Below are 115,343 nucleotides of genomic sequence, written 5' to 3'. Positions count from 1 at the left end.
ACGATCACTTAGACACGCCATAAGAGCGGTACAAAAACCAGATCCTGTACCAATTTCTAAGACACGATGCTTTTTTTTTAACGATAACGCAGAAAGAATCAAAAGCTGCTCTTCCAAGCGTTCAATATACTCACCACACTCAATTGGAATAACTTTATTCTCATAAGCACTACTGAACCAAGGCGCAGCAACAAACTGCTGACGTGGAATCTTCTCAAATGCCGCAAAAAAGCGAACATCATCAATCCCTTTGCTACGCATTTTTAACACAAGACTCGCTAATTCTTCACGAAATCGTAAAATACCCTTTTGCCCCATAGTATCATTCGATCTCCAATGGAGTAGCACCCTTATCATACAGACAACTTATTTTTTTCAAAATGGCAACCCCCAGCGTTTGCATGTTATTTTCTTTCAGCAATAAACGCATAGTGGTTTCTCCTTTCATAAAATTAAGCAGTAATATAACGCTCACCCTTCATATAGGGTTGTAAAACATCTGGCACAATAATTGATCCATCAGCTTGCTGATAATTTTCAAGAATAGCTATAAGACAACGCCCAATGGCCGTACCAGAACCATTAAGACTATGAACGAAGTGTAATGCTTTATCTCCTTCTTTACGATAACGAGCATTCATGCGTCGCCCTTGAAAATCTCCGCAAACTGAACAACTGGAAATTTCGCGATAACACCCTTGACCAGGAAGCCAAACTTCAATGTCATATGTTTTACGTGCAGCAAATCCCATATCACCCGTAGAAAGAACCACCGTGCGAAAAGGCAAACCAAGACGTTTTAACACATCTTCTGCACACTCTGTCATACGTTCCAGTTCTCTTAAAGATTGCTCTTCGGTCGTTATAGATACCATTTCTACCTTCCAAAATTGGTGCTGACGCAACATACCACGTGTGTCACGACCTGCTGCTCCAGCTTCTGAACGAAAACAGGGAGTCAAAGAAGAAAAGCGCAATGGTAAATCTGATATCTCAAGAATTTCATTGTTTACCAAATTGGTTAACGGCACTTCTGCTGTAGAAATTAACCATCGACCGTCTGTCGTTCGAAAAAGATCATCAGCAAATTTGGGCAACTGAGCAGCTCCGTAAACAATCTCATCACGAACCAAAAGAGGTACAGAAACCTCTGTATAACCATGCTCATCAACATGCACATCAAGCATAAATTGACCAAGTGCACGTTCAAGCCGTGCTAATGCTCCTGAAAGTACAGTAAAGCGCGTCCCCGATAAACGACTTGCTCGCTCAAAGTCCATCTGTTTGAGATTTTGGCCAAGATCAAAATGCTCCTTTGGTAAAAAATCAAATGTTGGAGGTATACCAAAATGTCGGATAACAACATTATCACTTTCATCTGCACCTTTTGGAACATCATCCAATGGAAGGTTAGGAAGTGCTGAAAGAGCCTTCTCAAAACTCTCCGTCAACCGTTTTTCTTCCGCTGTGGCAGAAGAAAGAAAGGTTTTAATCTCTTCAACTTCAGCTCTAAGATGTTCAACCATTTTCTGATCATGTGCAGCTAAAGCCTGCCCTATTTCTTTTGAAGCAACATTACGTCGCTCTTGCGCAGATTGTACTTTAGCAACATGTAAGCGACGTTCAAGATCAAGTTTTATTAATCTTTCCGCTTGTGGCTCAAGACCTCGCCTTTCTAGCGCTTCATCTAATTTTTCTGGGTATTCACGAATCCACTTAATATCAAGCATAAAAATTCCTCATTTGCATCGTTTCGATTTGTTTTCTATCACACAAAATATAAACTTCTCTTAAGAGGATTTTTTTCTCTTTTCTATACAGTAAGCAATTAAAATTGAAATTTCATAAAGAGCTATCGTTGGTAAAGCTACTGCAAACATAGTAAAAAAATCCGATGGGGTTACTATCGCCGCTATGATAAAAGAGAGGAGAATAGCCCATTTTCGTTTAGAGACCAGACTCTGAGACGATAAAAGACCAACTTTTGTTAAAAGACTGACTATAAGAGGTAATTGAAAAATCAAACCAAAAATCAGGATAAAGGATGTCATAAAGTTCAAATAATCAGAAATACGGACTATAAACTCTATCCTTAAATGAACATCTGGAAGAATCTGCTGAGAAAGGCTAAACCAAAGCATTATTGGTGCCAAGAGAACATAAACAAATGCTCCCCCAATACAAAACAAAATCGGTCCACCAATGAGAAATGGCAAAAAAGCCATACGCTCATTTTTATAAAGTCCTGGTGCAATAAAGCTATAAAACTGAAATGCTGTATAGGGAAAAGATAAGATAACTGCCCCAAAAGCAGCAAGTTTCATCTTCGTTAAAAAAGTTTCCCATACTTGTGTTGATTGCAAACGAATACTCTCAGGATTACCACCCGATATTTTCATCGCCCATTGATAAGGCCATATTAAAAAATTTAAAATATAATCTTTGATAAGAAAACACATAATAAAAGCCATCAAAAATGCGACTAGAGCAGCAATAATTCGCTGACGCAGTTCAATCAAATGTTCTAAAAGTGGTGCCATATTAGCATCAATTTCATCTTTTTTTACATTCATGACACACCTTCTTCATTTTTAGAAGTTATAGAAACACTTTCAGGGCTATGAAAATTAACAGACTCTGTTAAATCTTCATTGGCTTTGCTCTGTGCACGTCCCAAAACTGCTTTGTCTTTTTTTGATTTATGGTGTGTTGTCTTTATACCAAAATTATCGCTGGGGCTCCCTACTGCATCATGAATAGAATCAAAAGTCTCTGTTAACTCCTTGCTCAGATTAAAATTATTGATATCAGAGAATGTCTTTTGCAAATCATTAAGCTCGACCTGTTTTATTGCATCATCAAATTGGTGACGAAATTCATTCACTGTTGAACGTACATAAATTATTACCCTTGCTATGGTCTTTAGCATTTTAGGTAAATCTTTTGGTCCAACAACAACAACAAGAACAAGTAAGATCACGAGAAACTCTGGCCCATCAATCCCAAACATCGCTTACTCTCAACTGCCTCATTAAAAAAATGTACACTTATTATTGTATCTTGGTTACTTGACATGCCGTTTTTTAGCAACAGGCGCCTTGTCTCTTTTAGTGGAAGAAGAAGCCTTTCTGCGTGCAACTACAGGTTTTACTGATAATGGCTCAGTTTTTTGAGATTCAACATCCATTATTTTGGAATACTTAGCTACTGTAAGCTTATTCTCAATGCTATCTTCCTCTTCTTTCATATTCTTTTTAAAAGCTTTAATCCCTTTAGCAATATCGCCCATTAATTCAGAAACCTTCCCGCGCCGGAATAGCACAAGAATAATCAGTAAAATTACAATTAAATGCGTTGGTGAAAAAATATTACCCATCACTCTCTCTCACTGCTTTTAAATTTGAATTCGTTTGTTCATGCTTACTCTAAAGAAATGCAATCAAATATAATTATATCTTACTTGCATATTTTTTTCAGGTTAAAGGCAATCATATGCTTTTTATTGTAAACTAACTTTTCAGCCTCTTTTTTTATTTAAAAGATCTAAAAACTCTTCTCTTAAAGAATTTTCGTCTGCTCTATCGGGTTTCAATACTTTACAGAAAACATTAGATGCGCATTCCAATGTTTTACCTTTTAAAAATGGCATCATCTGCGCAATCGCAAACACCTCTTTCAAATTACAGTTACAATTAAAGAATGGTATTACAACCCACTGAAAAAATTTACTGAAGGTATAGTCCTCTGAAAGAACTTTCAGTTACGTCATGGGATATTAAAAGCCCACGAAAACACATCTTCTTACGAATAATATTCTCAATAACTCTTTTAGAAAACGTTGCTAGCATCTTATCATAAATCGCTTTATAGACGATATACGCAATTATGGCAGCTGGTAAATTAGCCAAAATTTTAAAAGATATAAAATCGTATTTTTCAAAAATATCAAGCGGTGTATCCAAACTTGTTAACTTAAAATTTATATCAGTGAGTGCTTGTCCGAGAATATATTTCATCACTGGCAAAACGCCCCTATACAAAAACCTTTAAACCGTTTCAGCTCCTAAAACTGTATCTGTTTCTTTGTCCTGAGCATAAGCACACATTCCCATAATATCACAATCATAAAGTCGAAATATAATTCATGCAGCACAAACTCCCTTATTTTTACCTCTTTATATAAACTTTTCCTAATGTTGTAGCCGCTGAGCAATAAGGCACTAAAGATAGAAGGAAATATTGTACCCTGTCCCCTTCTTGATCAATAAAAATACCACAACATCCACTTACCTCACGTAAAGATATGGTAAGCACCTTGATATCATATGCCAATCCTATATTGCCTGCAAACAAAATAAAAGCTCAAGACCTATGCTTAATGATAAAAGGCTTTTTCTTTATCTCTTAGAATGAAAAATAGAAATACCAAAGCTCATAGTCTTTATTTCTAATACTATCATAATACCTCTAGGCTGAACTGTACTTAATCCTTCTTAATTTTATTAAAGCAGCTCATATACTTCATATCAATTTTTTTAAATTATATTTTAATACGTACATAACAACCTAACCATTCCATGCATAAATTTAAAACTTGTACTTTAACTGATAAAATCATTTCTCAAACGCTCATGTTAGAAGTCTTCCTACACCTCAACAGATGTGTTTTACTGCCTTTACTCATATTTTCACAGTAGCTTTATTAAAGAAGAATTCTATCAGTTTAAGAGTATTTTCATCAGATATGTAAAATGTATAAAACTTTAGATCATTGATAAATTTATTGATCAATGTGAAAAGTGATCTTAAAATTTTTAATGCCTCCACTGATGATCCAGTTCATTTATACACTCTCTGGTTCCCTTTTAAGAGAATGACAATACAAAAATTATCTCGTAAATATAAAAAATGACTCAATTGAAATTTTTTCTCTTTGATCATATTTTAGTAAAAGATCTTAATTTTAGACATCAATATAGCTCATAAAAATTGCATTACTCTAAAAGTATAATAAAAAACTACTCATTCATAACATTGATTTTCTTTATTTAGATCAAAATATTTTTTGAACTCTACAACAGGCTTTTTGTTGATATAAAAATCATTTTCTATGTTAATAAAGACGATCATCTATATGGTAGAATTTACTCATGAATTATCGACATGTTTATCATGCTGGCAATTTCGCTGATGTTTTTAAACACATTATTGTCACCCGCATTGTAGAATATCTCAAACGTAAAGAGAAAGCTTTTCGCGTCATAGATACACATGCTGGAATCGGTATTTATGATCTCTCCTCTTTGGAAGCACAAAAAACAGGAGAAGGGCGCGAAGGTGTTCAACGTTTTTTTTCAGCTCCTATCCCAGAAGATTTAAAAGAACTTCTTTGTCCGTGGTATGATATTATTAATGCACTCAATGAAGGAAAAAAAGAAAGAGTATTATATCCCGGCTCTCCTGTTCTTATTCGCCAATTATTGCGTAAACAAGATCGACTGACCGCAATTGAATTACATGATGAAGATTATCATCTTTTAGCAAAAAAATTTGCTGGTGATTATCAAACAAAAGTCCTGCATTTGGATGGTTGGCTTTCTTTAAATGCACATTTGCCACCAAAGGAAAAACGTGGATTTATCCTTGTTGATCCTCCCTTTGAGAAACCTGGTGAGTTTTCTCGCCTTATTGAGGGACTAATGAAAGCATATCGTCGTTTTCCTGGAGGAATCTATGCTTTATGGTATCCTGTTAAATATGACAAAGAAATTGAAAATTTCCTTCATGGACTGTATAAAACAGGAATTCCTAAAATTCTACAACTTGAAATGCGTATTCGAAAAAGTTCAAGACCACCTACGATGCATGGAAGTGGTATGATTCTTATTAACCCTCCCTATCTTCTTGAAGAAGAAATGAAAAAATTAAGCCCCTTTCTTCTCGATCGTTTTGGACAAGATAACAATGCACAAATAACGCATAAATGGATACGAAAAGAGCATTCATTATGTTAGATTTTTTATGTCGCACTGAAATCAAAATCTTCTTCACAAAAATCAAAAATACAAAACGGCTCAGAAATATTGCAAGACTAAAATATCAATTTCCTTGATCTTTTGAAATATACTCCTAATGTACATCATAGTCAGCAGCACAAATTTGTCTTTTAAAACAAAATCTATTTTAATATAGCCTTTCATCATCATAGATTTACTCTTTTTATCCACGAGATACAACGTTAGCAAACTCGGAAAACTTTTTTAGAGACCACCCTTATGTTTTTTATGAAAAGTAAAACAAATTCAAAATTGAATGATCTCACATCATAATGTGTTGTTCATAAGAAAAATGACTATCATTATATCCATAATAGATAAGAACATTTCATATGAAAAACAAACAATACTTTCGGATGAACTGAATGATCCTGAAAAAAAACACAACTTGTTCTAACAATGAAAGAGAAAGACTTCCTTTTCTCTCCCCCATATCATGGGACAATGTCAATAAAGGAAATGATAAACATCAATTTAAAGGTACCAAACTCATACAAGAATTCGTTAAACACCTCCCGCATAAGCCAGGCGTTTATCGAATGATTGATGAACAAGGTGATGTTCTCTATGTTGGCAAAGCACGTAATCTAAAAAAACGTGTTTCAAACTATACGCGTGAACAAGGGCACAATAACCGTATTGCCCGCATGATTCATGCGACATATCATATGGAATTTGTTATAACTCATACAGAAACAGAGGCGCTCCTTTTAGAAGCTAATCTCATAAAAAGATTACATCCACGTTTTAATGTGCTCTTGCGTGACGATAAAAGTTTTCCTTATATCATTATCACTGATGATCATCGCGCACCTGCCCTTTACAAACATCGTGGTGCTCGAACAAGGAAAGCCCACTATTTTGGTCCTTTTGCCTCTTCAGGTGCTGTAACACAAACAATCAATGTTTTACAACGTGCCTTTTTATTACGAACCTGTACCGATGCAGTTTTTGAAAACCGTACACGCCCCTGTTTACTTTATCAAATTAAGCGATGTTCTGCACCCTGTACAGATGAAATTAGTGAGAGTGATTATAGAGAATTGGTGAAAGGAGCAAAAGCTTTTCTTTCAGGAAAAAGCCAATCCGTTAAAAACAATATGGCTCAAGCAATGCATCAAGCTGCAGAAAATCTTGATTTTGAACGAGCAGCAGCCTATCGTGACCGCTTATCAGCTCTCTCGCACATACAAAGTCATCAAGGGATTAACCCGCAAACGATACAAGAAGCAGATGTCTTTGCCATTGCGCAAAAAGAAGGAGAAACCTGCATTCAAGTATTCTTTTTCCGCATGGGACAAAATTGGGGAAACAGAGCTTATTTCCCTAAAGCAGATCCCTCTTTTTCTCGAACTGAAATTTTAGCAAGTTTTCTTGCCCAATTCTATGATGATAAACCTCTTCCAAAACTTATCCTTTTATCTGAAACAATCGAAGAAAAGGCACTCCTTACAGAGGCATTCAGTTTAAAAGCAAATCGAAAAATACTTCTTTCTTTACCTAAACAAGGTGAACGCAAAACCCTTGTTAATCACGCCTATATCAATGCGCATGAAGCCCTAGGACGCAAGCTTGCTGAAACAACGACACAGAGAAAATTACTTCAGGGTCTTGTTGAAATATTCCAACTCCCTCATCCCCCGTCTCGTATAGAAGTCTACGACAATTCCCATATTATGGGGACGAACGCAGTAGGTGTGATGATTGTCGCAGGCCAAATGGGTTTTATTAAAAATCAATATCGCAAATTCAATATTCGCTCGACCGATATTACACCCGGTGACGATTTTGGAATGATGAAAGAAGTCATGAGACGGAGATTTTTACGTCTTATCAAGGAACATGATCTACCTAATAAACGTAAACATATAAAAAGGCAAAATAGTGATTCTTTTCCTATGTGGCCCGATGTCATATTAATTGATGGTGGTGAAGGACAAATAAATAGTGTGCATACAATACTTTCTGAATTAAAATTAGATGATTTTATCACGGTGGTTGGTATAGCTAAAGGTCCTGATCGTAACGCAGGACATGAACGGTTTTTTATAAAAGGCAAAGCACCATTTACACTTTCTCCACGGGATCCTATCCTTTATTTCTTGCAACGCCTCCGTGATGAGGCTCATCGTTTTGCAATTGGAACACACAAAGCAAAACGGAAAAAAGCAACATTCAAAAATCCGCTTGATGAAATCACCAATATTGGCCCAACAAGAAAGCGCGCTTTACTTCATCATTTCGGAAGCGCTAAAGCTATTGCCGATGCTTCACTTGAAGATTTGACAAAAGTTACAGGAATTTCCATTACCATTGCACAAAAAATTCATAACTATTTTAATGAAAAATAAACTTGTTTCGTAATCCTTGCCTTGTTACGTTTATAAAATAAACTATATCTTATAAAGAATTGAAAATAGCTCTATGAAAAATCATACTTTTTCTTTTCCAAATATTCTCACTTATGCACGAATTATCGCAGTGCCAATGGTTGTTGCATGCTTTTTTATAGAGGGACGACTGCAATCAAGTGATATCGCACGTTGGACAGCTGCTTCCATTTTTATTATTGCATCAATTACTGACTTTCTTGATGGCTACCTTGCTCGTATTTGGGAACAAACCTCCAATATTGGTCGCATGTTAGATCCAATTGCAGATAAGCTCCTCGTCTCTGCCTGTTTGCTTTTGCTTGCCGCAGATAGTACAATTGCTGGATGGACCCTATGGGCTGCTATCATCATTCTTTGCCGAGAAATTCTTGTATCAGGATTACGTGAATATCTGGCTGAATTAAAAGTCAGTGTTCCTGTCTCTCGTCTTGCAAAGTGGAAAACTTTTGTACAAATGATAGCTATCGTTTTTCTGTTGGCGGGACCAGCTGGTAATAAAATTATCCCGCACATAACAAACTTTGGCATCATGATGCTATGGATTTCTGCTCTCCTCACATTGTGGACAGGATGGGACTATTTTCGCGCAGGTTTAAAACACGTCATCACATGAAGATGAGCTTCATACAGTTTTTCTCAGAAATTTATAACTCCATAAGAAAAAACCTGAAACACGATGTTTCGAGGTTTTTTCTTTTCACTCATCTTTTTATTAACCAACAATTTCTATTTCAGAAAACCAAAAAGCAATTTCTGTTTTTGCTGTTTCAGCACCATCTGAACCATGAACAGAGTTTTCGCCAATCGACAAAGCGTGTATTTTACGAATTGTTCCCTCCTGTGCATCCATGGGATTTGTTGCCCCCATCACTTCGCGGTTTTTAGCTATTGCATTTTCACCTTCCAAAACCTGTACAACCGTTGGACCAGAAGACATAAATTCAACCAATTCACCAAAAAATGGACGTTCTTTATGAACTGCATAAAATTTTTCAGCTTCACGCTGACTCATCCAAACCCGCTTAGAAGCAATGACACGCAGGCCCGCATCTTCAAGCATTTTAGTAATTGCCCCCGTCAAATTACGACGCGTCGCATCTGGTTTAATCATCGAAAAAGTACGCTCTATAGCCATTTAACCACCTTTATTACATTTATAATATTATCGGATCACTCTATAGCGAGCGGATCACCTTTTGCCAAGAGCCTGTACAAAAGTCCGCAGAAAATTTTAAAAATGGGCGCACTAATCAGTGCAAATCTCAGTAAATAACAGAAATATTTATGATATCCGATCTCCTTATAACAGAACAACCCTTCTCATTGAAGTCCTTGTATAAACTGAGATATTTTTCTTCAAAAGAACCATTCACCAAGAAGAAAAATACAAGAAAAACGACACCCAGTAGGAATATATAGTCTTTACAAAAAGATCAACTTTTCTCAAAGCGCTGCCTAAATATCACATAACTCACTGCCTCAAGACCTCATATACTAAAAACAAAGGACAACCACATTTAAAAACTATAGCGCATACCCAAGGTCCCTTGGAGTGACTGCTTAACTTTGCGCCCTTTGACATAATGCGCTTCTGCATAAAGCTTTAGTTTATCACTCAATAAACTACTCAAACCTATTCCTAATTTACCCGCATCTCCTGATAAATCGGTGCTAAATTTATGCTGTTTATTAATTGTCGTGTGATTACCATCTCTATTCTCACGCAACCATGCAGCAGTAATATACGCCAGCGATGAACTCTCTATACCAGAACCAAACTCATACCCTAAAGATAAACCAACCTCACTGCGTAAAGACGTGAAAGGGCTTATATCACCTATCATCTTGTTCGTAAGTTTTATTTCTTTACCTGCAGCTTGCAACCATGTGAATTGTGCATAAGGCTGCATCCAACTGCTCTTTGCTATCTTCATACGATATCCACCTTCAAGGGATGCTCCAACCGCCCATTGCTTATAACTCCCTTCAATGTCTAAACCATTCGTTGAAACTGCTTTCAGAGTATTTTCATAATGATTATATTTCAAAACACTGTCTAAATACCATCCACTATGAGAAAAATAGGTCGCATAAGCTCCAATGCCATAGGCCTTTATGCTACTGGTACCACCTCGAGCATGAGCAACACGTGCTTGATCATAACTGCCAAAACCACCAAGATAAAAATCTCCATTTGTCAGATCACTAACACCAGTGATACCGAGCACTACACCTGTCTGCTCCAGCTTAAAGTCTAAATGGTTTGCGGAAATGCTTTCTTTACTCTTGATTGCAGATGCCCATAGAGCAGGATTCTTTTTATTTCTCTCTAGAATTCCTCGCCCAGAACGCACGGTTTGTAACTCATTGTGGAAAACAAGATGAGGAGCCACAGACAGTGATAATACCGCATCTGTAGAGGGAGTGGTTAAAAAATCAGAAACTGGAATCTCCTGAATTAATTGCAAAGGAAGTTGATCTTGATTACTTGGGCGTAACATTATCTGATCAGTTAGCGATGCAGTATCTACAGAAACAACACCCTCCTGTTGTTCCTCAGAAGGATGATGGTTTGCAGCACGTATCACCTCAGGAGTTTGATTTCCTAGAGATAATACCGGAGGCTGCTGCTGATCTCTTAAATGCCGCGGAGGTCTTGGTTGGGGAGGTAACTTATTGTGCCTTCCATTATTCTTCTTCTGAGATGTACTCGTTCCCATATCCGTAAAAATAGGAACTTTCGGTTTTCTACTTTTACGCGGAAAAGAAATCTCCGAGGAACTTGATCTACCATTCGCTAGGCCTAAATACCAGATTGTAGAACCACCACTGGAATCGGCATTCCTCTCTGTCTTATACAAACGATACGTATAAGTTCCAATGTCAACAGCTTCAGTTGCCTCACCGGATTGGTTTTCCAGAGCAAAATTAGCCCCTCCATTTTGACTTCTATCGGTAATCAAATTAATCCCCGTAACAAGACTACCGCTTCGTAAGAGAGAAGCTGTGATTTCAGTCCCAGAATCGGTAACGCTTATTTTGTGATTGCCGTAACCTCCCTCAATAAACAAATAATCACTACCGTCACCTATATCACTAAGATTGAACTTAAAGTGTAAATTCCCTGAAAGATTTTCAACATAGAGTAAAACATGACGTGGATCGTACTGGATAGAAGTGAAAATGACAGTTCCATTTCCCGTTAAATTCTCAATATAAATTTGAGGTTTTTCGTTAGGTTTCCGCTCACCCACCAAAAATAACATTTCTTCAACTCTTCCCTCCACAGAAAGTTTTTGTTTAGTGAGATGATCAGTGGTATCACCAGCCAGTAAATAAAGGCGTCCTCTATCATTAACCTCTACATCTCCAACGATATCCTTTACACCAGCATGTAACCATGAACTAGCAGTATTCGTAATCGTTAGACTATCCAAAAATCCACCAGGATAAACAACTTGAACAGCCTTATCTTGCAAGGTAGTGCCAAAGGCCTCTCCTCCCATTAAAACATGTTGTCGACCGTTCTCAGAAACCACAGTACTCATTGCCTTTCCCCCCTCTTTTCTTTGTCCCTTGTAAAGATTTTGTTCTCCATCTTTCCCCACTTTTGTATTCGAAACCCAGGCCTCATCATACACGTTTTGTTGTCCTACAACTCCATCTTTACCAGAAACTGTAACATTATAAGCGCTGCTTTTCTTCGCCACAGTTTTAGGATCAAAACTCTTTTCTTCGAAAACCAACTGTTTACCACCAAGGATTTTAATCTCTGCGGCAGTCCCTCCACGCGTAACTATTTGCATCCCACCTTTATCAACAGTAGACCACGTAGAAATTCCACCATTATCAACAATCTCGACACCGCCATCACCAATTGTAAGATTAGTACTGAAAAGAGAGGTAATCTGTGTTGAGCCTTTCGAGATTGTCTCCCCACTTATCACCTTCATCATATGAGGTAGCTCCTCATCATTATTTTCAAATGCACTTGTAATTTGCACAAGACAACTACTGATCATCAATACTGAAAAACTTAATTTGCATTTATGTCGCATAATCTACTCTCCACTCTCAATCATTAGACAAACACTCCACAACTTCATAGGTGGACTGTTGTAGATTGTATCATAATGTGTTTTATTTATGTCTAAATACAATTTTTTAGTGTGTTTTTTTATTTTGCACAACTTATAATTGAAATATGGTAAAATGAATATTTTAATCTAAGAAAATATAGATTTATAAAAAGCAAATTGTACCTTAAATATAAGATACAATTTGCAACCATCTTAACAATAGAGAAGGAAATAATAGATTTTAATAGAGTATAATCTTATCCTCTATATTTGATCCTCAACTGAATAAATATGAATATTGATTTTTAACTTTCTTAATCATTACATTTATAAGTTTAATAAAATATGTAAAAATACATCTTAAAAACTATAGCGTGCCCCTAAAATACCTTGAAGTGACTGCTTAATCTTATGCCCTTTTAGATAATGCGCTTCCGCATAAAGCGTTAATTTATCATTGACAAAACTGTTTAAGCCAATTCCTAATTTTCCTGCATTCCCAGACAAGTCTGTGATAAATTTATGCTGATTATTAATTGTTGTATGATTATTATTTATATTCTCACGTAACCAAGCTGCTGTAACATAAGCTGTTAAGGAAGTTGCTGCGTCAAAAATAAATTTATGTCCTGCAGTTAATCCGACTTCACTACGGAATGAAGTTAATGGGCTTATATCACCTATCATTCCATTAGTAAGCTTAACTTTTTTACCCTCAACCTGTAAACCTGTTAGTTTTATATAAGGCTGCATCCAAGTATTTTGTGCTGGTTGAAAATGACAGCCAACCTCAAATGCCCCACCTATCGCTGACTGATTATAGTTGCTTTGAATGGCTAAACCATTCGTTGAAATGGTTTTCAGATTATCCCGATAATAATTATATTTTAAAATACCATCCATATACCATCCGCGATTATCAAAGTAAGTTGCATAAGTTCCAATGCTATAGCTGTTTACGTCGCTATCACCACCTCGTGTATGAATCACACGTGCTTTATCATAACTACCAAAACCACCAACATACAGATCTCCATGGGTTAGTTCGTTTAAATGATCAGCACCGAGCGCTATACCTGTTTGCTCAAGCTTAAAGTGTGTATGATCTATTGCAACACGTTCTCTGCTCTTTATCGCATAAGACCATAGATTTATATTTTTCCTATTTTGGTCCAGAATTCCTCTCCCAGTACGTACAATATCCATCTCATTGTTAAAAATAAGACCAGAAGCTACTGCTGTCGAAAGTACGGCATCAACTGAAGGAGTGGTTGATTGCCAAATAGGCGCAAATGGATCTTTCGGATCAGGAAAGGAAGGATCTGGTCCAGCGATACGGTCCGCAGATAAAAACCAAACTTTTCCGTTTTCATCCTTTCTCTGTTTTAAACCATACATATATGTTCCACCATCGATCGCATGAATTTCTTCACCAGTAAGACCCGTCAAAGTAAAAGAGGCCCCACCACTCTGATCTGTAATTAAATCACGCTTATTTGAAAAAGGATCCGTGATTTCAACTCCAGAGTCTGCAACACTGATTGTGTGCTTACCTGTCCCTTTTTCAACGAACAGATAATCGCCACGATTATGAGCAATAGTGGTATTAAACTCGAAATGTAAACTTCCTGAGAGATTATTAACATGAAGTTGAGAATAATATGGATCAGAACCAGTAAACGCAAAAATAACACTCCCATTACCACTTAACTTTTGAATGAGAGAACTTTTTCCGTCAAACCCTTCGGTAATGGCATAGAGTTCTGTATCTTGTCCATTTAAAACAATGTCTTCTGCTATAGTATGGTGTTGATCATTTCCAGCATAAAGACGGAGCTGTCCCGAATGATTTACAAGCGTTTTTCCTTCTAATGTTGCTCCTGCATGCACCCATGATTTTGCTGCATCATTAATTGTTAAGTTTTTTACATATCCATCCGCATATACTTCCTGAGTAGCCGTTTCACTTAAAGTCACGTTAATAGCTCTACCTCCAGCTAAGACATGCTGCTCACCCCCCCCAAAAACTTTAGTATCAAATGCAGAACCACCATTTTTTGCACTTTGATTTTTTTTTGCAATCTCTTGTACGCCCCCGTGCATAACTTCTGTGTTCCAAACAGTTCCCCCATCATACACTTCTTGCCACCCCTGTGCTTCATTTTGGTCATAAATTACAGTATTAGAAGCACTACTGCCTTTCATTTGTCCTTCAACATCACCCTCGCCGAAAACAAGCTGCTTACCACCATAAATTTTTGTCCCCTCTACTTTTCCTCCATCCCCAACACTTTGTTTTCCCCCTTTCTGAACGACAGCATTTTTTGAAATGCCTTGTTTTCCTTTTGAAGCATAAATACTTTCCATTCCACCATATTCAATTTTGCTATTCTCACTCAGACCTCCTGCATAAACATAAATCTCTGCACCATCCCTAACGGTGTTATTGATAGAGTGCCCTGGATCATCTGTCTGACCATCATTCGAAATGTAAGCTTTACCATTATTATCAAGGACAAAATGTTCCAAAATTGCTCCATCCTTAATAAAAATAAGTTCAGGATTTTTCCGCGCTACAATATTATTTTCTTGCACATACTGCCCGGCATTACTCTCATCATTGCCATCTCCTCCCCATACTTTGTTTCCTAATATTTCAGTACCTTTAACACCACTAAGCTTTTCAAAAGAGTCTGTTCCACCACTCCTCTCTAAAATAACATCATTTTTAGATGCTTTAATATTTATACATGCTCTTGTCCTCATACCCTTCTTATATTGGACATGGAGTACTTTTTCATTTTCACCATAGCTTGAAGACTGACAAAAAAAATGCGTCTCACCCTCCGCTGCCGCTTGCCCAAAACAGCTACTAATCATGAGCATCCAACAACTTAGTTTCCACTTATATTGCATAGCTATATCCTTCCCCTTCACGCCTGAGTAGACATCAAACGTAATTAGCTCTGCAAAATATTTTTTCAACCTAAGATTGCAAGAATTATCTTTAACGTATTCTTAATATTATAAAAAATGCTTTTTACATTCCATTAAATGTCTTTGTTTACTCAAGAGAATAAGGGGCTATACCTACACATTATCTTTTTAATGTCTTTCCAGAATTTTTTATCAAAGAGTAAAGAACAACCACATTTAAAAACTATAGCGCATACCCAAGATCCCTTGAAGGGACTGCTTCACCTTGCTACCTTTAACATAATGTGCTTCCGCATAAAGCTTTAATTTATCACTCAATAAACTACTCAAACCTATTCCTAATTTACCCGCATTTCCTGATAAATCGGTGCTAAATTTATGTTGTTTATTAATCGTCGTGTGGTTACCATCTTTATTCTCACGCAACCATGCAGCAGTAATATACGCCAACGATGAGCTCTCTATACCAGAACCAAACTCATACCCTAAAGATAAACCAACCTCACTGCGTAAAGACGTGAAAGGGCTTATATCACCTATCATCTTGTTCGTAAGTTTTATTTCTTTACCTGCAGCTTGCAACCATGTGAATTGTGCATAAGGCTGCATCCAACTGCTCTTTGCTATCTTCATACGATATCCACCTTCAAGGGATGCTCCAACCGCCCATTGCTTATAACTCCCTTCAATGTCTAAACCATTCGTTGAAACTGCTTTCAGAGTATTTTCATAATGATTATATTTCAAAACACTGTCTAAATACCATCCACTATGAGAAAAATAGGTCGCATAAGCTCCAATGCCATAGGTCTTTATGCTACTGGTACCACCTCGGGCATGAGCAACATGTGCCTGATCATAACTGCCAAAACCACCAAGATAAAAATCTCCATTTGTCAGATCACTAACACCAGTGATACCGAGCACTACACCTGTCTGCTCCAGCTTAAAATCTAAATGGTTTGCGGAAATGCTTTCTTTACTCTTGATTGCAGATGCCCATAGAGCAGAATTCTTTTTATTTCTCTCTAGAATTTCTCGCCCAGAGCGCACGGTTTGTAACTCATTGTGAAAGACAAGTTGAGGAGCCACAGACATTGACAACACCGCATCCGTAGAGGGAGTGGTTAAAAAATCAGAAACTGGAATCTCCTGAATTAATTGCAAAGGAAGTTGATCTCGATTACTTGGGCGTAACAATATCTGATCAGTTAGCGATGCAGTATCTACAGAAACAACACCCTGCTGTTGTTCCTCAGAAGAATGATGGAAACCCACTTGATCTATCAGAGATGGACTTTTTGAAAGAAAAGAAATCTTTTGATCTTGGCTTAAATGTCGAGAAAATCTGCCCTTGTGTGCTACATCATCAATATAAACTGCAAACAAAGACCAAACATTCCCATTGTTATGATTTTTCTTCTTTAGTGCATATATATAAACCCCATTATCAATAGCGCTAATCTCTTCACCAGAAAAATCTGTCAGAGTAAAATGCGCTTTTCCGCCTTGATCATGGATTAAATCAAGCTCAAAAACTAAATCCTGATTGATTGGAGAAGAATGGGTAATTTTAATACCAGAATCAATAACGCTTATTTTGTGATGACCTGTCCCTTTTCTTATAAGAAGGTAATCACCGGATTGATTTGCAAAATTAGTATTAAATCTAAAGTGTAAATTCCCTGAAAGATCATGGATCTCAAGTCGAGAATAATGCGGATCAAACACATTAGAAGTGAAAATAACACTGCCATTACCACTTAAATTTTCAATCAAAGAGCTCTCACCATCAATATGAGAAGCAATGGAGTATAATTGGGTATCTTTTCCATTTAAAATAATTTCTTCTACTTCCGTACGAGATTGATCAGCACCAGCATAAAGATAAATTCGTCCAGAATCATTAACAATTGTTCTTCCCTCTAATGTTGTACCATGATGTAACCATGATTTTGCTTGATCCTTAATTATCAGATCTTTCACATATCCACCTAATTCTATTTTCTGGACAGCTGTCCCATGTAAAACAACTCCAATAGCTTCACCTCCCGCTAGAACATTCTGTTCTCCACCAGAAAAAACTTCGGTATCGAATGCGAAACTGCTATAATTTTTCAAATCATCTTCGACGTAAAGATTTTGTACTCCTCCTTCCATGATCTTTGTTTCAAAAACCATTCCGCCATCATAAACGTTTTGGTATCCTAACTCTTCATTTTGACCAGAAATTATAGTGTTGTAGGCGCTACTCCTCACCATCTCGCCATTGATATCAATCCCTCCTGAAACAAACTGTGTACCACCGTAAATTTTACTCTCTTCAGCTTTTCCTCCATTTTTAATTCTTTGTTGCCCCTCTTTATAAACGGTGCTCTCTTGTGAGAGACCATGCGTCTCAATAATCTCCATACCGCCGCTTTCAATTGTGGTATAGAGATTAAGACCGCTATTATAAACATAAAGCATTCCACCATCGCGGACTTTGTTACTAATCGAAGTTTTTGCTTTATGACTGTCAATAACATTAACTCCCTCACTACGACTATCAAAGCTAGGATCCGCAATAGAAATAACCATATTCTGCTCAATATTGAACTCTGTGAGAACATCTAAGGATGGAGCAGTAGTTGATTTTAAGCTAAAATCTAAAAATAAAGGAGTGTTTGTACGATCAAGAGCGTAATTCGCATCTAAATACCAAATTTTGCCGGTATCATTCTTTTTACTGTGTTTCAAACGATATGTGTAGGTTCCGGCATCAATGGTGCTGATTTTTTCACCAAAGCTGTTTGTCAGAGAAAAATGAGCATTTCCGCTGTGATCAGAAATTAATTTAAGCTTTTTGTGAGAAGGATTTGTAATTTCAACCCCAGAATCAACAACACTTATTGTGTGATGACCTGAGCTATTTTTTTTAATAAGAAGATAATCACTAAGATGATTGGCAAAGTTAACATTGAAATTAAAATGTAAATTCCCTGAAAGATCATCAATATTAAGCTGAGAGTAGTAGTCATTATCACCTCCCATAGAGGTAAAAATAACTCTGCCACTTCCACTTAAATTCTCAATATTAATTTTTGATCTATTACCGTTGCCCTCAGTAGCAATAATGTATAATCTTGCATCCTCTCCATTTAAAATAACTCTTTCTACTTCCGTAATGTCTTTATTATTACCAGCAAAAATGTAGATACTACCAAAATCATTAACTATGGTATCTTTATGTAATATTGCCCCCCAATAGACCCATGATTTTGCTTGATGGTTAATTGTTAGAGTATCTACATATCCATTACCGTATACTTGTTGAGTAGCTCTATCATAGAGCATAACCTCACTAGCATTTCCTTCTGCAAAGATGTTCTGTATGCCATCCTTAAAAACTTCGGTATAAATTGCAAAAGCACCACTACTTGATGTAGAATCCTCACCTTCTGTAGCACCAACATTCTGTACTCCTCCTTTCATAATTTTTGTGTCAAAAACTATTCCACCATCATATATATTCTGTAATCCTAGCGTACCACCTTCACCATATATCTCAGTGTAATAAGCGCTGCTTTCTCTAAGACTATCTTCAAAAGCCCCCTTACCAATAACAACTTGTTGACCACCATAGATTTTAGCCCCCTCAGCATTTGCACCATTTGTAACAATTTGTTTTCCCCCTTTTTTAATAAGTGTATATTCTGAATTACTCAAACTTTGGACGAACTCAATACCACCATTCTTAATCATCGTATCTCTACTAACACTCGCTTCATTAATATAGAGCCGCCCACCATCCTGAACCGTGTTATTAATGGAATAGCCTGCATCCTTATAGTTGAAGCTCTTTATTTTTTTACCAGTTTCCTCAGAATCATGGTCAGTAATATAAACAGAAGTAGCATCACTGATTGTTGAATTTGTTAGGAGCTTAAAAAAAAGACTGTCTCTTTTCCTTCCCTCTTCTTCAGGCAACACATCCCCTTTTGTTCTCTGTGCATTTTGTATGCTTTTCGCACTTTCTCCTTTTTCTTTTATCCCCTTCACTTTCGATAAAAAATTTCCTGTTCTTTCTAGATGTTTATTTATATTTACCGAGGTCAATGGTCTTTTTCTTGGAGCAGTTTTACCCTCAACTTTTATAAGAAAACTACTGATCATCAATGCTAAAAAACTCAGCATCAATTTGTATTGCATTCTCCATACTCCATGACTTGAAATTTCCTACATTTCGAAAAATGTGCATACAACACATCCCTGCTGAATCTCGCGTTCTCCAAGATGACAAATCATCATACACAAAGCTTCCCCTCCACTACGCACTAGCGCATCAAAAACTGCAGTTGTGTTTTAAAACCGGTAAACAACTAAAGCGTGAAAGTAGTTTGTTAATGAGTCTAAAAAATGTTCTCATTATATTGATTAAAAGACTTTTTGAATATTTTCGAAATCCTAAATATTAATCTAAAAAATGAGATTGGTCTCTTAATCGACTAAAAGAATGCCTGTATTTTAAAGACAGCAGCAATACGGTATGAACAGGCTACATTATTTATAATTTTTTTCCACCTTCTATGGCGTTTAAAAAAGTGCCTTTATTATATTCAATTTGGATACCTACAAGTACAATCATTCACTCTCATCATGCCATAATCATTGTTCTAATAAATTAGAAGCGTAATAATACTCAATTGAAGCTGATTCGAATTTTTTATAATTAATAAGGAATTAGTTTCATAATCTGATTTGTCATATACTGAAAGGGACATTCTATTCATGTCTATAAACTCAGAAATACAAGATGTAAGCAAAAGAAATTCTCCTTTTCACATTTTGTTTGCAAGCCTTATTGGTCCAACAATTGAATTTTTTGATTTTTATGTCTTTGCAACTGCTGCAGCCCTTATATTTCCTCATGTATTTTTTCCAACGCAAAATGATCAAATTGCAATTTTGCAATCTTTCTTAATCTTCGGAGCGGCTTTTTTTTCCCGCCCCTTTGGATCTATTGTTTTTGGGCATTTTGGAGATAAAATTGGAAGAAAAGCAACGCTTATTGCTGCACTTCTAACTATGGGTTTATCAACTGTTATTATTGGTTTTCTTCCTACTTACGAAACAGTTGGATGGTGGGCACCTTTCCTCTTGACCCTATGCCGCATTGGACAAGGTATGGGATTAGGAGGCGAATGGGGAGGAGCTGTTCTACTCGCAACAGAAAATGCACCACCAGAAAAACGTGGCTGGTATGCAATGTTTCCTCAATTAGGTGTTCCGTTTGGCTTATTCTTATCTGTTGTTGTTTATTTAGGTCTGTTGCATTTTCTTGATCATGAGGAGCTTTTAGCATGGGGATGGCGTATTCCTTTTATTGGCTCAGTTGTTCTTATGATCATAGGATTGTGGGTTCGTCTTTCAATTAACGAAACACCAGCATTCAAAAAAACTCTTGAACGTAAAGAGCGTGTTAAAGCTCCTATAATAGATGTCTTTTTAAAGTATCCACGGGTCTTATTTCTTGGTACATTTTGTGGTATGGCAACATTTGTTTTGTTTTATTTGGTTAGCGCCTATTTGTTAAGCTATACAACAAACCATTTACAATTAACACTTTTCCAAGCTCTTAAAGTAGAGGCTGTCGGTGCTGTTTTCTGTGGAATTTTTACTGTCCTAACCGGAAGAATTGCTGATCGTGTTAAACGTAGAACTTTAATGATATGGATCACCATAATTACTGGACTCTATTCTTTCGCAGTTCCTTATTTTTTAAACTCTGGAATTACAGGAGTTCTTGCAATGTCTATCATAGGCTTATCGATCATGGGAATGATCTATAGCCCGCTTGGCGCTGTTTTGGCTTCACCATACCCAACAGAAATTCGGTATACGGGAGCTTCTGTAACCTTTAATTTATCCGGCATCGTTGGAGGTTCTCTCGCTCCTTATATTGCAGAATACTTGGTACAACATTTTGGTATTACTTATGTTGGTTATTATTTATTTCTTGCCTCATTTATTTCATTACTTTGTTTCGTTGGATTTAAAGACGATGAAATATCTAATTAAAACAGTGTAAAGAAAAATAAAACGAGCGCTGGCGGCAAAAGTGCCGCCAGTTTTAATTTCAAAGGCATTGGTCGAGGTAATCTCCACCATAATATCCCAGCAAACAGTGCACTCAAAAAAAAGAATAAAATATCTGCAATATTGCTAACATAAGCGACAGCAAATATTCTTGATAAGATATGCGTTGTCCCTAACCATGAAACGCAAAAAAAAGCCAACATAACAGCCCATAAAACAATTAAAATGCGATCAATGATCATTATCATACCATTTAACTTTTTTGATTATAGCGCACATCTTGAGTGCTCCAAAAAGACAAGGTCATAATAAAGGGCACCGGATTCATCATCCCCCCAATCAGAAAAAATAAAATAACAGATATTATACACATCAAATCTGTTTTTCCCAACAGCGGTCTTCAGTCTGTTGCCAGTAAGTTAAATTATGATTTTCTATTTTATATTTTTTCCACTGTGCACGAACAATATCTAACTGTTCATCGTTTCGACCATCAAACAGCACTACAAGTCGCTGATAAACATCAATATTCGAGCAAACTGCTCCCTCTATAAGAAAACGTATCTTTGAATTATTCGGATTTTCCTGCCCTGTAGTAAGAAATACAGGCTGATAGCTTGGATGTTGATCACTCTCAGTTCCATGTCCAATAAATGCCTCATCAGCATAAACCCATAAACGCATATCTATAGCATCACATTGCTCTTTACTCACACATTGTATTGTTACCGTACCAAAACGAGATAGCGCACGCTCGACAAGTGTTGGCAAAATATCTTCCAGCGTTGACTGGGTCAAATGATAGAATAAAATATCCACCCTCTTAGCCTTTATCACTCTTTATAAGAAAATTAATATCTTTTTGAAAATTCTTCGATCAGCTCCAATACAAAAAAAATGGACTAAAATACAATAATTTCTCTTTTTCTGATTATCTGTCTTACTTTTTTTCATGTGTATTAAAACTAGAAAAATACAAAAGACCCCTAATCATTTTATCGGTTAATAAAAAGGTCTATTTGAGTTCTTTTTCTCTTCTCGCTATAGACTACCACCGAAAATAAAATATACGATAAAATAAGATTAAGATCTGTAAAATTTTACACGATTTTTTTGATAAAAATATGCAATAGATACAAAAATGTTTTTTTAAGTTTGATTGTTTTTAATTCAAAGCAGTGTAAAATATCTACTTTATTTAAGGACTGAGGATGTTATCCAATTATGCGTATCATTGAATTCTACATCCTAAAACGTGTTTTAGTCCTCTTTAGTGCTGTCATGATTGCAGCAATCAGTATCAGTTGGACAGTGCAAATTCTTGCTAGGATAAACTTTCTTACAACAAGCAGACAAACACTCCTAACAGTCTTACAATTTTCACTCTCATTGATTCCTTCTGTTATTTTTCTTGTTATTCCATTCGCATTAGTCATTGCAATTACGATGACTCTTTCAGCAATGAATAAAGACTCAGAACTCGCGATCATTGGTGCCTCAGGTTTTCCCCAAAGTACTGTTTGGAAACCAATTCTTCTTCTCGCTATTATTGCCTCATGTGCTTGCTTTTCTATAGCCAATTTTATTGTTCCTCAAGCACGTTTTAACATGCGACAAATGCTAGCAAGCGCTCAGTTTGATCTTATTAACCTTTTCATTAGTGAAGGCAGCTTCCAAAAACTCGCTAATAATCTTTACATAGAAATTGGTGAGCGTAATCCAAATGGAACGCTTGGTCGCCTTTTCATTGCCGACCAACGTGATCCTAAGACTGATCTTTTCTACTATGCTACAGATGCATCCATTGTGAGCAATAAAAACGGCAGTTTTCTTGTTCTTAATAACGGAGAAATAGAAAGGATAAATCGTCAAAATGATAGCACTTCGATTGTTCAATTTAGCTCATATACCTTTAGCCTAGGTGAATTCATCCCTCATAATAAAACACCTACACTTTACCCAAAAGATCGCACGCTTTCTTATTTACTCAGCCCTGATCCAAAGGATCCCTACTATCAGCGAAAGCCTCTCCAATATAAAGCTGAGTTTCACCGCAGACTTACAGAATGGCTCTATCCAATTGTTTTTTCATTAATTGCCTTAGCAGCTGCAGGAAGTACATGCTCATATCGACAAGCAGGTAACTCTGCAAACTTTTCTGCTATTGCCTTCTCTTTGTTAGTATATTGGATAGGATATTTTTTCGCTGAAAAAGCAAAGAGCGATCTCGCATATATTCCTCTCCTTTATATTACCCCCATAGGTGTGAGTGTACTTGTTTTTTTCATGCTCTTAACAAATCATCAAATTGGTATCCCAACAGGACTTAATGAGTTAATCCAAATAGCCTTTCAAAAATTGGTCAAAAAATTTGAACATCGGAAATCTCAATATCCCTCGGATGAAGTGTCATGATTGGTTGGACGCTTGGACGATATTTTTTTATACGTTATTTTAAAATAACCTGTTATTTCTTTTGGGGTATTTTGATTCTTGCTCTTTTGATCGATTTTACAGAAAATTCTGGTCGGCTATCCAACGTTTCACATTATACGGCAAAAGATGCCTTTTTAATCTCTGTTTTACGTATCCCTTTTATCATGCAACAACTTATTCCCTTTATTGCACTCTTTTCTGCAATGGTAATGCTGATCTCGCTTAATCGAAAACTTGAACTTGTTGTAACGCGCTCAATTGGTGTTTCTGCATGGCAATTTCTTATGCCTGCGTGTTTTGGAGCTTTTCTTCTCGGATTATTTTCAATTTTTTTTATTAATCCACTTGCCGCATGGGGATTTTCTCAAGCAGAAAAAATGATGACTGAATGGCGTAGTAATACGATCCTAAAATCTCCTCATGATCCGCGCATCCTATGGTTAACACAACGTACACCTTCAGGGAGAACAACCATTGGGGCTAAATCTATTACTGATCAAGGACTTTCCCTTATCGATGCAACCTTTGTAGAATACAACGATAATGCAACAATTAAAAATTGGATTAATACAAAAAAAGCAACATTAACAAATGGGACTTGGATTTTAACAAAAGGAACAATCTATAAAATAGGATATCCTCCCAAAAAATTTAATACATTCCAAATAAAAACCAATCTAAAACCTGAGTTTTTAACTGAACGTTTAGTGAATCCAGCGACTATTCCATTTTACCAATTGCCAAAAAAAATTATGATCGCACGTTCATTTGGCTATTCTGCCAATAATTTTGACATGTATTTACAATCTTTGATTGCATTGCCTGCTCTGCTTGTGACAATGACGCTCATTGCAGCAACTGTATCTTTAAACTTTACGCGTTTTGGACAATCTGGAACATTAATTCTTGGTGGCGTAATAGCGGGATTCATGCTTTATGTTATTTCGGTACTCGTTCAGGCTTTTGGTAATGCTGGATATATTCCACCAATTGTCGCTGCTTGGACACCAGTTGTTATTGCATTGTTTTTAGGAATCTCTTTTCTCCTTCATAAAGAGGATGGTTAAGTGAAAGTATTAATAAGTAAGAAAGTGATTTTAAGAAAATTAAGTGCACTTGCTTTTAAAAGCATTATTGCTTTTATTTTAGCTGTAGCTTCATCCTGCTCAGTATATGCTAAACACCTTCCTTCTATTACTCAAAATCGTGTCCCGAATCCAGTAAACCCTCTTTTGCTCTCTGCAGATGAACTTATTTACAACCGTGATGAAAATACTGTCTCTGCACAAGGCAATGTTCAAATCGAATATGATGGCAATAAAGTTGTTGCCCAAAAAGTCATCTACAATCAAAAAACAGGACGAATTATAGCACAAGGAAATGTCGAAATCGTTCAAAAAGATGGTAACAAAATTTATTCCAACCGAATTGATATGACCAAAGATTTTGGTGAAGGATTTGTAAACGCCTTACGCATTGATACCGCTAACAATGTCCATTTTGCGGCTGCAAGTGCGACACGAAGTAACAGTGAGGTAACAGTCTTCAACAATGCATCCTATACAGCTTGTGAACCTTGCTCCTATAAACCAGATAGAGAGGTACTCTGGAAGATTAAAGCAAGAAAGATCATATGGAATAACCTTACCAAAAAAATTCGATTTGAAAATAGCCGCTTTGAAGTTTTTGGTGTACCGATTCTAAAGTTTCCAACTTTTGAGCTCTATGACCCAACTGTGAAGCGTGCTAGTGGTCTCCTTGCACCTCATTTTTTTTATTCTGACTATCTCGGCATGGGAATAAAAAATTCTTATTTTTGGAATCTTGCTCCTCATTATGATTTTACACTTTCTTCTACTGTCTATACCCAACAAGGGCTTTTAACTGAAGGTGAATGGCGTCAACGGTTTAAAACAGGGAATTACAATATTCGCTTTGCTTATATCTATCAAATGAAACCGAAAAGCTTTGACAAGGATACGATTGATGCACAACATAGAAACCGTTATATGCTAGCAACGAAAGGTGATTTTCGGCTTAATTCCCATTGGACTTATGGATGGAATATTCTCGCACAATCTGATCGACATTTCAGTCGTGCCTATAAACTTGAAAACTATAACAATCCTACACAACTTTCTCAGCTTTATTTGAATGGTCTTGCAGGAAAAAATTACTTTGATATGCGTTTTTACCATTTTGAAATTCAAGATTTGAACTTAAATGATTCCACTTATGAACGCCATTCTCGGCAAGCATGGGTCCTCCCCCACATTGATTATTCTTTTACACCAAATGAATCAATTTATAATGGAAAGCTTACCTTCCATAGCAATATGCAATCAATTTACCGTCGTCATGCTGACTTCAGTTCTTCTGACTGGAACGGAAAACCTTCTAATACCACTAGACTTTCTGGTATGGCTGGAAATAGTTTTCGTTTAACAAACGAGCTGGAATGGAAAAGGCGCTTCAACACACATAATGGACTTATATTATCCCCTCTTCTCTCTTTACGTGCTGATATCATTACAATAAAAGCACATGAAAACAATCCTATTTCTATAGGGAATGGCTCCTCACCAACTCTTCGTAACGCAGCATTTCGTGGCATGGCAACGGCTGGTCTAGAATTACAGTATCCCTTGCTCATTACATTGGGAAATTCCAAGCATATTATAGAACCAACCGCACAAATTTTCGTACGCAATAATGAGCGATATATCGGACAAGTTCCCAATGAAGATGCACAAAGTTTCATCTTTGACGCAACCGCCCTCTTTCAACGCAATAAGTTCTCTGGTTATGACCGTGTAGAAGGTGGTACAAGAGCCAACGTAGGTTTCAGATATGCTGGAAGTTTTAATAATAGTTGGTCTCTTTATGGTCTTATTGGACAATCCTTTCATCTAGCGGGGAAAAATTCTTTTGCAGAAAAAGATTTTGTTAATGTAGGCATTCATTCTAGTCTCGAAGCTACACGTTCAGACTATGTTGCAATGTTTGGTGCAAATCATAAGAGTGGTTTTTCATTGGAAGCACGAGGACGTTTTGATAAAAAAACAAGAAAAATTCGCCGTAGTGAAATTGAAGCTTCACAGAAATGGCAAAATTTCGGAGCGGCTATACAGTATGTCTATATTGCTAGCCAACCAGATTATGAATACACACAAGAGCGACAAGAAATTTCTTTTCAAACTGGTCTTAAACTAGCTAACTATTGGTCTATTAATAGCAATGCCGGTTATGACTTGGTATCCGGTACATTCGTAAAGCGGGGAATCAGCTTAAACTACACAGATGAATGTTTCGGGCTAACATTCGGTTATCAGCAGGTAAATAATCCAGGGGAAAAAACACCCTTGCAAAATTTTAATTTCTCTCTCTCATTGCGTACAATTGCAGATATTGGAAAAAAGATAAACTCAAATTTATAAAGAGAATGTATAAGCAATTTAACTTATTATTGTCTTTATGAGAAAAAACGTATATTTTAAGTAATTGATGAGAATTAATAAACAATGCGAAGGCCTATTTACATGAACAACTTAAAAAAGCGTATTTTTGCTTTACTTTGTATTGCACCTTTGAGCGCGAGCAATATGCTGATAAGTGGATTTTTAATTTCACCGGTCTTCGCACAGACTGTCATCGTTGCTACAGTCAATGGTAATCCTATCACAAATTATGATATACAACGGCGCGCTGCTTTTCTCAAATTACAACAAAAACAAGGCAATCTTACTGCACAAGCTAAAACTGAGCTTATTAATGAAGTTCTCAGAAATATCGAAATAAAGCGCCGTAATATTGAAGTGAGCGATAATGAGGTTGACACTGCTTTTGAAAATTTTGCAACACAGAATAATATGACCCTTGATCAACTCAATCATATTCTGATTCAAAATGATATCACAGTGCAACACTTTAAGGATTACATTCGTGGGCAAATAGGCTGGGGTCGTCTTGTTAATGCACGCTATCAAGCTGAAACAGGGTTGATTACAGAACAAGAAGCTGTCCGTAGGATATTAAAAAATGGTGGTGTAAAACCTTCAACCAATGAATATACACTCCAGCGTATCGTTTTTGTCATTCCTGCACACCGCCGTTCAGAAATCTTTGAAAGACGTCAAAGAGAAGCAAACAATTTCCGTGCACATTTCCGAGGATGTGCTAATGCCCAAAATCAAGCAAAAGGTATTTTGGATGTTACAATCCGCCACTTGGGAAAATTTCTTGAACCCCAGCTTCCCAGTGCATGGGAACAGGCCATCCTTGCAACGCCTGTTGGAAAAATGACAAAATTTCAGGAAACATCTGATGGAATTGAAGCGGTTGCTGTCTGCAAAATAAAAAGAGTTTCTGATGATTACGTGGCTCGGCTGATATTTTCCATTCAAGATAATAAGAAAAAAAGCCCGCAAAAACTTGAGCAATTGAGTGAAAAATATTTAGAAGAGTTGCGGCGTACGGCACGTATTCAAAACTCATAATGGCTGTGCTTGTTGTTAGCAGTGGAGATCCTGCTGGTATTGGACCTGAAATAGTATTAAAAGCATGGCATTTACGCGTTACGCGTCAAATTCCACCTTTTGTTCTTCTTGCTGATCCAGATATTATTCGTGCGCGTGCTCGTTTTTTACAGATCAATGTCGAAGTAGAATCTGTTTTAATCGACAATTCTGTAAAAAATTTCCAAGAAGCTCTTCCTGTAATACCATTAAAAAATCGACAAAGCGATCAACTCGGTGTACCTTCACCGAATAATGCTGCCGGAATAATTGAAGCGATTAAACGTGGCGTTCAATTGATCCAAAGTGGCTATGCATGTGCACTTATCACTTGTCCTATAGCCAAAAAAAATCTTTACGATGCCGGATTTGAATTTCCCGGTCATACAGAGTTTTTAGCCGATTTAGCTCATAAAACCTCTAATAAATGTTATCATCCAGTTATGATGTTATCAGGGACTCATTTAAAAACAGTGCCTATTACTGTTCATATTCCTTTCAAAGAAGTTCCCTCGTATCTCACTCGTCAGGCAATTATTCAAACAGCATTGATTACTGAATACGACTTAAGAAAACGATTTAAAATACCTTCACCTCGGCTTGCTGTTGCTGGGCTTAATCCTCATGCAGGAGAAGAAGGTACAATGGGAAAAGAAGAGATTGAAATTATCACGCCTGCTATTGAGTATCTTAAAAAGAAAGGACTCAATATTATAGGTCCACTGCCTGCCGATACAATGTTCCATAAACGTGCAAGAAAAACATATGATGTTGCTCTTTGTATGTATCATGATCAAGCCCTTATTCCTGTTAAAACTCTGGACTTTGACGCTACTGTCAATATCACTTTAGGACTTCCTTTTATTCGTACTTCTCCAGATCACGGAACGGCTTTTGATATTGCTGATAAAGGGATTGCCTCTCCCGAAAGCTTTATAGCTGCTCTTAAACTTGCATATCAACTTGCCAAAAATAATCTGATACCATGCCAATAGATGATCTCCCTCCCTTGCGTGAAGTTATTAATATATACGGATTACAAGCTCATAAATCCTTGGGACAAAATTTCCTTTTCGATCTTAATCTCACATCTAAAATTGCACATCAAGCAGGAAATTTAGAAGGAAAACCTGTTATTGAAGTAGGTCCTGGTCCTGGAGGTTTAACACGTGCCTTACTTGCAAAAGGCGCCATTGTAACGGCAATAGAACGGGATGAGCGCTGTATACCAGCCCTCTTAGAGATAGAAAAACACTATCCGCAAAAACTAAAAGTTATTTGTAATGATGCGCTGAAGCAAGATTTTTCAAAACTCTTTGAAACATATTCAGAAAAACCACGCATTATTGCAAATCTTCCCTATAATATTGGAACACAACTCTTATTAAATTGGTTGTTAGCTGAACCGTGGCCTCCTTTTTATGAATCAATGACATTAATGTTTCAACGAGAAGTTGCCAAACGCATTACAGCAAAACCTCAATCCGCCCACTATGGGCGTCTTAGTGTCTTAACTGGCTGGCGTACCATTGCGAAAATTGCGTTTGATGTGCCTCCTCAAGCCTTCACCCCAGCACCCAAAATAACTTCTTCCGTTGTTCATATCATTCCGCGAACAGAACCTCTTACCTGTTGCGCAGAAAAATTAAGCTTTATTACAAAAACTGCTTTTGGAAAAAGACGAAAAATGCTCCGTCAAAATCTTAAACCAGTTGGAGGTGAAATACTTTTAGAAAAAGCGGGAATTGATGGAACACGCCGCGCTGAAACACTTTCAATTTCTGAATTTGTGACTTTAGCTAATTTGGTAATCTAAAAAAGCATCATTTTTTGTTTATTAATTTCTTTACAAAAGAATAAAAACATTAATGAATCTTATTCATTAATAAGCCCATCAATAAAGGATTCCAGAAAAAGTCCCCTTTCACGTTTTGCTGTTTCAGCTAAATAAATCGCTTTAATAAGCGACAAGGAGTGATTTAAATCCTCGTTAATAACAACATAATCGTAAGAACGCCAATGCTGTATTTCCGTTCGTGCATTCTTCAATCGTAAATTAATGATCTCTTGACTGTCTTCTGCTCGACGATTCAAACGCGAAATAAGCTCTTTCATTGATGGTGGAAGAATAAAAACAGATACAGTATCCTCTGGCATCTTTTTTTGAAGCTGTTCGGTACCTTGATAATCAATATCGAACAACATATCTCGACCAGTTCTTAACACATTTTCAACGCTTTCACGTAACGTTCCGTAATAATTCCCATGAACTTCTGCCCATTCAATAAACTCATCACCATCACGCTTGCGCTCAAACTCTTTCTTTGAGATAAAATGATAATGAAGACCATCCACTTCACTAGGCCGTCTTTGCCGTGTTGTCATACTTACAGAAAGCTCTAATTGTCTATCTTTCAAAAGTAACCGAGAAAGAGTTGATTTGCCAGCTCCTGAAGGTGAAGAGAGAATCAGCAAAAAACCACGGCGCTGTTCTTTTCTTTTAGGGACTAATTCATCCTCAAAGAATGTCATCATATTGCTCTACTTTTTTACTTTTCTGCAAACTTTCAATAATATGTTTCTACAATCTCAAAAAGTTTAATGCGTTGCCTTTAATACACGCCATTTACGAACATTCACATTATGCTCCTCTAAAGTTCTAGAAAAAACATGCCCTCCCGAACCATCCGCTACAAAATAGAGCGCATCACTGGTTGGTGGATTTGCCACTGCTTTTAGAGAATCTCGACCCGGATTCGCAATAGCCGTTGGTGGCAAACCATTGATTTTATAAGTATTATATGGTGTTTCCTTTTCAAGATCTGAACGATAAATTGCACGACCAGATGGTATTCCTTTCCCACCAAAAAGACCATAAATTACTGTTGGATCAGACTGAAGGCGCATATGTTTTGCAAGACGATTATAAAAAACCGCAGCAACTTTTGGTCTCTCTGCTGCAATACCCGTTTCTTTCTCAACAATCGAGGCTAATATAACAAATTCTTCAATGGACTTAATTGGTAAATCAAGTGAACGCGTAGCCCATATAGTATGAACTAATTTTGTCTGTCCTTCGCGCAATCTGTTGATAATTTCTTCACGCGTTGTTCCACGAATAAAACGAACCGTATCCGTCATCAAGCTGCCCTCTGGAGGTAAAGTTTTTGGTAGATCCCCAATTAAAATTTCATTAGCAGCTAATCGATCAAAAACTTGTTGAACGGTCAAACCCTCTGGCACTGTAAAGGTATATTCAATAGATTTGCCTTTCACAAGAATATCCATAATATCCAGCATCGAAGCATGCGCTGGAATCAAATACTCACCAGCTTTAAGATGTGTCGTTTTTTGATGGTATCCAACCCCATAAACAAAAATATCAGCTGACCGAATGAGACCACGTTTTTCAAGCAGTGAAGCAATTTCACGAATGCCTGTTTTTGGATAGATGAGAACAACTTGCTCTCTCTCCGTAATTCCCTTTCCCTCAAAAATACTTTTCCCAATATAAAGAGGAATACTTATGGCTAAAATAACAACCAGAGTTATCATCAGAAAAAAATGACCGAGAATGACGAATGGATTACGTACGATAAATGATTTCTTCCGTTTTTTATGGACTAACATACCACTCTTATCTATTCTATAATTTGAAGAGGAGTCATTTACGTCCTTCAGCGGTCTCTCATTTTTCACATCGGACACAACTATCACCCTCAACAGCTTTTAGATCTTAAAACGATAATTTCTCACTCAATTTTTTACAATTTTATATAAAATAGAAAACTCAAAAATAAAAACTGTTTATTATTCCCCAAAGCGCCGCATCACTAAAGATGCATTTGTACCACCAAACCCAAAGGAATTGGAAAGAATCGTATTAATTTTTCGCTCACGCGGTTTATGCGGGACAAGATCGATTTTTGTTTCCATAGATGGATTGTCAAGATTAAGTGTTGCTGGAGCTATATTATCTCGTATAGCTAAAACACAAAAAATGGCTTCAGCAGCACCAGCAGCACCAAGCAAATGTCCCACGGATGACTTTGTTGATGACATGGAGACTTGTGATGCATAATGCCCCAAAACACGCTCAACAGCTGCCAGCTCTATAGTATCGGCCATTGTTGAGGTCCCGTGAGCATTAATATAATCAAGTTCGCTTACATCCACCTGTGCACGCTTAAGAGCAGCCATCATACTCCGCTGCGCACCTTCACCACTCTCTGCAGGCGCAGTAATGTGATAAGCATCACCAGATAAACCATAGCCAATAATCTCAGCATAAATACGGGCACCGCGTTTTTTTGCATGTTCAAGCTCTTCTAAAACGACAATCGCAGCCCCCTCACCCATCACAAAACCATCACGATCAGCATCATAAGGACGTGATGCTCGCTCAGGATCATCATTACGACAAGTAGAAAGAGCTCTACAAGCAGAAAAACCAGCAAGAGATATTCGATTTATCGGAGATTCAGTACCACCTGCTACCATGACATCTGCATCACCAAAAGCAATCAAACGTGCTGCATCACCAATTGCATGTGCACCTGTCGAACACGCTGTCACAACCGAATGATTTGGACCACGCAAACTATATTTAATAGAGACATAGCCAGAAGCAAGATTAATCAAACGTCCTGGAATAAAAAAAGGGGAAACACGTCGTGGACCTTTATCACGAAGCGTATAACCAGCCTCGACAATGCCTTCAATGCCGCCAATGCCCGAACCAATTAATACACCTGTACAAATCTGATCCTCATCACTCTTTGGAAACCACTCAGCATCTGAAAGTGCTTGGTCAGCAGCAGCAATTGCATAAACAATAAATGAATCAACCTTACGCTGTTCATTGGGAGGCATATGCAAATCAGCATTATACGTACCATCTGTTCCATCACCCAAAGGGATACGAGCAGCAATCTGGCACGGTAAATCAGATACATCAAATTCCGTAATGCGACGAACGCCACTTTTCCCTTCAAGGAGTCGTTTCCAACTATACTCGACATCACCAGCTAACGGAGATACCAATCCTAAACCAGTAACAACAACACGTCTCATGACTTAAAACCTTGAATTGAGACTCACTTCTCAAAGCTCACTTTTCGAAAGTGCCCCAAAGAATATCGGCAAAAGCGTAAAATGCTTTTGCCTTTCAGTAATTACGCAGAAGCTTTATCGATAAACTTTACCGCATCACCCACTGTAAAAATCGTTTCAGCAGCCTCATCGGGTATTTCTACACCAAATTCTTCTTCAAAAGCCATAACAAGCTCAACTGTATCAAGGCTATCTGCTCCTAAATCATCGATAAAGCTCGCATTTTCCACCACCTTATCTGCATTAACTCCAAGGTGCTCCACGATAATTTTCTTAACACGCTCTACTGTATCACTCATATTGAAATCCTCGAATTTATTTATTTCCTATAATTTGGTTAGCTATATCGGCTTATCTAATCAAGCAATAGATGCATTGCCTCTAAAGATTTTAGTAATGACTTAAAACTTCCTGTGGATATCCTTTAGAAAATGAACCAATCTGACATTCCGACATCAATTGATTAAATTACAATATTAAGAAAACAGATTTATTTTCCCATTTCATTCATACTATCTAAAATAATACACTTTATAAATCAATGTGGAATAAAGAAAATACTTAGATCATCGCCATCCCACCGTTGATGTGTAGTGTTTGACCCGTGACGTAGGCTGCTTCATCACTCGCTAAATAAGCAGCAGCGTAAGCTATTTCCTCTCCGCTCCCCATACGCTTCATTGGAATGGCAGCCATAATAGTTTCTTTTTGCTTCTCATTAAGTTTATCGGTCATTGCAGACTTAATAAACCCTGGAGCAATACAATTAACTGTGATGTTGCGTGAAGCAATTTCCTGCGCCAATGATTTAGAAAAGCCTATCAAACCAGCTTTCGCAGCACAATAGTTTGTTTGTCCAGGATTTCCAACGACACCAACAATAGATGTTATGTTAATAATCCTTCCGTAACGACGACGCATCATAGAATGTGTCAATTCACGTGTTAAAATAGAAGCAGCTGTTAAATTAACCGCTAAGACATCATCCCAGTCTTGATCTTGCATACGGATAAAAAGACCATCTCGGGTGATTCCTGCATTGTTAACAAGGATATCAACACCACCCATTTCTCTTTCCGCTGTTTCAGCTAATTGCTTAATAGATGGACGATCAGAAAGATTAGCGGGAAAAATAAAAACATCTTTTCCTAGATCTGAAGCCACTTCTCTAAGCTTGTCTTCACGCGTTCCATGGAGCCCAATGATTGCTCCTTGCGCATGAAAACAACGCGCTATAGCCTCACCAATTCCTCCCGATGCTCCGGTTACAAGAGCTTTCCGACCTGTTAATTTAAACATTTTCAGACTCCTTCATAGATTAAACGCTAAGTATTTGTAATGCTGCTTCTATTTCCTCAGCAGTTCCGATTGTTAATGCCTTTATATCTTTATTAATACGACGCGCTAAACCTGTTAACACTTTTCCAGAACCAACTTCAAAAAGCGTATCAACCCCATGAGCACTCATCCACTCTATTGTTTGGCGCCACCGTACTCTCCCTGTCACTTGTTGAACAAGAAGCGTGACAATACGCTCTGGATCACTCTCTGGTGCAACAGAAACATTAGCAATAAGAGGAACAAGAGGAGCAATTCTCTTAACAGTTAAAAGTGCTTTCTTCATGGTATCCGCAGCAGGTTGCATTAAGATTGAATGGAAGGGCGCAGAAACAGAAAGAAGCAGTGCACGTTTAGCACCTTTTTCTGACGCAATCTTTACCGCTGACTCAACCGCCTTTGTCGCACCTGAAATAACAATTTGTCCTCCTCCATTATCATTCGCAATCTGGCACACTCCTTCTTCAGAAATAGTCTCACAAATTTCTTCCACATCTTGCTCATCCAAACCAATAAGTGCTGCCATAGAGCCTTCACCAACAGCAACAGCAGCCTGCATAGCATTTCCACGAATACGCAAAAGCCTTGCTGTATCAGTAAGATTAAATGTACGAGCGGCACAAAGAGCCGAATATTCTCCCAAAGAATGACCTGCAACAAATTTTACCTTTGCTTCTATATCAAGTCCTAATTGTTCCATCACACGAAGAATAGCTATGGATACGCACATTAATGCTGGCTGCGCATTTGCTGTTAAGGTCAAAACATCGGCAGGCCCCTCAAAAATAATATCTGACAATTTTTCACCTAAAGCATCATCAACTTCTTCAAAAACCATCCGCGCTGCAACAAATTGCTCCGCAAGCGCTTTCCCCATACCAACAAGTTGGCTTCCCTGCCCTGGAAAAATGAAAGCTGCTACCATTATTTGACTCCTAAATTGCGCAATTAAATTATTTCCTTTTGATCTTATTCATCAACACAAATCAAGTTATACAGAGATAATTGTTTTTTATCTGTAGATATGTTGCGCAGTGTCATATTCCTCTTGAGTAAGCACGCCTCGCAAACAAAAATACCCAATATAGATACTGGTCAGTGTTTTTTTCTTTTATAGCATCAAATAAAAGCGTTTAGCACTCATTCCTATTACCAATTGATCAACAGATTCATGTGGTGATTTTGCACGTAAGGTGCGTCCATTTTCTTCTCTTACATTGCCCTAATGTTTTAGGGCATCCTCTCTTTTTTATTTTTTCACAACACTGCCCTTTATCTAAAAAGGAACCTCACCATTTATAACATCATAAGACATATCAAAAGATCACTGGTAACTTCTATCATAATACGATAATGATTACCCGTGATCATCATTATTTTGCTATCTTAGATAGCTTCAAATTGCTTTGTATTCAGGTAAAATAATTTCTGCTGCGTAGCACATCATGAATCATTTTGTGAAAACACAATAAAGTTAATAAGTTATATACTTTCCTTTTATTAAATTTTTTAAGAATCCACACTTTTATGCATATTCAATAGATCATTTCTATAAACAAAGCATAAAAAAACAAGTCATGATGCAAATATTATAACGCATGTGAAAACCCAACTGAAATGCAAAGCAGCTATCATGCATAACAGTTCATAAGTTTTACAATATGTTTTATCATAACAAATCACATTGTTAAAAATGCAATCGTTTTAAATTGTCTATAACAAAATCGCATAAGTTTAAAATCTGAAGATATTATCAAAACATCATCATATAAAGAACACTCGGTTACCCATTTCTAATAGTAATATTTTCCGTAGCAATCGCGTATATGCATCCTGCATCTGCTGCAACTGATTTGTGCCTTGTATTAGCAGGGAGATGTATAACATTTCCTGACGTACAAGTTATACGTTTTTCATTATAGAAAAAATCTAGCTCTCCTTCTATAATTAAGAGAGTTTCATCAACTTCGTGAATATGCCAATCATGTATTTTTTTTGGAAAATCTCTTTGTATCTCTATAGAGCCTTGCTCTGGTAGCATCATTTTCAATATATCACATATGTTTTTATTTAATTTAATTTTACAGAATTTAGTCATTATTGCGTTCCATTATATGATATGGAAAGGGTGAGGATTCAATATTATTATCTTGTAGGAAATACTGCATCCACTCTTTGTTCTTTGGATCACCAAATTTTCCTAAAAGAGGAGATTTTGTGACGATATCAAAAGGTTCAAGTCTTTTTCTTACAGTGGAAAAAGCATTTTCTACTTTTTGTTTTGTATCCAGAAAATCGGAAAAAAACCACCTAGGGACGTGCAACTTTTTCTACTTAGTCTGTTTATATGGGATGGTGTATTGCAAACTATGAACATAGGTTCACCATGAAAGCAAAACTCTCATAAAGGATTATCCATATTTTCGGGGATATGTTTAAGCCACTCTTGATCGTCTAATGCTCGCAAATCTCTCAGTATAAACCAAAATTTCTCTCTATAAACCTTGATACTTTGTATGGAAGTGGGCTCTTCAAATGCAACAAAAGATGTGTTCTTTCCAAAGCTTTTACAATTATCACAATAATTGACAAGGTCTTTCATAATATTTTTTGCGGTCAACTTTTTATAGAACCCAAATCTAAGCATATCTCTTTGATATCCCTTCACCCCGAATATGCAGAGAAAAGGACTGTCTTTATTATTCATTATTGCATCAAACTCTTTAAAAACCACCTGCTTCCATTTTTCATATTTGTCTATATTTTCAATTATTTGCGTTGCTGAATCTGTTTTTTATCCTCCAAAGGTTGTATTTTATAGGAAATTGCTACGAATTATCTTCTCTAAGTCTGTTAATTCATCATCACTCCGCCCCCCAATTGCTATAATAGCGGGGCAGGTGTTTAAATCGGTTGTCAGAGGCAGCGGTTCATTATCTTTAAAAAAAAGTGCAAAATGAACTACATTTTGCCAAGAATGAAGCTTTTGCTGCCATAGGCTAATATCTTTTATGATGCGACCATCGTCCTTGTTGATAAGAAAGAGTATACGCCCCTTTTTCTTAAAGCGGCTTGGTTCTTCAGAAAACACTCCCGTAATAAGGTTAACAGAGCTTTCAAGTAAATCATTGTCATAGCAATGTGCAAACAAAGCAGGTGCAATCCCTCCGTGGAGGCGCGCTCCCACTTCAATCATCACTGGACCGCGGGCAGTTTGCATAATTTCCATATGTGCGGGCCCATATTCAATCCCCACCGCACGAATACATTGTTTTGCATAAGAAATAAGAGCAGTATAAAGAGGATCTTGCGCATCAAGTACATCAAGCGATTCATAAACGAAGGCACTTCCATTATGCATACCCTTTTTATATCGTGATAAAGCACATATCTTTATAGCGTCCCCATTTACAACAGCGTCTACTATGTATTCCTCTCCCACCAACCTTTCTTGAAGCAAATAAGCTTCATTAGGTAGGCCAAAAATATTTTTCTGTATCCAATCGATTTCAGAAGCCCACGCCACCACTTCCTTACGACTGGAGAAAAACAAAACACCATCGCTACCAGAAGAATCATTCGGTTTCACTACATAACCGCTGAGACTTTCAAAACCATCGAGAGCATAATCGTTTTTTGTAAGAATTTTCGAGCGAATATAAGATAAACCTTTTTCACAAAGACGCCTTTGCATCATCGCCTTTTTCCTTCGCCAATCTGTCGTCAAGGAGTTGTTACCAAGACAACCATAATATGCTGCCAATTGCTCTGCACAATAAATACCTCCTTCAGCCCCTGCTATTACAGCCTCTATCGTGCCGATTGGAAAGCGTTTCTTTATCTCATCTACACTATGAAGTTTCGCTTCTGCCATGCCTTCACCCCGATAAGAAAGCGTAAAATGCGAAGAAGGAGGGACTGGTTGGGATAAAACGCCGTAACAGGCATAACCCAATTTTTGCAAAGCAGGACCATAGAGGGCGCTCGTAGAGAAAGGATCGACAATAAGAATGGATTTGCTCATGCTTTGACTCGCCGCGATAAGAAGAAAAGGACATAAATAAAGATTATTAACCCTGTAAAGGGGAGAAGATACATAGCTGCCTGCGGTCCCATAAAGGTGGAGCTTGTAAGAAAACCAAAGATAATATAACCTACCGATTGGGAGACAGTATAAAGCATGCCACTATAATTCCCCACAAGCTCTGCTTGAGTTTCTGTCCTAGTCGCTTCGATTATATGTTTGCGGGCGTTAATTCGTATGGTGTTCATTGAAAAACCAATAAAAAAGCAAAAGACCACAGCCAAATAGGGTGATTGGGTGATGCTAAAAATGAGATCAGAAGTACTCAACATAAGGGCTGGGAGAATAAATTCAAAGCGAGGGATTTTGATAAAAGCAGCTAAAAAAGCACCCACGCCAGCAACTGCACTGCAAAGCCCATAATATTCAGAGCTAAAATTTTTTACACTCTGAAAAAGAATAGTCGCCAATGTATTATAGGCGCAAATATGAAAGCCAATAAAGCCTATGCAAGCACATAACAATTTAAGTTCAAGGGAAAGACTCTCTGCCTGTGATGTAAATGTTGACTTCTTCTCAGCTGCAGATGTCACGTCGCCCGTAGCATTATATTCATCACGAAAGATAACATATCTAGCCACAAGGCTTATGATGATGTCAAACACACAAATTGCCGCAATCAAACCATTATAGCCAATTCCAGCCGCTGCGCCTTGTGAGCTAGTTATTTCTAAGAGATAACCACTAAGGGCTGCTCCCGAAAAGGCACCAATCTGCACCACTGTTTGCATGATGCGAGAAGCCTTTTGGGCGCTAATATAACCACTAAGCGCTAGTTTAGTATTATAAGTTTCAAGCGTACTCAAGGTGACCAAAGAGAGATAACCAATAGAGATAGATACAGTCATAAAACCAAGGAAAGAGTCAATGTAATGGAAAAGAGCAATCAATAAAAGAAGGCTATAAATGATGATCCGTCTTTTGTATAAATCTACCAACTGCAGCGAGGATTTAATATGCACACGGCCACTTTTTTTTTAAAGACAGGGTGTAATGCTTCCTAATGCCATGGTCACACCCAAGAAAACCGATGAGGATGTTATACGATAAGCATTCCAAAGATTACTTAAAAAGAGCACCATATCAGAAAGATACAGCAAAACAACAAGTCCATAAAACCGAAAAACAAGTTCTTTGCGCATATCCCCCTCTAGTTTTAAAAAACATCATTATAATCAATATATATGTTGCAGAGCATGTCAAATATTTTTGATAGGGGCATGATATAAACTTCAACGCTGACATTTATCGTACTGATAAATCATTTTCAGAAAACTGAGTAACGAGGGGAACTGGTGTTTTTGCTTCTCCTATTACAAGGTAGCCCTTACCGATAATTCTTTTGCAAAGCTCATAATTTTGCGTACTATTTCATCTTCTAATCAACCCGCAGAATGGATTAGGCTTACCAACACAAAGTCCTCTTTTTATTTTTCATATCATGCATTCTTCAAGCTCAATTGGTTGATTCACCACAAAATTCCTCATTTTTTCTGAAAAACGATGAAACACAACAATTTTACCTGAATGAGAAATGTTCCCCGCCTTTTGCCAACGATAAAGTTTTGGCAACCTTTTTCGTGAGGCTTGTAACGTAACTGAAATTAAAAAATCAGCGCACGGCTTAAGAAAATTAGCAGCAACACGTGTAGCAAACTCAGGCGCAACAATCTCACAACTCAAAGAATTTCTATATATAGAGAGAGATGATAATATGCCATCTCTCTATATATAGAAAAGCACAAATCGTAAAAAATTACTCTTGAAATTATAAAATAAGGTAGAGGCAACAAAATGTAGTAGAATCAATAATCATAAATTCCCTCTATCTTTGCTTAATATATTTATTTTGTTATAAATTTTATTCCAATCTTGGTAATAAAACTTTTGCATACAGTCCCCCCAAATGAGAACGCGATAACACAAGACTTCCACCATATTCATTGACCATATCTGAAACAATGGCTAGCCCTAAACCCGTTCCCAGCTTAGTTTCATCAAACCGACGTCCCCTTTTTAAAGCTTCATCAATTTTATCTTCTGTTAAACCAGAACCATCATCTTCTACGAGAATACTAAAATATTCTGTTTCTTCAATATTCTCTTCTAAACGACAGGAGATTAAAACTTTTGTAAAAGACCACTGAGCAGCATTCTCAATCAAGTTTCCTACAATTTCTTCTAAATCTTCCCTTTCACCCGAAAAAATAATATCATCGCTATCCATAACAAATTGGAATTGTTTTTCAGGGTTAAGCTTTTTCATAACCCGTACCAAGCGGTTAATCACTCCGCGAACAGATGTGTGATAAATAATACTATCGCATTGTGCCGCGATCCGTGCACGCTGAAGATAATGATTTATCTGATTCTGCATTATTTTTGTTTGCTCTCTTAATAAAAGAGCCTGTTCTCCATACATCTTATCAATCTCATTCACAATCACTGATAGAGGTGTCTTCAATGAATGTGCAAGATTACCAACCTGTGTACGAAACCGTTCAATAATACGCTGATTATTATTGATGAGAGCATTCATCTCTTGTGCTAGCGGCATAACTTCGCTTACTAAATCTGTATTTATATAATGAACCTTACCTTCACGAATATCATTCAACGCACGTCGAATAAGCTTTAACGGTTGAAAACTAAAGAAAATAATAGCAATGTTGATAAAAACACTTCCTATCCCAAAACTCCAGAGAAAAATTTGTAACGTTCGCTTAAATTCCTGCACTTGTGCATGTGCCTCATCGATATTCCCCACAAGGCGAAAACGTGCAACATGATTTTGATTATCAAGAACAACATCACTCTCAATGACCTGTAAATTTTGACCATTTTTTCCCTTTATTCGATAAGAGCGAAAAAATTTGTTGTTAAAAGGCACATCAACATCGCTCGAAGAAAATATTTTCTCTGTTCCTAATGATGGGGATGTCAGTCTTCCCTTTAGATTATGTGAGATAGCAACAACTTCCCAATACCATCCTGTTGTTGGATCTGAATAACGAATATCATCAATTCCCGCACTTCCTCTCAAATTTCCTTCTGGTGAAACTGTAACTGTCGCAATAAGACTGTAAAGATGAGCAGAAAGAATGCGCTCCAGACTTTGTTCACTTGAGCGCCTATAAAACAAAATACTCACTGCAGAAATCGATGAAAGCGAAATAATAACCCATAATGTTGATAATATCATAACGCGTAAACTCAGAGATCTACTAACGAAAAAAAACAGCCTCCTAAACCAGTTATGCTTTTTTACAACATTCATTAATCACCTAGCGTTCTCACGCGATAACCCATCCCTCGAATAGTCTCAATCAAATCGACTCCAAGCTTTTTACGTAACCGACCGACAAAAACTTCTACCGTATTTGAATCCTTATCAAAATCCTGATCATAAAGGTGTTCGGTAAGTTCGGTTCTTGAAACAATCCTATCACAATGATGCATAAGATATGAAAGAAGTCTAAATTCATAGGATGTTAATTTTATCAACTGACCATCAACAAAAACACGAGAAGTTTTAGTATCTAACAAAACACTACCACAGCACAATGTGTTTGCCGCATGGCCAGTAGCTCGACGAATTAACGCCCGCAACCGCGCCATCACTTCCTCCAAGTGAAATGGCTTAACAACATAATCATCAGCACCTGCATCAATGCCACACACCTTATCAGACCAACGATCTCGCGCCGTTAGCATTAAAACAGGCATGGAATATCCTTCTTGACGCCACTTTTCAATAACACGAATTCCATCCATATATGGCAAACCGATATCGAGAATTACAGCATCATAAGACTCAGTGCTTCCTAAATAATAAGCCTCTTCACCATCGAAAGCACTATCCGAAACATATCCTGCACTTCTCACGGCTTCCGCTAATTGATGATTGAGATTCCGGTCATCTTCGACAATTAAAATACGCATTACAAAACCTGCTAAGTTTTAATCAATGGGGACAGAGATCTCAATACGGCGTAACTTTTCACCTTCACGAGCAGGCACAATAACCACAATCACACACGTATTTCTTCCATCCTTAACAACAGGTGTTGAGCGTACCAAAACCCCATTCTCTTGGTTAGCAATTTTCTTACCCACTTCAACACAACTAGAAGCCTGAACAGAATTTGCACCTAAAAAGATAGCTATTATTACAAATAAAAAAATTTTTCCTCTCATAGATGTCTTATAATCTATTCTCTCTGAATATAAAATGAATGATCTTTTTTATTTATAAAAATTATGCATGAAGGAGAAGCCTCCTTCTCTGTAATGAAATAATAAAGAGATTACATCGCCAAAGTTAATAATTTTAAAATAAACTCTTCTGTAAAAATTACACAATAATTGAAATAAAAAAGAGGTAAAAATGAACAAACTGAATATATTACCTACGATAAATCACCTCTCGTAATCTTATAATAAACTCTTTCTCTATTAGTACTATAGCAAAAAAATACTTTTACTCCATATAATCATTACAGATTTATTTGGTTGTGTCATTTTGTTATAGGCTCTCTTTACATGTTTGATTTTTTTAAAAAAAAGAAAGCAAAACATAATAAACTATTCCACAGTCCTCGACTCATTGAATTAGATGCATTGTTCGACACAGCGCTTTATCGCATCCGTTCTACTAACAATTTCTTTTGGAACAAAGCAAAAATCATCTCACAATATTTTCACGTCCGAGGATGGAAACGCTTTATAGTAGAAATCCTTGATGAGACACTGACATTAGGATTGATTGGTTTTACTCTTTTTACTCTTGTAGGTATTTCAGTTTTTGAATTAACAAAAAAAGATTGGTATTCTCTTAAAAAATTTTCCATTCTTTTTTTAGACCGGTATGAAAATCCCATCGGGTATCGTGGGGCATTACCAGCTATATCTGTCCCTGTTGAAGAAATGCCCGATTATGTTATTAAAGCTGTTCTCGCAACCGAAGACAGACGTTTTTTTAATCACTGGGGTATTGATTTACAAGGTCTTACACGAGCAATCACAGAAAATATGCAAGCTAAGAATGTAGTTCAAGGTGGTTCAACCCTTACACAACAACTAGCTAAAAATTTATTTTTAACAAATGAAAGAACTATAACACGCAAAATCAAAGAAGCTTATCTTGCCCTTTGGTTAGAAGCAAATTTTAGCAAAAAACAGATTTTGCAACTTTATCTTGACCGTGCCTATATGGGCGGAAATAGTTTTGGTATTGCAGCAGCGGCAAAATTTTATTTTGGCAAAGAGATAAGCAATCTTTCCCTTAGTGAATCGGCTATGTTAGCAGGACTCTTCAAAGCTCCAAGCAAATATGCTCCTCATAGCCACCTCTTTGCTGCCCAAACACGTGCTAATGTAGTCCTTGCTAATCTTGTTAATAGCGGTTTTATGACTGAAAGCCAAATTATCAACGCTCATCGTCATCCGGCAAAAGCACTTACAAAAATAAAAAATACTGAACCTGATTATTTTCTTGATTGGGCATTCGACGAAGTCAAAAAAATGAGTAGCCAACTTCCAAGCCGTAATCTGATCATTCAAACGACTCTCGATCCGAACATTCAAAGAGCAGCAGAAGAAGCAATCACATATCATTTACAACAATATGGTCAACAATACCGCGTAACACAAGCTGCAACAGTTATCCTTGACAATAACGGAGCTGTCTGTGCAATTGTTGGAGGATTGGATTACAGTAAAAGCCAATTTAACAGAGCAACACAAGGTGGACGGCAACCTGGTTCTTCATTCAAACCTTATGTTTACGCAGCTGCAATGGAACATGGTCTGTCACCCTCAACAATCGTCTTAGATGCTCCTATCAATTGGGGAGGATGGTCACCCAAAAATAACTCTGGGCATTATCTTGGCAAAATTGATTTAGCAACAGCTTTAGCTTTTTCCATCAATACCGTGCCTGTCTATCTTACCTATCAATACCTTAACCGCGATACCCAACCGATCATAGATCTGATCAAAAATATGGGAATCAACGCACATATCTTATCACACAAAACTATGGTTCTAGGAACATCCAATATGACACCTATGGATCAGGCAACTGGTTTTAATGTCTTTGCAAATGGAGGTCTAGCTGGAAATCTCCATGGTTTCACACAAATCAGAACAACAGATGGACAGATCGTGTGGGATTTTGAACATAACGGTCATAAACTCCATCGAGTCCTCAGTGAACAATCAGCAGCTTATATGAACCAAATGATGGTTGGTGTTACAACGCGAGGATCTGGTAAACGCGCTGCCCTCCCCATGACTCTTGTTGCTGGAAAAACTGGAACATCACAATCCTATCGCGATGCATGGTTTGTTGGTTTTACTGGTAATTATACGGGAGCTGTATGGATGGGCAATGATAATTTTTCACCAATGAATCGTGCTTTTGGTGGTGGTGTTCCTGCTATGATATGGCATAGCATCATGCTTTCTGCACATCAAAATATCATGCTCAAACAACTCTATGGTGTCAAAGATTCTCTGCTCCCTTATCAACCATCACCGCCCTCTTCACACAATGATTCTGAGTTTTCACCAAAAATACCCTATACGCTTTCCCCTGAAACATTAAATATTATACGTCTGATTAACAAAGATCTAAAAAAATCATCTGCAATCTCTTTGAAGCTGGAAACAGTTGGAGCTTTAACGCATTGAATTCGAGATATCCTATAATGTTTGTCAAGATTATGATTCCCTTTTTCATTTTTTCTTTTTCCATTTTATGTGGAACCCTGAGTGTTGATTATGTACTCAATTCCTTTAATAATTTTGGACGCTTTAAAATTGGACAATGGAGTGCTTATCCTCAAGTGGGAACGTCTAACACTGATCCTTATACTCGCGCACGGACTGCTAAACGAGGTGATATTTCAATTGGACGTACAGAAGGTTTTATTTTCCAAATTTGGAAAGATAGCCACGGACATCCACTACACCCCCATTGCCACTACTTAATTAAAGGCTATATCCCTGAAGCACGCTTTTTCACCCTTTATACAGCGGATAGATCACTCAAACCGTATACTTCATCCAAAGAAATACCTTTCGAACTCTACACCAACAATATTACCTATGAAAATGATGGCTCATTCCGTATCACTCTCTCACCACAACCGCAAATTGGTAACTGGCTTGCAACGATTAGTCAAAAAGAATTCGGTCTTATTCTCACCTTATATGATACCTCAATTATCTCCACAACGAAATTGCAAAAACTTGCGATGCCATCGGTAGAACGAATTCAATTAGGACAAAACAACTGTGATTAGATTTACTCATGCTGCACTTCTTGCAATCATTGGCACTGTCATTGTCCATATTTGCGTTCTTTTTCTCATACCCTATTGGACACAAAATAATATATGGACAGAACTTAAAAAATCTGGAGCCCCTTATCAATTCGTTGACTTAGATGCTCAAAATCCTATTCAACAGTCTACAGATCCATTTTTTCTTCTTAAAGTTTGTAGATTTGATCTTGAAAATGGCCCTGTCCATTTAAAGGCTTCAAAAACAACACAATTTTGGTCACTAGCAACCTACACATATGACGGGCTTATTTTCTATAGCCTTAATGACCAAACAGCTCCTGATGCTGCACTCGATCTCATCATTGGAAAACCAATACAAATTATAGAGCTCAAACAATCAAAACCTAAAAACAATATCAATTCAGTTTTGGTCGCTAAAAATATAAATAAAGGTTTTGCACTCTTACGCATTTTCGCTCCCTCTTTGCTTGCAAAAAAAGAAAACGAAGCCTTTTTTACAACTGCAACCTGTCGCAGATTGAATGAATAAAAGCGTCTTAAAATAGTTGTTTTTACTCTTCATCAATTAAATCTTATCATGAATAATTCTTATTCAAACTTAAAAAAACTGAATTTTTGTTGAAGTAAAAAATCATTCATCATGATTGCCATAACAATTGCCTCTTGGAATATAAATCGAGCACACAAAGATATAAAAAACAGTATATTAATTATAAATATGAAAGAGAAGGCAATCCTTGTTGCAGGAAATTATCTCTTAGTCGAATAGAAAAGCATCCCTTTGCTTCCCCCAATAATAAAGATAGCTAAAATTTTGTACAAATAGATTTGCATCAACCTTATAGCTTGTCCTCTGAATTTATTTTTATGTGATAAATTATTCTCATAAAATTGGATCAATACGATTATAAACTATAGGAAGAATGACTATTGCTCTTAATGAATTTGCCAAAATAATTATTGGAAATTAATGAAATATTCCACATCCTTGATCTCAAGGATAAGTGCTTTACTTTTGTTGTATGACCAGAAACTTTTAAAGATATAAAGTCTGAAAAGAGTTTTATTTAAGAGTCACAATTGAGGGGAAGAGAATTTCATGAGAAAAAAATATGTTCGGTTAATTTCAAGGGCAGCAGTGTGGTCCCCACGTTTTAGCGGGTTAGCATTTTTTATTTTGTTATTTTCAATGCTTTTACAACGTTTTTCTGTAATTCATGCCGTCGATTTCATAGTTTTAATAGTTATTTCTGCTTGCTGTATCGCTGTTTCTCTTTTTCTTGCATTCAAAGCGCTTTACAGTTTGTGGGAGTGCGGCGCTCTAGGGGGAATGAAAGCTTTAAAAGGGATTATTTATTCATTAATTTCTGGCACACCATTAGTCTTATTTTTTTGGTTTTGGTTTACTTTACCAGCTCTTCATGATGTCTCTACTGATACACGAAGACCACCAGCTTTTTTTCGCACAACACGCCCCAATGATGCTTTACCGCTTAAGAGTGTTTTAACCGAACAGACAGCCTTACAGATGTTACAATGGCCGGACATGTCAGGACGTCGTTATGATGGTTCACCTGATCGTATTCGTCAATCTGTTCTCAATGTGTTAGAAACTTATGGCTGGCCTGTTGTGGCTCAACGAGAGTTTAAAAATGAAGAACAGGAGATTTATATTGAAACAATAGCGAAAACTTTTTACCTTGGCTTTATTTCAGACATTGTCATCCGTTTAACTGATGAAGGGGATACAACTTTTGTTGATATGCGCTCCGCTTCTCGTTATTTGCCAAGAGATTTGGGAACAAATGCTGCTTTTATTATTGAGTTTATGGATGCACTTGATACAGAAGTCGCTTCCCTTCCCCTTTCTCAAAATGATGAGTAGAGACTTAACTGTAGATATTCCCTTTAATAAACAGCTTATTTCTCAATGAATTTCAATATGAACGAAAGTTAACAGATCAGTTCTAAATTCTCAACACTTAATCTATATTGAAGAGTTCTTGATTACTCGAATAGCAATTTACAGATCTCTGTCGTTGTGAGTTGAATGACTTTATTTCATTTTTCTCTCTGTGCTTTTAAAAAATAAATGTCTCAAAATAATAAAAAAATAACAAGATACAAATTTAATAATCTCTAAACTAACAAATATAGCTATAATTATTTACAATAATTAAAAAATTTTATCTATTTACGAATGATTTAAGATATATATATAAATATACCGCAATAAAATATAATATAAAAAGGAAAATTATTTCAAATAATTCTAACTTTATACTTTTAAAAGTTTTATATTTAAATACATAAGAAAAAATTAAAAACAAACATAATAATTGTTAAAATAAATGCGATCTTAATAATATTTAAAATATCTATCATAATAGATATATTATATACATTATAAAATTATTTAAATTTTACAAACATAATTAATATAAAAAACTAATATTTAAACAGAACATAAATAAAACAAAACGCTAAAAATAACAAAAAGAACCACCCAAATGTCTTAATCGCTTCCTTTATACTATTTTTCCAACTGTCACCACCGTATCTATAAATTAATTAAAATATAAACATTGAAAATAAAATATCAAAAACATTATTATACAAAGATAATAAAACTCATTTTTTATATAAATAACGTATAAAAATAAAAACTGTTATAGAAAGTAATATAACAAATATAATGAAAAAAAATGTTTTTAAAAAAATTTTTTTCACAATTTCTTTATTACTATAACCTTTAAATTTATACTGTAAAAACATGGCATAGAAAAATATAAAGAAAGCACATGTAGAAGATAATAATTCTGCAATAATACGAATAATATCACTCATAAAAAATCCAAATTAATAATGAATAATCATTGTTCATAGAAATAACGTATATAAATAAAAAGTGTCATAGAAAATAATATAACGAACAAAAATATTCTTAACAAAATTTTTTTCCAAATTTCTTTTTTAATATAACCTTTAGATTTATAATATGAAAACAATGTATAGAAAAATATAAATAAAGCACATATAGAAAATAATAATTCTACAATAATACGAATAAGATCATTCATAAAAAAATCCAAATTAAATATATAATTTTGTAAAATTATGCACCTAAATCTTCCTGTCAAGTTTGTAGACACATAATTATGCCTACAAGCTTGTTCATTTTAGAAATATCTGCTGATTTTTAATTAGCGATAACATCCATAGGCTGTATTTCCTATACCTGTGGCAAATCCTACTGTAGAGCCAACTCTTCCTCCTAATGATAGACCTTCCAAAGCGCCTATTGGTCCTCCAACTGACCACCCCATAAGTCCACCAACTACCACTCCCATATCATGTCCCCTATGTCCCATTGAAAATCCTGCAGAGAGATAATCTCCAACAGTACACCCAGGTCGTGATCCACTACTTGAAAAATTCATTGATGAAATATTTGACCAAGTATTAGAAACATAAGACCTACCATTAGAAAAAATAGAACCAAACATAATAAGTCCTCTTTTAATTATTAAAATGACGTATCATTATGATACAGAAAATTTGTTACCATGCATCGCAAATTAGTGTCAAACATAATTTGAACAAAATTTAAATTTTTCTTTTACAAAAAAATAAATACATTATGTGTATATTGTTATAAACAAACTATATTTTTAAATTAAGAATAATTTTGATTTACAATAATGTTTAAATATGAGACATGATACAAAGTTTTCTCTTAACAAAATAATAAAATTAAATGAGCAATTCATCCGAAAAACTAGTATCCTTCTCTTGGTTTACTAAAACTACCAAGAAATATATTCATTATGTTATTGAACTCAGTCTTGTGGCTATTGTTTTGCGCTTACTTGGCTTGGTCAATCCTTTTATTTTCCAAGCGATTATCGACCGTATCTTACCCTTTCAGCGTGTAGAAAGCCTTTATATTATCGTTGTCATTATGATTGCTATCATGCTGTTTAGCACAGCTCTTAGCTCCCTCTCGGGCTATTTAGGAGCTTATTTAGCCAATCGGCTGACTCTAGAATTTGCACGTCGTATTTACACCCATGTGTTAAGCCTCTCATTACCTGTCTTATCCACTTGGCAAGTAGGGGAACTGTTCACACGAATCGGAGAAGTTGATACAATTCGTGGCTTTTTAACGGGAACCATTGCGACAACCGTCCTGAATGTTCTTTTTGCCATTATTTATATTGCTGCACTCTTTTCCATTAGTCCGAAACTTACCTTTATTGTCCTTATTATTTTACCCTTGCAAATGGGCTCTTTAGCGTTGGTCGGTCCCTTCTTGCGCCGCCAATTACGCCGTACTTTCACTTTGCAAGCTGCTCATAAATCGCGTCTTATTGAAAGTTTTACTAACCTTGAAGCCATAAAAGCGCATGTAAAAGAGCCAGCTCATACAAGACGCATGCAAGAAACTTTAACTCGTAGTTTGGATCAAAGCCTTACAACCAGTAAATTACATCTTTTAAATGGGGCCATGAGTCATATTTTTGGCGATCTTTTCACTATCTTTATTATCTTCTTTGGTGCTCAAGCTGTTCTTCAAAACCAAATCACGTTAGGGCAACTTATTGCTTTTCATCTCCTTGCCGGTAATGTTTCTGGTCCTATCTTAAGTCTTGCCTCTTTATGGGAAGAATGGCAGCACTTAAAAATCTCTCGCCTTCGTTTGGGCGATATTCTTAATACCCCATCAGAATGGGAAGAAGAAAAACCTTCTCTTCAGCTTACCACAACGCCCCTTCTTGAAGCCAACGACCTTTGTTTTTCTTACGGAGAGAAACCAATTATCAACCACCTTAATATCTGTTTACAAGTTGGACAACCGATTATGTTGCTTGGTCCTTCAGGATGTGGAAAAACAACCTTGGCTAAGCTCCTTTGTGGTCTCTATCCCCCAACAAGTGGAAAAATATTCATTAACAATCAACCTTTACAGAATTTTGATATCCGTAGCGTGCGTGAAACAATCGCTTATTTTCCGCAAAATCCTTGCCTTTTTTCCGGAACCATTCTTGAAAATATGCTTCTTGCTAAACCAGATGCCACAAAAGATGAAATCGACGCTGCATTGTATGCTAGCGCTTGTCAAGATTTGATTGCTCAGTTACCACAAGGACTAGAAACACAAGTGGGAGAGCAAGGTGGATTTTTATCAGGTGGTCAACGCCAACGCTTGGCTTTAGCTTGTTTTTTTCTCATAAACCCAAGCCTTCTTATTTTGGATGAGCCAACCTCCGCATTGGATGATACTGTCAGTGCACAGATTGTTGAGCATTTATATCAGCTTTCGCAAGAGCACATCGTTCTCGTTATTACCCACAAACGTGATCTTTTTCCTCAGCACGCAACTGTCTTACACTTTTCTGATCTGGAGGCGAAAAATGGCGGATAAAACACCTCGTTTACGCCCTTTGTCCCCAACGCTTCATATGGTGGTTGCCGTTTTAGTCACCTTATTCCTCTTTATTGTAATTGGTAGCTTTGTTACAAAAACAGAAATCGTTGCACGGGGGCAAGGAACGGTCATTCCCAGCGCCTATGTTCAGCTAGTGCAAGCACAAAATACAGGCCGTATTGAGAAAATTCTAGTAAAAGAAGGACAATTTGTTCATCAAGGGGATCTCCTTATCCAATTGGATCCGCGCGAAGCTCTTAATGAGCGCGCACGCGTTCAAGCCGAGATTGCACAGCAAATCCTTCAAGCACAAATCGCAACTGCTATTTTAACAGCTTTGCGTGAAAGTGATCCTTTAGATAAAGATTTTCTGACCAAAGGGCTTGCCTATCTACAAGTTGTCCCCTCTTCTGGAAACAAGACTGCAAAAATGGAAGGGGAAAAACTCATTAGCGCTACCCTTCAATCTCTACAAGATAAATTAAGAGCACTAAAAGCACAAGAAAACCGCATCGAGCGCAGCGGTGCAACACAACATGCACAATTAGATAGATTAGAGGATGACCGTCAATTAACTCAAGAAAAACTAAAAGCTGCAAAAAGCCTGATGGAAACAAAAGTTATCAGCCAAGCAATGTATTTAGAACGTTTACACGATTTCAAAAATGTGGAACATGAAATTTTAACCAATCAAAAGCGCCTAGAAGAAAACACCGCTGAAATAGAGACCCTCCGCCAACAACGACAAAGCCTCATTTCCGATGAAATCGCCCGCTATCGCCAACTTTCTCGTGAAACAGAATTGAATCTTCAAGGGTTAAAAGCAAAACTTGATAGCACTCAATATCGCCTTGACCACTTATCACTCTATGCACCCGTTGATGGGCGCATTGATGATTTAAGTATCCACACTTTGGGCGGCTTTATCGAAGCTGGAAAAACTCTCATGCGTATTGTCCCTGTCACAGGCGGACTCATTGTTGAAGCCTTTTTTGATAACCGAGATATTGGCTTTTTGGAAAAAGACCAACGTGCTTATGTAAAGTTTTCCGCCTTTCCTCCTGAACGTTTCGGTGTTATTTACGGTACCGTTGTTAATGTAGGCGCTACAGCGCGCTATGATAAAGAAATTAATGGAGCTTATGCAGTTTTAATCAAAATTGACCAAGATCATCTCAATTTGAATGGTAAACAGCTTAAATTTATCCCCGGTATGACCGTGACAGCTGATGTCATTACAGCAAAACGGCGTTTAATTTCCTACTTCTTTGAGCCTATCACTAAAATTTTAGAACAATCTCTACAGGAAAGATAATGTGTGTAAATGAAAATCCTTCACCATCGATCATAGACCCTCTTACAGCTTTAGGAGCTATGGTGGTTTTAATGCTTCAATCCCCCTTACACCGCCGCTGGCGGATTTGGGATATCGAATTTAATATAGGATCAGCCTTACGCACTGGGCAATACAGGCTCTATAAAAATGAGGGTGGAGAATTTTGCGCCTTTGTCACTTGGGCTTTTTTAGATGAGAAAAATCATCACTCTATGCTTGAAAAAGGAGAGCTTTTGCCTCATGCTAATTGGCAAGGGGGAGAATATATGTGGTTTATTGATTATGTAGCTCCATATGGTAATGCTGCTCGTATCGTACGCGATATGCAACGGCATGTGTTCCCTCATCAAAAATATTGTTACGCTATCCGACGTAATGAAGACGGTGGAATACGCAAAATTACCCGCTGGTGTTGCCATAGAGAACAAAATCCATCACTGTAGATTTCATATTCCGCATTGATAGAATCACTCATCCCCTCTCTCTCATACGCTTCTTATGAATGAGAACTTCCAAAAATCAATTTTTGGGAAAGTATTTGTCTCTATTAAATGCTAGTGCCCCTAGTTTAAGCTACCCACCAGTAATATTTTTAACATACTCAAATAAGAGAGAAATGGTTATAGATAATTATAAATTAGCCATCCCCCCACAAGCTCATTAAAGCTTTGTCCTTAAATTTTCTCTTTAAAATTGATTTGATTAAATATTGGCTGGGGTACCTGGATTCGAACCAGGGAATGCCGGTACCAAAAACCGGTGCCTTACCGCTTGGCTATACCCCAAAAAATACGATCACACTCGCTTTCGCACCTTATAGCGATTCCTATGACTGTACGCAATCTGAAAATCAAAGCTCTCACTTTTTTATCATAAAGTTTTGAAATTTTATTAATATTAATGCAAAACTTGTAATAGAAACTCATACTTTCCTCCCCTCTTAACACAAGGAACAGCTCTTTATCCATCAATTGTTTTGTATTTTATTCATTTACTTTATAGGAGCATAGAATACGAGTTTTGTGCTTTGCTGATGCATTTTCCAAGTTATCATAATATACATTTTCTTGATACATTCCAATCTAAACTGTGAAAATGAGATAGAAGCATAGACAGACTCTCTGTGCTAATGATTTTTTCTCAACCGCATTTTTGATTTTTTTATTCCGTCCAAAATAACCCATATTCTTCCACTAACAGTTAAAAACGACAACGCACAACGAGCATAATTGGTTTATCATAAAAAAGATCAGTTTTTATCACTATTTATAAAAGACTGCTCCTAGTCTTACCTTGCAAAAGTTGGAGATATTTTGAGTGATTAAGTGCGTAGATCCTAAAAAATACCTTATAGAATCATCAAAATTAATGACCATCAACAAATATTCGACATTTGCTTTTAGATGAAGTAAATGGCAAATTGGATTTGTGAAGTAAGCTTAACAATTAAAATCGAGGAGATTTTCAAATGGCTTTTGAATTGGCCCCGTTGCCTTATGATTATGATGCCCTTTCGCCTTATATGTCACGCGAAACACTTGAATATCATCATGATAAGCATCACCTCGCTTATCTTACCAATACCAATAATTTTGTAAAAGATTTAGGGTTAGAAAATGAAAGCCTTGAAGATATTGTTAAAAAAAGTTTTGGAAACAATGTTGGGCTGTTTAATAATGCGGCGCAATATTACAATCATAACCATTTTTGGCATTGGATGAAAAAAGGTGGTGGTGGTCAAAAACTCCCTGAAAAACTAGCAAAAGCTGTTGAAAGTGATCTAGGTGGCTATGATAAATTCCGCGCTAATTTTATTGCTGCTGCCGGTTCCCAATTTGGTTCTGGATGGGCATGGGTTGCTGTTAAAGATGGAAAGCTTGAAATTATAAAAACGCTTAATGGTGAAAATCCTTTAGTTCATGATGCTCAACCTATTCTTGGCGTCGATGTGTGGGAACATTCCTATTATATTGATTACCGCAATGCGCGCCCGAAATATCTTGAAGCTTTCGTAGATCATTTAATTAATTGGGATTATGTGTTGAAACTTTATGAAGATTGTGGATTGTAAGCTGTCTGAATGGTTTTTCGCTTTTTACTAAAGTCCCCATAATCAATTAGATTATGGGGACTTTCGAAAAGATATAGATATTTTAAATTAACAGCAATTTTTTCCTACTATTTTCAGAATATATGCGTAGATATATGCAATCTCTTCTAGCTTCGAAAAACGTCCAGCTGCGCCTGCATGACCTGAGTCCATATTAGTGCGCAATAAAATTACATTATCATCTGTTTTTAAGTCTCGTAATTTTGCCACCCATTTTGCAGGCTCCCAATAAGTTACACGAGGATCTGTTAATCCTGCCATCACAAGCATAGGAGGATATTTTTGAGCTTTAACATTATCGTAGGGTGAATAGGACATGATAAGCTTATAATCTTCTTCTGATTCAAGAGGATTTCCCCATTCTGGCCATTCTGGAGGTGTTAATGGAAGTGAAGCATCTAACATAGTATTTAAAACATCAACAAAAGGCACATTCGCAACGATTCCAGCAAAATCCTGCGGAGCTATATTGGCAATGGCTCCCATCAGCATCCCTCCCGCTGAGCCACCTTGAGCAATAAGGCGATCATGAGAAGTAAATTTATTTTCTACAAGGTAGCGCTCACAAGCAATAAAATCTTTAAAGGTATTGTATTTAAAGAGATGTTTTCCTTTCTCATACCACTCAACTCCTTTTTCTTTTCCTCCACGAATATGAGCAATTGCATAAATAAAACCCCTATTAACCAAAGAAAGCACAGTGCTATTAAAACTGGCTGGAATGGAGATTCCATAGGCACCATAACCATAAAGCAAACAGGGTGCACGACCATTAAGAACAGTAGTTTTATGATAAAAAAGTGAAATAGGAATTTTCTCACCATCATCTGCTATTGCAGTAATACGTCGCGTTACATACTCATCCTTATTATGCCCAGAAGGAATTATTTGCGTTTTTAAAAGCATTCGTTTGCGACTTTTCATCTCATAATCAAACACTTGATCTGGTGTTGTCATAGACGAATAGGAAAAACGAATAGTTTGACTGTTATATTCTGCAGCACCTTGTAGACCTAAAGAATAAGTTTCTTCGGTAAAATCAATGGAATGAATTTGTTTAGTGATACGCTCCATTATTTTTATACGTGGAAGCCCCTCAAAACGTTCGATCCAGATAAGAAAATCTTGATAAGCATCATGGGATAATATGAGGCATCCCAACTGATGTGATACAAGTTCAGACCAGTTTTCTGATTGTGGAGATGCATACGGCGCTACCATAATTTTGAAATCTTTTGCATTATCCAGATTGGTCAGAATATAAAAAACATCACCGCCTTCTGTTAGTGAATATTCAATACCTTTTTGTCGCTTCCGTACACATTGGGGAAGGGTGAGCGGCGCTTCAGCAGGGATCAACCAAATCTCTGACGTTTCATGATCATGAACATTAATATAAATAACATCATTAAGTTTAGAACCACTGACATGTAAGAAAAATCCTGGATTATCTTCACGAAAAATAAGCTTATCTTGCGATTGATCAGTGTTTAATCGGTGATAATAAAGCTCTGAAGGTCTGTGGTTTTCATTCATTTTAATATAGAAAAAACCTTCCGATTTAGCATCCCACACAATTTGTCCCGATGTATTAGTAATTGTGTCCATACAGTCAGACAATGTTTCCAAATTACGAATTTTAGCTGTATAGAATTCTGATCCTTTATCATCATAGGTCCATACTACATGTTTATGATCAGGAGATTCTTGAACTGAACCAAAATTGAAATATTCTTTCCCTTCAGCTAAAACATCACCATTAAGATAAATGTTTTTTTCTCCCCCATCTCTGGATGTACGAAAATAATGTGGTTGTTGACCTCCAGTAACATAAGAAAATCCATAAGCAAAAGGACCACGTTTTATAGGAACAGAACTATCATTCTCTTGAATACGGTTCTTCATTTCAGTAAAAAGCAAATCTTGTAATGACTTTGTATCAGCCATCTGCAAAGCCTGATAAGTATTTTCTTTTTCAAGATACTGTCGTATATTTTCATCAAGACAATTCGGATTTTTAAAAACATCTTGCCAATTAGAGGCACGTAGCCAATGATAGGGATCATCACGACAAATACCATGATATGTTTCTTTATGAATGATTTTTGATGCTTTTGGGGGTATTGTGGAAGAGTTGTTCATACACGATCCTATATAAAAAAACTAAGAGTTTCGTTTATATGTTAGAATCGTATCATTTATGCAAGTGCATAAAGCTGTAAGTTCCACTCAGTTATAAAATACAACTGCGATAGATTGCACAATTATACCATGTACTTCTGTTTATAGCATATCATAGGGATCGTCCTCTATGAGGATAATGCACTTTTTATAAAAGTGACAGACTAGAAAAATAAGGTTATTTTGTAGCAGAACTAATTTTTATTGGAAATAATATAAATTTATTTTCAATATATAAAATTAAATTTACTTTTATACAATATATTTATGTTTTATTATATAAAATATATTTTTATTTGCAATATTAATTTATATTTTTAATATTGTAATGTAAAAATCGTGAGATTTTTAGTATATTATATTGTTATGTTTATACTATTTTTGAAATAATTAAATTAATGATATATTTTATTTATAAAATATTATTTAAAAACTATATTTTAAGAGACCAATCATTCAGTTTTTCTTATTGTATATTATGACTAAAAGTAGGTTTTTATTTGATTTTTTTGTGTTTTAGCAATTTTATAGAATAATTGAATTGACAAAAAAGATTTTTGTACAATATGAAGCCTATGTGCATGGATCTCATATCATGAATATATGTGCTGTATCTCGATAAATTACTCGATTTTAAATAAAGGAAACAAGAATGGAACATCGTCCAGTCTTAGAGACTGAAAGCAATTTAGTTATTACATTGGTTGCTGATATTGTTGCTGCCTACGTAAGTAATAATTCTATCCGACCGACTGAAGTGCCAAGTTTGATTGCTGATGTTCATGCCGCTTTTTGTAAAGCGGGGGGGATAGAATTAGCAGAAGTAGAAGTTGAAAAGCAGAGGCCAGCTGTTAACCCAAAACGCTCAATCTTTCCAGATTATCTTATCTGCCTTGAAGATGGAAAGAAATTTAAATCTTTAAAGCGCCACCTTATGACTCATTATGGAATGTTGCCAGAAGAATATCGTGAAAAGTGGCAATTGGATAGCTCTTATCCTATGGTAGCACCTAATTACGCAAAAGCACGCTCCGCTTTAGCAAAGGAAATGGGACTTGGGCGCAAAAGCAAACGGAAAAAAAACAAGTAATAGCATCTAAAAGACTAGTTGCCTTTAAAGCCTTTAGATGTGTGTTTTACAAGATGTTAGTTTGATAGATGACTTTCTTTACGGATTCGTTCAATCATTGATTTAAGACCATTCGATCGTTGTGGTGTGAGGTTTTCTTTTAATCCGAGTGTTTGAAAGAGTCCCTCGGCGTCAGCATTGCGAATTTCAGAAGCTTTTTTGCCTGAATAGAAGGCAAGAAGAATGTAAATTAGCCCACGCACAATATGGGCATCAGAATCACCTTGAAATGTTAATATTGGGTTGTCTGAATTATTACGTGAAGATAACAGCCAGACTTGGCTAACACATCCGGGCACTTTGTGTGCATCATTTCGAGCATTTTCTGGAAAAGGTGGTAATTCGCGGCCTAATTCAATCACATAGCGATAACGATCTTCCCAATTGTCTAGGAGAGAAAAATTTTCTATAATATTTTCAATCGTTTCTGCCATAATTTCAGTCCTATTTTACATTGACGATCATATTACATATACTTTCTTGACAGATAAATAATCATGCTTCTTAGCATAACACCGATCGTGAGCGCTAAAGATTTTTTATTGCAAGATAACGTTCTCAGCTTCATATGCTTCTGTTTTTATGTGGATTCTTATGTCCCTTTTTTGGGTATAATATTTGGAGGAGGATCTTCTATACGTTTATCATTTAAGAGGCGTCCAAAATATTCGTAAGCTGCCCTTGCGCCATAATACGCACGTTCTCCAAGTGAGCTTAAAAAGGACTTTCCTACTTTGCAGGCTTCTATATTACGGTCACAGAATTTTCCTAAATCATTTAAAGCTTCCTTAAAAGCAATAATCACATCACTCGTTCTTGTCTCATTATCTCTTTGGGTAGGAGAATGATAATTGCTCGGCTTTTCTACGAAAAACGAAATAATGACAAAAATGAAAAACAAAAATAATAATAATTTGATCAAAAAACGTATCATAAGCAACCAACGCACCGCAATTGTAGATAAAACAAAATCAGTATTTTATATTCCTCTTTATAAAACGATTCTTTTATCAAATTTACAGCATTAACTGCGTCATAATAAGATATGAAGTAGCTGTACAAAAACGGGATGTATTAACTTTTCATTAAAAAATTAACATAAAAACTGCGTAGTAAAAATAAGAGCGTTAAAATATGCTAATTGGCCCTCTTCATCACATATAATGAAACTAGATGTAATTGCGACAAAAAACTATACCTAATAACCATGAAAATGCATAAAAATTACAATACTTCATATTGCAATTTTCTTTTTTATAAAAAGACACTCTATCAGGTTGTAAAGATTAAACAGCTAACCTGTTTTTGCAGATATTTTAAATCTCATCCGTTGATATTTATCAAATATTAGGAAAATAAATTTATATGAGAATATAATGCTATCCACCAGCATTGGGTAAAAATATAAACCTATGTAAATGTAAAACATTTGAAAAATGTCACATAATGCTATCAGCGATACAATGGGATAAGTAGATGTGGTTCAATTTTGATTTCAAAGACTACAAAATATCTGCGCAAAAAATAAGGAAGTGACATAAAACTTTCAATTTAGATGATGATATGTGACGATGCCTCTTACGAATGTAAATAGTATCGTAGAGTTGAAGGATTTTTTATATAGTCAAAAATGCTGTATAATATGAGATTTTAAAATTTGGATGAGAGCTATTATTGATTTATCAGCTTATACATTCATAAAAAAAGCTTATTTATTAATAATTTAAAAGAAAGAGCAATGACGTAGATAAGTCTTCCTCTTAGTGAAAATGAAAATAACTTATAATCATTCTATTAGAAATAAACAAATAAAATAATGGCAAAACAACGAAAACAACACAGAACAAAAAAATTAAAACAGCGTAAATACTATAGTAGTATCGTTATAACATTTTTTCTTGTAATTAGTTATTTTCTTTTTTGGATAGCAAAAAAACTTTGTTTTTATACAAGAAAAAATACTTTATTTTTTGTTGGATTAATTCTTTTTACTATTAGTTTTGGATTTGTTTCATTTAATGCTTTATTTTCACAAATGATAATACACCAAGATATTTTTACTAAAATGAAGTTCCCATTTGCTCCATATATAGAGCAAAATTCTACTTTATCCAAGAAAGAAGCAAAACTTCACGCTGTTTCTCGAGACCCTTCTGTATCTTTTCAAAGCTCTCTACACAAAAATTTATCTTCACCTGCTTTGTCAGAAAACACACTAAAAATGCAGAAGAAGCTGGCAAAGCTAGGATTTTATGATGGCCCTTTAGATGGAATAGAGGGACCTAAAATGCGTCGTGCCATAGCACTTTGGAAACAACAAACTGCTCACGAAATGCAAAATAATCTGTTACCCAATACAGCAACAGATGAAATTGCGCTATTAATTAAACGTAATGAAATAGAAATAGCACATGAAACAACAAAACCAAAAGATATGCCGCACTTAAAAGAAACTGTTTCAGAGCCTCTTGTTGCAGATATTATACAAGTGCAAAAAGCTTTACGTATTTTTGGTAATCACGAAGTTATTGTCACTGGTATAGAAGATCAAAAGACAATAGAATCCTTAAAACAGTTTCAAAAAATGTTTGATCTTCCGATAACAGGTAAAACTGATCACACAGTTTTAATGAAAATGCGAGAAGTTGGTTTGTTGAACTGAAAGAAGCGTCGATTTTATAGAGTAAAAATTGAAACCATGGCAGTAATGTATTCTATACTGCTTTATTTTTATAAATGCATAAAAAGTATAATTTTCTCTTTCACCCTATAACGCATAATGTATCCTAGAGGATTTTCCTTTTAGTGCATAAAATAGAAAGCACGTGCAATTTATTCTACGCACCGTAATCAAAATATTGATTTAAAATGATCATTCATCGTTTTTGCCACTTTAAAAAGAACTATCAAGAATAAGATTCTGTCGTTTCAACTTTTTTCATCATGAATCACGATGAACTCATTTTCTTATCTATTACAAGAGACATTCGCAGAGGAATGAAATATTTGTAATAAATAAGGAAGCACATCCGCTATGAGCTAGCTAAATACAAGAAAACTACTATTGAATAAAAAACTCAAAATCTTTTTATATTTTTTTTACAAGAGCTGATTGTGCTGCTGCTAAACGCGCAATTGGCACCCGAAAAGGAGAACATGAAACATAATCCAAACCATTTTCTTCACATAAAGTAATAGACGCAGGATCACCTCCGTGTTCACCACAAATTCCCAGTTTAATTTTTTCACGTCGAGAACGACCTCGCTGTGCAGCAATAGAAATAAGCTCCCCTACCCCATCACGATCAATCGATACGAAAGGATCTTGTTCTAAAAGTCCTTTTTGAAAATAGGTTTCTAAAAAGGGAGCAGCATCATCACGTGAAATTCCAAAAGTAGTTTGTGTCAAATCGTTTGTTCCAAATGAAAAAAATTCAGCTGTTTCAGCTATTTCATCTGCTCGAAGAGCCGCTCTTGGAAGCTCAATCATCGTCCCAACCATGTACTGAATATTTCTTCCCTTTTCCGTCATCACTTCACTAGCAACCTGATCAATACGAGCTTTTACAAAATCAAGTTCAGATTTAAGCGCAACAAGCGGTACCATGATTTCAAGCAGAACAGGAGAGCCAGTTTTTTGAGCAGCTTCTGCTGCTGCTTCAAAAATAGCTCGTGCTTGCATTTCTGCAATTTCAGGATAAGTAATAGCTAAACGGCATCCTCGTAATCCAAGCATAGGGTTAAATTCGTGCAACTGCTGCGCGCGTTCAGAAAGTACATCAGCAGATACCCCCATAGCCGTTGCAACATCAAGAATTTCTGTATCCTTTTTTGGTAAAAATTCATGTAATGGTGGATCTAGTAAGCGGATAGTAATAGGCAAACCAGACATAATTTCAAATAATTCAATAAAATCTGAGCGCTGCATTGGTAAAAGTTTATCCAATGCTTTACGACGCCCACTTTCATCATTACTTAAAATCATTTCACGCATGGCAATAATACGTTCACCAGAAAAAAACATATGTTCTGTGCGGCAAAGTCCAATACCTTCAGCTCCAAAGGAACGCCCCATACGTGCATCAGATGGTGTTTCAGCATTCGTGCGAACTCTTATACGCCGCATCTCATCAGCCCACTCCATCAATTTTGCAAAATCTCCACAAAGCTCAGGTTGCAACATAGCAACCTTCCCTTTGAAAATTTCTCCACTTCCACCGTCAATTGTAATGACATCACCCTTTTTAAAGTTTTGTCCTGAAGCAAACATTGTGTTTGTGTTATAATCAATCCGTACATTACCAGCACCTGAAATACATGGCTTTCCCATACCACGTGCAACAACCGCTGCATGACTTGTCATACCACCACGTGTCGTTAAAATCCCTTCTGCAGCGTGCATCCCATGAATATCTTCTGGGCTTGTTTCTACACGCACCAAAATAACTTTACGACCTTCTGCAGATACAGTTTCTGCCTCTTCTGAAGTAAAAACAATTTCACCCGTTGCTGCTCCTGGAGAAGCAGGTAATCCGCGTGCAATAACAAAACGCTCTGCTTTGGGATCAAGTGTTGGATGTAAAAGCTGATCAAGCGATTTTGCATCAATTCGCAATACCGCCTCTTCACGGCTTATTAATCCCTCTTCAACCATTTCAATCGCCATTTTTAAAGCCGCACGTGCCGTTCGCTTGCCTGAACGGGTCTGCAACATCCATAATTTACCTTTTTCAATGGTAAATTCGAGGTCTTGCATATCACGATAATGCTGTTCAAGCTTCTGTGCAATCTGACACAACTGCAAAAAAGCCTCCGGCATGATTTTTTCCAATGATGGTTTATTTGAACCTGCAACAATACGTGCATTTTCTGTAATATTCTGGGGAGTACGTATACCCGCAACAACATCTTCACCCTGAGCATTAACTAAAAACTCACCGTAAAGTTCTTTTTGCCCTGTTGATGGATTGCGTGTAAAAGCAACACCCGTTGCTGAATCTTCTCCCATATTGCCAAAAACCATAGCTTGCACATTAACTGCCGTTCCCCAACTTTCAGGAATATTATGTAAACGGCGATAAGTAACTGCACGTGCAGTCATCCAACTTGAAAAAACTGCCCCAATTGCTCCCCACAACTGTTGCTCAGGATCTTGTGGAAAAGGCTTTCCTAACTTCTCTTCAATATATATTTTATAAGAAAGAATAACATCTTTCCAATCAGCTGCCGTCATCTCTGTATCAACACTATAACCATTGCGTGCTTTTGACTCATCAAGAATCTCTTCAAAGTACGAATGATCTAATCCCAAAACAACATTAGAATACATTTGGATAAAACGACGATAACTGTCATAAGCAAAGCGTTCATTATTGGCTTGTAAAGCAATTGCTTGTACAGTCTTATCATTCATACCAAGATTAAGGACCGTATCCATCATTCCTGGCATAGAAGCACGAGCTCCAGAGCGAACAGAGAGTAAAAGCGGCCTTTTTTCGTTACCAAATTCACGCCCCGTTTGTTCACCAATACATTTAAGCGCTTGTTTAACAGCTTCCTGTAATCCTTTCGGATATGACCTATCATGTGCATAATAAAAATTACAAACTTCTGTCGTCAGAGTAAATCCAGGAGGTACAGGAAGACCAAGATTACTCATTTCTGCTAAATTAGCCCCTTTGCCGCCGAGAAGATTGCGCTCCCCAGCACTTCCTTCTGCATTACCATCACCAAAACTATAAATCCATTTTGTCATCATACAAATCCTCCCATCTCAGCATCAAAACATCACTTGATTGAAGCTAATTATTAAAAAGCAATGCTTCAATCCAAAATTGGCTAAACAAAAAAATATTGCTTCAGAAATGCGTAAAACTAATCCTTCCAAAAGAAAAACGGCTACAAGTATCAATACCCACTTCCTAGAAAGAAGATTAGTTTTTAAGAAAACTATCAATCACCGAAAAGAAGGATTCTACTGACATAACACCTTCATACTTATTACCATTAATGAAGAATGTCGGTGTCGCTGTAACACCAAGCTCCTGACCACGCTCAAAGGATGCATTCACTTCATCTAAAATGGACTGATTTTTAAGGCAAGCATTAAAACTTTCAGCCGTAAAGCCGGCCATTAAACCAATTTTTTTCAAGGGTGTTAAAGCATCTTTTTCCCAAACCCACTCCTGCTGTTTTTGAAATAAAACCTCTATCAAAGGAAAATAGCGATCTTCTGGTGCACATCGCGCCAGCATAAATCCCGCTGTTGCTCGAGGATCAAAAGCATAATCTCGGAAAATAAGTTTTACTTTTCCTGTTTTGATATATTTTTTACGAATTTGTGGAAGTATATCATTATAAAAATATGCACAATGAATACATGTCAATGAAGCATATTCAACAATTGTTACTGGTGCATTCTTTTCTCCTTCAAACCTATCCTTAACCTTTCCAGATTGAAGAAGTTCAGCCATATCAACAGTCGAAATTGGCTTAGTACCCCTAGCAAAAACAACAGTTGCACCGATCTGTACAACGACCGTTAAAAGAAAAATCATCCCAACAGACAAAAAAGAACGACATTTTATCATAAATAATACTTTTCTATTGTTATTGAACAAATAAGAACTTAACACCCTCTTACAGACTAAAGGAAAAGATGTAAAATAGCTTTCTATTTATTATTCTTTTCTGCAAAAATGCAACAACCAAGTTCATAAAGTGATTGGCGTAAATTTTCATCTTCAACCTCTTTAAGCATTTTTTCTATACGTTTTTTGTCTTTTTCACTCGGATTAGGCTTCATCGGTAAGTGATTCTTCAAAACAGATATACATCTTTGTTCAATCTTGATACGATCAATGGCAATATATCCAAAAAAAACATTTATTCTATGAAGCAATTCATCGGTTTCATGCATCAGTTTTAAAGCAGAAAATCCTTCACAGCTCACAACAAGTGTTGCAGGTTGGAAAACGTCATCCTGATTAGCCCGACGTTTCCAAATAATTTTAAGCGGCATTGTATGTTCACCTATACCATGACCTGCAATCTGTGGCCAATGCTCTATAAGTGCGACATTAAGGCCTGTCCGTTTACATAAAACTGGATCAAGCATTTTAGATACCGTCTCAGAAAGAGAATAAAAATGGCGCTTTTTAAATCGTTTGCTCATTTTTCTAAATCAACATTTAGTCATGTCCTAAATTACAAACATTTCTTTCATTTGAAAAACTTTTCCCCCAAATATCTCATCAAATATCAACAAAGTCCAATTCTTAGCTAACCAAAGCTTTTATAATAGGAGAAAAAGAAAAAACTGATTTGTAAAACAGATGTTTTTTTCTTTTGCATTTTATATCTCCCTGTGGTTCAAAACAATCATGCATGAAATTTCTTCACGCCTCCTTTCTTGGTATGATCAAAAACACCGACATTTACCATGGCGTATTACCCCAGAGGAACAAAGACAAGGAGTTCGCCCTGATCCTTACCAAGTTTGGCTTTCTGAAATCATGCTTCAACAAACAACTGTCGAAGCCGTGAAACCATATTTTCAAAAATTTCTGAAACTTTGGCCTAATCTCTCTTTTTTAGCGAAAGCTTCACAAGAGGATATCATGAGAGCATGGGCTGGACTTGGCTATTATTCACGTGCACGTAATCTTATAAATTGTGCTAAACAGCTTGTTGAAAACTACGGAGGACAATTTCCACAATCCGTAAAAATATTGCGAACTCTTCCCGGTATTGGAGAGTACACTGCTGCAGCTATTGCCGCAATCGCTTTTAATCACCCTGTAGCAGTTGTTGATGGCAATGTTGAACGCGTTGTAACCCGTTTATTTGCTATCGCTTCAATATTGCCAAAAGCAAAAGCCGAAATCAGAGAAAAAACACAAAAAATAACTCCTTTAAATCGCCCTGGAGATTTTGCTCAAGCGATGATGGATCTGGGAGCAACCATTTGTACGCCACGTAAACCATCTTGTTATCTCTGCCCTCTTCAAAATTTGTGTAGAGCTGCAAAGATGAAAATAATGGAGTCTTTTCCAGTCAAAGCTCCTAAAAAAGAACGCCCTTCAAAAACTGGTGTTGCTTTTGTTGTACTTAATGAAAATAAACAAATTTATTTAGAAAAACGACAGGATAAAAAACTGCTCGGTGGAATGACCCAAATCCCTAACAATATTGGAATAAACAATGAAAATGGACTCCAAAACGCTCCCTTTATCGCCAATTGGCAGTTCAAAGGACAAATTACGCATGTCTTTACCCATTTTTCCCTCAAACTTGATGTTTACTATACTAGCTGTGTTCATGAAATAAATCGTGAAAATGGCTGGTGGTGCGATATCCAGAATCTTGCTGAAGAAGCACTGCCTACTGTCATGAAAAAAGCTATTTCCGTAGCGATCCCTCATTCTTTTCGATTAAAATAACTTTTTAATTTAATCCATAACATTCTTTCATAAAACACATTGATTTATAATGATAATTCCTATCCTGAAACTTGAATAAAAACCTCAAATAGAGCGATCTTCCTTATTTCCCCCTAATCATGAACCATAAAAACATTTTCTTACAGGTCATAAACAGGAGGACATGTGAATAAAAAACATTTAAGAAACCAGTAAATATATTTTTGATAAATTACCTAAATATGAAAGTGCAACATTAGAGCTCGCGGATACAATAATGATACAGCTAGATTAGTCCTTCATAAAACACCAGTTTTTAACATCTGTGAACGTATTATCATTCTTAAGTCATCTATCGATTTCAATCGTCCATTTTCTTCATAATACCAAAAAGTCCAACCGTTACAGCTTTGTGATTGTTGAGCCTTTCGTCCCATTGCATGAATAGAACCGGCTTCACCACCATGCATAACCGTACCATCAGCCCTTACAATAGCAGATACTTGCTTCTTGCGATCATAAAGAACTTCCCCTGGATGGAGTAAACCTGCTTCAAGTAAACTATTGAATGCGACACGCGGTTCTGCTTTTTTCTTATCCAAAATTGCTAATTCTGGTTTATCTAAAGGTTTAACCGCTGCAATCCTCTCACAGGCTGCATCAATGTAGTCTTGCTCACGTTCAATACCTACAAAATCACGCCCTAAAAGTTTGGCAACAGCACCTGTCGTCCCTGAACCAAAAAACGGGTCAAGAATAACATCACCAGGCTTGCTAGAAGCCATAATAATACGGGCTAATAATGCTTGTGGCTTTTGTGTTGGGTGCAATTTACGCCCTGCCTCATCTTTTAAACGCTCGGCACCAGTACACAGAGGGAAAAGCCAATCTGAACGCATTTGTAGATCTTCATTCGCAGCTTTTAAGGCGTCATAATTAAATGTATATTTTTTATCTTTTTGATCTCGGACAGCCCAAATAAGCGTCTCATGAGCATTTTGAAAGCGGCGCCCCCGAAAATTAGGCATCGGATTATTTTTACGCCAAACGATGTCATTAAGCATCCAAAAACCTAAATCTTGCAATGTCGTACCAACTCGAAAAATATTATGGTAAGATCCTATAACCCAAATTGTCCCGTTGGGTTTCAAGACACGACGGCAAGCAAGCAGCCATGCGCGTGTGAAAGCATCATAAGCAGCAAAACTCTCAAACTGATCCCATGCATCATCAACCGCATCAACAAGCGAATAATCTGGACGATATAAAGCACCATCTAATTGTAGATTATAAGGTGGATCAGCAAAAATCATATCCACTGAATGTTTTGGAAGTTTTTCCAAGACTGCAACACAATCCCCTTTGAAAATTTTATTGCGCCATGGTACCCGTGAAAGAGTGTGAACAAAATCTTTTTGAAGCTGAATAACTGTCATGAAAAACCCAACGAAATGAACTGAATTTACCCTATAATCAATCTAAATGGTTTATAGGCCCGCATTACCAATCCATATTTACAAAATAGAGTAAATGTATCGTTAAAATCCTCATAAAAGTGATACGTATTTTTATTATTTCAGGAAAAATAAGGAAATTTTATACTGATAAATCCTTATTTTCTTCCCTTCAATGTGCTGTTCTCGTATCTTTTATTTTGTTACATGAATAAGAATCACTTTCAAATCATATTTTAATGAAATAAAATCGTCTCAATGGCATTTTTATAAAAATTTTTAAACTACGATAATATATTAAAGGAATATCTCATGCCTCAGATAGATCTCATTATTTTTGATTGTGATGGAGTTTTAGTAGACTCTGAATATCTCGCAGCAAAAATTGGATCTCAATTGCTTAAAGAAACAGGATATAACATATCACCTGAAGAATTAGGGGAACGTTATTCAGGGCTGGCCTTTCTAGATATCCTTAAACAAGTTGAACAAGAAACAGGAAAACCAGTCTCTGCTCATCTCATAAATCAAATGTCAAATCTTTTTCGAGCACAAATAAAAACTGATTTACATGCTCTTGATGGGATAAGAGAAGCAATAGAGAACATTCAAACTCTTTATCCCTACTGTATCTGTTCTAATGCAAAAAGCATAAATATCAAAGAGATGCTTACTATCGTTGATTTGTACAGTTTTTTTGATGATAAAAATAAAATATTTTCTGCTCCTGAAGTTGGAACAAAAAAAACAAAACCAGCTCCTGATGTTTTTCTTTTCGCAGCACAACAGTTACACGCTGATCCCCAAAATACTATTGTTATAGAGGATTCACTTCATGGCGTACATGCAGCATCTGCAGCGGGCATGCGCGTCATCGGCTTTACTGGAGGATCACATAGTTATCTTGGGCACTCTCATGTACTTGCAGAAGCTGGTGCTGAAACGGTTATAGCCAAACATGCTCATTTACTAGAAGTTTTAGAGGCAATGGCAGTATGGCAGGATCAATCATAAAAAGCTCTCTGGAGATCTATCAATGCGTATGCTTAATTAAGGAGCACTCTTATCAAGATACCTTGACCTGATTAAAGCGGCTCGGTATTATAAATAATACTCTTGTATCATTATTATAATCGGTGAAATCTTTATCTTTCCTCAATTTAGATTTCACTTACGCTAAAAAAATATACATTCTTCTTCGTATCATAAAAAAATACAAAATTGATAGACCTTAAGATTGAATCATACTCTTATCTTCTATAGATAAGAACAATGTAATTATAACAATTGAATATACTAATATGAAATTTAGAGCCTATCATCTATAATAATCATCACTATGGATAAAAATATAAAAATAACTATAATTTTATTTAAATAAAATATTGATAATTATGATTTTTATATCCATTTTTTATAATTTTATTATTAATAAAATTGGTATTAATCATTTATTCCTTTAATACATTGAAACAAAATTCACAAAATATCTTATATCGATTATAAGGAGTGTTTTTATTATTCACTATTGTATTATTTATCAATGCAAAATATACTCATACTCTTTATTATTCACCTAATTTATAAAGCAAAAAAAATCATAAAAAATATAGACAATTAAAAATACACAAAAAGTCTTCTTTTATCCTGATAAATTGTTCTCTTCTGTAATTATATATATTTACCACTTTTAAAATAAGACTTTTTGATAAATTATACCAATTTTAAAACATAAATATACATATATAAATTTATCAAAAACACTTTTAGAAAATAAAATATAATATATAATTCAGTTATGCATATATAGTAAAACACACAATGTAGACATTTTATTCTTGATTATTGATTCATAATGTAGTATATGGCGTGTGTACTATGTAATATGATAATATGATTTGTATTTATTTTTGTTCTATTAATAAGTATTTGCAAATAAAATTATCTTTTACATGTTAATAAAAATTAGATGATATTTTGAGGTAAAATTATGGTTAACGTATTAAAAAAACATTCATTAAGTATTTTTATAGCGACTGCTTTTTTTCTTTCACAAACTCTGAATGTTCATGCAAATTATTCGAGTAACAACACTCAAAAAGAAAGTGTTGAATGCGTAACGGAAAATGTAACATATGCAACAGTTGGTACAACTGCTTTCTCTGTTCCAACAGTAAGTTATGGAACAATAAATGGAAATGTCATTGAAGGAAAAGTGGAAAAGGTGGTGGCTGAGCCTCTTACTATAGCAGTAGGAGTTTTTGTTATTGGATATGTAGTAAGTTTTCTCGTAGGATTGGTAAAGGACATCGTATCAATATTTAAATAAACCTTTTACTAAAAAGTCAAAATAATTATATTTTGTATAAAATATAATTATAAGTAAAACTCTTATATTCTATATTTATTTATTCATCTTTTTATATTTAAAATAGAAAGTATTTGAGGCGAAATTATGAAAAAATTGTTTAAAAGTTATATATTAAATACTTTTATAGTGACTGCTTTTTTTCTTTCACAAACTCTGAATGTTCATGCAAGTCATTTGAGCAATAACGCACCCCGAGAAGATGTTTCTGTAATAGAACAAGTACAAGAGAAGGCAACTCGTCTTGCAGCTTTCTATGTTCCCAGTCTAAATTATGGAGAAACAAAAGATACTCCCGTTGAAGGAAAATTTGAGAAAGTGCTTGAGCCCATTACATTAGGAACTTTTGGTATTGCAATGTTAGCTGGATATGGAGCATCTATAGTGGGCATGTTCTTAGCGTGGGTAATAAAACAATTCCGCACTCGCTGAACGTTTATATATAAAATTTCTCAATATAGTACCTGAGTATAACCGAATTATTTGTTATTTATATTAAGTAAAATACATAATGTACCAATCTTATTTATCGGTAATACCAAAAGGTTTCTTTATTAAAATTTTAAAATATTTGAGGTGAAATTATGATTAAAGTGTTTAAAAATCATATGTTGAGTATTCTTATAGCAATTGCTTTCTCTTTTGCACAAATTCTGAATGTTCATGCAAGTCATTTGAGCAATAACGCACAACAAGAAGATATTTCTTTAATAGAGCAGGTAAAAAAGAAAACAATCAATATTGCTACTCTTTATGTTCCAATTTTAAAACATGGGGTTGAAAATGAAGACGCTATTGAAGGAGAATTTCAGAAAGTATTTGATCCCATTACAATAGGCACTTTTACTACAATAGGAGCTATGATTTTTGGTGCTTTCACTGGGTTTCTTATGGCTCTATTCAGTGGATTAATAGGAATAGGAATAGGAAAAACAAAGTAATTTCAATTATCTGTTTATTTTTTCTAAAATAAATCTTTAAATTACAACCTGCCTCAAATAATTGGGGCAGGTTTCTTTATGCTTCCCATAGATGACTTTTTTTTATTATTTATAATATAGTTTAGTATAAATATAATAACTCATTAGCGTGAAAATTGATAATTTAAACTAAATAAAGCCATTAATCCACAAGTTACACAAAAAATATTATGAAATTATTTCGTAAATCCTTCAATATAAATCATAATATGCGACTTCACAAAGTTTAATTACCACAGGCGTTGTTGAATATATAAAGTTAGGAGAAAAAATAAAAACCCGTCATTAAGTTTCTGAAATTTATGCGTTAGATGTTTTTTTGTACAATCATAATGTTCAGCAAATAATACAACTTATAAACCTCATGAAGAACAGAGTTGTTTTTTCTTTTACAAAAAAATCATTAATATTCAATATGTTATAATTAAAATATCTAAAAGTTCTAATGTTGCTGTTTCTTTTACCATTGATTTTTTATTATTTATAAGCATAAGCAAACAAACTTTCATTCATTTAATAATTTGAATATTGTTAAAAACATGAAATATATAATTTCATCATTTTACTGCAAATAAATGAAAGAAAAGATTCATGAAATATATTAGCACAAGAGGTAAAGCCCCTATTCTAGGCTTTACTGAAACAATCATGACTGGTTTAGCTCATGATGGTGGACTTTATCTACCAGAAAATTTTCCTCAATTATCACCTAATGCATTACGAGCGCTTCGCGGTCAATCCTATGCGACAATTGCTAAAACAATTCTTTGGCCTTTTGTAAATAATGAAATCGAATATACAGCTTTTGAAAATATGATTGCTGAATCTTATGCCACTTTTAATCACCCTGCAATCTGTCCATTGCTACAAACTAAAACAGATGAATTTATCCTTGAACTTTTTCATGGTCCTACTTTGGCATTTAAAGATGTTGCAATGCAGTTTCTTTCTAGATTAATGGATTACGTTCTCACTAAAAAAAACAAACGAGCAACAATTATTGCTGCCACATCAGGTGATACTGGGGGTGCGGCAATACAAGCCTTCGCTGGAAGAAAACATTCAGACGTTTTCATTTTGTTTCCCAAAGGACGCGTATCACCTATTCAACAAAGACAAATGACGACTAATCAAAGCAGTAATGTTCATGCCATTGCTATTGACGGAAACTTTGATGATTGCCAGGCACTTGTCAAAGCAATGTTTAACGATCATAATTTTCGACAAAAAACAGCGCTTTCAGGTGTTAACTCTATAAATTGGGCACGTATCATGGCGCAAATTGTTTATTATTTTTCATCTGCACTCTCCCTTGGTGCTCCTGATAGAGCCGTCTCATTTACTGTTCCTACTGGAAATTTCGGTGATATTTTTGCAGGTTATGTTGCAGCCCGTATGGGATTACCAATCGCAAAGCTCATCATTGCAACGAATGATAATGACATTCTCGCACGCACATTAACCAGCGGTATTTATGAAACACAACCAATAATCCACACAACATCACCGTCCATGGACATTCAAGTCTCTTCTAATTTTGAACGCTTGCTCTTTGAAAGTGGCGAACGTGATCCTGTATGGATTCGCTGTGCAATGGAAAACTTAAGAAAATCAGGATGTTTCCATCTTGATGAAAAACAGCTTAAAAATATTCGTTCTCTATTTTCTGCTGGAAAAAGCAACATAGCTGAAACAGCTCAAATGATTGACCATGTTTATAAAGAAAGCAGCTATCTCGCTGATCCACACACAGCTGTTGCTCTTAAAGTAGCACGCGAAAATAAGCAACCACATATTCCAATGATCGTCCTTGCCACCGCTCATCCTGCTAAATTTCCTGATGCTATCAAAAATGCCTGTGGAATTAATGCCCCCACTCCATCCTATATCAACGATTTAATGAAACGCGAAGAACGTTTTATAAGTCTTGCGAATGATGAAAAAATAGTAAAAGATTATATTTCTTTAAAATCGCGTGCATCTTATTGAAGTTAGCTGCATTGAGTCAAATCAACAATATTCCAATATCCTTAACAATAAGGTATTTGGCTTATTTAATGGAGTCATAAACACATGCGTGTAGATATCAGTCGCCTTAGTAATGGTTTGACTATCGCCACACATACAATGCAACAAATTGAAAGTGTAGCGCTCGGAATTTGGGTTAAAGTTGGCTCACGCAATGAAACCTATACACAACATGGTATCGCTCATCTTCTCGAACATATGGCTTTCAAAGGAACGGAAAACCGTACAGCCTTTCAGATTGCAACTGATATTGAAGATGTTGGCGGTGAAATCAATGCTACGACCAGTACTGAAACAACTGCTTATTTTGCACGTGTCCTTAAAAATGATGTGCCGCTTGCTATTGATATTCTCGCTGATATTTTGATGTGTTCAAAATTTGATGAAAATGAACTAGAACGGGAAAAACAGGTGGTTTTTCAAGAAATTGGTGCCGCTCATGATGTCCCTGATGATATTGTTTTTGATCACTTTACTGAAACAGCTTTTCGTCACCAGGCTCTTGGTCGTTCTATTCTAGGGACTCAGAAAACAATTCAATCATTTACATCTGCTGACCTCCATAATTTCATGAATCAGCAGTATAGTGCAGACCGTATGATCGTCGTTGCAGCAGGAGCTGTAAAGCACAAAGATTTTCTGCAAGAGGTTGAACAGCGCCTTAGCACTTTTCGTCCTCATGCAACAGCACCACTGACAACTCTTGCTAATTATGTTGGTGGAGACTTTCGTGAATATCGCGATTTAATGGACACACAAGTGGTTCTTGGTTTTGAAGGGCGCGCTTATCACGCACGTGACTTTTATACGGCTCAAATTCTTTCAATTATACTTGGCGGAGGTATGTCATCACGTCTCTTCCAAGAGGTGAGAGAAAAGCGGGGATTATGCTATTCTATTTATGCTTTTCATTGGGGATTTTCAGATACTGGACTTTTTGGAATTCATGCCGCCACTGAACAAAAAAAACTAAAAGAACTCCTTCCTGTAATTCTTGATGAGCTTTCTAAAGCTAGCAAAAATATTCATGCCAATGAGCTTCAACGAGCACAAGCGCAATACCGCGCTAACCTCACAATGTCACAGGAAAACCCATCTAGTCAAGCACATCTCATTGCTCGCCAAATGCTTCTTTACGGTCGACCAATTCCAATATCCGAAACAATGGAACGCTTAGATCTCATTACTCCTGCAAGATTAACTGATTTAGCGCATCGCCTTTGTCTTCATTCTACTCCAACATTAGCTGCTGTCGGACCTGTTGGTCCCCTTATGAATTTTGATGATTTAACATCAATTCTTCATACAAAAAGCAAGATTAAACAAAGTTTTCCCTGAGAATTTCGCACATATTGGAGATATAAGCCTTTATAAAACAGCTCACTCATAATATACAAAGATTTTATAATAAAATTTACCATGAAAGTTCTTTTCACTAAATAAGTTTGGGAAATATTTATTAAAGAGCTGTACAAAACTACCAAACCCCTGCTTCATGTGATAAAGTAATTGGTAAGCGAAGTTATCTCTATGAAATGTGAAAACCCATGGTTTAGTTTTGCCCTACAAAAATATAAAAATCTATCAGATACAAACTTCACTAAAGCAAATGAGAGATTAATATGTTTTTGTATAACATCTTATAACTTTTCAAAAGAAAATAATAACCGCTTGTTATGTAGAAGAAATTATAAAGGTGGACGTTTTTTCTCGAAAATCTAGATTGAAATTAAATATTCTATAATACTGAGAGTGGGACATTGTGAAGAGTTTGCGTAAAATCATTGACATCATTTTCATTGTAATTGTCAGTTCTTTTATCCACCCTACGTTAGCGCATGCAATCGAACCAGTTAAAATTTCTTCTCAAGATGCAGCTCTTGATCTTTCAAAAGCAATAAAAATTTATCATACAAACGATACTATTTTTCAAACAAGTACAGCACCTGGACCAGATGGTATTGTATGGCGTATTGAGGTCCAAGCAAAAAGCGAAAATTTTTCTGGGAATTGGGCAGTCTTTTCCCTTGCAAATCCAACAGACGAACAAATCGACCGTCTTATTGTTGCCCCGCATTATCGTATGGCTCATTCAGGATTTCTTTGGCCAGACCTCGGATCAGCGCGGATTCAATCTATTACCCCAAGTGAGGGCTTTTCTCTCGATCGTCAAGCGAGTGCAAACTCTGATATCTTTCGTATTACACTGAACCCTGGTGCTGTCGTTACATTTGTTGCTGAACTTAACTCTGGAAATCTACCACAAATCTATTTATGGCAACCTGAAGCCTATAAAGATGCAATCAATTCTTATACACTTTATCATGGTATTCTTCTTGGTATATCTGGTCTTTTAGCCCTCTTGTTAACCGTTCTTTTTGTCGTTCGCGGAACAGGACTCTTTCCTGCAACAGCGGCTATCGCTTGGGCCGTACTCTTTTATATTGGCATAGACTTTAACTTTTTAAATAAATTCTTTGCAATTAATTTAACAACGCAACCGATCTGGCGTGCTGGTACAGAAGTAGCGCTTGCCGCTACACTTTTCATTTTCCTTTTTACCTATCTATGCCTTAACCGTTGGCACTATCACTTCAGTTATGGTGCAATCATATGGACCATCGCTCTTTGTGCTTTGGGAACATTTGCTATTTATGATCCAACCAGAGCTGCTGGAATTGCTCGTCTGTCTTTTGGACTTACCGCCATACTTGGTATAATTTTAATCAGCTATTTTTCGATCCGAAGCTATGACCGCGCAATCATGCTTATTCCAACATGGCTGCTCATTAGCTTCTGGTGTGTTGGAGCTTATGCCTGCATAGCAGGGTATTTAAATAATGATATTATCCAGCCAGCGTTAGCAGGGGGATTGGTCCTCATTGTCCTTCTTATTAGCTTTACTGTCTTGCAGCAAACTTTTTCCAATGATGCTTTCCATGAAGGAATATTTTCTGACCTTGAACAACAAGTTCTTGCAGCAAAAGGAGCTGGTAACATTATTTGGGACTGGAATGTTGAGCGTGATCGCATTGTTGTACACCCCAATATGGCAACCCTTTTTGGGGCTGAAACCCACAAACTCAATGGTCCTATGCGCAACTGGATTTCAGCATTGCACCACGATGATCGTGAGCGCTTTCAAGCCATATTGGACATTATTCTTAAAAACAAAAAAGGGCGGATTGATCAAGTTTTTCGGCTCTCTTCTGGTGGTGGTTATTATCATTGGTTCTCTCTTCGTGCACGACCAGCTATGCAAAAAGATGGAAAAATTACGCGTGTCATTGGAACAATTGTTAATATTACCAACCACAAAAAAGCTGAAGAACGTTTGTTGCACGATGCTATTCACGACAGCTTAACAGGACTTCCTAACCAACAAATTTTCTTCGACAGGCTACAAAACTATACTTCTTTGGCTAAAGCAAATATCCAAATTAGACCAACTGTCTTTATGATTGACTTTGATAATTTCCGTCAAATTAATCGCAAATTAGGCATAGCTGTTGGTGACACTGTATTACTCGTCACAGCACGCCGTTTAAGCCGCCTCATTAATTTTCAAGATACCTTATCACGTCTTTCCGCTGACCGTTTTGCAATTATTTTACTTAGTGAAACTGAACCCCAGAAAATTGCAGCATTTGCAGATCATCTGCACAAAACAATTTCTGCACCTATTTCACTTACAGAAAAAAAAATAATGCTTTCAACATCAATTGGACTCGTCACATGGAGTGAAAGTAGGTCCACCGCTAAAGATATTTTAGATGATAGTGAACTAGCAATGATCCGCGCAAAACAAATGGGGGGTAACCATATTGAACCTTTTCGCCCCAATTTTCGCACTTTAGGCATCGAACATAATACTATGGGGAAAGATATTCATTACGCCATAAAACGTAATGAAATAAAAATCCTCTACCATCCTATCCTTAATTTATCAGATGGGTACATTATTGGTTTTGAAACAATTGTAGAATGGCATCATCCAAATTATGGAAAATTAAATGTCTCTGATTTTATCAAGATCGTAGAAAATGAACAAATCATTATGGATTTATCACAATTTATTATCGATAATGCCGTCCTTGATCTTACAAATGTACAAGAAAAATTTTCCCAACAATCTTTCTTTATTTCAATTAACTTACCTAGCACAGAGATGGTTCATCCTCGCTTCATCAGTCAATTACGCTCCACTTTACTTCGCCACCCGCTCAATAAAGGGGGCTTGATGATAGAAATATCCGAGTTTGTTTTAAGAAAAAATCCTGAACAATCAGCACACTTTCTTGAACAAGTTAAAGCTCTTGGAATGAATCTTGCACTCGATAATTTTGGAACAGGTTATTCGTCACTGGCTTATCTTGTGCGTTATCCATTCGACATGGTTAAATTGGATCGTTCACTTATCTCTATAGATTCCCTCAAAAAAAAGCTTGTTCTCAAGTCCATTATCAATATGGCAACCGATCTTAATTTGCAAATCATCGCAGAAGGCGTTGAAAATGAAAAAGAAGCAATCTTCCTCCGTCAAGAAGGCTGTAAATATGTTCAAAGCACACTTGTAACTAAGCCAGTTTCTATCGAGGAATTAATCACTCTCGTTCAAAATCATTTTCCTTATATAGCAAAAACATGATGGAAAAGCCGTACAGAGCGGATAGGACATTGTATAAAATCAAAAAACTCGAAATATAAAATAAAATCCTACGCGTGCCCCATTTCAGAAGTGAGATGTGTTGGGTTAATCCCCATGCGGAGTAAGCTTTCATTATATTTGCAGCTTAAATCACTTTCAAAAAGAAAACTAGGTGATGTAGAGCTAATTAACCAACCATTTGTAGAAATTTCTGCCTCGAGCTGTCCAGCTTTCCATCCAGCATAACCTAATGCAATCAGTGCATGTTGTGGACCTTGTTCACAACTGATTGCTTTTAATATATCAATCGTTGCAGTAAAACAGATCTTATCTGCAATAGAAACAGTCTCTTCACAAGTATAATCATCAGAATGAAGAACAAATCCCCGTGAAGGATCTACAGGTCCACCATAGCGTACTGGAAACTTTTTTATTGGTTCAGAAAGGCATTTTTTTTGGCCACTGTTTATGACGCCAAGATGAAACAAAAGCTCTGGAAAATCAATATGGTGCAATTGATTGAGAATAATCCCCATAGCACCAGCATCAGAATGCGCGCAAATATAAATAACAGAACGCATAAAGCGTTTGTCATTCATCCCTGGCATTGCTATAAGCAACTGTCCCCCCAAAAAGCCATTACACTGCTTCATCAATCTGTTATTCTCCATAATTTACATGATAAAATTCACTCTAGTTAGTACAACAGGAAAATAAAGCTCCAATGAAAAAAATCCAAACATTTACAAGTTCACAAAATAGTGTAATTTGCTCTTATAAAAAACTTTTAGTTACTTTAGTCTTAACATTCACAATTTTAGAATTACTCAATTTTCCTATCAGAGCTCAAACAAAACAAAACGCATCTCTTCTTGCAACATCTTGGTATGAATCAGATGGTGGGGGTATCAGATTAGCTATTAGCGAACCCTCTCCTTCTGGAATAAGAGACGGTATTATTGAAATTGCTCTTAAACCAAAATGGAAAACCTATTGGCGTAATCCAGGCAATTCAGGCATAGCAGCATTTTTTCACTTCAACCAACAGGTTTCTTATGAAATCTTTTATCCTACGCCACAGCTCTATGAAACAGAAAATGACTGGTCATTCGGCTATAAAGATAAAGTCGTATTACCTTTCAGGATTTCCGGTTCAAGCAACAATTTAAGTGGTACTTTAACTATTGGATTATGTTACAAAATCTGCCTTCCGTTTACTGTTAATTTTGATTTTTCTCCATCTATTCAAAAAAACAAACGTCTTCCTTTGTCCTTGTTAAAGGAAGCTCAAGATGCCTTACCCCGTACAACGCATCATGAAATTAAAATAAACGCTGAAAAAAAGATAAACACTCTCTTTATCAAAATACACAATAATTATGAAATTCCCCCTCATTCTCTCTTTTTAGATGGAGGAGAAATGCAAATTGGACCAGCAAAAAAAGTAAGTGAAAACACCAACTATACACTCTTTAAGGCTCCAATCTATTTCATGCCAGATGAAGCAAACGACAAAGTTTTTTATACAGTTTCTTTTAAAAATCACGCTTTAAGTGGTACATTTACACTTAATAGATAAACATCCCTACTTAGTATTCGGTAATAAAGAGGAAGGTTTACAGAAAGGGCTATTTCTTAAAATATCCGTTTTGGCGATACTCAGTAATTGCTTTCCGCGCAAGAGCATCTGCCCGTTCATTATCGGGGTGCCCTGCATGCCCTTTTACCCAATGCCATCGAATAGTATGACGAGAACAAACCTCTTCAAGAGCCTGCCACAACTCTTTATTTTTTACAGGACTTTTTGATATAGTACGCCAATTATTCTTCTTCCAACCTTCAAGCCACATAGAGATTCCGTTGCGGACATAAACTGAATCTGTATAAAGATCGATAGAACAAGATTCTTTAAGTGCCTGTAACGCATGAATTGCTGCCATCAGTTCCATTTGATTGTTGGTTGTTTGTATTTCTCCACCATAAAGTTCACGTTCATGTCCATTCCAGCGTAAAATTGCTCCCCATCCTCCGACCCCAGGATTACCGGAACAAGCACCATCTGTATAAATTTCAACGACTTTTTGTTGATTTAACATACAATTTACAAACCTAGTTCACTCAATGAACTTATATTACTGAAAAAACAAAGCTTATGCCAATATTCCCATGGATCTTTCTTAACGACAAAGCTCTCTGGTGGTGTATAAAACCAATCATAAAGGCGTGTGAGTAAAAAACGTAAAGAAGCACCACGCGCTAATAAAATCATGGTTTTCATTTCTAAAAGTGTTAAAGGTCTTATTTTTTGATAATTTTCTAATAACCTACGTGCTTTACTAAGATTATAGGAATGATCCTGTTCAAAGCACCAAGCATTCAAACAGATAGCCAAGTCATAAGCAAAAAAATCATTACACGCAAAATAGAAGTCTATAACACCAGAGAGACGATGATTCAAAAAAAAGACATTATCATTAAATAAATCAGCGTGAATGATCCCTGTTGGTAAATTTGATGGCCAATTTTCTTGTAAAAAAGACAATTCCCTATTAATTTTTTGCTCAAGCTCTTTTAACAATCTATCTTTGCTCTTTTTGCACTGTTCCCACAATAATTTCCAACCCATAACAGAAAGAGTATTTTTACGGCTAAGTGTAAAACCCTGTCCTGCTAAATGCAATTTTGCTAAACTCGTTCCTACCTCGCCACAATGACATATCTTGGGCTGACGAATCCACATTCCTTCCAGAAAAGTAATAATAGCAGCAGGGCGCCCTGCTAATTCACCAATCATTGTCCCATCGTTTCGCACGACTGGTTGAGGGCAAGGAATTCCACGCTGCCTTAAATGCAGCATAAGATTGCAAAAAAAAGGTAAATCATCTTTTGAAATACGTTTTTCATAAAGTGTTAGAACAAATCTCCCTTCTGTCGTATACAGCATAAAATTAGAATTCTCGATTCCCTCCGCTATCCCTTGATAAGATAAAAGTGAGCCAACCGAATAACGTGACAAAAATACCTTCAAATCATTTGGATGAATATTTGTATAAACTGCCATTATTTTGCTTTCGTTATAGGAGATCCTGTTTTTTTGTTTTTCAGTATCTCAGCTTGGCCATTAACAAAAGCCGTATCTTGAGCTGTTAAAGTGACATCACGTAATTCACGACTCACCAAAAATATTTCCGTTTCCACTACAGTTTCAGCCAATTCTATTGTAACATCGTAGCGTGCACGAAAAGCTGAAATAATTTCATCAATAATAATTTCAGGAGCAGAAGCTCCAGCTGAAAGACTTACAACAGAAAGAGCTCCCAAATGATCAAAATCAATTTCATCAACCCGCTGAACTAAAACAGCCTGTTGCGCACCAGATCTTTCAGCAACCTCTACTAAGCGTCGCGAATTAGAAGAGTTCGGCGCTCCAACAATCAAAAATAAATCGCTTCCCATTGCTGCTGCTTTAACAGCATCTTGTCGATTCGTGGTAGCATAACAAATTGATTCAGCAGCTGGTGATTCTAATGCAGGAAAACGTCGTTGTAAAACATCAAGAATCTCTGCTGTATCCTCAACAGAAAGTGTTGTTTGTGTCACAAATCCTAATTTATTCGGATCATTTGGTTGATAATGTAAAGCATCTTCAATCGTTTCAATTAATGTCACAGCTCCTTTTTCAAGCTGTCCCATTGTTCCTATCACCTCAGGGTGACCAGAATGACCAATTAATATAACATGACGGCCATGCCGTTGATGCCGTATCGCTTGTTTATGAACCTTGGAAACCAACGGACATGTTGCATCAAGATAAAACAAATTATAGCGACGCGCTTCTTCTGATACAGATTTTGGCACACCATGGGCAGAAAATACGACAGGCTGGTTACGATGTTCCTCTGGAATCTCATCAAGTTCTTCAACAAAAACAGCCCCACGTTGCTGCAATCCTTCAACTACATAGCGGTTGTGAACAATTTCATGACGAACGTACACTGGAGCACCATATTTTTTTAATGCAAGAAGAACAATTTGAATAGCGCGATCAACCCCTGCACAAAATCCACGTGGTCCGCAAAGACGCATTGTTAAAGGAGGAAGTAAAGACATAAATCATCCTTAATATCTATAATTTTCACAATAGTTTCAAACAGGTTATTGTCCAGACTATTGTTATGCATGATATAAACGATATAAAGAAAAAAACTGCGAAATACTACCTTCCTCGAGAATAGGATCATATTTGGTTCTCTCTTAGCATATATTCTTCAGGAAAAGTTATTTTTAATTCGCTTTTTTATTGCACTGTTCTAGATGAAAACAAAATGCCAAACGAGAGCTTCAACTAAAAGAACTCCGAATAAAGCGGCTAAATAAAACAACGAAAAGAAAAACGTCTTTTTTGCCATCAAAATCGTTGCATCATGTGTATCGGCTTTCCATAAACGATACGAAAAACAAATAAAAACAATGCTCAAAATTGTTGAAAAAATGCCATAGGAAATTCCTGCTAAACCAATGACATAAGGTCCAGAAGCACAGATGGCCATAAGGATAGTGTAAAACAAAATCTGTTTTTTTGTTGATTGTTCGCCTCGAACATTAGGCATCATAGGAATACCCGCTGCATCATAATCAAGAGATGAAAATAAAGAAAGAGACCAAAAATGTGGTGGAGTCCACATAAAAATGATTAAAAATAATAAAAAACTCTCAATACTCACTGTCCCTGTTGTTACAGCCCATCCAATCATTGGTGGGAAAGCTCCAGATGCTCCACCAATAACAATATTTTGTGGCGTTATGCGCTTTAGCCAAATTGTATAGATAACGACATAAAAGAAAATTGTGAATGCAAGAAAAAGGGCTGCAAACCAATTAATACAGATTCCCATAATTAACACAGAAAAAACAGAAAAAAACATGCCAAAAACAAACGCATGTTTGGAGCTGATTTTACCGGTGGGAATAGGACGATTTTTGGTACGTTCCATCACTGCATCAATGTCAGCATCATACCACATATTAAGCGCTCCCGCACCACCACCACCTAGAGCAATACACAAAATGGCTAAAAAACCATACAATGGACTAATCGGAACTGGAGAGAGAACAAGTCCAACTAGAGCTGTAAATACGACAAGTGACATAACCCGTGGTTTTAATAACGTGATATAATCACCAATACCCGATTTTGGCGGAATTGATTTACCACTTGCAGCCGACAATTCTCCTGAAATAGACATTCCACTCAAAAACCTTTTTCATTTCTATCATCCACAAACAAATACTGTCTAGCATAAGAAAAAAACCAATTAATAGTACAATGATTTTTGAAAACATATAAAATACCTCTCCCCTTCTCAAATAGGTCAAAATATTTGCAACATTTTAACACATTATTATTTTAGCATATTATTTCTCATACGACCAGCTTACTATATACATCATACCAAACATCATAAAGCAACGCTAAAAGTCTTGTCCTCCTCTATGACATAGACATACTCTTTTATTTTGTGCATACGGATTAATATGTTTGGGAAGATAATGGTTTTATGGTACAATTTCGGCTTGAGAATTCTTTTTTATACAAAGCTATGCATAATAATGTAATGATACGGTGGTTAGGGTTTTCTGTGATACTTTATAAATTGATTAAAAAAACTTTCTCTGTTGGTATTATCTATACACTCTGTAATATTTCTACACAGGCACAAACACCTCATATGCAAGATGTTCCTGTTCCACAAACCTATGGTGCATGGACAAAAGTCTGCTCTTTACCACCAGGAACGCCTAATCTGCAATGTGAGATTGTACAAAATGTACACACACAAGATCGCTATGACATTACGCTGCGCGTTACCTTCTATAAACTCCCTAAAAATCAGGGGGCTTTGATGCGTGTTTTTGTTCCAATCCGTGTTGAGTTACGCCCTGGTGTTGGACTTAAAATTGATGATAAAAATATGGGAAGACTAGAATATCGTCGTTGTCTTGGTGATACTTGTGTTGCTGAAGCGATTCTTAAAGAAGACATATTACAGCTCTTTTTTAAGGCAAAAATGGCAACTTACTTTATTTTTACAACTCCTGAGCAAGCTGTTGGAGGCGTCATTGATCTCCAAGGTCTTCATCAAGCCTATGTAACTTTACCAACATAAATAAAATTTATGCACATTGAATGATTAAACCCTCAGAACACACTCAACAGTTTCTAAAAAAGATAAAAGGAAATCTTCCAAGTACTCATGAAAATAGGATAGCTCTTATGAAATCACTGATTGAACAGTTTGATATTGCTTCATCTAAAGTGCAATCACTTGTACAAGAAACGCTTCATCATGCTGATGATGGCGAGCTCTACCTTGAATATACAGAAAGCGAAACGCTTTTATTTGATAATGGACAACTTAAAAACGGCTCATTTCATCAAGATATGGGATTTGGTCTGCGGGTTGTTGCGGGGGAAGCTACTGGATATGCGTACTCTAGTGAATTATCAGCCGCTGCTCTCAAACGTGCCAGTGAAGCAGCTAAAGCTGTTACCTATAATAATCAAGCGGAATCTTATAGCGCAGCGCCTCAACAAACAAATAAAAAACTTTATCAACCACATAATCCCCTTGAGACTCCATCATTTGAAGAAAAAAGTGCTCTTTTACAAAAAATTGATACTTATTTACGTGCAAAAAATGATAAATTGCATCAAGTTACAGTTTCTCTTGCGGGGTCACTGCAACACGTCGAAATTTTACGCGCAGATGGTCATTTGATTCGTGATACTCGTCCTCTTGTGCGGCTTGCTATATCTGTCGTTGCTGCTGAAGGTAGTCGGCGTGAAAATGGCTTTTATGGATGTGGAGGACGACAAGCATTTAGCCAATTCATTCATGAAGAAAATTGGAAAATGGCTGCTGATGAAGCTTTGCGTATGGCTCTCATAAACTTAGAAGCAGAATCAGCACCAGCAGGAACATTCGATGTTGTTTTAGCCAATGGATGGCCAGGTGTTATGCTTCATGAAGCCGTAGGTCATGGTTTAGAAGGTGATTTTAACCGCAAAAGAACCTCTGTTTTTGCCGGACTTTTGGGTCAACAAATTGCTGCCAAAGGTGTTACAGTTGTTGATGATGGTACAATTCCCCAATGCCGTGGTTCACTCACTGTCGATGATGAAGGAACTCCATCAGGATATAATGTTCTTATTGAAGATGGAAAACTTATCGGTTTTATGCAAGATAGGCTAAATGCAAGGCTTATGGGGGTTAATCCAACCGGAAACGGACGGCGTGAATCCTATGCACATGCACCAATGCCGCGGATGACCAATACGATCATGCTAGGAGGCGATAAAACACCTGAAGAAATTCTATCCTCATTAAAAAGCGGTATTTACGCGGTTTCATTTGGTGGAGGACAAGTTGATATCACTTCTGGAAAATTTGTCTTTGAATGCACTGAAGCGTACAGAGTAGAAAATGGCAAAATTGTAGCACCTATTAAAGGAGCAACCCTTATCGGAAACGGTCCAGATGCCATGAAACGTATTACAATGATTGGCAATGATAGCAAACTTGATAATGGTATCGGTATGTGCGGAAAAGCTGGACAAAACGTTCCTGTTGGCGTCGGGCAACCTCATCTGCGAATTAATAATATGACAATTGGTGGAACAGCACTTTCATAAAATATGCCAATTCAACTTAATTAAGAAAATCTCAATAAAATATAAAAGAGCTTTTTGATTGAGTCTAAAGTTTCCACGTCGCTTTTGCTTTGCGTTTACTCAAAACAGCAACAATTTCAACATGTGGTGACCATAAAAATTGATCAATCGGTACAATCTGTTCTACTGTATAACCACCCGCAATAAGAAGAGATAAATCGCGAGCAAATGTGATAGGATTGCATGAAATAGCTACTATACGAGGGACTGTTGTCTTCGCTAATTCACGGACTTGTTGTTCTGCACCAGCACGTGGAGGATCAAAAACAACAGAATCAAAACACTCAAGTTCCTTCACCGAAAGTGGACGGCGAAAAAGATCGCGTTTTTCACATGTTACTGATTTTAAACCAGTTGCAAAATGTGCTGCTCGCTCTAAATTTGCTAATGCTTTCTCATCATTTTCTACCGCATGGACATTCAGCTTTTTGGCCATGCGGAATGTGAATGTTCCTATCCCAGAAAATAAATCAAGAGCATTCTTTGCTTTTTTTAAATGAGACAAAATAATATTGCCCATTATATTTTCTGCTTCAAGAGTTGCTTGGAGAAACCCACCGGTAGAAAACTCAACACAGATATCTTCAAAGTAAATCAATGGTTTTTCTTGTTCAACCAAAACTTCACCTTCAAGCGACAACCGCGTAATACCGTATGAAAGGGCTGCATATACCATTTTCTGTCGAAGTGACTCATGGCGTATAACAAAACCCTTTAAAGCAACATCTAAACCATTCTCAACCTGTGTTATCGTTATACGAAAACGTTTTACATGGTTGCTTAGAAGAGCACAAAGCCCCCTGATATCATCTAGTTTAGACATAATTTCTGGACAGCTTACTGGACATTCCTCAACAGCTACAATTTCATGAGAGAGATGACGATTAAAACCGACTCTATAACCTTGTGGTGTCATGACTGCTGTTAGAGTAATACGCCGGCGACTATAGGGCTTACATTCTATTAAAGGTGAAACAATAACATCAAGTCCATACTCTTGAAGCGCGTCAACAACCAGTTGTCGTTTCCATATATGATAAACATCAGCCCGCCAATGCTGAAGTGCGCATCCGCCACATTCTCCAAAATGCTGACAAAGAGCATCAATACGTTCTGGCGATTTTTCTTTTAATGCTATAACATTAGCATATTTTCCATGGATTGCGATCTCAGCATGCTCTCCTGGTAAAGTAAAAGGAACATAAAGCACGCCATCTAATGATTTGATCACACCATTACCATTCGCCCCAATATAATCGATTATGGCATTATGATTCACGCGCATTTTTCTCCAAATAATAAATATTCTAAATTCCCACCACTCCCTGTAATTGGTGAGAGAAGTAAATCTTTTGCCTTCCATCCTCTTTGCGTATTTAACCAATCAAAGAGCTCTTCAGCAGTCTCTTTAGCCATTGATGGATCTTTCAATACCCCACCCTTACCAAGGTGTTTACGGCCAACCTCAAATTGAGGCTTTACCAATAAAACAGCTTGAGCCCCCTTCTTGGCTAAAGATAAAACAGGAGGTAATGCGAGTTTAAGAGAAATAAAGCTGACGTCTGAAACGATCAGATCAATTACCCGCCCACCTAAATGTTCTCGTTGCAGATCTCTAACATTTAAACCTTCTAATAAGGTTATCGCATTATTACCAGATAAACGTTTATCCAATTGATGATGACCAACATCAACAGCAATAACATGAGCAGCACCACGTTCTAAAAGAACCTGTGTAAAACCACCTGTCGATGCCCCAATATCAATGGCAATGACTTTATCCGTTATAATCGGAAATGTATCGAGTGCACTCATCAATTTTAACGCTGCACGCGAAACGTAATTCTGCGCTGGATCGCAAACGACAATCTCAGCGTTATCAGAAATGAGTTGCCCAACCTTTAAAATGACTTCACCATTTACTTTAACAGTTTTGCGCACAATAGCATCACGCGCTCGTGAACGAGTCGTAAAAAAGTGTTTTTCAACTAAAAGAACATCAAGCCTTTTCTTAACGTCCATCTCATACTCAAAATTTCTGCACTGTCCGAATTTTTCGTCCCAAAGCAGTAAAAACTGTCTTCACAATACCAACACTATCAAGTCCTATACGCGACAGAACTTTCTCTGGTGAACCATGATTTAAATATTCATCAGGAAATTTTAATGTGCGAACTTTCAAACCACGTTCTAAAAGCCCTTCTTGCGCTAAAAATTGTAATAAGTGTGCTCCAAATCCACCTATTGCACCTTCCTCAATTGTTACTAAGACTTCATGCTCACGTGCCAAACGACGCATCAAATCCTTATCCAAAGGTTTTACAAACCGTGCATCTGCAACTGTCGTAGACAGCCCCTCCGCATCCAACGCCTCAGCAGCGACCAACACTTCCGACATTCGCGTTCCAAAACAAACCAATGCTATTCTTGTTCCTTCTCGCAGAATACGCCCTTTTCCAATCTCTAATAAGTCACCGCGCTGTGGTAAATCTATTCCAATACCTTCACCACGCGGATAACGAAAAGAAATTGGCCCCTCATCATAAGCTGCAGCGGTACGAATCATATGCATCAGTTCGATTTCATCAGAAGGTGCCATAACCACAAACTCAGGAAGCGTAGCCAAAAAAACAATATCAAAACTGCCAGCATGCGTTGCACCATCTGCTCCAACAAATCCCGCTCGATCAATTGCAAAGCGCACGGGTAACTTTTGAATTGATACATCATGGATAATCTGATCATAAGCGCGTTGTAAAAAAGTAGAATAAATTGCAACGAAAGGCTTATACCCCTCACAAGCAATACCAGCAGCAAAGGTTACCGCATGCTGTTCAGCAATACCAACATCAAACATTCTTTCAGGAAATTTCTCAGCAAAAGCATCAAGTCCTGTGCCCGTAGGCATAGCCGCCGTTATACTAACAATCTTATCATCATGGCAAGCTTCTTCTATTAAAGCTTTAGAAAATACCTTCGTATAGGGAAGAACATTGCTTTGTGCTTTAACCTGTTTTCCTGTTGTAATATCAAAACGATTCACACCATGATATTTATCAGATGATGCTTCTGCAGGTGCGTATCCTTTCCCCTTATGTGTAACCACATGCACCAAAACAGGACCATTGGAATATTCACGAATATTTTTAAAAACAGGCAACAAATGCTTTAAATTGTGACCATCTATGGGACCAACATAGTAAAAACCAAGCTCTTCAAATAAAGTTCCCCCAACCAAAAAACCACGGGCAAATTCCTCTGAAAGACGTGCTTTATCTAAAAAAAATTTAGGCAATTTTTCGCCTAATCCCTTTATCCGTTCGCGTAAACTACGATAAGCAGGCCGAGAAACTAATCGTGCAAGATGCGCGCTCATAGCACCTGTAGGTGGTGCAATAGACATATCGTTATCATTAAGAACAACAATCAAACGCGCATTCAAAGCTCCGGCATTATTCATCGCTTCATAAGCCATACCAGCAGACATAGCACCATCACCAATGACAGCAATGATGTTGCGCCTTTCCTCTGCTTTTAAAGCACTAGCCACAGCCATACCAAGGCCAGACGAAATAGAAGTAGAAGAATGACCGGCACCAAATGGATCATACACACTTTCTGAACGCTTTGTGAAACCTGATAATCCGCCCTCCTGACGCAATGTACGAATTCTCTCTCTACGCCCTGTCAAAATTTTATGCGGATAGGCTTGATGACCAACATCCCAAATAATCCTATCCTCTGGTGTATTAAAAATATAATGCAACGCAACAGTAAGCTCAACAACACCAAGCCCTGCCCCAAGATGCCCCCCTGTTACGGAAACCGCATTAATTGTTTCCGTCCGCAACTCATCGGCTACTCTTACCAAATCAGACTCAGGGAATGCCCGTAAATCATGCGGTAAACAAATACGGTCAAGCAATGGCGTCAATGTCCGTGACAAAAAAAACTCCTTAATATTATCTCATCAAGAGGTGAAATAGTAAGAATATGCCTCCCTTCTATTCATTTATTATTTTGCATATCTTTACTGAAAAACGTTCTTTCTTGATGATAATTTATGGTTTTCCCATGTACTCATTTATTTTATAAAAAGGAACGGATAAAATTCGTTCCTTTAAACTCAATGATGGCTTCTCCTCTTTTGCAATAAATATCCCCAAATTTCCTAAGATTATTCAGAATCAAGAGGCTCTACTCCTTCTGGAAAACCTCCTTCTGAAAGCTGAATTTTTTCAACTTTGGCTTCAGCTACTTTCAAAAGTTTTTCACAGTGTTTTTTAAGAGATTCACCACGCTCATAAATATCAACTGATTGTTCTAAAGGAACATCCCCACGCTCTAAATTTTCAACAATCACTTCAAGTTGCTTTAGCGCTTCCTCAAAGCTTAAGGCTGTAATATCCTCTTTGTTTATCTCTTGTTTCATACATTCCTCACAAGATATATGTTCTGGATATACGAATTCCAAAACCTTTTAAACCTACATAATGATACTCTTTAGAAGCATAAACAATAACAGAACGAATCCCCAAATGTTTTAAAATTTGTGATCCTAAACCAATTTGGCGCCATTCTTCTTCACGTTTAATTGCCTGCATGTGATTTTCTGAACCTTCTTTCACTCTCTCTTGAATGCCTGTAGCTGATTGTACACCAACAGATCCCTCACGCAAATAAACAAACACACCACGTTTTTCTTGTTTTATCATACGCTGTATGTTGGCTGTTATATCTGAAGATTGAGAAAAAACATCGTTTATAACGTTTTCACGATACAAACGCACGGGAATATCTTCACCGTCACTGATATCACCAAAAATGATCGCGATATGCTGAACAGTTTCCCAAGGAAGTTGATAACTTTGAGCAATAGCTGGCCCTACTGATGTTTCAATATGCATTTCTCCAACATGCCTGACCAACATTTCCTTACGTTGACGATAAGCAATAAGATCTGCAACCGTTATTATATGCAATCGATGATCTTGCGCAAATTTTGCAATCTCATCTCCATTTTTAACACTCCCATCATCATTGACTAACTCACCGATAACACCAACCGGCGGCAAACCAACTAATTTACATAAGTCAACGGCTGCCTCTGTATGTCCTGAACGCATAAGCACCCCCCCTTCATGCGCAATCAAAGGAAAAACATGTCCTGGACGGATAAAATCGTCGGGACCAGCATTCGAATTAGCAAGATTACGCACCGCTAATGTACGGTCATGCGCTGAAATCCCCGTTGTTATTCCATGTTTAAAATCAACAGTGACAGTAAACTGGGTACGATGTGCTGAATTATTATCTGGAACCATAGGAACAAGATTAAACCGCTCTGCTTCTTCTTTTGGTAGAGGAGCACAAATAATACCCGTTGTATGACGAATAATAAATGCCATTTTTTCTTCTGTGCAATGAGCAGCAGCAACCGTTAAATCACCTTCATTTTCACGGTCATCATCATCGGTAACAACAATAATTTCACCGCATTCAAAAGCACGAAGTGCAGCCACAATTTTTTTTTCGTCATACGCCATTATTCACCTTTCAAATGATCCCACCTGACCGCGATGCCTTAAATAATGGTCAGCAAGAACACAAGCGACCATTGCTTCACCAACAGGAACAGCACGAATCCCAACACAAGGATCATGACGTCCTTTCGTTACAACATTCACTTCATTACCACCAACATCAATCGAACGACGAGGTGTTAAAATGGATGAAGTAGGTTTAACAGCAAAACGTGCAACTATCGGCTGTCCACTCGATATTCCACCTAAAATACCGCCGGCGTGATTGGATAAAAAGAATGGTTTTCCATCATTTCCCATTCGCATTTCATCTGCATTTTCTTCTCCTGTTAAGTGAGCTGCTGTAAAACCATCACCTATTTCTACTCCCTTCACCGCATTAATAGACATGAGTAATGAGGCAATATCCTGATCAAGTTTTGCATAAATAGGTGCTCCTAAACCTGCAGGAACATTTTCTGCAACAATTTCAACAACAGCACCAACAGATGAACCATTTTTACGTATTTTATCTATATAATCACTAAAAACCTGCACCATCTCTGCATCAGGCGTAAAAAAAGGATTGTTATCAACCTCTGACCAATTCCAATGATCACGATTAATCGTATAGGGACCAATTGCTATAATAGCTCCCCGTACAATTAAATTAGGAATAATTTTACGAGCAATAGCACCTGCTGCAACACGTGCTACTGTCTCACGTGCTGAAGCACGTCCGCCACCTCGAAAATCACGGATACCATATTTAACATTATAAGTATAATCTGCATGACCAGGACGATATTGTTGAGCAATCGAACTGTAATCCTTAGAACGTTGATCCGTATTTTGAATCAACAGAGAAATTGGTGTTCCTGTTGTCACCAATGTTGTTTCATCATCCTGAACAACAACTCCTGAAAGCACCTCTACTTGATCTAATTCTCGGCGCTGTGTTGTATATTTGGATTGTCCCGGCCTGCGCTTATCAAGATAGGCTTGAATTTCTGCAACAGTAAAAACAATCCCTGGGGGACACCCATCAATGACACACCCAAGAGCAGCACCATGACTTTCACCCCATGTTGTTACACGAAACAAATGACCAAATGTATTATGCGACATGAAAAATGACCCGTTTCTCCGTCAAATATACGTAACTAAAGCCCATGTTGAGTTGTACAAAAACACTCCCTTTTCAAAAACACCATTGGCCGTTTTAAATTCGGTCAAATCACCGCTGTCAAATAAGGTCTCATAAACCAAGCTCTATTCTTTAACGACGGAAATGTCTGGTGCATCAACAGCTTTCATACCTATAACATTATAACCTGAATCCACATGGTGCACTTCACCCGTAACAGAACGAGACAAATTGGAAAGAAAATAGAGAGCAGAATCACCTACTTCTTCAATTGTCACCGTACGGCGCAAAGGAGCATTATATTCATTCCATTTTAAAATATAACGAAAATCACCAATGCCAGAAGCAGCTAACGTTTTGATTGGTCCAGCAGATATAGCATTAACACGAATACGCTTAGGACCTAAATCTACTGCTAGATATTTCACACTCGCCTCAAGAGCTGCTTTTGCAACTCCCATCACATTATAATTAGGAACAACCTTTTCTGCACCATAATAGCTCAGTGTTAGAATTGAACCGCCATCCGACATCAATTTCTCTGCACGTTTAGCGAGAGCCGTTAAGGAATAAACGGAAATATTCATGGTCATCATAAAATTTGATTCGCTAATATCAATATAACGACCGCTTAATTCATCTTTATCAGAAAAACCAATAGCATGTACTAAAAAATCGAGCTTGCCCCATTTCTTCTCTATGACTTTAAAGACCGCATCAATAGATGCACTATCAGAAACATCACAATGACCGCAAACTAACCCTTTTACTTCCTCAGCCAAAGGTTCAACACGCTTTTTCATAGCCTCACCCTGATAGGTAAAAGCAAGTTCCGCACCTGCGTCACTCGCCGCCTTAGCTATACCCCAAGCGATAGAGCGATTATTGGCCAATCCCAAAATTAAACCACGCTTTCCGTACAATAAACCATTACCTTTAGCCATTAGCACTGCCCCATTGTTACTTAAAAAATTAATATTATTTATCTGCCTATGGCATAGGTCAACTTTTTCTTCAAGCAATTGGTTTAAAATCAAACAAAAACTATGCTTTTATATCATTTAAAAATTAATCTTTTTGCATTTGCAAAAATTTTTCTAATGCAGTATCTCTCCCTTCCGGCAACATGATACGAACGTGCACATAAAGATCATCTCTTGTGCTATTTTTTAAACGAAGCCCTTTTCCTTTCAATCGTAAAACACGATCAGAACTTGACCAAGGAGGAATAGTGAGAACCACACGCCCTTCCAAAGTCTCGACTTCTTCTTTTGTTCCCAAAACAGCATGTTTAAGGGGAATAGGTAAATCAAGATGGAGTGCTCTTCCTTCAACCCGAAAACGAGGATGTTTTTGAATCTGGATAGTGATCAACGCATCCCCTGATTTCCCATAAGCGACCTCTTCTCCTTGGCCTTTTAAACGAATAGTTTGACCATTTTCAACATAATCAGGAAGCTTAATTTTTAACCTTTTTCCATTAGGAAAAACAGCTTCCACCTTTTCTGCTCCAACCATCTGCTCTAATGTGATGGAAAGATTGGCACGAACATGAGCTCCTTGTTGAGGATGCGTATGGGGTGCAGAATTTGAAAAGTCCCCTCCTCGCCCAAATAAATCGCGAAAAATATCGCTCGCATCAAAACCTGCACCGCTCGTAGAACCGAACCCAAAACCTTTTGCTCCTCTTGAAAAAGGATTGTGACTCTGACTAAAATTTTCACCAGCACCATAAGCTTGATAAAGTGGTTTTCCTTCCATATCAATTTCACCGCGGTCAAATTGTGCTTTTTTGTCTTTATCACCTATAATTTCATAAGCTTGATTAATTTCAGCAAACTTCTCTTTAGCTTTTATATCATCCATATTGTGATCTGGATGATACTGCTTTGCTAACTTTCTAAATGCTGATTTTATCTCTTGCGGTTTTGCGGTACGTGCCACACCCAAAATCGCGTAAGGATCACGCATATTACCCTCTTTTCAATTTTCTCGTTTTCAAAATATCAACTGATATGTTGTTTCTCTCACAGTTTCATCAAAATACTCAAAAGAGTGATTTTTCCTCTTTGTTATATGTCTATAAAGGAACAAAAATACCAGATAAAAGAGATATTTTATTTTAATATAGCTCATTATAGTTATGCTAAAATAAAAATGATTGCTCTAACAGTCTGTGACAGTCTTAGCTTTTTGAAATAAGAAAAAACAATACTTTTATTTCTTAATGGTAAAGGATCTTAAAGAACTTTTCATTGATATTTGGAGATACCATGAATAATAAAGGACAAACAGATAACAGTTTTATGCAAATCCAAAAACCTTTTACACTTTTTGCAAAGTGGCTTGAAGAGGCAAAAGTAAGCGAAATAAATGACCCTAATGCTATGGCCTTAGCAACTGTTGATGAAACAGGTTTACCTAATGTTCGTATGGTTCTTCTCAAAGATTACAATCCGCAAGGCTTTGTCTTCTATACAAATTATGAAAGCCAAAAAGGACAAGAAATTCTAAAATCAATGAAAGCATCTTTAGGTTTTCATTGGAAATCGCTTCGCCGTCAGGTCAGGATTCGAGGAATTGTTGAAAAAGTCAGCACTCAAGAAGCAGATACATATTTTCAATCGCGACCGCGTGGTAGCCGAATTGGTGCATGGGCATCCAAACAATCTCGACCATTAGAAAGCCGTTTTGTCCTTGAAAAAGCAATTGCCCAATATACAACACGTTATGCAATTGGAAATATCCCGCGCCCCCCTTATTGGTCTGGATTTCGTGTTAAACCGCTTTCCATCGAATTTTGGTGTGATCGCCCATTTCGTTTACATGACCGCCTGCTCTTTACACGAGATTCTGTTGAACATGATAATTGGCAAAAGCAAAAACTTTATCCCTAATTCTTCAAACTTTCAAATATGAAGACTTTGTCTTCATAACGAGTAAATAACGCTGTGCAAAATAACGAGGAAATCATCAACTTCACTCTAAAATAAGGAATTAAAATTCTTCACTCTGGAACTTTGTTAATAAAAATTTTTTGCTCCCATATCACTTAAAAACAGTTTTAAGTATTCACCAAGTACGAAGCTATTTTCAGCAGTCCTTTAATGAAGTAATCAGCGATATTAAAAACAGAGCATAGAAAAGGTAATTTGGTCTTGCACATTTCAACCTTGATAACGTGAATGAATTGAATTCAAGTAAGAACGGCTGATTAAGATATCCTGACCCTCTTATTAAACAACAGGATGAAGTATCATCCATATACCACCGCATACTAAACCAGCAAAAACTACAAACCCAATAAATGAATTCGATTTGAAAAGTTTTAAGCATTGTGAGTTATCATCTATATCAAGGACTTTAATTTGAATAAACATATGAATACTTGCAACAAAAATCCCCAAAAAACTAAGAATGGGAACTTGTGCCAAATAAAATGCTAAACTGACAAAAAACACAAAACCACTATACAAAAACACCAAAGCACATTTAGTGGCTTTACCAAAAAGAAGTGCTGTAGAACGGACACCAACAGTAGCATCATCCTCCTTATCTTGATGCGCGTAAATTGTATCATACCCTATCGTCCATAAGATAGATCCTATATAGAGTGAAATTGGTGCCCAATTCAGGCTTCCACACACAACGGCCCACCCCATTAATGAACCCCAATTAAATGCAATACCTAAAAAAAACTGTGGCCAATCTGTTATACGTTTCATAAAGGGATATACTGCAACTGCTATCAATGATGAAATACCTAGAAAAAAACTATATCGGTTAAATTGCGATAAAACGCCCAAACCAACCAAACATTGCACCAATATAAAAACCTTTGCCTGAAACCGACTCACATGCCCTGTTGGTAATGGACGAGAACGTGTTCTCTCTACCTGAGAATCAATCTTATGATCGATAAGATCATTCCAAGTACATCCTGCCCCTCGCATCGCTATAGAACCTAGAAAAAAAAGAAAGAGATACCAAAACCAATGAAAGAGCATTGATAAAAGAGGATGTTGATGCACGTCATAAGAGAGAAAGGCCATTGTTGTTGACCAAAAACAAGGCCACATCAACAATTGCCATCCAATAGGTCGATCCCAACGTGCCAATTGTGCATAAAACCACAAAGAAGGTGGTAGAAAATGGTAAACCCATTGTTTGGAAGATGCATCCATCACGCGTCCCCGCCTCTTACAGGATTGAACATGTGCAATATTTTTACTTTTTTTCATCAAATAACTCTACCTTTAGTCTTGCGATACAGGTATTTCATTCTTATGACAAGAAAACACATTTAATCATCTTCTATGATAGGAGCAAGCAATGAACATCCTTCTTATCGGCTCAGGTGGACGAGAACACGCTTTAGCATGGAAAATAGCAGCATCACCACTGTTAACAAAATTATATTGTGCTCCTGGAAATCCTGCAACAATGAAACTGGGTGAAAATATTGATTTGAACATTAATGATCACCTTCTCATCATTGACTTTTGTAAAACACATTCTATTGACTTTGTGATTGTTGGGCCAGAAGCACCACTCGTTGCTGGTATAACAGACTCTCTTAATAATGCTAATATATGCGTATTTGGACCGACTCAAAAAGCTGCTCAGTTAGAGGGGTCAAAAGCTTTTACGAAGGATCTATGCCGTCAAAATAACATTCCTACAGCTTCCTACCAGTGTTTTAATGATGCTGTAAAAGCCAAAGCCTATATCCGTCAACAAGGGGTTCCCATTGTTATTAAAGCCAACGACTTAGCTGCCGGAAAAGGTGTTGTTGTTGCAACAACTCTGGAGGAAGCATTTAACGCAGTTGATATCTGCTTCAAAAGTACCTTTAGTCATGTAGAAAAAAAAATTGTTATAGAATCTTTCCTTGAAGGTGAAGAAGCAAGCTTCTTCTGTCTTTGTGATGGTAAAATCGCTCTTCCCTTTGGATCTGCACAAGATCATAAACGTGTAGGGGATGGTGATATTGGCGCAAATACCGGTGGAATGGGAGCTTATTCACCAGCTCCAATCATGACTAAAGAAATGGTGAATCGTACCCTTAAAGAAATTGTTGAACCAACTCTATACAGTATGAACGCAATGGGGGCCCCCTTTAAAGGTATTCTCTTCGTCGGATTAATGATAACGCAAAAAGGGCCTGAATTAATTGAATTTAACGTACGATTCGGTGATCCTGAATGTCAAGTTTTAATGATGCGCCTTGAAGAGGATATTCTGCCACTTCTTCTTGCAGCGGCTCAAGGAAATCTTGAAAAGAAATCTCTTCAATGGTCTGAAAAAACTGCTTTGACTGTTGTTATGGCCGCCAAAGGTTACCCAGATTCACCTCAAACAGGTACTGTTATCCGCAATCTTGACACAGTAAATGCTTTGCCTGATGTGAAAATTTTTCAAGCCGGTACTGCATTGCGTAATGGAGAACTCATTGCGAATGCGGGACGTGTTTTAAATATAACAGCAACGGGAAAAACCGTTACGCAAGCTCAAAAACGCGCCTATGAAGCTGTCGATTCCATTGATTGGCCAGAAGGTTTTGTCCGCCGTGATATCGGATGGAGAGCTGTTGCACGAGAGACTTAAACACTTTGAATATTTCTTTTTATGATTTAATCATTTCGCATAAAGAGCATGATGCATAAATCTGCTAACTGTTTTATATTTCTTGTTTTTTTGGAAAAAATAGTAAATTTTCTTTTTAAAAAATGAAATATTATAAATAAGCTCTTCACGCCCACCAGATAAAATGAAATTAAACAGATTTCGCAGCAGGACTACGGCATTTTGGATCCACCATTTATAAAGAAGCTTTGCATATTCAAGATTCAGAACAAATGTCACGGCCTGTTACTCTCTTCGCCTAGAGAAAACCACGAATTTCTTCTCTTATCACTGAGCAATGCTTTAAGGATACTGCAAAGTCAAAGAAACACCTCTAACACAAGTGCTTATTGCAAACCCATCTTGTCAAACAAAGCTCTCATTACAACCAACGAAATATAAAATAAATGCATATCGTCGTACTATAGAAACAAATGAATGCCTATCATCAATACGGCTGTAGAACAACCCGTTTACCGATCACCAAACGTAAACCCAGTGAATTGCTATAACGAAGTAAAAAACGCTTTTGTTTAGAATGCAATGTCATACAAAAAAAACGACGCAAATCAAAACGATCTTTAACAACCATGATGCGATTATCTTCATCAATCATAAGCATAGGAAGGTCATAAGTATCTGCCCATAATCGCCAATCTAGCAGAACATTATTCAAATCTCTAGAAACTAAAAGCGGGATGCATACTTCCTCATCTGTATGAAACAACTCTAACGCAACGGCTCTTTCACCTGAACGCATTTTTACAGTGCGTGCCGCAATTCCTTTAAAATGATAAGATGGTACTAAATGTGATAAACTTGAGGGAGTGTCTGTTTTAAACAAAACACCACGTTCACTTAACGAACAAATTATTTTATTGCCCGTTTTTGATGAAAAATATGCCGTTGTTTGTGGCAAATGGCACGGATCTAACCGAAATTCAAGCACCGCTTTTGCCTGATTAAAGCATTGATTAGCCATAGACAGTGTCCCAATTTATCTTAAACAATATACACCTTTTAACAGCTTTTCGCCATTGGATTATTAAAAGATGGAATAAAAAAACAACTGGTTTCTTTTTTGGTTATTAAAATCTAAATAAAAAGGCATGATACACTGCACCTCTCTTTAAATCATAATATTTTTCCAGGATTCATAATCCCTAAAGGATCGAGCATTTTCTTAAGCCCCTGCATAATATCCAACGCAACAGATGATTTGAAAGTATGAAGTTCCTCACGCTTAAGTTGACCAATTCCATGTTCAGCAGAAAAAGCACCCTGATAGTGCATTACTAAATTATGGATGTGATGATTCATTCGTGACCATAACTGCAAAAATGCCGCAGTATCAGCTTTCACAGGTTGGGTTACATTATAATGCAAATTTCCATCACCCATGTGACCAAAACAAACCACCCGCGCACCTGGAGAAATCTCTTCAACAATACGTGCTGCTTCCGTGATAAAATCAGGGATAGAAGAAAGAGGGACCGCAACATCGTGCTTAATGGATGCTCCCGCTAACTTCTGTGCAGATGATATACTTTCACGCAATTGCCAAAAAAAATCTTGCTGCTTTAAGGATTGCGCAATAACCGCATCCTCTATCATAGAATCCTTTAGAGATTCTTCCAAAATAACACTGAGCACTGATAATGCTTCACCATCACTCTGCAATGATGAAATATTGATCAATACATACCATTCATGCTCATGCTCAAGAGGAGACCTGTCACACATCTTATAGTCTAAAGCCATTTGCAAGCTGAGTTTGCCCATAAGCTCAAAACCAGTCAACATCCCCCCTCCGTGATTTTGAGCAAGAGATAAAAACTCTAGAGCTCTCGCTGGACTGTGTAAACCTACCAAAGCAACTGCTTTTCCTTTGGGCTTTGGAAAAAGCTTTAAAACAGCTGCTGTTATAATGCCTAAAGTTCCTTCGGCCCCAATAAAAAGATTTTTCAAATCATAACCGCTATTATCTTTTCTTACAAAACGTAAATCATCCAAAATACGACCATCAGGTAAAACGACTTCCAAGCCAAGACAAAGTTCTCGCATATTGCCATAAGCTAAAACAGCGGTCCCTCCAGCATTAGATGAAAGATTTCCCCCTATCTGACACGAACCTTCTGAAGCCAAAGAAAGAGGGAAAAAACGACCTAATTTATCTGCTTTTTCCTGTAGATCCTGTAAAATAACACCCGCCTCCACCACAGCAAAATTACCCTCAAGATTTATACATCTTATCTTGTTTAATCTTTCCATGGATAAAAGAATACTCTTTCCACTCCCGTCTGGTTGTTGACCACCCACAAGACCTGTATTTCCCCCCTGCGGCACAATCGGTGTGCGTGTTTGGCTAGCTAATCGCATAATTGATGATATTTCTGTACGAGAAGAGGGACGTAAAAGTAATGGTGTTTTTCCATGAAAAAGTCCGCGTTCTTCAAGCAAATAAGGAGCAATCAACGCCTGATCTGTTATAGCGTGTGCTGTACCAACAATGCTTCTAAATCTTTCAATTAATTCCTGCTCCATCTTCATTTCTCTCTTGGAGCCGCAGCACGTATGAGACGGTCGTTAATAGCCTCACCTAATCCGTATGAGGGTATAGGTTCCACCGCAATCGATTTCACCTTGAATGAATCCAATTCTCTCATGTATTGAAATAAATGAGAGGCTGCCTCTTCCAATTGTCCACTTTCGCTAAGATTTAAAATTGAAACAGCATTTCCAACCCCCATAATACGTTTGGGACCAAATGCTAAAAGCGCTTCATCACTTTCTACCTCTTGCACATTCAAACGAAGCGCTGCATTGGGCGCATAATGCGATTTTAACATCCCTGGTGCCTCAATCATCGCCCGTTGATCTATGCGTTTCAGGGACTTCCCCGAAACCTTCTCAATTTCTTCAGCCGCAAGCCCTCCTGGACGCAAAAGATAAACACTTTCACCACAAACTTTAATAATTGTTGATTCAAGTCCTATTTTAGAAGGTCCTCCGTCAAGTATCAAAGGAACTGATTTCCCTAAAGATGCGAAAACAGCTTCAGCGGAAGTAGGACTAAGACGTCCCGATTGATTCGCACTAGGAGCAGCAAGAGGACGACCAAAACAGCGTACAATTTCTGCAAAACAGCTATCTGGAAAACGGATAGCTAATGTATTCAAACCAGAAGTGGTTAAAGGATGAATATTATGTTGTGCCTTTAAAGGTAGAACTAATGTCAAGGGCCCTGGCCAAAATGCTTCCATAAATTGACGCGAAAGAAAGTCAATTTCAACGTAGCGTTCCGCCATATCGATGCTGCTTACGTGAGCAATAAGAGGATTAAATTGTGGACGCTTCTTAATGGCAAAAATAGAAGATACTGCTCTTCCATTGGTTGCATCACCTGCCAATCCGTAGACAGTCTCTGTCGGTAGAGCTACTAACTTCCCCTGTTCAAGAAGTTCAACCGCCTTCTTTATCGAAACACTATTGAGAGGATAAATTGTCATGACATATCATCCCTGTAGCGCTCTTTGAGTGGTGCAAAACTATAACGATGTAATCCCACAACGGGCCCATATTTATCAAGAGCTTCACGATGCGTTAGCGTTGCATAGCCTACATGCTTCTCTAAACCATAATCTTTATAAACTTGTCCCGCACATTCCATCATTCGATCCCGCGTTACTTTAGCAATAATCGATGCTGCTGCTATTGAAATCGAACGTTGGTCACCTTTAATCAAAGCAGTCGCTGGACATGGTAGCTCAGATGGAATATCACGTCCATCAATGAGTGCATAATGAACTGGAACTGCTAATCCTGTAAGACAGCGACGCATGGCTTCTAAAGTTGCTTTTCTAATATTAGACTGATCAATCGTACGGGCGCAAAGACTAGCAAGCGAAACCGCTAATGCACTTTGCAAAATTTCATTATACAATTTCTTACGTTGTAGAATAGAAAGTTTTTTTGAATCATTCATCCCCTCAGGAATACGGTCTTTATCCAAAATAACTGCTGCTGTTACAACAGGCCCTGCAAGCGGACCACGTCCTACTTCATCAACGCCGGCTATATGAAAAAAACCCTGTTTCTGCAAATCCAATTCATAGGAAAAATTTGGTTGAAGTGGTACATTAAACATTTCTGATAAATCACAAATATAATAAAATAGACATCCATTTTTGCAAACTGTCTGTTTTTTGTAAGCCGTATAGTAAAAATAGATTAGCAAATAGCCTCATAAACTCCTGTACAAGGACAGAAATAAAAAACCACTTTTAGAAGTCTTCTACACTGCTAGCCGATTCTTCCTGCTTAAATATTAGCCTAACATGGGGCAATTTGATCGGAAAAAAACAAAAAATATCTCTTCTCCGTATAGCTTCTCCCTTGCACATAATAAAATCGTTACCAAACAAAATTTTTACCCTCATAGTTTATCTCTCAAATTTTCCTAAAGTCATGATAGGTTTTACAAACCAATTTGGATACATCGATTTAATAAAAAGAGCTGCCCTTTTGGCTGCTTTTTGATCTTTAAAAATACCAAAGCAAGTTGCCCCTGTTCCAGACATACGAGAAAAAAGAGAACCACACTCATCTAAAAGCGATAATACTTGTGTTAATTGCGGCGCGATTTTTAATGCAGGAAGAAAAAGATCATTACGCGTTTCTCGTAAGGCTTCAACTAATGAATAAACTGTTTTCAGAGCGGCTACATCAATTTTCAAAGAAGAATTATCATGTTTCTCCAAAGCCTTAAAAACAGCTTTCGTTGCAATTTGTTGTCCATGATTTACTAACACCATTGCAAGAGAACAAGCTTCTGGTAGTGGTATAATATCTTGACCAATTCCTTGCACAAAAAGCGGCTGCTGATATTCTAATGCAAAAAGACACATTGGCACATCAGCACCAAGAACTAAGCTCATTTCTGCTAATTTTTCATAAGAACAATCAAGATTCCACTGTTGACGCAATATGCTTATAACACCGGCCGCATTACCTGAACCGCCTCCGATACCTGAAGCAACAGGTAATGTTTTAACAAGCTGAAAAAAAGCAGGTTTCGCTTTTCTAGGAAATGTCTTGCACATAAAATCACGTGCGCGAACAACTAAATTATCTGCATCAGAAACAAGATTTTTAGAAAATGGACCTTCTAAAATAAAGCGATCACTTTCACAAGGAGCATAACCTAGACAATCACCGCTAAGACTAAAATAAACCAAACTTTCTATTAGATGATAACCATCGGCACGTTGCCCAACAACATGCAAAGCTAAATTTAACTTAATAGGTGTAAATACATAACCCTGCACTTTGAACAAAGTCCGTACATCCGGTATCATCTAAGGTAATATGCACCTGTACATGAATCTTTTACCAACGCGTTTCCTTCTTTTATATTCGACTGAATTCTGTATAACACCCCCCTCGCATGTCCTCTGTCATCGTTTCCTTAAACAAAGAACAAATATGGGAAGCTATTATAAAACTGAACATACCCCATTCGCATCATTTCAACTTTTTTCTTACAATCATTCCTCGATAAAATTGCCCACTCTCTTAATTATTTATTGAATTGTATATCCAATCACAAACCATAACGTTGCCAAAGTGCACGCTCTTGTGCTGCCATCAATGCACTATCAACCGCTGTATAAGCTGCATGAGCAGTAATCCCTGAAGGAACTTTAGGTCCTAAAAGACTCTTTGGAGGTGTAATTAATCGAAGCTTGGTATCATCCCCAAACCGCTCTTTAATAACAGAACGCACATCATTCAATCCATCAATGAGTCCAAGTTCAACGCTTTTCTTTCCACTCCAAAACATTCCTGTAAAAATATCTGGATCATTTACTAACTTCTCTGCACGCCGCTCCTTAACCAAATCAATAAAAGTTTGGTGAACTTCGAGTTGTAAAGACTTCAAATGCTCAATATCTGCCTTCTTTTCAGGCTGAAACGGATCTAACGTAACCTTGTTCTTTCCTGCTGTGTAAACACGCCGTTCAACACCAATTTTCTTCAAAAGTTCAGGAAAACCAAAGGACGCTGCAACGACTCCTATAGAACCAACAATCGAAGAAGGATCAGCAAAAATCTCATCCCCCGCACAGGCAATCATATAGCCACCTGATGCCGCTATATCTTCAACGAATACAAGCACTTGTTTCTTTTTTTCCTCCGCCAAATCACGAATACGCTTGAAAATAAAACGTGATTGGACAGGTGAACCTCCAGGAGAATTGATAAGAAGCGCAACAGCTGGAGCTTTTTTGTGTGCAAAAGCCTTGTCTAAAAGATTAGCACATCTGACTAATGAGAGTGAACGCGCGACCGGACTTGTTGAATCCATAATTGTTCCATGAAGACGCACTACAGGAATTTCAAGTGTATTAGAATAAAAACGATGTGGAATAAGATTTTTGATATAGCCCATCAAAATAAAATTTCCTTTATGAGTTAGAAGCAACTAAAGAAACAAGGGCAAACAAAAGGATAAATATAACTGAACCAAAATGTGAGTACACAAGTCCAAATTGCATTTCCAAGAGAAAATTCACCCAAAATTAAATCCCTTTTTAAAGATTCAATCTGATTCTAAATAATAAATTGAAAAACGCAAGATATTATTAAAAAATTTCCCACAAGCTCATACGCCCATTATTAATTGCATCAACCCGCGGTGAAAAAGCATCATTATTTTCCTCATGCATAATCAACGGAGGTAAGAGAGATAAAGCCGCTTTACTTCCCCGTTTTGCATAAAGTAAGATACGCATTGCCGACTTTGTAGCACGAGCATGAACGGGAATTATACAAATCCCACCAAAACGCCCTTCTAAAGCGTACAAGATATCACTCAATGAATGCGGACGTGCAATTAACCCTAAATATCCGCTTGGCTTAACAATTGCCGCAGCACTCCGCAACCAATGATCAAACATCAATTCAGACATAACACGTGCTTCCAACTTTTGTTTATCGGGTGTTTTGCGATCCATAGGGCTGTTAAAAGGCGGATTCATAATCGCAAAATCAAAAGAATTATCCGCCAATCCTGCTTTTAAGCGATTCTTACCTTTGCACGTGACATCTGCTTCTAATAAACAAATTCTCTCAGCAAGTTTTTCATTTTGTTTTAGCATAAGCGTTTTTTGCGCGTAAGATATCATAAAAGCTGACCGTTCAACTAATGTAACATGAACGTTTAGACAACGCGAAGCAACTGCCAACCCCGCCGCTCCAGCACCAGCGCCTAAATCAACAACCTTTCCTTTTAAATTGTTGGGAACCAAACTGGCTAATAACATAGCGTCCATGCCAGAACGATGACCATATTTACGGGGTTGAACCAAATAAAACTTTCCGCGATGAAAACTATCAATTGTTTCATCACTCTGATTTGTTGTTTCATCCATTTGAAAGTCTAATGTTCCTCTTTAATAAGTTCATTTTTTCCTATCAATTGCTGTTTAAATAAAAATATTTCAAATTTTTCTTACAACTTCATAACAACAAAATTACATAAGCTTAAAAAATATCCTTTGCAAATACCATCCCAAACTTCCACTCCAAAGCAACATCAAAAGCTTGTGTCAAAGTAAAAGCCCCTTTATGCTAGTGGGAAAAATAGAATCCATATATGTCCATTGCAATACTCTAAGGAGTAAACACATTGAGTGTCGTTAAAAAAATAAATCAGACAGAAAATAATCAAAACTCTCTTCAATCTCTCATCAATCTTACCCAACATGATATGGAACAGGTCAATCAATTTATTCTTTCCATGGCAAAATCAGAAGTTGAAATGATTCCTGAAATTTCTACTCATCTCATCTCATCAGGTGGGAAACGATTACGCCCTATGATCACATTAGCTTCCGCTCATATGTTCGGTTATCAAAGTAATGGGCATATAAAACTTGCAACAGCCGTTGAATTTATGCATACCGCAACCTTGTTACATGATGACGTAATTGATGAAAGTGATTTACGACGTGGAAAATCTACTGCACGGGTGATTTGGGGAAATCAAGCAAGCGTACTCGTTGGTGATTTTCTTTTAGGACAAGCTTTTAAAATGATGGTTGATGTTGGGTCTATAGAAGCACTTTCTGTTCTAGCAAACGCTGCTGCAATTATTGCTGAGGGAGAAGTTATGCAACTTTCTGCGGCAAAAAATATAGAAACCAGCGTTTCAGACTATCTCAAAATCATCAACGCAAAAACAGCAGCACTTTTTTCAGCTGCCGCTGAAGTGGGACCAATTCTTGCTGGCTATAAAGAGAAAGAGCGCTCTGCATTGCGTGAATATGGAACATTGTTAGGATTAGCTTTCCAATTGATTGATGATGCTCTTGATTATGGTGGCACGTCTCAAAATTTGGGAAAAAATACAGGAGATGATTTTAGAGAAGGAAAAATTACAATGCCTGTTATTATCGCATATGCACGGAGTAACACGGTAGAAAAAGCATTTTGGAAACAAGCTCTCGAAAACGGCAATAATAATGATGAAGCCTTTGCTCACGCGCAACATTTAATAGAAAAATATGACAGCCTCACAGAGACAATAGAGAAAGCACGTATCTACGGTAAGCGCGCAATCGATACGCTTGCGTCGATAAACAAAAGCCCTGCTCGCAATGCTCTCATGGAGACTATTGATTTTTGTATTGCGCGTATAAACTGATTATTTGCAAGAATTATAATATTTTTCAATAAAGTAATTGGATATGATCTATAAACTATACAATCGATTGATTATCTTGAAAAGGATTAGCTCTATGTGCAGTGCAACAGTATCCCGCTTTTTTACCCTCTTTATCGCGGGTATCATGCTGATGCCCATGGTGACCTACAGTAAAATAAATGCCTCTACAAATACAGCATCATTTACAGGCGCCTATCTAGCTGGAAGGGTTGCAAATCGTGAAAATAAAACAAATCTTGCAATAAATTATTTTAAACAAGCCCTCACTTATAAACCTGATAATATCGAAACACAAAAAGAACTCCTTGAATCTATGCTCTCTGTTGGAACCTTCAAAGAAGCTGTTCAACAAGCAAAAAAACTCAAAGAGCAAGGTATCATAACACCCTTTGTTTCCTTAACCTTATCGATAGAAAGCCTCATCAAAAAAGACTATCAAAATGCCAATCTTCTTCTACAATTAAAAGCACCACCTAGCCCTGCTAATAATCCAATACCTGAACTTATCGGAGCGTGGGCCGCATTCGGGGCTGGACAACAATCTCAAGCAATCGCTGATCTTGAAAAAATTCAAGGTCCTGCTTGGTATGAACTTTTTATACGCTATCATCTTGCTTTGATGAGTGATCTGGCAAAACACACGCAAGATGCAAAAAAATATTTTACTCAAGCACTTAATAACCGACAAGGTCTCCTCATAGCTCCTAATACCTATGAACGTGTTGTCATAGCTTACGCCTCATTCCAATTGCGTAATAAAATGCGCAATCAAGCCATTCAGACTCTCAAGCACGGCGAAAAAATATTGCAAGGCCGCGAAATACTCAAAAATATTCGAGAAAAAGTGGAAAAAGGTGCTTATCTAGAGAGATTGGTTCAAACACCTCAACAAGGAGCGGGTGAAGTATTGTATAACTTTGGCACAGCTCTAAACCACAAAAACTCAGGACAAATTGCACGTATTTTCAAACAATTATCTTTAGTACTCTATCCGCAAAATGATGCAATATTGTTCCAACTAGCAAATATTTCTGCCAGACTAGATGACCTTAATCAAGCAATAAAGCTTTATAAAGCTTTATCACCTAGCTCCCCTTATTATCGAGGTGGGCAATTACGGCTTGCATTTATTCTTGCTAATAACAATAGGCACAATGAAGCCATCAAATTACTTAATGCATTAAAGAAAAGATTCCCCAATGATCGCCATATTTTGATAACGTTAGCAGCTGTTTATATGCAAGAAAATAAATTTTCTGAGGCTGCTAAAACTATGAACCCTGCTATTGCAAAAATAACCAATTTTCAACGTGATGATTGGCAGCTTTTTTATCAACGCGGTATCGCTTTTGAACGTCTACAGCAATGGCAAAAAGCTGAAATTGATTTGCGAAAAGCACTTGAATTCGTCCCCGATCAGCCACAAGTCCTCAACTATTTGGGCTATTCACTTGTTGAACGTGATCAAAAACTTGAAGAAGCGCTCCATATGCTGCAAAAAGCTTCCACATTACAATCTCAAAATAGTCATATCCTCGATTCTCTAGGATGGGCTTATTACAAGCTTAAGCAATATAACAAAGCTGTTCAGATATTGGAAAATGCTGTCAGGTTACAACCTGAAGATCCAACATTAAATGATCACTTGGGCGATGCCTATTGGCAAGTTGGACGCAAACGTGAAGCAATATTTCAATGGAACCACGCAATTGATGGAGAAGCAAAAAGCTCCAAACAAATTCGAAAAAAACTGAAATTCGGCTTACAATAAATAACAATACTTGACCATAACCCTACGAAACAATAGACAAGTGTAGAAAGTAAAGTCCTTTTGGTTGCTGTCTATTGATTAAATGTTAAAAGAGTATAAAGCGTGAAACTGCCTGAACATCTCAATCCAAAATATTCGTTTCAAGGACTTATCTTAACTTTGCAAAATTATTGGGCTCATTATGGATGTGCAATTTTGCAACCTTACGATATGGAAGTCGGAGCTGGAACTTTTCATCCAGCAACAACACTGCGCTCGCTAGGTCCTCGCCCTTGGAAAGTGGCTTACGTCCAACCCTCTAGACGACCAACAGACGGACGGTATGGTAAAAACCCAAATCGTTTACAGCACTATTATCAATTCCAAGTGCTTATCAAGCCCTCCCCCCCCAATTTACAAGAACTTTATATCAAGTCTCTAGAAGCTATCGGTCTTGATACAAAGCTTCATGATATTCGTTTTGTTGAAGATGATTGGGAAAGTCCTACCCTCGGTGCTTGGGGACTTGGATGGGAGTGTTGGTGTGATGGAATGGAAATTTCTCAATTTACTTATTTTCAGCAGGTTTGTGGCATTGAATGTGCTCCAGTTTCAGGGGAATTAACCTACGGGCTTGAACGCCTAGCAATGTATATACAGGGTGTTAATAACGTTTATGATCTTAACTTTAATGGTTTAGAGAACGAAAACAAAATAACTTATAGAGATGTTTTTTTGCAAGCAGAGCAGGAATATTCATACTATAATTTCGAATTTGCCGATACGAAACTGTTACACCAGCATTTTATCGATGCAGAACGCGAATGCATTGCACTTCTTGAAGCTGGAAAACCAAATAAAGAAAATGATCAACATCTGTGCGTTTTCCCAGCTTATGACCAATGTATTAAAGCCAGCCATATCTTTAATCTTTTACAAGCACGTGGTGTTATTTCTGTAACTGAGCGACAAAGTTATATTCTTCGTGTTCGCGATCTCGCACGCCGTTGTGGAGAAGCTTTCTTACTCACAGAAGCTGGTCAAATCACACTAAAGGAAAAATCGAATGTCTGATCTTCTTCTTGAACTTTTCAGTGAAGAAATCCCTGCGCGCATGCAACGAAAAGCTGCGGCTGATCTCAAAAAATGTCTTACGGAGCAGCTTGTAAAAGCAGGCTTAAATTATAAAGCTGCTCGAGAATATTGGACGCCCCGTCGTCTAACCTTAGACATACGAGGTCTTTCTCTATGCTCAAAAGATATTCATGAAGAACGGAGAGGTCCCAGTACAAAATCACCACAGCATGTCATTGATGGTTTTCTACGCTCAACGGGACTGAGCGATATTTCTGAAGCAGATATCGCACATGATCGTAAAAAGGGCGATTTTTATGTTGCAAAAATCATCAAAAAAGGCCGCAATGCAGAAGAAATTATTGCTGATATTTTACCAAATATTATTCATAACTTTCCATGGCCGAAGTCTATGCGTTGGGGCAAAGATTCAGCAAAAAATGGGGCTCTGAAATGGATTCGATCTTTACAAAACATTCTTTGCGTCTTTGGACCAGAAATTGGTGAAACACATGTCATCCCGTTCACCATCGGTTCTCTCAAAAGCAATAATCTAACCTATGGTCATCGTTTCTTAAGTGAAGGAAAACCATTCCAAATCCGCCGCTTTGATGATTACATCAGCAAACTTGAGTCCCATAAAGTTATTCTCGATGCAGAAAGGCGAAAAGATATTATTTTGGCGGATGCCCAAAATCTTTGTTTTGCAAACGGTTTAGAATTGATTCAAGATAGCGCCCTTTTGGAAGAAGTTGCAGGCCTCGTTGAATGGCCTGTGGTCCTTATGAGTAATTTCGATAAATCTTTTCTTGATATACCTCCAGAAATTATTCGTTTGACCATTCAAGCTAATCAGAAATGTTTTGTAACGCGCAAACAAAGCGAAAAGATCAAACTCTCTCATCATTTTATTCTCGTCTCTAATATCCTTGCAAGCGATGAAGGCAAGGAAATTTCTAAAGGAAACAGTAAAGTTGTCTGTGCTCGTCTTTCCGATGCTCTCTATTTTTGGCAAACAGATCAACACAATTTGCCCGATATTAAGCATTTAGAATCTTCTGCAAAAAAACTTGATCTTGATTTGAAAAAGCCTCTTGATCAAAGAATGGCACGATTGGATCATTTAAATGTAACTTTTCATGCAAAATTAGGTACACAAGGGGCAAGGGTAGAACGCATCACTGCTTTGGCACAAAAAATTGCCCCTTTGGTGCAAGCGGATTCGCTTTTAGCTAAACGTGCTGCAGTGCTTGCAAAAGCTGATTTGCAAACAGAAGTTGTCGGAGAATTTCCTGAACTACAAGGTCTCATGGGGCGAAAATATGCCCTTCTTCAAGGAGAAGATCCCCGTGTAGCTGAAGCAATTGAAGATCATTATAAACCCCTAGGCCCCAAAGATCGTATTCCGCAAGAACCCCTTGCTATAACAATTGCACTGGCCGATAAAATTGATACGCTTGTTGGTTTTTGGCTAATAAATGAAAAACCAACCGGCTCAAAAGACCCTTATGCATTAAGACGAGCAGCATTGGGAATTATTAGACTTGTTCTTTTGCGTGACTGGAAAATTAATCTCATGCCCCTGTTTAGTTTGGCAGCAAATCTTTTCTTACAACAAAAAAATAAAAATGAAGCATTTCAAAGAGGAAATACGCAATTACAAAATCTATTTATGGAAAAAACAGAAGAGATTTTATCAGATCTGTTAGTGTTTTTTCATGAACGTTTGAAAATCTATCTAAAAGAGGAAGGTGCTCGTTATGATACTCTTGAAGCAGTCTTGAATAAAAAGGCTGATGATTTTTTGTTAATTGCTCGCCACGTCGAAGCACTGACTGCCTTTATCAATACACATGATGGGAATAACTTTTTAGGTGCTATAAAACGTACTGTGAACATTCTTGAAAATGAAATTCAAAAAGATACAGTAATAGCAAACAAAATTGACCCTGAGCTCTTTATTGAAACAGAAGAAAAACAACTTTATCAAGCAATCATTGAAATAGAAAGTAAAATTCCTCATCATATCAATGCAATAGACTTGTCACTCGTACTCAATATACTAGCTCCACTCGGAGAATTTATTGATACATTTTTCGAAAAAGTATTGGTGAATGATAAAAATCCCAATATTCGCACTAACCGTTTTGCTCTTCTCAAACGTGTCCATACCATTACAACAGAAGTAGCGGACTTCTCGAAACTTGTAATTTAAAACCTAAAAATCCTATAAATTGAAAAAATAATATTAAACTTTTGTGTGATGTTCATAAGAACCCAATAAGCAGAAAACATGTTTTTTAAGAACACAAAGAGATTATAAACATCTTTTTGCGAGATATCAAAATTCAACTCTTAAAAAAACAGAGGATTTTTTCATCTCTCTTAAATTCAAAGAGGTAGACCAAATTTAGCCATACATTCTAATAAATTAGCGATTTATCAAACAAAAAATATGACTTTTCTATCATTTTATAAACTTTCTCTAATCTCACACTACATCTACCTCTTCTTGTTAAGAAAGTCACATACTATAGTAAAATTATGTAAGATGCACATATTGATCGTACTCAACGAAAGAATATTATGGAACTGACGAAACGAAAGAAATGTTAATCATTACAAAAATGCACTGACATAACCACTCAAATAATGTGCCAAGCTCATATATTCAACACGTTCAAAAAATAGAATATGGTAATAATTCCACACTGAAGAACGCTTGATCTTTATCAACAACCATAAAAAATGCCATCATATACCTTCCTATAACTGCTATATCAATACTGATAGGAAAAATATTAATCAAAACCAATGAGATAAGTTGTATCAACAATGGTTTCAGAAAAAAAATTGTAGAATTCTTGAAAAATTACTCGCTAATTTTTTTTCACATTTCTGAAACCACTGTATCGGTTAAAATACCTTTTATACTATCCTGCTCAGAAACAATGATCCTATAACAACAAGAAAAGACTGTTCTCTATTCTTTTATTACTCTAACAAACAATATCGCTTATAACTGCTTTGTAGATTCATCGACAAAAACACCCTTCAAGATGATCATTAACAATCCCTACCGATTGCATAAAAGCATAACAAATTGTGGGACCAACAAATGTCCAACCACGCCCCTTCAAATCTTTAGAAAGTCGAAGAGAAGAAGGTGTTATGGGATTAGCCAAAAGTGTTTGAAAATCTACCTTTTCATAACGTTCCGATTGTGGTGGTTGAAAAGACCAAAAATAGTGGAACAAACTCCCCCACTCTGTTATAATTTCCTGTGCTCTCAATGCATTATTAAGCACTGATTGAATTTTTCCTTGATGGCGAACAATACCTTTATTTTGCATCAACATTTGCACTTTTACTTCATCATAATGAGTAATTTTTTCAAAATCAAAGTCATCAAATGCATCTCTAAAAGAAGAGATTTTTTTTAAAATTGTCAGCCAAGAGAGCCCTGCCTGAAAACCTTCAAGACAAATTTTTTCAAATAAACGGCGATCTTCAAAAACAGGTTTTCCCCATTCATTATCGTGATAAGCACAATAAAGCGGGTCAGTCCCTGCCCATGAACAACGAACTTTTCCATCCGCTCCCATGAGAAGCCCTTCATCGAGCCTAACGTTTAACAGATTAAAAGAGTGTTCCTTGCTCATCTTTCTTCGACTTTAACCGTTTGGATTTTAAAGATCTGTTGAGAGCATGATCATGCGTTGAAACACTAATTTCACCATCAAAAAAACGTAATTTGATTTGCCCTGTTTCAGGAAACTGTACCAACCGTTTAATGGGCTTATTCTCTTTCCCCAAAGCCAAAACAAAGCCACGCTCTAAAATATTCTGATACGAAGTGCTTTTTAAAAGTCTAAACGCCACCTCTAGTTCAGCGCGTTTTTTTTCCATATTGCGCATAAAAGCATGATAAAAGCGTACGGTGTATTCCTTTGTATTGCGTTGTGCTTTTTCAGTATTCAGCAAACGTGGTGCAAAACGGATAGCAAGTGCGTGAAAATAAAAACGTTTTTTATCATAACTTACACAAAGAGCACGCTGTAATCGACCTGAGACTTCATCAAAACCACGCCGCGGCAAAGCAAAGAGTTGGTCAGCCGTTGGAAGAGCCCGTATAATAGCACGCAATTTTTGTTGATGAAAATCAAAATAACGCGCAATTCCCTTGTGCAAACGCGCACCAAAAGACGCCACATATATCTCGAGATCAAGCTTGACGGGTACAGCCTTTTCTGCTGCTGCTGTAGGGGTTGGAGCACGCCAATCAGCGACATAATCAATCAAAGTCCAATCTGTTTCATGCCCAACAGCAGAGATAACTGGAAGAGTAGATGCATAGACAGCACGAACGACAGCTTCATCATTAAACCCCCATAAATCTTCTAAACTTCCTCCTCCTCGTGCAACAATAATAAGATCAGGTTTTGGAACAAATCCTCCTAAAGGAAGTGCATTAAAACCTTCAATAGCAGCAGCCACTTCACGCCCACTTGTCTCTCCCTGAACCCGGACAGGCCAAACCACAATATGCAACGGGAAACGATCTGATATACGATGAATAATATCGCGAATAACAGCCCCTGTTGGCGATGTTACAACCCCTATAATGTTCGGCATGTAAGGCAAAGGTTTCTTTTTAGCTTCGTCAAACAAACCTTCATCCGCAAGCTTTTTCTTGCGATTTTCTAGAAGCGTCATCAAAGCGCCAACCCCCGTTGGTTCAAGTGCTTCAATGACAATTTGATATTTCGATGATCCTGTATAAGTTGTCAGTTTTCCAACCGCAATGACTTCCATCCCTTCTTCAGGAGGAAATTTGAGGATTTCCATAAATCCACGCCAAATAACAGCCTCCAACCGTGCCTTATCATCTTTTAAGGCAAAGTAAGCATGACCCGAAGCGTGAGGACCGCGATAACCTGATATCTCCCCACGCACCCGCACATAACCAAATTTCTCTTCAACAACACGCTTTAAAGCCCCTGCTATTTCTGAAACAGTAAATTCTGCTACATTTGTTGTACCTGTTTTTTCACCAAACAAACTTACCATTTTTCAATTCTTTACGCCATTTTCTGTGAATCTTTTTGAAACACAGCATACTTAATTTTATTTTATATCTTTACTCAAAACCCATAGCTCCAACTAGGATATTTGGATTTTAGCCTAAAACCAATTATCAGAGATGTAAATAAAACGAGGATCCATTGTATGAAAATTCATAGGACCGTTACTCCATCCTATAAAATTGTATCAACAACAGTTAAAATATTCAATCTTAATACCCACACCAAAACATCCTTAATGAGCATAGGATTTTTCTCTAAC

At 36.8% G+C, this 115,343-nt stretch carries 94 protein-coding genes, 1 tRNA gene and 2 pseudogenes (1 of these 97 running past the window's edge); 38 read left to right on the top strand and 59 right to left on the bottom strand.

Annotation, left to right across the window (positions count from 1 at the left end; translation table 11 throughout):
• The 6 genes from AC0QT1_RS05795 to AC0QT1_RS05770 form a co-directional block, all read right to left on the bottom strand.
• A protein-coding gene (locus AC0QT1_RS05795) for a protein-L-isoaspartate(D-aspartate) O-methyltransferase (RefSeq protein WP_473201832.1) crosses the window boundary here: on the bottom strand, nt 1–318 show its 5' portion. 342 nt of this gene lie to the left of the window's left edge; the window shows 318 of its 660 coding nt (coding positions 1–318); the start codon lies at nt 316–318; the stop codon falls past the left edge of the window.
• Between the two features lie 134 nt (nt 319–452).
• Complete coding sequence (gene serS / locus AC0QT1_RS05790) at nt 453–1,730, bottom strand: serine--tRNA ligase (RefSeq protein ID WP_473201831.1); 1,278 nt, start codon at nt 1,728–1,730, stop codon at nt 453–455.
• 60 nt (nt 1,731–1,790) lie between these two features.
• Nucleotides 1,791–2,573 carry a twin-arginine translocase subunit TatC gene (gene tatC / locus AC0QT1_RS05785; protein ID WP_473200628.1) on the bottom strand — a complete coding sequence of 261 codons (783 nt, stop codon included), beginning with the start codon at nt 2,571–2,573 and terminating at the stop codon, nt 1,791–1,793.
• Nucleotides 2,570–3,010 (bottom strand): Sec-independent protein translocase protein TatB, encoded by a 441-nt coding sequence (tatB, locus tag AC0QT1_RS05780; protein ID WP_473201830.1) that lies wholly within the window; start codon nt 3,008–3,010, stop codon nt 2,570–2,572. Before tatB ends, tatC begins: the two co-directional genes overlap by 4 nt.
• A 54-nt stretch (nt 3,011–3,064) precedes the next feature.
• A complete protein-coding gene (gene tatA, locus AC0QT1_RS05775) occupies nt 3,065–3,376 on the bottom strand; it encodes a twin-arginine translocase TatA/TatE family subunit (protein ID WP_473201829.1) in 312 nt (103 codons plus the stop codon).
• A 349-nt stretch (nt 3,377–3,725) separates the two neighbouring features.
• Nucleotides 3,726–4,016, bottom strand: a complete 291-nt coding sequence (locus AC0QT1_RS05770) for a hypothetical protein (protein ID WP_473201828.1) — start codon at nt 4,014–4,016, stop codon at nt 3,726–3,728.
• Between the two features lie 1,134 nt (nt 4,017–5,150).
• Between AC0QT1_RS05770 and AC0QT1_RS05765 the strand changes: the two genes are divergently transcribed.
• From AC0QT1_RS05765 to pgsA, 3 genes are all read left to right on the top strand, one after another.
• Complete coding sequence (locus tag AC0QT1_RS05765) at nt 5,151–6,014, top strand: 23S rRNA (adenine(2030)-N(6))-methyltransferase RlmJ (protein ID WP_473201827.1); 864 nt, start codon at nt 5,151–5,153, stop codon at nt 6,012–6,014.
• A gap of 407 nt (nt 6,015–6,421) precedes the next feature.
• Nucleotides 6,422–8,407 carry an excinuclease ABC subunit UvrC gene (gene uvrC / locus AC0QT1_RS05760; RefSeq protein WP_473200623.1) on the top strand — a complete coding sequence of 662 codons (1,986 nt, stop codon included), beginning with the start codon at nt 6,422–6,424 and terminating at the stop codon, nt 8,405–8,407.
• 73 nt (nt 8,408–8,480) lie between these two features.
• The gene (gene pgsA / locus AC0QT1_RS05755; RefSeq protein WP_473200622.1) at nt 8,481–9,062 is read left to right on the top strand and encodes a CDP-diacylglycerol--glycerol-3-phosphate 3-phosphatidyltransferase; all 582 of its coding nucleotides are present in this window, start codon (nt 8,481–8,483) and stop codon (nt 9,060–9,062) included.
• Nucleotides 9,063–9,161: 99 nt separating this feature from the next.
• On the opposite strand, the gene ndk is transcribed toward pgsA, so the two are convergent.
• From ndk to bafA (AC0QT1_RS05735), 4 genes are all read right to left on the bottom strand, one after another.
• Complete coding sequence (gene ndk, locus AC0QT1_RS05750) at nt 9,162–9,584, bottom strand: nucleoside-diphosphate kinase (protein WP_473200621.1); 423 nt, start codon at nt 9,582–9,584, stop codon at nt 9,162–9,164.
• Nucleotides 9,585–9,966: 382 nt separating this feature from the next.
• Nucleotides 9,967–12,507: a BafA family autotransporter gene (bafA, locus tag AC0QT1_RS05745; RefSeq protein WP_473201826.1), complete on the bottom strand. Its 2,541-nt coding sequence runs from the start codon at nt 12,505–12,507 to the stop codon at nt 9,967–9,969.
• 381 nt (nt 12,508–12,888) lie between these two features.
• Nucleotides 12,889–15,444 (bottom strand): BafA family autotransporter, encoded by a 2,556-nt coding sequence (bafA, locus tag AC0QT1_RS05740; RefSeq protein WP_473201825.1) that lies wholly within the window; start codon nt 15,442–15,444, stop codon nt 12,889–12,891.
• Nucleotides 15,445–15,681: 237 nt separating this feature from the next.
• The gene (gene bafA, locus AC0QT1_RS05735) at nt 15,682–19,656 is read right to left on the bottom strand and encodes a BafA family autotransporter (protein WP_473201824.1); all 3,975 of its coding nucleotides are present in this window, start codon (nt 19,654–19,656) and stop codon (nt 15,682–15,684) included.
• A gap of 579 nt (nt 19,657–20,235) precedes the next feature.
• On the opposite strand from bafA (AC0QT1_RS05735), the gene AC0QT1_RS05730 reads away from it, so the two are divergent.
• Nucleotides 20,236–21,525: an MFS transporter gene (locus tag AC0QT1_RS05730; RefSeq protein WP_473200617.1), complete on the top strand. Its 1,290-nt coding sequence runs from the start codon at nt 20,236–20,238 to the stop codon at nt 21,523–21,525.
• Here the strand turns inward: AC0QT1_RS05730 and AC0QT1_RS05725 are convergent.
• Both AC0QT1_RS05725 and AC0QT1_RS05720 read right to left on the bottom strand, forming a co-directional pair.
• Nucleotides 21,522–21,785, bottom strand: coding sequence for a hypothetical protein (locus tag AC0QT1_RS05725; protein ID WP_473200616.1), 264 nt, complete (start codon nt 21,783–21,785; stop codon nt 21,522–21,524). The genes AC0QT1_RS05730 and AC0QT1_RS05725 overlap by 4 nt on opposite strands.
• 130 nt (nt 21,786–21,915) lie before the next feature.
• Nucleotides 21,916–22,362, bottom strand: a complete 447-nt coding sequence (locus tag AC0QT1_RS05720) for a DNA polymerase III subunit chi (RefSeq protein WP_473200615.1) — start codon at nt 22,360–22,362, stop codon at nt 21,916–21,918.
• A gap of 405 nt (nt 22,363–22,767) precedes the next feature.
• On the opposite strand from AC0QT1_RS05720, the gene lptF reads away from it, so the two are divergent.
• The 6 genes from lptF (at nt 22,768) to rsmA (ending at nt 30,309) form a co-directional block, all read left to right on the top strand.
• Entirely contained in the window at nt 22,768–23,958 is a 1,191-nt protein-coding gene (gene lptF, locus AC0QT1_RS05715; RefSeq protein WP_473201823.1) for an LPS export ABC transporter permease LptF, read from the top strand.
• Nucleotides 23,955–25,046, top strand: a complete 1,092-nt coding sequence (gene lptG / locus AC0QT1_RS05710) for an LPS export ABC transporter permease LptG (protein WP_473200613.1) — start codon at nt 23,955–23,957, stop codon at nt 25,044–25,046. The genes lptF and lptG overlap by 4 nt, the downstream gene beginning before the upstream one ends.
• A complete protein-coding gene (locus AC0QT1_RS05705) occupies nt 25,047–27,416 on the top strand; it encodes an LPS-assembly protein LptD (RefSeq protein ID WP_473201822.1) in 2,370 nt (789 codons plus the stop codon).
• Nucleotides 27,417–27,518: 102 nt separating this feature from the next.
• Complete coding sequence (locus tag AC0QT1_RS05700) at nt 27,519–28,475, top strand: SurA N-terminal domain-containing protein (RefSeq protein ID WP_473200611.1); 957 nt, start codon at nt 27,519–27,521, stop codon at nt 28,473–28,475.
• On the top strand, nt 28,475–29,488 hold the full coding sequence (gene pdxA, locus AC0QT1_RS05695) for a 4-hydroxythreonine-4-phosphate dehydrogenase PdxA (protein WP_473200610.1): 1,014 nt from the start codon (nt 28,475–28,477) through the stop codon (nt 29,486–29,488). The genes AC0QT1_RS05700 and pdxA overlap by 1 nt, the downstream gene beginning before the upstream one ends.
• Nucleotides 29,479–30,309 (top strand): 16S rRNA (adenine(1518)-N(6)/adenine(1519)-N(6))-dimethyltransferase RsmA, encoded by an 831-nt coding sequence (gene rsmA, locus AC0QT1_RS05690; RefSeq protein ID WP_473200609.1) that lies wholly within the window; start codon nt 29,479–29,481, stop codon nt 30,307–30,309. The genes pdxA and rsmA overlap by 10 nt, the downstream gene beginning before the upstream one ends.
• A 59-nt stretch (nt 30,310–30,368) precedes the next feature.
• On the opposite strand, the gene gmk is transcribed toward rsmA, so the two are convergent.
• The 12 genes and pseudogenes from gmk to AC0QT1_RS05630 form a co-directional block, all read right to left on the bottom strand.
• Entirely contained in the window at nt 30,369–31,025 is a 657-nt protein-coding gene (gene gmk / locus AC0QT1_RS05685; protein ID WP_473200666.1) for a guanylate kinase, read from the bottom strand.
• Between the two features lie 66 nt (nt 31,026–31,091).
• The gene (gene mltG, locus AC0QT1_RS05680) at nt 31,092–32,201 is read right to left on the bottom strand and encodes an endolytic transglycosylase MltG (RefSeq protein WP_473200608.1); all 1,110 of its coding nucleotides are present in this window, start codon (nt 32,199–32,201) and stop codon (nt 31,092–31,094) included.
• Between the two features lie 102 nt (nt 32,202–32,303).
• Nucleotides 32,304–33,566 carry a beta-ketoacyl-ACP synthase II gene (fabF, locus tag AC0QT1_RS05675; protein WP_473200607.1) on the bottom strand — a complete coding sequence of 421 codons (1,263 nt, stop codon included), beginning with the start codon at nt 33,564–33,566 and terminating at the stop codon, nt 32,304–32,306.
• 101 nt (nt 33,567–33,667) lie between these two features.
• Nucleotides 33,668–33,904, bottom strand: a complete 237-nt coding sequence (locus AC0QT1_RS05670; RefSeq protein WP_004860281.1) for an acyl carrier protein — start codon at nt 33,902–33,904, stop codon at nt 33,668–33,670.
• Between the two features lie 262 nt (nt 33,905–34,166).
• Nucleotides 34,167–34,904, bottom strand: coding sequence for a 3-oxoacyl-[acyl-carrier-protein] reductase (gene fabG / locus AC0QT1_RS05665; protein ID WP_473200606.1), 738 nt, complete (start codon nt 34,902–34,904; stop codon nt 34,167–34,169).
• A 19-nt stretch (nt 34,905–34,923) separates the two neighbouring features.
• On the bottom strand, nt 34,924–35,868 hold the full coding sequence (gene fabD / locus AC0QT1_RS05660; protein ID WP_473201821.1) for an ACP S-malonyltransferase: 945 nt from the start codon (nt 35,866–35,868) through the stop codon (nt 34,924–34,926).
• A gap of 858 nt (nt 35,869–36,726) precedes the next feature.
• Entirely contained in the window at nt 36,727–37,041 is a 315-nt protein-coding gene (locus AC0QT1_RS05655) for a cupin domain-containing protein (protein WP_473201820.1), read from the bottom strand.
• The gene (locus AC0QT1_RS05650) at nt 37,034–37,267 is read right to left on the bottom strand and encodes a YqcI/YcgG family protein (protein WP_473201819.1); all 234 of its coding nucleotides are present in this window, start codon (nt 37,265–37,267) and stop codon (nt 37,034–37,036) included. Before AC0QT1_RS05650 ends, AC0QT1_RS05655 begins: the two co-directional genes overlap by 8 nt.
• Nucleotides 37,213–37,650 (bottom strand): annotated as a pseudogene (locus AC0QT1_RS05645) (YqcI/YcgG family protein). Before AC0QT1_RS05645 ends, AC0QT1_RS05650 begins: the two are co-directional and overlap by 55 nt.
• A 108-nt stretch (nt 37,651–37,758) precedes the next feature.
• The gene (locus tag AC0QT1_RS05640; protein WP_473201818.1) at nt 37,759–38,967 is read right to left on the bottom strand and encodes an ATP-grasp domain-containing protein; all 1,209 of its coding nucleotides are present in this window, start codon (nt 38,965–38,967) and stop codon (nt 37,759–37,761) included.
• Complete coding sequence (locus AC0QT1_RS05635; RefSeq protein WP_473201817.1) at nt 38,964–39,989, bottom strand: MFS transporter; 1,026 nt, start codon at nt 39,987–39,989, stop codon at nt 38,964–38,966. The genes AC0QT1_RS05640 and AC0QT1_RS05635 overlap by 4 nt, the downstream gene beginning before the upstream one ends.
• A gap of 15 nt (nt 39,990–40,004) precedes the next feature.
• Nucleotides 40,005–40,169 carry a hypothetical protein gene (locus tag AC0QT1_RS05630; RefSeq protein ID WP_473201816.1) on the bottom strand — a complete coding sequence of 55 codons (165 nt, stop codon included), beginning with the start codon at nt 40,167–40,169 and terminating at the stop codon, nt 40,005–40,007.
• A 419-nt stretch (nt 40,170–40,588) separates the two neighbouring features.
• Between AC0QT1_RS05630 and AC0QT1_RS05625 the strand changes: the two are divergent.
• Nucleotides 40,589–40,762: pseudogene (locus AC0QT1_RS05625) on the top strand (tyrosine-type recombinase/integrase); the annotation flags it as partial.
• 126 nt (nt 40,763–40,888) lie between these two features.
• On the opposite strand, the gene AC0QT1_RS05620 reads toward AC0QT1_RS05625, so the two are convergent.
• The 3 genes from AC0QT1_RS05620 to AC0QT1_RS05610 are packed head-to-tail and all read right to left on the bottom strand — an operon-like array spanning nt 40,889 to nt 43,224.
• A complete protein-coding gene (locus AC0QT1_RS05620) occupies nt 40,889–42,304 on the bottom strand; it encodes an ATP-binding protein (RefSeq protein WP_473201815.1) in 1,416 nt (471 codons plus the stop codon).
• Nucleotides 42,304–42,969 (bottom strand): response regulator transcription factor, encoded by a 666-nt coding sequence (locus AC0QT1_RS05615; protein ID WP_473201814.1) that lies wholly within the window; start codon nt 42,967–42,969, stop codon nt 42,304–42,306. The genes AC0QT1_RS05620 and AC0QT1_RS05615 overlap by 1 nt, the downstream gene beginning before the upstream one ends.
• An 18-nt stretch (nt 42,970–42,987) precedes the next feature.
• Nucleotides 42,988–43,224, bottom strand: a complete 237-nt coding sequence (locus AC0QT1_RS05610) for a hypothetical protein (RefSeq protein WP_473200598.1) — start codon at nt 43,222–43,224, stop codon at nt 42,988–42,990.
• A gap of 345 nt (nt 43,225–43,569) precedes the next feature.
• Here AC0QT1_RS05610 and AC0QT1_RS05605 point away from each other — a divergent pair, with 345 nt between their 5' ends.
• From AC0QT1_RS05605 to AC0QT1_RS05590, 4 genes are all read left to right on the top strand, one after another.
• Nucleotides 43,570–45,720, top strand: a complete 2,151-nt coding sequence (locus tag AC0QT1_RS05605; RefSeq protein ID WP_473200597.1) for a transglycosylase domain-containing protein — start codon at nt 43,570–43,572, stop codon at nt 45,718–45,720.
• 17 nt (nt 45,721–45,737) lie between these two features.
• Nucleotides 45,738–46,334 (top strand): DUF1214 domain-containing protein, encoded by a 597-nt coding sequence (locus tag AC0QT1_RS05600; RefSeq protein ID WP_473201813.1) that lies wholly within the window; start codon nt 45,738–45,740, stop codon nt 46,332–46,334.
• Nucleotides 46,327–46,866, top strand: a complete 540-nt coding sequence (locus AC0QT1_RS05595) for a DUF1254 domain-containing protein (protein WP_473201812.1) — start codon at nt 46,327–46,329, stop codon at nt 46,864–46,866. The genes AC0QT1_RS05600 and AC0QT1_RS05595 overlap by 8 nt, the downstream gene beginning before the upstream one ends.
• Before the next feature lie 570 nt (nt 46,867–47,436).
• Nucleotides 47,437–48,222, top strand: coding sequence for a DUF1499 domain-containing protein (locus AC0QT1_RS05590; RefSeq protein WP_473201811.1), 786 nt, complete (start codon nt 47,437–47,439; stop codon nt 48,220–48,222).
• A gap of 1,318 nt (nt 48,223–49,540) precedes the next feature.
• Here the strand turns inward: AC0QT1_RS05590 and AC0QT1_RS05585 are convergent.
• Nucleotides 49,541–49,843 carry a hypothetical protein gene (locus tag AC0QT1_RS05585; RefSeq protein ID WP_473200593.1) on the bottom strand — a complete coding sequence of 101 codons (303 nt, stop codon included), beginning with the start codon at nt 49,841–49,843 and terminating at the stop codon, nt 49,541–49,543.
• Nucleotides 49,844–50,184: 341 nt separating this feature from the next.
• On the opposite strand from AC0QT1_RS05585, the gene AC0QT1_RS05580 reads away from it, so the two are divergent.
• From AC0QT1_RS05580 to AC0QT1_RS05570, 3 genes are read left to right on the top strand one after another with little or no spacing between them, the layout of a single operon-like run.
• On the top strand, nt 50,185–51,762 hold the full coding sequence (locus tag AC0QT1_RS05580; RefSeq protein ID WP_473200592.1) for a peptidase domain-containing ABC transporter: 1,578 nt from the start codon (nt 50,185–50,187) through the stop codon (nt 51,760–51,762).
• A complete protein-coding gene (locus AC0QT1_RS05575; protein ID WP_473201810.1) occupies nt 51,752–53,080 on the top strand; it encodes an HlyD family type I secretion periplasmic adaptor subunit in 1,329 nt (442 codons plus the stop codon). The genes AC0QT1_RS05580 and AC0QT1_RS05575 overlap by 11 nt, the downstream gene beginning before the upstream one ends.
• On the top strand, nt 53,080–53,544 hold the full coding sequence (locus tag AC0QT1_RS05570) for a toxin-activating lysine-acyltransferase (RefSeq protein ID WP_473200590.1): 465 nt from the start codon (nt 53,080–53,082) through the stop codon (nt 53,542–53,544). The genes AC0QT1_RS05575 and AC0QT1_RS05570 overlap by 1 nt, the downstream gene beginning before the upstream one ends.
• A gap of 267 nt (nt 53,545–53,811) precedes the next feature.
• Here AC0QT1_RS05570 and AC0QT1_RS05565 read toward each other — a convergent pair.
• Nucleotides 53,812–53,886: transfer RNA gene (locus tag AC0QT1_RS05565), tRNA-Gln, on the bottom strand.
• A gap of 683 nt (nt 53,887–54,569) precedes the next feature.
• Here AC0QT1_RS05565 and AC0QT1_RS05560 point away from each other — a divergent pair.
• Nucleotides 54,570–55,172: a superoxide dismutase gene (locus AC0QT1_RS05560; RefSeq protein WP_473200803.1), complete on the top strand. Its 603-nt coding sequence runs from the start codon at nt 54,570–54,572 to the stop codon at nt 55,170–55,172.
• An 87-nt stretch (nt 55,173–55,259) separates the two neighbouring features.
• Here AC0QT1_RS05560 and AC0QT1_RS05555 read toward each other — a convergent pair whose 3' ends face one another.
• A complete protein-coding gene (locus AC0QT1_RS05555; protein ID WP_473200804.1) occupies nt 55,260–57,353 on the bottom strand; it encodes a S9 family peptidase in 2,094 nt (697 codons plus the stop codon).
• Nucleotides 57,354–58,044: 691 nt separating this feature from the next.
• On the opposite strand from AC0QT1_RS05555, the gene AC0QT1_RS05550 reads away from it, so the two are divergent.
• Entirely contained in the window at nt 58,045–58,482 is a 438-nt protein-coding gene (locus tag AC0QT1_RS05550) for a Ros/MucR family transcriptional regulator (RefSeq protein ID WP_473200805.1), read from the top strand.
• Between the two features lie 56 nt (nt 58,483–58,538).
• On the opposite strand, the gene AC0QT1_RS05545 is transcribed toward AC0QT1_RS05550, so the two are convergent.
• Nucleotides 58,539–58,955: a SufE family protein gene (locus tag AC0QT1_RS05545; protein ID WP_473200806.1), complete on the bottom strand. Its 417-nt coding sequence runs from the start codon at nt 58,953–58,955 to the stop codon at nt 58,539–58,541.
• 158 nt (nt 58,956–59,113) lie between these two features.
• Nucleotides 59,114–59,455 (bottom strand): DUF5330 domain-containing protein, encoded by a 342-nt coding sequence (locus AC0QT1_RS05540; RefSeq protein WP_473200807.1) that lies wholly within the window; start codon nt 59,453–59,455, stop codon nt 59,114–59,116.
• An 882-nt stretch (nt 59,456–60,337) separates the two neighbouring features.
• Between AC0QT1_RS05540 and AC0QT1_RS05535 the strand changes: the two genes are divergently transcribed.
• Nucleotides 60,338–61,183: a peptidoglycan-binding domain-containing protein gene (locus AC0QT1_RS05535; protein WP_473201809.1), complete on the top strand. Its 846-nt coding sequence runs from the start codon at nt 60,338–60,340 to the stop codon at nt 61,181–61,183.
• A 426-nt stretch (nt 61,184–61,609) separates the two neighbouring features.
• Here the strand turns inward: AC0QT1_RS05535 and ppdK are convergent, their stop codons facing one another.
• The 3 genes from ppdK to AC0QT1_RS05520 form a co-directional block, all read right to left on the bottom strand.
• The gene (gene ppdK, locus AC0QT1_RS05530; protein ID WP_473201837.1) at nt 61,610–64,276 is read right to left on the bottom strand and encodes a pyruvate, phosphate dikinase; all 2,667 of its coding nucleotides are present in this window, start codon (nt 64,274–64,276) and stop codon (nt 61,610–61,612) included.
• A gap of 178 nt (nt 64,277–64,454) precedes the next feature.
• On the bottom strand, nt 64,455–65,111 hold the full coding sequence (locus tag AC0QT1_RS05525; RefSeq protein ID WP_473201808.1) for a DsbA family protein: 657 nt from the start codon (nt 65,109–65,111) through the stop codon (nt 64,455–64,457).
• 83 nt (nt 65,112–65,194) lie between these two features.
• Complete coding sequence (locus AC0QT1_RS05520; protein WP_473201807.1) at nt 65,195–65,695, bottom strand: DUF721 domain-containing protein; 501 nt, start codon at nt 65,693–65,695, stop codon at nt 65,195–65,197.
• 160 nt (nt 65,696–65,855) lie between these two features.
• Between AC0QT1_RS05520 and mutY the strand changes: the two genes are divergently transcribed.
• A complete protein-coding gene (gene mutY / locus AC0QT1_RS05515) occupies nt 65,856–66,962 on the top strand; it encodes an A/G-specific adenine glycosylase (RefSeq protein ID WP_473201806.1) in 1,107 nt (368 codons plus the stop codon).
• Nucleotides 66,963–67,240: 278 nt separating this feature from the next.
• Here the strand turns inward: mutY and AC0QT1_RS05510 are convergent, their stop codons facing one another.
• Nucleotides 67,241–68,377 carry a DNA methyltransferase gene (locus tag AC0QT1_RS05510; RefSeq protein WP_473200812.1) on the bottom strand — a complete coding sequence of 379 codons (1,137 nt, stop codon included), beginning with the start codon at nt 68,375–68,377 and terminating at the stop codon, nt 67,241–67,243.
• A 330-nt stretch (nt 68,378–68,707) separates the two neighbouring features.
• Here AC0QT1_RS05510 and AC0QT1_RS05505 point away from each other — a divergent pair, with 330 nt between their 5' ends.
• From AC0QT1_RS05505 to AC0QT1_RS05475, 7 genes are all read left to right on the top strand, one after another.
• A complete protein-coding gene (locus tag AC0QT1_RS05505) occupies nt 68,708–69,409 on the top strand; it encodes an HAD family hydrolase (protein ID WP_473200813.1) in 702 nt (233 codons plus the stop codon).
• A gap of 976 nt (nt 69,410–70,385) precedes the next feature.
• Nucleotides 70,386–70,724 (top strand): hypothetical protein, encoded by a 339-nt coding sequence (locus tag AC0QT1_RS05500; RefSeq protein ID WP_473200814.1) that lies wholly within the window; start codon nt 70,386–70,388, stop codon nt 70,722–70,724.
• A 126-nt stretch (nt 70,725–70,850) separates the two neighbouring features.
• Nucleotides 70,851–71,195 (top strand): hypothetical protein, encoded by a 345-nt coding sequence (locus AC0QT1_RS05495; protein WP_473200815.1) that lies wholly within the window; start codon nt 70,851–70,853, stop codon nt 71,193–71,195.
• 152 nt (nt 71,196–71,347) lie between these two features.
• On the top strand, nt 71,348–71,704 hold the full coding sequence (locus AC0QT1_RS05490; RefSeq protein ID WP_473200816.1) for a hypothetical protein: 357 nt from the start codon (nt 71,348–71,350) through the stop codon (nt 71,702–71,704).
• 630 nt (nt 71,705–72,334) lie between these two features.
• On the top strand, nt 72,335–73,732 hold the full coding sequence (gene thrC, locus AC0QT1_RS05485; protein ID WP_473200817.1) for a threonine synthase: 1,398 nt from the start codon (nt 72,335–72,337) through the stop codon (nt 73,730–73,732).
• Nucleotides 73,733–73,816: 84 nt separating this feature from the next.
• A complete protein-coding gene (locus AC0QT1_RS05480; protein WP_473200818.1) occupies nt 73,817–75,109 on the top strand; it encodes a M16 family metallopeptidase in 1,293 nt (430 codons plus the stop codon).
• Nucleotides 75,110–75,533: 424 nt separating this feature from the next.
• Nucleotides 75,534–78,419 carry an EAL domain-containing protein gene (locus AC0QT1_RS05475; protein WP_473201805.1) on the top strand — a complete coding sequence of 962 codons (2,886 nt, stop codon included), beginning with the start codon at nt 75,534–75,536 and terminating at the stop codon, nt 78,417–78,419.
• A gap of 68 nt (nt 78,420–78,487) precedes the next feature.
• Here the strand turns inward: AC0QT1_RS05475 and AC0QT1_RS05470 are convergent, their stop codons facing one another.
• Nucleotides 78,488–79,072, bottom strand: a complete 585-nt coding sequence (locus AC0QT1_RS05470; protein ID WP_473200820.1) for a YqgE/AlgH family protein — start codon at nt 79,070–79,072, stop codon at nt 78,488–78,490.
• Between the two features lie 71 nt (nt 79,073–79,143).
• On the opposite strand from AC0QT1_RS05470, the gene AC0QT1_RS05465 reads away from it, so the two are divergent.
• A complete protein-coding gene (locus tag AC0QT1_RS05465; RefSeq protein WP_473200821.1) occupies nt 79,144–79,998 on the top strand; it encodes a protein-disulfide reductase DsbD domain-containing protein in 855 nt (284 codons plus the stop codon).
• Nucleotides 79,999–80,047: 49 nt separating this feature from the next.
• On the opposite strand, the gene rnhA is transcribed toward AC0QT1_RS05465, so the two are convergent.
• From rnhA to cyoE, 4 genes are all read right to left on the bottom strand, one after another.
• Nucleotides 80,048–80,515 (bottom strand): ribonuclease HI, encoded by a 468-nt coding sequence (gene rnhA / locus AC0QT1_RS05460; RefSeq protein WP_473200822.1) that lies wholly within the window; start codon nt 80,513–80,515, stop codon nt 80,048–80,050.
• 5 nt (nt 80,516–80,520) lie between these two features.
• Complete coding sequence (locus tag AC0QT1_RS05455) at nt 80,521–81,480, bottom strand: homoserine kinase (RefSeq protein WP_473201804.1); 960 nt, start codon at nt 81,478–81,480, stop codon at nt 80,521–80,523.
• On the bottom strand, nt 81,480–82,529 hold the full coding sequence (gene ispH / locus AC0QT1_RS05450; RefSeq protein WP_473200824.1) for a 4-hydroxy-3-methylbut-2-enyl diphosphate reductase: 1,050 nt from the start codon (nt 82,527–82,529) through the stop codon (nt 81,480–81,482). Before ispH ends, AC0QT1_RS05455 begins: the two co-directional genes overlap by 1 nt.
• A 200-nt stretch (nt 82,530–82,729) precedes the next feature.
• Nucleotides 82,730–83,665, bottom strand: a complete 936-nt coding sequence (gene cyoE / locus AC0QT1_RS05445; protein WP_473200825.1) for a heme o synthase — start codon at nt 83,663–83,665, stop codon at nt 82,730–82,732.
• Nucleotides 83,666–84,019: 354 nt separating this feature from the next.
• Between cyoE and AC0QT1_RS05440 the strand changes: the two genes are divergently transcribed.
• Together AC0QT1_RS05440 and tldD are read left to right on the top strand one after the other, a co-directional pair.
• The gene (locus tag AC0QT1_RS05440; RefSeq protein WP_473201836.1) at nt 84,020–84,586 is read left to right on the top strand and encodes an invasion associated locus B family protein; all 567 of its coding nucleotides are present in this window, start codon (nt 84,020–84,022) and stop codon (nt 84,584–84,586) included.
• Between the two features lie 107 nt (nt 84,587–84,693).
• Nucleotides 84,694–86,112 (top strand): metalloprotease TldD, encoded by a 1,419-nt coding sequence (tldD, locus tag AC0QT1_RS05435; RefSeq protein WP_473201803.1) that lies wholly within the window; start codon nt 84,694–84,696, stop codon nt 86,110–86,112.
• Between the two features lie 64 nt (nt 86,113–86,176).
• On the opposite strand, the gene AC0QT1_RS05430 is transcribed toward tldD, so the two are convergent.
• The 8 genes from AC0QT1_RS05430 to AC0QT1_RS05395 all read right to left on the bottom strand — a co-directional run bounded on the left by AC0QT1_RS05430 (nt 86,177) and on the right by AC0QT1_RS05395 (nt 94,791).
• Entirely contained in the window at nt 86,177–87,430 is a 1,254-nt protein-coding gene (locus AC0QT1_RS05430) for a class I SAM-dependent RNA methyltransferase (protein WP_473200852.1), read from the bottom strand.
• Nucleotides 87,427–88,173 (bottom strand): TlyA family RNA methyltransferase, encoded by a 747-nt coding sequence (locus AC0QT1_RS05425; RefSeq protein ID WP_473200828.1) that lies wholly within the window; start codon nt 88,171–88,173, stop codon nt 87,427–87,429. Before AC0QT1_RS05425 ends, AC0QT1_RS05430 begins: the two co-directional genes overlap by 4 nt.
• 7 nt (nt 88,174–88,180) lie before the next feature.
• A complete protein-coding gene (dxs, locus tag AC0QT1_RS05420; protein ID WP_473200829.1) occupies nt 88,181–90,097 on the bottom strand; it encodes a 1-deoxy-D-xylulose-5-phosphate synthase in 1,917 nt (638 codons plus the stop codon).
• 231 nt (nt 90,098–90,328) lie between these two features.
• Entirely contained in the window at nt 90,329–90,583 is a 255-nt protein-coding gene (locus tag AC0QT1_RS05415; RefSeq protein WP_473200830.1) for an exodeoxyribonuclease VII small subunit, read from the bottom strand.
• A 7-nt stretch (nt 90,584–90,590) separates the two neighbouring features.
• The gene (gene ribB / locus AC0QT1_RS05410) at nt 90,591–91,697 is read right to left on the bottom strand and encodes a 3,4-dihydroxy-2-butanone-4-phosphate synthase (protein WP_473200831.1); all 1,107 of its coding nucleotides are present in this window, start codon (nt 91,695–91,697) and stop codon (nt 90,591–90,593) included.
• A gap of 3 nt (nt 91,698–91,700) precedes the next feature.
• Nucleotides 91,701–92,801 carry a chorismate synthase gene (gene aroC / locus AC0QT1_RS05405; RefSeq protein ID WP_473201802.1) on the bottom strand — a complete coding sequence of 367 codons (1,101 nt, stop codon included), beginning with the start codon at nt 92,799–92,801 and terminating at the stop codon, nt 91,701–91,703.
• Between the two features lie 144 nt (nt 92,802–92,945).
• Nucleotides 92,946–93,764, bottom strand: a complete 819-nt coding sequence (fabI, locus tag AC0QT1_RS05400) for an enoyl-ACP reductase FabI (RefSeq protein WP_473200833.1) — start codon at nt 93,762–93,764, stop codon at nt 92,946–92,948.
• A 124-nt stretch (nt 93,765–93,888) separates the two neighbouring features.
• The gene (locus tag AC0QT1_RS05395) at nt 93,889–94,791 is read right to left on the bottom strand and encodes a DnaJ C-terminal domain-containing protein (RefSeq protein WP_473201801.1); all 903 of its coding nucleotides are present in this window, start codon (nt 94,789–94,791) and stop codon (nt 93,889–93,891) included.
• 302 nt (nt 94,792–95,093) lie between these two features.
• Here AC0QT1_RS05395 and pdxH point away from each other — a divergent pair, with 302 nt between their 5' ends.
• Nucleotides 95,094–95,717 (top strand): pyridoxamine 5'-phosphate oxidase, encoded by a 624-nt coding sequence (gene pdxH, locus AC0QT1_RS05390; protein ID WP_473200835.1) that lies wholly within the window; start codon nt 95,094–95,096, stop codon nt 95,715–95,717.
• Nucleotides 95,718–96,056: 339 nt separating this feature from the next.
• On the opposite strand, the gene ubiA is transcribed toward pdxH, so the two are convergent.
• Nucleotides 96,057–97,061, bottom strand: coding sequence for a 4-hydroxybenzoate octaprenyltransferase (gene ubiA, locus AC0QT1_RS05385; RefSeq protein WP_473200836.1), 1,005 nt, complete (start codon nt 97,059–97,061; stop codon nt 96,057–96,059).
• A gap of 91 nt (nt 97,062–97,152) precedes the next feature.
• On the opposite strand from ubiA, the gene purD reads away from it, so the two are divergent.
• Nucleotides 97,153–98,427, top strand: a complete 1,275-nt coding sequence (gene purD, locus AC0QT1_RS05380; RefSeq protein ID WP_473200837.1) for a phosphoribosylamine--glycine ligase — start codon at nt 97,153–97,155, stop codon at nt 98,425–98,427.
• A gap of 466 nt (nt 98,428–98,893) precedes the next feature.
• Here the strand turns inward: purD and AC0QT1_RS05375 are convergent, their stop codons facing one another.
• The 7 genes from AC0QT1_RS05375 to AC0QT1_RS05345 all read right to left on the bottom strand — a co-directional run bounded on the left by AC0QT1_RS05375 (nt 98,894) and on the right by AC0QT1_RS05345 (nt 105,878).
• Nucleotides 98,894–99,427: a DUF6101 family protein gene (locus AC0QT1_RS05375; RefSeq protein ID WP_473200838.1), complete on the bottom strand. Its 534-nt coding sequence runs from the start codon at nt 99,425–99,427 to the stop codon at nt 98,894–98,896.
• Between the two features lie 152 nt (nt 99,428–99,579).
• Nucleotides 99,580–100,989, bottom strand: a complete 1,410-nt coding sequence (locus AC0QT1_RS05370; RefSeq protein ID WP_473200839.1) for an FAD-binding oxidoreductase — start codon at nt 100,987–100,989, stop codon at nt 99,580–99,582.
• Nucleotides 100,990–100,991: 2 nt separating this feature from the next.
• Nucleotides 100,992–101,954: an L-threonylcarbamoyladenylate synthase gene (locus AC0QT1_RS05365; RefSeq protein WP_473201800.1), complete on the bottom strand. Its 963-nt coding sequence runs from the start codon at nt 101,952–101,954 to the stop codon at nt 100,992–100,994.
• A complete protein-coding gene (locus AC0QT1_RS05360; protein WP_473200841.1) occupies nt 101,951–102,592 on the bottom strand; it encodes a ribonuclease HII in 642 nt (213 codons plus the stop codon). Before AC0QT1_RS05360 ends, AC0QT1_RS05365 begins: the two co-directional genes overlap by 4 nt.
• Before the next feature lie 295 nt (nt 102,593–102,887).
• Nucleotides 102,888–103,802: a 4-(cytidine 5'-diphospho)-2-C-methyl-D-erythritol kinase gene (locus AC0QT1_RS05355; protein WP_473200842.1), complete on the bottom strand. Its 915-nt coding sequence runs from the start codon at nt 103,800–103,802 to the stop codon at nt 102,888–102,890.
• 245 nt (nt 103,803–104,047) lie between these two features.
• A complete protein-coding gene (locus tag AC0QT1_RS05350; protein WP_473201835.1) occupies nt 104,048–104,896 on the bottom strand; it encodes a S49 family peptidase in 849 nt (282 codons plus the stop codon).
• A 193-nt stretch (nt 104,897–105,089) separates the two neighbouring features.
• Nucleotides 105,090–105,878 carry a tRNA1(Val) (adenine(37)-N6)-methyltransferase gene (locus AC0QT1_RS05345; protein WP_473201799.1) on the bottom strand — a complete coding sequence of 263 codons (789 nt, stop codon included), beginning with the start codon at nt 105,876–105,878 and terminating at the stop codon, nt 105,090–105,092.
• A 257-nt stretch (nt 105,879–106,135) separates the two neighbouring features.
• On the opposite strand from AC0QT1_RS05345, the gene AC0QT1_RS05340 reads away from it, so the two are divergent.
• The 4 genes from AC0QT1_RS05340 (at nt 106,136) to glyS (ending at nt 112,212) form a co-directional block, all read left to right on the top strand.
• On the top strand, nt 106,136–107,152 hold the full coding sequence (locus AC0QT1_RS05340) for a polyprenyl synthetase family protein (RefSeq protein ID WP_473200845.1): 1,017 nt from the start codon (nt 106,136–106,138) through the stop codon (nt 107,150–107,152).
• Between the two features lie 94 nt (nt 107,153–107,246).
• Nucleotides 107,247–108,944, top strand: coding sequence for a tetratricopeptide repeat protein (locus AC0QT1_RS05335; protein WP_473200846.1), 1,698 nt, complete (start codon nt 107,247–107,249; stop codon nt 108,942–108,944).
• A gap of 102 nt (nt 108,945–109,046) precedes the next feature.
• Nucleotides 109,047–109,997 carry a glycine--tRNA ligase subunit alpha gene (locus AC0QT1_RS05330; protein WP_473200847.1) on the top strand — a complete coding sequence of 317 codons (951 nt, stop codon included), beginning with the start codon at nt 109,047–109,049 and terminating at the stop codon, nt 109,995–109,997.
• A complete protein-coding gene (glyS, locus tag AC0QT1_RS05325) occupies nt 109,990–112,212 on the top strand; it encodes a glycine--tRNA ligase subunit beta (protein WP_473200848.1) in 2,223 nt (740 codons plus the stop codon). Before AC0QT1_RS05330 ends, glyS begins: the two co-directional genes overlap by 8 nt.
• A gap of 820 nt (nt 112,213–113,032) precedes the next feature.
• Here glyS and AC0QT1_RS05320 read toward each other — a convergent pair.
• Both AC0QT1_RS05320 and xseA read right to left on the bottom strand, forming a co-directional pair.
• Entirely contained in the window at nt 113,033–113,659 is a 627-nt protein-coding gene (locus AC0QT1_RS05320; protein WP_473201798.1) for a DNA-3-methyladenine glycosylase I, read from the bottom strand.
• Complete coding sequence (gene xseA, locus AC0QT1_RS05315) at nt 113,637–115,067, bottom strand: exodeoxyribonuclease VII large subunit (RefSeq protein ID WP_473201797.1); 1,431 nt, start codon at nt 115,065–115,067, stop codon at nt 113,637–113,639. Before xseA ends, AC0QT1_RS05320 begins: the two co-directional genes overlap by 23 nt.
• Nucleotides 115,068–115,343 lie beyond the last annotated feature (276 nt).

This window comes from Bartonella sp. P12B (genome assembly GCF_055796185.1).
The sequence above is the reverse complement of the archived record's forward strand: the minus strand, read 5'-3'. Positions and strand labels throughout refer to the sequence as shown.

What these genes read in the sequence shown, in the direction of transcription:
- serS (WP_473201831.1), bottom strand. Translation starts at nt 1,730, where the DNA reads ATGCTTGATATTAAGTGGATTCGTGAATACCCAGAAAAATTAGATGAA.
- tatC (WP_473200628.1), bottom strand. Translation starts at nt 2,573, where the DNA reads ATGAATGTAAAAAAAGATGAAATTGATGCTAATATGGCACCACTTTTA.
- tatB (WP_473201830.1), bottom strand. Translation starts at nt 3,010, where the DNA reads ATGTTTGGGATTGATGGGCCAGAGTTTCTCGTGATCTTACTTGTTCTT.
- tatA (WP_473201829.1), bottom strand. Translation starts at nt 3,376, where the DNA reads ATGGGTAATATTTTTTCACCAACGCATTTAATTGTAATTTTACTGATT.
- AC0QT1_RS05770 (WP_473201828.1), bottom strand. Translation starts at nt 4,016, where the DNA reads ATGAAATATATTCTCGGACAAGCACTCACTGATATAAATTTTAAGTTA.
- AC0QT1_RS05765 (WP_473201827.1), top strand. Translation starts at nt 5,151, where the DNA reads ATGAATTATCGACATGTTTATCATGCTGGCAATTTCGCTGATGTTTTT.
- uvrC (WP_473200623.1), top strand. Translation starts at nt 6,422, where the DNA reads ATGATCCTGAAAAAAAACACAACTTGTTCTAACAATGAAAGAGAAAGA.
- pgsA (WP_473200622.1), top strand. Translation starts at nt 8,481, where the DNA reads ATGAAAAATCATACTTTTTCTTTTCCAAATATTCTCACTTATGCACGA.
- ndk (WP_473200621.1), bottom strand. Translation starts at nt 9,584, where the DNA reads ATGGCTATAGAGCGTACTTTTTCGATGATTAAACCAGATGCGACGCGT.
- bafA (WP_473201826.1), bottom strand. Translation starts at nt 12,507, where the DNA reads ATGCGACATAAATGCAAATTAAGTTTTTCAGTATTGATGATCAGTAGT.
- bafA (WP_473201825.1), bottom strand. Translation starts at nt 15,444, where the DNA reads ATGCAATATAAGTGGAAACTAAGTTGTTGGATGCTCATGATTAGTAGC.
- bafA (WP_473201824.1), bottom strand. Translation starts at nt 19,656, where the DNA reads ATGCAATACAAATTGATGCTGAGTTTTTTAGCATTGATGATCAGTAGT.
- AC0QT1_RS05730 (WP_473200617.1), top strand. Translation starts at nt 20,236, where the DNA reads ATGTCTATAAACTCAGAAATACAAGATGTAAGCAAAAGAAATTCTCCT.
- AC0QT1_RS05725 (WP_473200616.1), bottom strand. Translation starts at nt 21,785, where the DNA reads ATGATCATTGATCGCATTTTAATTGTTTTATGGGCTGTTATGTTGGCT.
- lptF (WP_473201823.1), top strand. Translation starts at nt 22,768, where the DNA reads ATGCGTATCATTGAATTCTACATCCTAAAACGTGTTTTAGTCCTCTTT.
- lptG (WP_473200613.1), top strand. Translation starts at nt 23,955, where the DNA reads ATGATTGGTTGGACGCTTGGACGATATTTTTTTATACGTTATTTTAAA.
- AC0QT1_RS05700 (WP_473200611.1), top strand. Translation starts at nt 27,519, where the DNA reads ATGAACAACTTAAAAAAGCGTATTTTTGCTTTACTTTGTATTGCACCT.
- pdxA (WP_473200610.1), top strand. Translation starts at nt 28,475, where the DNA reads ATGGCTGTGCTTGTTGTTAGCAGTGGAGATCCTGCTGGTATTGGACCT.
- rsmA (WP_473200609.1), top strand. Translation starts at nt 29,479, where the DNA reads ATGCCAATAGATGATCTCCCTCCCTTGCGTGAAGTTATTAATATATAC.
- gmk (WP_473200666.1), bottom strand. Translation starts at nt 31,025, where the DNA reads ATGACATTCTTTGAGGATGAATTAGTCCCTAAAAGAAAAGAACAGCGC.
- fabF (WP_473200607.1), bottom strand. Translation starts at nt 33,566, where the DNA reads ATGAGACGTGTTGTTGTTACTGGTTTAGGATTGGTATCTCCGTTAGCT.
- AC0QT1_RS05670 (WP_004860281.1), bottom strand. Translation starts at nt 33,904, where the DNA reads ATGAGTGATACAGTAGAGCGTGTTAAGAAAATTATCGTGGAGCACCTT.
- fabG (WP_473200606.1), bottom strand. Translation starts at nt 34,904, where the DNA reads ATGTTTAAATTAACAGGTCGGAAAGCTCTTGTAACCGGAGCATCGGGA.
- fabD (WP_473201821.1), bottom strand. Translation starts at nt 35,868, where the DNA reads ATGGTAGCAGCTTTCATTTTTCCAGGGCAGGGAAGCCAACTTGTTGGT.
- AC0QT1_RS05655 (WP_473201820.1), bottom strand. Translation starts at nt 37,041, where the DNA reads ATGACTAAATTCTGTAAAATTAAATTAAATAAAAACATATGTGATATA.
- AC0QT1_RS05640 (WP_473201818.1), bottom strand. Translation starts at nt 38,967, where the DNA reads ATGAGCAAATCCATTCTTATTGTCGATCCTTTCTCTACGAGCGCCCTC.
- AC0QT1_RS05630 (WP_473201816.1), bottom strand. Translation starts at nt 40,169, where the DNA reads ATGCGCAAAGAACTTGTTTTTCGGTTTTATGGACTTGTTGTTTTGCTG.
- AC0QT1_RS05620 (WP_473201815.1), bottom strand. Translation starts at nt 42,304, where the DNA reads ATGAATGTTGTAAAAAAGCATAACTGGTTTAGGAGGCTGTTTTTTTTC.
- AC0QT1_RS05615 (WP_473201814.1), bottom strand. Translation starts at nt 42,969, where the DNA reads ATGCGTATTTTAATTGTCGAAGATGACCGGAATCTCAATCATCAATTA.
- AC0QT1_RS05610 (WP_473200598.1), bottom strand. Translation starts at nt 43,224, where the DNA reads ATGAGAGGAAAAATTTTTTTATTTGTAATAATAGCTATCTTTTTAGGT.
- AC0QT1_RS05605 (WP_473200597.1), top strand. Translation starts at nt 43,570, where the DNA reads ATGTTTGATTTTTTTAAAAAAAAGAAAGCAAAACATAATAAACTATTC.
- AC0QT1_RS05600 (WP_473201813.1), top strand. Translation starts at nt 45,738, where the DNA reads ATGTTTGTCAAGATTATGATTCCCTTTTTCATTTTTTCTTTTTCCATT.
- AC0QT1_RS05590 (WP_473201811.1), top strand. Translation starts at nt 47,437, where the DNA reads ATGAGAAAAAAATATGTTCGGTTAATTTCAAGGGCAGCAGTGTGGTCC.
- AC0QT1_RS05585 (WP_473200593.1), bottom strand. Translation starts at nt 49,843, where the DNA reads ATGTTTGGTTCTATTTTTTCTAATGGTAGGTCTTATGTTTCTAATACT.
- AC0QT1_RS05575 (WP_473201810.1), top strand. Translation starts at nt 51,752, where the DNA reads ATGGCGGATAAAACACCTCGTTTACGCCCTTTGTCCCCAACGCTTCAT.
- AC0QT1_RS05570 (WP_473200590.1), top strand. Translation starts at nt 53,080, where the DNA reads ATGTGTGTAAATGAAAATCCTTCACCATCGATCATAGACCCTCTTACA.
- AC0QT1_RS05560 (WP_473200803.1), top strand. Translation starts at nt 54,570, where the DNA reads ATGGCTTTTGAATTGGCCCCGTTGCCTTATGATTATGATGCCCTTTCG.
- AC0QT1_RS05555 (WP_473200804.1), bottom strand. Translation starts at nt 57,353, where the DNA reads ATGAACAACTCTTCCACAATACCCCCAAAAGCATCAAAAATCATTCAT.
- AC0QT1_RS05550 (WP_473200805.1), top strand. Translation starts at nt 58,045, where the DNA reads ATGGAACATCGTCCAGTCTTAGAGACTGAAAGCAATTTAGTTATTACA.
- AC0QT1_RS05545 (WP_473200806.1), bottom strand. Translation starts at nt 58,955, where the DNA reads ATGGCAGAAACGATTGAAAATATTATAGAAAATTTTTCTCTCCTAGAC.
- AC0QT1_RS05540 (WP_473200807.1), bottom strand. Translation starts at nt 59,455, where the DNA reads ATGATACGTTTTTTGATCAAATTATTATTATTTTTGTTTTTCATTTTT.
- AC0QT1_RS05535 (WP_473201809.1), top strand. Translation starts at nt 60,338, where the DNA reads ATGGCAAAACAACGAAAACAACACAGAACAAAAAAATTAAAACAGCGT.
- ppdK (WP_473201837.1), bottom strand. Translation starts at nt 64,276, where the DNA reads ATGACAAAATGGATTTATAGTTTTGGTGATGGTAATGCAGAAGGAAGT.
- AC0QT1_RS05525 (WP_473201808.1), bottom strand. Translation starts at nt 65,111, where the DNA reads ATGATAAAATGTCGTTCTTTTTTGTCTGTTGGGATGATTTTTCTTTTA.
- AC0QT1_RS05520 (WP_473201807.1), bottom strand. Translation starts at nt 65,695, where the DNA reads ATGAGCAAACGATTTAAAAAGCGCCATTTTTATTCTCTTTCTGAGACG.
- mutY (WP_473201806.1), top strand. Translation starts at nt 65,856, where the DNA reads ATGTTTTTTTCTTTTGCATTTTATATCTCCCTGTGGTTCAAAACAATC.
- AC0QT1_RS05510 (WP_473200812.1), bottom strand. Translation starts at nt 68,377, where the DNA reads ATGACAGTTATTCAGCTTCAAAAAGATTTTGTTCACACTCTTTCACGG.
- AC0QT1_RS05505 (WP_473200813.1), top strand. Translation starts at nt 68,708, where the DNA reads ATGCCTCAGATAGATCTCATTATTTTTGATTGTGATGGAGTTTTAGTA.
- AC0QT1_RS05500 (WP_473200814.1), top strand. Translation starts at nt 70,386, where the DNA reads ATGGTTAACGTATTAAAAAAACATTCATTAAGTATTTTTATAGCGACT.
- AC0QT1_RS05495 (WP_473200815.1), top strand. Translation starts at nt 70,851, where the DNA reads ATGAAAAAATTGTTTAAAAGTTATATATTAAATACTTTTATAGTGACT.
- AC0QT1_RS05490 (WP_473200816.1), top strand. Translation starts at nt 71,348, where the DNA reads ATGATTAAAGTGTTTAAAAATCATATGTTGAGTATTCTTATAGCAATT.
- thrC (WP_473200817.1), top strand. Translation starts at nt 72,335, where the DNA reads ATGAAATATATTAGCACAAGAGGTAAAGCCCCTATTCTAGGCTTTACT.
- AC0QT1_RS05480 (WP_473200818.1), top strand. Translation starts at nt 73,817, where the DNA reads ATGCGTGTAGATATCAGTCGCCTTAGTAATGGTTTGACTATCGCCACA.
- AC0QT1_RS05470 (WP_473200820.1), bottom strand. Translation starts at nt 79,072, where the DNA reads ATGAAGCAGTGTAATGGCTTTTTGGGGGGACAGTTGCTTATAGCAATG.
- AC0QT1_RS05465 (WP_473200821.1), top strand. Translation starts at nt 79,144, where the DNA reads ATGAAAAAAATCCAAACATTTACAAGTTCACAAAATAGTGTAATTTGC.
- rnhA (WP_473200822.1), bottom strand. Translation starts at nt 80,515, where the DNA reads ATGTTAAATCAACAAAAAGTCGTTGAAATTTATACAGATGGTGCTTGT.
- AC0QT1_RS05455 (WP_473201804.1), bottom strand. Translation starts at nt 81,480, where the DNA reads ATGGCAGTTTATACAAATATTCATCCAAATGATTTGAAGGTATTTTTG.
- ispH (WP_473200824.1), bottom strand. Translation starts at nt 82,529, where the DNA reads ATGTCTTTACTTCCTCCTTTAACAATGCGTCTTTGCGGACCACGTGGA.
- cyoE (WP_473200825.1), bottom strand. Translation starts at nt 83,665, where the DNA reads ATGTCTATTTCAGGAGAATTGTCGGCTGCAAGTGGTAAATCAATTCCG.
- AC0QT1_RS05440 (WP_473201836.1), top strand. Translation starts at nt 84,020, where the DNA reads ATGCATAATAATGTAATGATACGGTGGTTAGGGTTTTCTGTGATACTT.
- tldD (WP_473201803.1), top strand. Translation starts at nt 84,694, where the DNA reads ATGAAATCACTGATTGAACAGTTTGATATTGCTTCATCTAAAGTGCAA.
- AC0QT1_RS05425 (WP_473200828.1), bottom strand. Translation starts at nt 88,173, where the DNA reads ATGGACGTTAAGAAAAGGCTTGATGTTCTTTTAGTTGAAAAACACTTT.
- AC0QT1_RS05415 (WP_473200830.1), bottom strand. Translation starts at nt 90,583, where the DNA reads ATGAAACAAGAGATAAACAAAGAGGATATTACAGCCTTAAGCTTTGAG.
- ribB (WP_473200831.1), bottom strand. Translation starts at nt 91,697, where the DNA reads ATGGCGTATGACGAAAAAAAAATTGTGGCTGCACTTCGTGCTTTTGAA.
- aroC (WP_473201802.1), bottom strand. Translation starts at nt 92,801, where the DNA reads ATGTCGCATAATACATTTGGTCATTTGTTTCGTGTAACAACATGGGGT.
- fabI (WP_473200833.1), bottom strand. Translation starts at nt 93,764, where the DNA reads ATGGCTAAAGGTAATGGTTTATTGTACGGAAAGCGTGGTTTAATTTTG.
- AC0QT1_RS05395 (WP_473201801.1), bottom strand. Translation starts at nt 94,791, where the DNA reads ATGCGTGATCCTTACGCGATTTTGGGTGTGGCACGTACCGCAAAACCG.
- pdxH (WP_473200835.1), top strand. Translation starts at nt 95,094, where the DNA reads ATGAATAATAAAGGACAAACAGATAACAGTTTTATGCAAATCCAAAAA.
- ubiA (WP_473200836.1), bottom strand. Translation starts at nt 97,061, where the DNA reads ATGAAAAAAAGTAAAAATATTGCACATGTTCAATCCTGTAAGAGGCGG.
- purD (WP_473200837.1), top strand. Translation starts at nt 97,153, where the DNA reads ATGAACATCCTTCTTATCGGCTCAGGTGGACGAGAACACGCTTTAGCA.
- AC0QT1_RS05375 (WP_473200838.1), bottom strand. Translation starts at nt 99,427, where the DNA reads ATGGCTAATCAATGCTTTAATCAGGCAAAAGCGGTGCTTGAATTTCGG.
- AC0QT1_RS05370 (WP_473200839.1), bottom strand. Translation starts at nt 100,989, where the DNA reads ATGGAGCAGGAATTAATTGAAAGATTTAGAAGCATTGTTGGTACAGCA.
- AC0QT1_RS05365 (WP_473201800.1), bottom strand. Translation starts at nt 101,954, where the DNA reads ATGACAATTTATCCTCTCAATAGTGTTTCGATAAAGAAGGCGGTTGAA.
- AC0QT1_RS05360 (WP_473200841.1), bottom strand. Translation starts at nt 102,592, where the DNA reads ATGTTTAATGTACCACTTCAACCAAATTTTTCCTATGAATTGGATTTG.
- AC0QT1_RS05355 (WP_473200842.1), bottom strand. Translation starts at nt 103,802, where the DNA reads ATGATACCGGATGTACGGACTTTGTTCAAAGTGCAGGGTTATGTATTT.
- AC0QT1_RS05350 (WP_473201835.1), bottom strand. Translation starts at nt 104,896, where the DNA reads ATGGGCTATATCAAAAATCTTATTCCACATCGTTTTTATTCTAATACA.
- AC0QT1_RS05345 (WP_473201799.1), bottom strand. Translation starts at nt 105,878, where the DNA reads ATGGATGAAACAACAAATCAGAGTGATGAAACAATTGATAGTTTTCAT.
- AC0QT1_RS05335 (WP_473200846.1), top strand. Translation starts at nt 107,247, where the DNA reads ATGTGCAGTGCAACAGTATCCCGCTTTTTTACCCTCTTTATCGCGGGT.
- glyS (WP_473200848.1), top strand. Translation starts at nt 109,990, where the DNA reads ATGTCTGATCTTCTTCTTGAACTTTTCAGTGAAGAAATCCCTGCGCGC.
- AC0QT1_RS05320 (WP_473201798.1), bottom strand. Translation starts at nt 113,659, where the DNA reads ATGAGCAAGGAACACTCTTTTAATCTGTTAAACGTTAGGCTCGATGAA.
- xseA (WP_473201797.1), bottom strand. Translation starts at nt 115,067, where the DNA reads ATGGTAAGTTTGTTTGGTGAAAAAACAGGTACAACAAATGTAGCAGAA.